This window comes from Streptomyces sp. NPDC001744 (assembly GCF_042892575.1).
Classification (GTDB): domain Bacteria; phylum Actinomycetota; class Actinomycetes; order Streptomycetales; family Streptomycetaceae; genus Streptomyces.
The window spans coordinates 1-113118 of the sequence record NZ_JBIAUG010000015.1 but is presented as its reverse complement, the minus strand read 5'-3'; the positions used below and the strand labels follow the sequence as shown (position 1 = coordinate 113118).

Annotated in this window: 95 protein-coding genes, 2 pseudogenes and 1 riboswitch; of the genes and pseudogenes, 59 read left to right on the top strand and 38 right to left on the bottom strand. The window is 74.7% G+C overall.

The genetic code is table 11. The features are described from left to right. The first annotated feature begins 271 nt into the window (after positions 1–271). Positions 272–1225, top strand: a complete 954-nt coding sequence (locus tag ACFYZY_RS19260) for a terpene cyclase (protein ID WP_388695401.1) — start codon at positions 272–274, stop codon at positions 1223–1225. Positions 1226–1347: 122 nt separating this feature from the next. On the opposite strand, the gene ACFYZY_RS19255 is transcribed toward ACFYZY_RS19260, so the two are convergent. Continuing rightward, positions 1348–2178 carry a DUF1206 domain-containing protein gene (locus ACFYZY_RS19255; protein ID WP_388695400.1) on the bottom strand — a complete coding sequence of 277 codons (831 nt, stop codon included), beginning with the start codon at positions 2176–2178 and terminating at the stop codon, positions 1348–1350. Between the two features lie 187 nt (positions 2179–2365). Between ACFYZY_RS19255 and ACFYZY_RS19250 the strand changes: the two genes are divergently transcribed. Beyond that, positions 2366–3262, top strand: coding sequence for an alpha/beta fold hydrolase (locus ACFYZY_RS19250; RefSeq protein WP_388695398.1), 897 nt, complete (start codon positions 2366–2368; stop codon positions 3260–3262). Next, entirely contained in the window at positions 3255–4241 is a 987-nt protein-coding gene (locus tag ACFYZY_RS19245) for a glutathione S-transferase family protein (RefSeq protein ID WP_388695395.1), read from the top strand. Before ACFYZY_RS19250 ends, ACFYZY_RS19245 begins: the two co-directional genes overlap by 8 nt. 335 nt (positions 4242–4576) lie before the next feature. Here ACFYZY_RS19245 and ACFYZY_RS19240 read toward each other — a convergent pair whose 3' ends face one another. After that, positions 4577–5800, bottom strand: coding sequence for a PP2C family protein-serine/threonine phosphatase (locus tag ACFYZY_RS19240; RefSeq protein WP_388695570.1), 1224 nt, complete (start codon positions 5798–5800; stop codon positions 4577–4579). 349 nt (positions 5801–6149) lie between these two features. Here ACFYZY_RS19240 and ACFYZY_RS19235 point away from each other — a divergent pair, with 349 nt between their 5' ends. The 3 genes from ACFYZY_RS19235 to ACFYZY_RS19225 all read left to right on the top strand — a co-directional run bounded on the left by ACFYZY_RS19235 (position 6150) and on the right by ACFYZY_RS19225 (position 8373). Further along, positions 6150–6677 carry a DUF6328 family protein gene (locus tag ACFYZY_RS19235; protein WP_388695394.1) on the top strand — a complete coding sequence of 176 codons (528 nt, stop codon included), beginning with the start codon at positions 6150–6152 and terminating at the stop codon, positions 6675–6677. 145 nt (positions 6678–6822) lie between these two features. Then, entirely contained in the window at positions 6823–7614 is a 792-nt protein-coding gene (locus tag ACFYZY_RS19230; RefSeq protein ID WP_388695392.1) for a PepSY domain-containing protein, read from the top strand. Positions 7615–7821: 207 nt separating this feature from the next. Continuing rightward, positions 7822–8373 (top strand): YciI family protein, encoded by a 552-nt coding sequence (locus ACFYZY_RS19225; protein ID WP_388695390.1) that lies wholly within the window; start codon positions 7822–7824, stop codon positions 8371–8373. A gap of 295 nt (positions 8374–8668) precedes the next feature. Here ACFYZY_RS19225 and ACFYZY_RS19220 read toward each other — a convergent pair whose 3' ends face one another. From ACFYZY_RS19220 to ACFYZY_RS19210, 3 genes are all read right to left on the bottom strand, one after another. Next, on the bottom strand, positions 8669–8989 hold the full coding sequence (locus ACFYZY_RS19220) for a gas vesicle protein K (RefSeq protein ID WP_388695389.1): 321 nt from the start codon (positions 8987–8989) through the stop codon (positions 8669–8671). Next, a complete protein-coding gene (locus ACFYZY_RS19215) occupies positions 8986–9240 on the bottom strand; it encodes a hypothetical protein (protein WP_388695388.1) in 255 nt (84 codons plus the stop codon). Before ACFYZY_RS19215 ends, ACFYZY_RS19220 begins: the two co-directional genes overlap by 4 nt. A gap of 72 nt (positions 9241–9312) precedes the next feature. After that, a complete protein-coding gene (locus tag ACFYZY_RS19210; protein WP_388695386.1) occupies positions 9313–9648 on the bottom strand; it encodes a gas vesicle protein in 336 nt (111 codons plus the stop codon). Between the two features lie 43 nt (positions 9649–9691). Here ACFYZY_RS19210 and ACFYZY_RS19205 point away from each other — a divergent pair. Continuing rightward, positions 9692–10132 (top strand): annotated as a pseudogene (locus ACFYZY_RS19205) (cyclase); the annotation flags it as partial. 195 nt (positions 10133–10327) lie between these two features. On the opposite strand, the gene ACFYZY_RS19200 reads toward ACFYZY_RS19205, so the two are convergent. Then, on the bottom strand, positions 10328–12601 hold the full coding sequence (locus ACFYZY_RS19200; protein ID WP_388695384.1) for a catalase: 2274 nt from the start codon (positions 12599–12601) through the stop codon (positions 10328–10330). Between the two features lie 734 nt (positions 12602–13335). Between ACFYZY_RS19200 and ACFYZY_RS19195 the strand changes: the two genes are divergently transcribed. The 5 genes and pseudogenes from ACFYZY_RS19195 to ACFYZY_RS19175 all read left to right on the top strand — a co-directional run bounded on the left by ACFYZY_RS19195 (position 13336) and on the right by ACFYZY_RS19175 (position 17354). Beyond that, complete coding sequence (locus tag ACFYZY_RS19195) at positions 13336–14367, top strand: sporulation protein (RefSeq protein ID WP_388695382.1); 1032 nt, start codon at positions 13336–13338, stop codon at positions 14365–14367. A 176-nt stretch (positions 14368–14543) separates the two neighbouring features. After that, positions 14544–14612 (top strand): annotated as a pseudogene (locus tag ACFYZY_RS19190) (Sec-independent protein translocase TatA); the annotation flags it as partial. Positions 14613–14991: 379 nt separating this feature from the next. Continuing rightward, a complete protein-coding gene (locus ACFYZY_RS19185) occupies positions 14992–16146 on the top strand; it encodes a S1 family peptidase (protein WP_388695381.1) in 1155 nt (384 codons plus the stop codon). A 274-nt stretch (positions 16147–16420) separates the two neighbouring features. Further along, on the top strand, positions 16421–16915 hold the full coding sequence (locus ACFYZY_RS19180) for a fluoride efflux transporter FluC (protein WP_388695379.1): 495 nt from the start codon (positions 16421–16423) through the stop codon (positions 16913–16915). 61 nt (positions 16916–16976) lie between these two features. Beyond that, positions 16977–17354, top strand: coding sequence for a fluoride efflux transporter FluC (locus ACFYZY_RS19175; protein WP_388695376.1), 378 nt, complete (start codon positions 16977–16979; stop codon positions 17352–17354). Between the two features lie 60 nt (positions 17355–17414). On the opposite strand, the gene ACFYZY_RS19170 is transcribed toward ACFYZY_RS19175, so the two are convergent. Then, positions 17415–18530 carry a chitinase gene (locus ACFYZY_RS19170; protein WP_388695372.1) on the bottom strand — a complete coding sequence of 372 codons (1116 nt, stop codon included), beginning with the start codon at positions 18528–18530 and terminating at the stop codon, positions 17415–17417. Positions 18531–18838: 308 nt separating this feature from the next. Here ACFYZY_RS19170 and ACFYZY_RS19165 point away from each other — a divergent pair, with 308 nt between their 5' ends. From ACFYZY_RS19165 to ACFYZY_RS19150, 4 genes are all read left to right on the top strand, one after another. Next, positions 18839–21064 (top strand): alpha-N-acetylglucosaminidase, encoded by a 2226-nt coding sequence (locus ACFYZY_RS19165; protein WP_388695369.1) that lies wholly within the window; start codon positions 18839–18841, stop codon positions 21062–21064. Between the two features lie 84 nt (positions 21065–21148). Beyond that, positions 21149–23233 (top strand): DUF4139 domain-containing protein, encoded by a 2085-nt coding sequence (locus ACFYZY_RS19160; RefSeq protein ID WP_388695368.1) that lies wholly within the window; start codon positions 21149–21151, stop codon positions 23231–23233. Between the two features lie 5 nt (positions 23234–23238). Next, positions 23239–24798 (top strand): mucoidy inhibitor MuiA family protein, encoded by a 1560-nt coding sequence (locus tag ACFYZY_RS19155; protein ID WP_388695366.1) that lies wholly within the window; start codon positions 23239–23241, stop codon positions 24796–24798. A 203-nt stretch (positions 24799–25001) separates the two neighbouring features. After that, on the top strand, positions 25002–26813 hold the full coding sequence (locus tag ACFYZY_RS19150) for a SpoIIE family protein phosphatase (RefSeq protein ID WP_388695364.1): 1812 nt from the start codon (positions 25002–25004) through the stop codon (positions 26811–26813). A 73-nt stretch (positions 26814–26886) separates the two neighbouring features. Here the strand turns inward: ACFYZY_RS19150 and ACFYZY_RS19145 are convergent, their stop codons facing one another. Then, positions 26887–28641, bottom strand: coding sequence for a PP2C family protein-serine/threonine phosphatase (locus ACFYZY_RS19145; RefSeq protein ID WP_388695361.1), 1755 nt, complete (start codon positions 28639–28641; stop codon positions 26887–26889). 848 nt (positions 28642–29489) lie between these two features. Further along, entirely contained in the window at positions 29490–29999 is a 510-nt protein-coding gene (locus ACFYZY_RS19140) for a MarR family transcriptional regulator (RefSeq protein WP_388695359.1), read from the bottom strand. Between the two features lie 50 nt (positions 30000–30049). On the opposite strand from ACFYZY_RS19140, the gene ACFYZY_RS19135 reads away from it, so the two are divergent. The 9 genes from ACFYZY_RS19135 to trpS all read left to right on the top strand — a co-directional run bounded on the left by ACFYZY_RS19135 (position 30050) and on the right by trpS (position 39238). Beyond that, entirely contained in the window at positions 30050–31222 is a 1173-nt protein-coding gene (locus ACFYZY_RS19135; RefSeq protein ID WP_388695356.1) for a PP2C family protein-serine/threonine phosphatase, read from the top strand. Positions 31223–31371: 149 nt separating this feature from the next. After that, complete coding sequence (locus ACFYZY_RS19130) at positions 31372–32094, top strand: VOC family protein (protein WP_388695354.1); 723 nt, start codon at positions 31372–31374, stop codon at positions 32092–32094. Positions 32095–32457: 363 nt separating this feature from the next. Continuing rightward, on the top strand, positions 32458–34077 hold the full coding sequence (locus tag ACFYZY_RS19125) for an ATP-binding protein (RefSeq protein ID WP_388695351.1): 1620 nt from the start codon (positions 32458–32460) through the stop codon (positions 34075–34077). Further along, a complete protein-coding gene (locus ACFYZY_RS19120; protein WP_388695349.1) occupies positions 34077–34478 on the top strand; it encodes a roadblock/LC7 domain-containing protein in 402 nt (133 codons plus the stop codon). The genes ACFYZY_RS19125 and ACFYZY_RS19120 overlap by 1 nt, the downstream gene beginning before the upstream one ends. Next, positions 34475–34828, top strand: a complete 354-nt coding sequence (locus ACFYZY_RS19115) for a DUF742 domain-containing protein (RefSeq protein ID WP_388695347.1) — start codon at positions 34475–34477, stop codon at positions 34826–34828. The genes ACFYZY_RS19120 and ACFYZY_RS19115 overlap by 4 nt, the downstream gene beginning before the upstream one ends. Beyond that, the gene (locus tag ACFYZY_RS19110) at positions 34809–35432 is read left to right on the top strand and encodes an ATP/GTP-binding protein (protein WP_388695344.1); all 624 of its coding nucleotides are present in this window, start codon (positions 34809–34811) and stop codon (positions 35430–35432) included. The genes ACFYZY_RS19115 and ACFYZY_RS19110 overlap by 20 nt, the downstream gene beginning before the upstream one ends. Continuing rightward, positions 35429–36658: a cytochrome P450 gene (locus tag ACFYZY_RS19105; RefSeq protein WP_388695342.1), complete on the top strand. Its 1230-nt coding sequence runs from the start codon at positions 35429–35431 to the stop codon at positions 36656–36658. The genes ACFYZY_RS19110 and ACFYZY_RS19105 overlap by 4 nt, the downstream gene beginning before the upstream one ends. Then, positions 36655–37899, top strand: a complete 1245-nt coding sequence (locus ACFYZY_RS19100; RefSeq protein ID WP_388695339.1) for a cytochrome P450 — start codon at positions 36655–36657, stop codon at positions 37897–37899. The genes ACFYZY_RS19105 and ACFYZY_RS19100 overlap by 4 nt, the downstream gene beginning before the upstream one ends. 253 nt (positions 37900–38152) lie before the next feature. Continuing rightward, positions 38153–39238, top strand: a complete 1086-nt coding sequence (trpS, locus tag ACFYZY_RS19095; RefSeq protein ID WP_388695337.1) for a tryptophan--tRNA ligase — start codon at positions 38153–38155, stop codon at positions 39236–39238. A 98-nt stretch (positions 39239–39336) separates the two neighbouring features. On the opposite strand, the gene ACFYZY_RS19090 is transcribed toward trpS, so the two are convergent. From ACFYZY_RS19090 to ACFYZY_RS19080, 3 genes are all read right to left on the bottom strand, one after another. Beyond that, positions 39337–40359, bottom strand: a complete 1023-nt coding sequence (locus ACFYZY_RS19090; RefSeq protein ID WP_388695334.1) for an aminoglycoside phosphotransferase family protein — start codon at positions 40357–40359, stop codon at positions 39337–39339. Between the two features lie 73 nt (positions 40360–40432). Next, positions 40433–40807 (bottom strand): VOC family protein, encoded by a 375-nt coding sequence (locus ACFYZY_RS19085; protein WP_388695333.1) that lies wholly within the window; start codon positions 40805–40807, stop codon positions 40433–40435. A gap of 312 nt (positions 40808–41119) precedes the next feature. Next, the gene (locus tag ACFYZY_RS19080) at positions 41120–42160 is read right to left on the bottom strand and encodes an NAD(P)-dependent alcohol dehydrogenase (protein WP_388695330.1); all 1041 of its coding nucleotides are present in this window, start codon (positions 42158–42160) and stop codon (positions 41120–41122) included. A 320-nt stretch (positions 42161–42480) separates the two neighbouring features. Between ACFYZY_RS19080 and ACFYZY_RS19075 the strand changes: the two genes are divergently transcribed. Further along, positions 42481–43233 carry a beta-glucanase gene (locus ACFYZY_RS19075; RefSeq protein ID WP_388695327.1) on the top strand — a complete coding sequence of 251 codons (753 nt, stop codon included), beginning with the start codon at positions 42481–42483 and terminating at the stop codon, positions 43231–43233. Between the two features lie 209 nt (positions 43234–43442). Beyond that, entirely contained in the window at positions 43443–44174 is a 732-nt protein-coding gene (locus ACFYZY_RS19070) for a hypothetical protein (protein ID WP_388695325.1), read from the top strand. A gap of 48 nt (positions 44175–44222) precedes the next feature. On the opposite strand, the gene ACFYZY_RS19065 is transcribed toward ACFYZY_RS19070, so the two are convergent. Both ACFYZY_RS19065 and ACFYZY_RS19060 read right to left on the bottom strand, forming a co-directional pair. After that, positions 44223–44513: a hypothetical protein gene (locus ACFYZY_RS19065; RefSeq protein ID WP_388695323.1), complete on the bottom strand. Its 291-nt coding sequence runs from the start codon at positions 44511–44513 to the stop codon at positions 44223–44225. Positions 44514–44816: 303 nt separating this feature from the next. Next, positions 44817–46805 carry a SpoIIE family protein phosphatase gene (locus ACFYZY_RS19060; protein ID WP_388695320.1) on the bottom strand — a complete coding sequence of 663 codons (1989 nt, stop codon included), beginning with the start codon at positions 46803–46805 and terminating at the stop codon, positions 44817–44819. Positions 46806–47161: 356 nt separating this feature from the next. On the opposite strand from ACFYZY_RS19060, the gene ACFYZY_RS19055 reads away from it, so the two are divergent. The 4 genes from ACFYZY_RS19055 to ACFYZY_RS19040 all read left to right on the top strand — a co-directional run bounded on the left by ACFYZY_RS19055 (position 47162) and on the right by ACFYZY_RS19040 (position 51175). Beyond that, positions 47162–48214, top strand: a complete 1053-nt coding sequence (locus ACFYZY_RS19055; protein ID WP_388695318.1) for an iron-siderophore ABC transporter substrate-binding protein — start codon at positions 47162–47164, stop codon at positions 48212–48214. 13 nt (positions 48215–48227) lie between these two features. Continuing rightward, on the top strand, positions 48228–49262 hold the full coding sequence (locus ACFYZY_RS19050) for a FecCD family ABC transporter permease (RefSeq protein WP_388695316.1): 1035 nt from the start codon (positions 48228–48230) through the stop codon (positions 49260–49262). Further along, positions 49259–50335, top strand: coding sequence for a FecCD family ABC transporter permease (locus ACFYZY_RS19045; RefSeq protein WP_388695314.1), 1077 nt, complete (start codon positions 49259–49261; stop codon positions 50333–50335). The genes ACFYZY_RS19050 and ACFYZY_RS19045 overlap by 4 nt, the downstream gene beginning before the upstream one ends. 285 nt (positions 50336–50620) lie before the next feature. Then, entirely contained in the window at positions 50621–51175 is a 555-nt protein-coding gene (locus tag ACFYZY_RS19040; protein ID WP_388695311.1) for a hypothetical protein, read from the top strand. A 125-nt stretch (positions 51176–51300) separates the two neighbouring features. On the opposite strand, the gene ACFYZY_RS19035 is transcribed toward ACFYZY_RS19040, so the two are convergent. Further along, positions 51301–51876: a histidine phosphatase family protein gene (locus ACFYZY_RS19035; protein WP_388695308.1), complete on the bottom strand. Its 576-nt coding sequence runs from the start codon at positions 51874–51876 to the stop codon at positions 51301–51303. Positions 51877–51988: 112 nt separating this feature from the next. Beyond that, a riboswitch (cobalamin riboswitch) is annotated at positions 51989–52145 on the top strand. 39 nt (positions 52146–52184) lie between these two features. On the opposite strand from ACFYZY_RS19035, the gene ACFYZY_RS19030 reads away from it, so the two are divergent. From ACFYZY_RS19030 to ACFYZY_RS19020, 3 genes are all read left to right on the top strand, one after another. Further along, on the top strand, positions 52185–52412 hold the full coding sequence (locus tag ACFYZY_RS19030) for a CbtB-domain containing protein (protein ID WP_388695306.1): 228 nt from the start codon (positions 52185–52187) through the stop codon (positions 52410–52412). Between the two features lie 14 nt (positions 52413–52426). Continuing rightward, the gene (locus ACFYZY_RS19025) at positions 52427–53236 is read left to right on the top strand and encodes a CbtA family protein (protein ID WP_388695304.1); all 810 of its coding nucleotides are present in this window, start codon (positions 52427–52429) and stop codon (positions 53234–53236) included. A 536-nt stretch (positions 53237–53772) separates the two neighbouring features. After that, on the top strand, positions 53773–54798 hold the full coding sequence (locus ACFYZY_RS19020; protein WP_388695302.1) for a LacI family DNA-binding transcriptional regulator: 1026 nt from the start codon (positions 53773–53775) through the stop codon (positions 54796–54798). A gap of 68 nt (positions 54799–54866) precedes the next feature. Here the strand turns inward: ACFYZY_RS19020 and ACFYZY_RS19015 are convergent, their stop codons facing one another. Then, complete coding sequence (locus ACFYZY_RS19015) at positions 54867–57638, bottom strand: glycosyl hydrolase (RefSeq protein ID WP_388695299.1); 2772 nt, start codon at positions 57636–57638, stop codon at positions 54867–54869. Between the two features lie 308 nt (positions 57639–57946). Between ACFYZY_RS19015 and ACFYZY_RS19010 the strand changes: the two genes are divergently transcribed. The 4 genes from ACFYZY_RS19010 (at position 57947) to ACFYZY_RS18995 (ending at position 62692) form a co-directional block, all read left to right on the top strand. Then, positions 57947–59251, top strand: coding sequence for an extracellular solute-binding protein (locus tag ACFYZY_RS19010; protein WP_388695298.1), 1305 nt, complete (start codon positions 57947–57949; stop codon positions 59249–59251). A gap of 87 nt (positions 59252–59338) precedes the next feature. Further along, positions 59339–60304 (top strand): carbohydrate ABC transporter permease, encoded by a 966-nt coding sequence (locus ACFYZY_RS19005; protein WP_388695295.1) that lies wholly within the window; start codon positions 59339–59341, stop codon positions 60302–60304. Further along, positions 60301–61230: a carbohydrate ABC transporter permease gene (locus ACFYZY_RS19000; RefSeq protein ID WP_388695292.1), complete on the top strand. Its 930-nt coding sequence runs from the start codon at positions 60301–60303 to the stop codon at positions 61228–61230. Before ACFYZY_RS19005 ends, ACFYZY_RS19000 begins: the two co-directional genes overlap by 4 nt. 58 nt (positions 61231–61288) lie before the next feature. Then, on the top strand, positions 61289–62692 hold the full coding sequence (locus tag ACFYZY_RS18995) for a GH1 family beta-glucosidase (protein ID WP_388695289.1): 1404 nt from the start codon (positions 61289–61291) through the stop codon (positions 62690–62692). Between the two features lie 84 nt (positions 62693–62776). Here the strand turns inward: ACFYZY_RS18995 and ACFYZY_RS18990 are convergent, their stop codons facing one another. From ACFYZY_RS18990 to ACFYZY_RS18980, 3 genes are all read right to left on the bottom strand, one after another. Then, positions 62777–64141 (bottom strand): carbohydrate-binding protein, encoded by a 1365-nt coding sequence (locus ACFYZY_RS18990; protein ID WP_388695287.1) that lies wholly within the window; start codon positions 64139–64141, stop codon positions 62777–62779. Positions 64142–64282: 141 nt separating this feature from the next. Beyond that, complete coding sequence (locus ACFYZY_RS18985) at positions 64283–65230, bottom strand: LysR family transcriptional regulator (protein ID WP_388695284.1); 948 nt, start codon at positions 65228–65230, stop codon at positions 64283–64285. Between the two features lie 693 nt (positions 65231–65923). Further along, positions 65924–67105 carry an aromatic acid exporter family protein gene (locus ACFYZY_RS18980; RefSeq protein WP_388695281.1) on the bottom strand — a complete coding sequence of 394 codons (1182 nt, stop codon included), beginning with the start codon at positions 67103–67105 and terminating at the stop codon, positions 65924–65926. A 183-nt stretch (positions 67106–67288) separates the two neighbouring features. On the opposite strand from ACFYZY_RS18980, the gene ACFYZY_RS18975 reads away from it, so the two are divergent. After that, the gene (locus tag ACFYZY_RS18975; protein WP_388695278.1) at positions 67289–68494 is read left to right on the top strand and encodes an amidohydrolase; all 1206 of its coding nucleotides are present in this window, start codon (positions 67289–67291) and stop codon (positions 68492–68494) included. Positions 68495–68662: 168 nt separating this feature from the next. Here ACFYZY_RS18975 and ACFYZY_RS18970 read toward each other — a convergent pair whose 3' ends face one another. Beyond that, the gene (locus tag ACFYZY_RS18970) at positions 68663–70129 is read right to left on the bottom strand and encodes an aminotransferase class I/II-fold pyridoxal phosphate-dependent enzyme (RefSeq protein WP_388695276.1); all 1467 of its coding nucleotides are present in this window, start codon (positions 70127–70129) and stop codon (positions 68663–68665) included. Positions 70130–70399: 270 nt separating this feature from the next. Between ACFYZY_RS18970 and ACFYZY_RS18965 the strand changes: the two genes are divergently transcribed. The 10 genes from ACFYZY_RS18965 to ACFYZY_RS18920 all read left to right on the top strand — a co-directional run bounded on the left by ACFYZY_RS18965 (position 70400) and on the right by ACFYZY_RS18920 (position 83803). After that, positions 70400–72184, top strand: coding sequence for an N-acetylglutaminylglutamine amidotransferase (locus ACFYZY_RS18965; protein ID WP_388695275.1), 1785 nt, complete (start codon positions 70400–70402; stop codon positions 72182–72184). Then, positions 72157–74298, top strand: coding sequence for a S9 family peptidase (locus tag ACFYZY_RS18960; RefSeq protein WP_388695273.1), 2142 nt, complete (start codon positions 72157–72159; stop codon positions 74296–74298). Before ACFYZY_RS18965 ends, ACFYZY_RS18960 begins: the two co-directional genes overlap by 28 nt. Positions 74299–74428: 130 nt before the next feature. Continuing rightward, the gene (locus tag ACFYZY_RS18955; RefSeq protein ID WP_388695271.1) at positions 74429–75523 is read left to right on the top strand and encodes a glutamate--cysteine ligase; all 1095 of its coding nucleotides are present in this window, start codon (positions 74429–74431) and stop codon (positions 75521–75523) included. 403 nt (positions 75524–75926) lie between these two features. Continuing rightward, entirely contained in the window at positions 75927–76694 is a 768-nt protein-coding gene (locus tag ACFYZY_RS18950) for a GntR family transcriptional regulator (protein WP_388695269.1), read from the top strand. Between the two features lie 59 nt (positions 76695–76753). Further along, positions 76754–76981: a ferredoxin family protein gene (locus ACFYZY_RS18945; RefSeq protein WP_388695267.1), complete on the top strand. Its 228-nt coding sequence runs from the start codon at positions 76754–76756 to the stop codon at positions 76979–76981. 14 nt (positions 76982–76995) lie between these two features. Beyond that, the gene (locus tag ACFYZY_RS18940; RefSeq protein ID WP_388695264.1) at positions 76996–78336 is read left to right on the top strand and encodes an ABC transporter substrate-binding protein; all 1341 of its coding nucleotides are present in this window, start codon (positions 76996–76998) and stop codon (positions 78334–78336) included. 92 nt (positions 78337–78428) lie between these two features. Further along, positions 78429–79268, top strand: a complete 840-nt coding sequence (locus ACFYZY_RS18935) for an ABC transporter permease (protein WP_388695568.1) — start codon at positions 78429–78431, stop codon at positions 79266–79268. Then, positions 79265–80002, top strand: a complete 738-nt coding sequence (locus tag ACFYZY_RS18930; protein ID WP_388695261.1) for an ABC transporter ATP-binding protein — start codon at positions 79265–79267, stop codon at positions 80000–80002. Before ACFYZY_RS18935 ends, ACFYZY_RS18930 begins: the two co-directional genes overlap by 4 nt. Positions 80003–80132: 130 nt before the next feature. Next, positions 80133–82874, top strand: a complete 2742-nt coding sequence (locus tag ACFYZY_RS18925; RefSeq protein ID WP_388695258.1) for a fumarate reductase/succinate dehydrogenase flavoprotein subunit — start codon at positions 80133–80135, stop codon at positions 82872–82874. Between the two features lie 110 nt (positions 82875–82984). Beyond that, positions 82985–83803 carry a VOC family protein gene (locus tag ACFYZY_RS18920; protein WP_388695255.1) on the top strand — a complete coding sequence of 273 codons (819 nt, stop codon included), beginning with the start codon at positions 82985–82987 and terminating at the stop codon, positions 83801–83803. A 163-nt stretch (positions 83804–83966) separates the two neighbouring features. Here ACFYZY_RS18920 and ACFYZY_RS18915 read toward each other — a convergent pair whose 3' ends face one another. Then, positions 83967–85451 carry an MFS transporter gene (locus tag ACFYZY_RS18915; RefSeq protein ID WP_388695253.1) on the bottom strand — a complete coding sequence of 495 codons (1485 nt, stop codon included), beginning with the start codon at positions 85449–85451 and terminating at the stop codon, positions 83967–83969. Between the two features lie 127 nt (positions 85452–85578). On the opposite strand from ACFYZY_RS18915, the gene ACFYZY_RS18910 reads away from it, so the two are divergent. The 4 genes from ACFYZY_RS18910 to ACFYZY_RS18895 all read left to right on the top strand — a co-directional run bounded on the left by ACFYZY_RS18910 (position 85579) and on the right by ACFYZY_RS18895 (position 91196). Continuing rightward, on the top strand, positions 85579–86061 hold the full coding sequence (locus ACFYZY_RS18910) for a MarR family winged helix-turn-helix transcriptional regulator (RefSeq protein ID WP_388695250.1): 483 nt from the start codon (positions 85579–85581) through the stop codon (positions 86059–86061). Positions 86062–86537: 476 nt separating this feature from the next. Then, positions 86538–88358, top strand: coding sequence for a S8 family serine peptidase (locus ACFYZY_RS18905; protein WP_388695248.1), 1821 nt, complete (start codon positions 86538–86540; stop codon positions 88356–88358). A gap of 222 nt (positions 88359–88580) precedes the next feature. Further along, entirely contained in the window at positions 88581–89510 is a 930-nt protein-coding gene (locus tag ACFYZY_RS18900) for a diiron oxygenase (protein WP_388695245.1), read from the top strand. A gap of 27 nt (positions 89511–89537) precedes the next feature. Next, complete coding sequence (locus tag ACFYZY_RS18895; protein ID WP_388695242.1) at positions 89538–91196, top strand: FAD-dependent oxidoreductase; 1659 nt, start codon at positions 89538–89540, stop codon at positions 91194–91196. Between the two features lie 101 nt (positions 91197–91297). Here the strand turns inward: ACFYZY_RS18895 and ACFYZY_RS18890 are convergent, their stop codons facing one another. Continuing rightward, the gene (locus ACFYZY_RS18890; RefSeq protein WP_388695566.1) at positions 91298–92056 is read right to left on the bottom strand and encodes a LysR family substrate-binding domain-containing protein; all 759 of its coding nucleotides are present in this window, start codon (positions 92054–92056) and stop codon (positions 91298–91300) included. A gap of 165 nt (positions 92057–92221) precedes the next feature. On the opposite strand from ACFYZY_RS18890, the gene ACFYZY_RS18885 reads away from it, so the two are divergent. Together ACFYZY_RS18885 and ACFYZY_RS18880 are read left to right on the top strand one after the other, a co-directional pair. Further along, positions 92222–92620, top strand: coding sequence for a DUF5997 family protein (locus ACFYZY_RS18885; protein ID WP_388695240.1), 399 nt, complete (start codon positions 92222–92224; stop codon positions 92618–92620). A 104-nt stretch (positions 92621–92724) separates the two neighbouring features. Beyond that, complete coding sequence (locus tag ACFYZY_RS18880) at positions 92725–93225, top strand: NUDIX hydrolase (RefSeq protein ID WP_388695239.1); 501 nt, start codon at positions 92725–92727, stop codon at positions 93223–93225. A gap of 11 nt (positions 93226–93236) precedes the next feature. On the opposite strand, the gene ACFYZY_RS18875 is transcribed toward ACFYZY_RS18880, so the two are convergent. Continuing rightward, positions 93237–93923 (bottom strand): formylglycine-generating enzyme family protein, encoded by a 687-nt coding sequence (locus ACFYZY_RS18875; RefSeq protein WP_388695237.1) that lies wholly within the window; start codon positions 93921–93923, stop codon positions 93237–93239. A 103-nt stretch (positions 93924–94026) separates the two neighbouring features. On the opposite strand from ACFYZY_RS18875, the gene ACFYZY_RS18870 reads away from it, so the two are divergent. Next, positions 94027–94824, top strand: a complete 798-nt coding sequence (locus tag ACFYZY_RS18870) for a VOC family protein (RefSeq protein WP_388695234.1) — start codon at positions 94027–94029, stop codon at positions 94822–94824. 18 nt (positions 94825–94842) lie between these two features. Here ACFYZY_RS18870 and ACFYZY_RS18865 read toward each other — a convergent pair whose 3' ends face one another. From ACFYZY_RS18865 to ACFYZY_RS18820, 10 genes are all read right to left on the bottom strand, one after another. Beyond that, the gene (locus tag ACFYZY_RS18865; RefSeq protein ID WP_388695231.1) at positions 94843–95037 is read right to left on the bottom strand and encodes a hypothetical protein; all 195 of its coding nucleotides are present in this window, start codon (positions 95035–95037) and stop codon (positions 94843–94845) included. Between the two features lie 262 nt (positions 95038–95299). Then, complete coding sequence (locus tag ACFYZY_RS18860; RefSeq protein WP_388695229.1) at positions 95300–95971, bottom strand: ABC transporter ATP-binding protein; 672 nt, start codon at positions 95969–95971, stop codon at positions 95300–95302. Continuing rightward, positions 95964–96992 carry an ABC transporter ATP-binding protein gene (locus ACFYZY_RS18855; protein WP_388695227.1) on the bottom strand — a complete coding sequence of 343 codons (1029 nt, stop codon included), beginning with the start codon at positions 96990–96992 and terminating at the stop codon, positions 95964–95966. Before ACFYZY_RS18855 ends, ACFYZY_RS18860 begins: the two co-directional genes overlap by 8 nt. Continuing rightward, positions 96989–97825, bottom strand: a complete 837-nt coding sequence (locus ACFYZY_RS18850; RefSeq protein ID WP_388695224.1) for an ABC transporter permease — start codon at positions 97823–97825, stop codon at positions 96989–96991. Before ACFYZY_RS18850 ends, ACFYZY_RS18855 begins: the two co-directional genes overlap by 4 nt. Next, on the bottom strand, positions 97818–98810 hold the full coding sequence (locus tag ACFYZY_RS18845) for an ABC transporter permease (RefSeq protein ID WP_388695222.1): 993 nt from the start codon (positions 98808–98810) through the stop codon (positions 97818–97820). Before ACFYZY_RS18845 ends, ACFYZY_RS18850 begins: the two co-directional genes overlap by 8 nt. Further along, positions 98807–100423, bottom strand: coding sequence for an ABC transporter substrate-binding protein (locus ACFYZY_RS18840; protein WP_388695219.1), 1617 nt, complete (start codon positions 100421–100423; stop codon positions 98807–98809). The genes ACFYZY_RS18845 and ACFYZY_RS18840 overlap by 4 nt, the downstream gene beginning before the upstream one ends. Positions 100424–100605: 182 nt before the next feature. Continuing rightward, the gene (locus ACFYZY_RS18835; protein WP_388695217.1) at positions 100606–101694 is read right to left on the bottom strand and encodes an acyl-CoA dehydrogenase family protein; all 1089 of its coding nucleotides are present in this window, start codon (positions 101692–101694) and stop codon (positions 100606–100608) included. After that, positions 101691–102896, bottom strand: coding sequence for an acyl-CoA dehydrogenase family protein (locus tag ACFYZY_RS18830; RefSeq protein WP_388695214.1), 1206 nt, complete (start codon positions 102894–102896; stop codon positions 101691–101693). The genes ACFYZY_RS18835 and ACFYZY_RS18830 overlap by 4 nt, the downstream gene beginning before the upstream one ends. Further along, complete coding sequence (locus ACFYZY_RS18825) at positions 102893–103861, bottom strand: NADPH:quinone oxidoreductase family protein (RefSeq protein ID WP_388695211.1); 969 nt, start codon at positions 103859–103861, stop codon at positions 102893–102895. Before ACFYZY_RS18825 ends, ACFYZY_RS18830 begins: the two co-directional genes overlap by 4 nt. A gap of 37 nt (positions 103862–103898) precedes the next feature. Then, positions 103899–104516, bottom strand: coding sequence for a helix-turn-helix domain-containing protein (locus ACFYZY_RS18820; protein WP_388695209.1), 618 nt, complete (start codon positions 104514–104516; stop codon positions 103899–103901). 68 nt (positions 104517–104584) lie between these two features. Between ACFYZY_RS18820 and ACFYZY_RS18815 the strand changes: the two genes are divergently transcribed. Continuing rightward, positions 104585–105550, top strand: coding sequence for an NAD(P)/FAD-dependent oxidoreductase (locus tag ACFYZY_RS18815; RefSeq protein WP_388695207.1), 966 nt, complete (start codon positions 104585–104587; stop codon positions 105548–105550). An 11-nt stretch (positions 105551–105561) separates the two neighbouring features. On the opposite strand, the gene ACFYZY_RS18810 is transcribed toward ACFYZY_RS18815, so the two are convergent. From ACFYZY_RS18810 to nadE, 4 genes are all read right to left on the bottom strand, one after another. Then, positions 105562–106314 carry a PIG-L deacetylase family protein gene (locus tag ACFYZY_RS18810; protein ID WP_388695206.1) on the bottom strand — a complete coding sequence of 251 codons (753 nt, stop codon included), beginning with the start codon at positions 106312–106314 and terminating at the stop codon, positions 105562–105564. Then, positions 106311–107243: an SIS domain-containing protein gene (locus ACFYZY_RS18805; protein ID WP_388695204.1), complete on the bottom strand. Its 933-nt coding sequence runs from the start codon at positions 107241–107243 to the stop codon at positions 106311–106313. Before ACFYZY_RS18805 ends, ACFYZY_RS18810 begins: the two co-directional genes overlap by 4 nt. A 237-nt stretch (positions 107244–107480) precedes the next feature. After that, complete coding sequence (locus ACFYZY_RS18800; protein WP_388695201.1) at positions 107481–108575, bottom strand: glycoside hydrolase family 5 protein; 1095 nt, start codon at positions 108573–108575, stop codon at positions 107481–107483. A 602-nt stretch (positions 108576–109177) separates the two neighbouring features. After that, positions 109178–110008 carry an ammonia-dependent NAD(+) synthetase gene (gene nadE, locus ACFYZY_RS18795; protein WP_388695199.1) on the bottom strand — a complete coding sequence of 277 codons (831 nt, stop codon included), beginning with the start codon at positions 110006–110008 and terminating at the stop codon, positions 109178–109180. Between the two features lie 476 nt (positions 110009–110484). Between nadE and ACFYZY_RS18790 the strand changes: the two genes are divergently transcribed. Next, positions 110485–110943, top strand: a complete 459-nt coding sequence (locus ACFYZY_RS18790; RefSeq protein ID WP_388695196.1) for a Crp/Fnr family transcriptional regulator — start codon at positions 110485–110487, stop codon at positions 110941–110943. An 83-nt stretch (positions 110944–111026) separates the two neighbouring features. Further along, complete coding sequence (locus ACFYZY_RS18785) at positions 111027–112400, top strand: carboxyl transferase domain-containing protein (protein WP_388695194.1); 1374 nt, start codon at positions 111027–111029, stop codon at positions 112398–112400. 79 nt (positions 112401–112479) lie between these two features. Here ACFYZY_RS18785 and ACFYZY_RS18780 read toward each other — a convergent pair whose 3' ends face one another. Then, positions 112480–112803: a plasmid stabilization protein gene (locus ACFYZY_RS18780; RefSeq protein WP_388695191.1), complete on the bottom strand. Its 324-nt coding sequence runs from the start codon at positions 112801–112803 to the stop codon at positions 112480–112482. Between the last annotated feature and the right edge of the window lie 315 nt (positions 112804–113118).

The following is a 113118-nucleotide window of genomic DNA, read 5'->3' as shown; positions in this document are numbered from 1 at the left end:
GTGAGGAACCGGGTCCGGTTCCGGACAGGGGGCGCGTCGGGTTCCCCGGGGGCCGGTCGGCCGTCGGCAGCGGGACGCGGGGGGTCGGACCGCAGGTCCGGCCGGTCCCCACGGACGGGCATATGCCCAAGTCACCCTCGCCGTCCTTCAATTCCTGACAGTCCGAAAGTAAACCTCCTTGCGTTTCTGGCAGTTAGTGATCGATTCAAGTACTCTTCGATCGCGCCGCGGGGCGTTGGGGGCACCCGGGCTCAGCGCCTGGAGGGTGCCAGTGTTCAAGGCCGCAGTACTCGATCTGCCGTTCCCGCCCCGGGCCCACCCGGACCGGGAGTCCGCCGCACGGCTCCACCGGTCGTGGCTGGACCGTCACGAAGGGCTCGCCGGGGCCCTGGCCCCGAAGGCGTACGACCAGTGGGACGTACCCCGGCTCGCCGCGCTGACCAGCCCCGACTGCGCCGCCGACGACCTCGCGCTCGCCTCGGACCTGCTCGGCTTCTACTTCCTCTTCGACGACGGTTTCGACACCACCCTCGGCCGCTCCCCGGCGCAGGTGGCGGAGGTCTGCGCCCGGCTGACGGCCCTCCTGCACGGGGACGGTCCGGCGCCCGCCGCCCGCACCCCCGTCGAGCGGGCCTTCGCCGACCTCTGGGAGCGCAGCGCGGAGGGCATGTCCGCCCGGTGGCGGGCCCGGAGCGCCTACAACTGGGAGTGGTACTTCGCCTGTCATCCCGCCGAGGCCGCCGGCCGCGTGTCCGGCCGCTTCCCCGACCGGGAGGGGTACCTGGCGCTCCGCCGGGGCACGGCCGCCATGGAGACCCTCTTCGACATGATCGAACGGCTCAACCGGTTCGAGCTGCCCCAGGAGGTGCTGCACCACCCGACCCTCCGCAGGATGCGCCAGCTGGCGGCCGACATACCGTCGTTCACCAATGACGTGCACTCCTACGCCCAGGAGCTCGCGCGGGGGGACGTCGCCAACCTGGTGATGATCGCCCGCGAGGAGCGCGGCGGCACCGTCGAGGAGGCGGCCGCCGAGGTGATGCGCGAGGCCCAGGAGATGGTCGACCGCTTCGTGGAGCTGTCCGACGAGGTCCCCGGGATCTGCGACCTCCTCGGTCTGGATCCGGCCGGACGCGAGGCCGCCCGCCGGTACGTCGACGGCCTCGTCTCCTGGATCGCGGGGTACCACCGCTGGGAGATCGGCACCGGCCGCTACGGCGGCTGAGGAAACGTCACGCCTTCACCCACGGGTGCGGCCCGGCGCGGGAGGCGGTGTCCGGCACCGCTCCCCGCGCCGGGCCGGGGTTCCGTCCCCTCCGCCCGCCGCCGACACCCGCGTACGGCGGATCAGACGTCGCGCCACTTGGCCTGGCCGAAGGAGAAGATCCCGAAGAGCACGAGCCCGAGCGCCACGGCGACCAGGAGCCACGGTCCCGCCGGGGTCTGCGCGAACGAGCGGATCGTGTCGTCCATGCCCTTGGCCTCGTTCGGGTCGAAGGCGAGCGCCGCCTTCAGGCCGAAGAAGCCGGCGGCGGCGAAGACGAGCCCGCGCCCGACACCGCCGGCGATGCCCGTCACGTCCATGAAGCGCTGTTCCTTCTTCGACATCCGGTTCCACTTCAGGCGCTTGCGGTACTTCCGCATCACGGCCCGGCCACCGATCCACAGCCCCGCGGCCAGGAACCCCGCGGCCACCGCGCCGACCCACCACTGACCGCCCGGCAGACCCAGCAGCCGGCCGGTGAGGTCGTGGCTCTGCCGGTCGGTCGAGCCCGCTCCGCTGTCCCGGTTCCCCGTCGCGAAGGACAGGACGAAGAAGGACGAGAGGGCGTAGAAGACGAACCTGGCCCCGGACAGCGCTCGCTTGCGCGCCTTGTCGCCCTTCGGGCCCGCGGAGCCGAAGAGGGCCTCCGACAGCCGCCACAGCGCCATGCCGACGAGGCCGATGCCGAGGGCCCAGAGGATCACCGCCCCGAAGGGCGTCGCGGCGACCTGCCCGAGGGCCCCGCCCTTGTCGGCCTGCTCGTTCGTCCCCGTCAGGCCGATGCGTACGGCCAGGACGCCGATGAGCAGGTACAGCACCCCGCGTGCGACGAAGCCCGCCCGGGCTCCCGCCCGCACCACGTCCCCGCGGGCCGTTCTTCTCGCCGCGGCCGCGGTCGTCCCCCCTGCGCTCATGTCCATGCACCCCTCTCGGATCGGAACTTCCGGGTGCCCCGTCCTCCCCGTTCGAACCCTCCCGGGTGTTCGAACGGGGACCGGCGGTCCGGCCCCCTCCCGGTGCGGCGGGCCGTCGTTTGCGTCCCCCCGGCGCCCGGCGGAGACTGGGCCGAGGCGCGGGCGGTTGCGGAGAGGAAGCTGGAGCATGGGCGAGTACGCCGATCTTCCCGGGGTCAGGACCTGGTACGAGACGGAGGGGAGCGGCGATCCGCTGCTCCTGCTGCACGGCGGTTTCTGCACCAACGAGACGTGGAACTCCCAGCGGGCCGACCTCGCCGGCGCGTACCGCCTGTTCCTGCCCGAGCGGCGCGCGCACGGGCACACTCCCGACGTGGCGGGTCCGCTGACGTACCGGGACATGGCGGACGACACGGTGGCGTTCCTGGAACGGGTGGTCGCGGGCCCGGCGCACCTGGTCGGCTGGAGCGACGGCGGCGTCGTCGCCCTGCTCGTCGCCGCGGCCCGGCCCGACCTGGTCCGCAAGGTCGTGGTGATCGGGGCGAACTTCCGCCCGGCACCGGAGTGCTTCGCCGAACCGTCGATGCTCGACGCGATGACGCCCGACGGCCCTGACCTGGAGTTCTTCCGGAAGATGTACGAGGCCGTCTCACCGGACGGCCCGGACCACTGGCCGGTGGTGGCGGCCAGGATGATCGACATGTGGCGGACCCAGCCGACGCTCACCGCCGGGGACCTGGCGCGCGTCCGGGCGTCCACCCTGGTCATGACCGGCGACGACGACATGATGACCCTCGAACACACCGCCGCCCTCTACCGCGCGCTCCCGGACGCCCGGCTCGCCGTGGTGCCCGGGGCGTCCCACCTGGTCCCGCTGGAGCAGCCCGCGCGGGTCAACCGGATGATCCTCGACCACCTGGCGCGGGACGCCGTCGAGACGATGCTGCCGATCCGGCGGCGCACGGGCGCCACCGGGTCGCCGGACGGCTCTCCCCGGCCGGCCGGGGACCCCGCGCCCCGCGGGAAGGAAGCCGCCGGCCCGGCGGACACGCACACGGAAGGCCGGACGCGGAAGCATGGATGACGACGGCGAGTACGAGCGGGACCAGAACTACCTCACGACGCGGATCACGGCCGACGGCCGGGACGGCTACCCGGTGGAGCCCGGACGCTACCGGCTGGTCATCGCCCGGGCCTGCCCGTGGGCGAACCGGGCCGCGATCGTGCGGCGGCTCATGGGCCTGGAGGACGTGCTGTCGATGGGCATCGCCGGGCCCGTGCACGACGAGCGCAGCTGGTCCTTCGACCTGGACCCGGACGGCCGGGACCCCGTCCTCGGCATCGAGCGGCTCCAGGAGGCGTTCTTCCGCCGCGACCCCGGCTACGCGCGCGGCATCACCGTGCCCGCGATCGTCGACGTCCCCACCGGCGCGGTGGTCACCAACGACTTCGCGCGCATCACGCTCGACCTGGGGAGCGAGTGGACGGCGTACCAGCGGGACGGCGCCCCGGACCTCTACCCGGAGAAGTGGCGCGACGAGATCGACGACGTGGCCGAGAAGGTGTTCCGGGACGTCAACAACGGCGTCTACCAGTGCGGTTTCGCGAGCAGCCAGGAAGCGTACGACAAGGCGTACCGAAGGCTGTGGGAGCGGCTGGACCAGCTGGAGGAACGGCTCCGCGGCCGGCGCTACCTGGTCGGTGACACCCTCACCGAGGCCGACGTCCGGCTCTTCACGACCCTCGTGCGCTTCGACGCCGTCTACCACGGCCACTTCAAGTGCAACCGGCAGAAGCTGACGGAGCTTCCGGCCCTGTGGGGTTACGCGCGGGACCTGTTCCAGACGCCCGGCTTCGGTGACACGATCGACTTCGACCAGATCAAGGCGCACTACTACCGCGTCCACCGCGACATCAACCCGACCGGGATCGTCCCCCTGGGCCCGGACACCCGGAACTGGCTCTCGCCCCACGGACGGGAGGAACTCGGCGGGCGGCCGTTCGGCGACGGCACGCCGCCCGGTCCCCCGCCCCCGCCCGAGCGGGTCCCGCCGCTCGGCTGACACCGGACACGCGCGCGGCCCCCGCCCGGGGAGGACGGGGGCCGCGCGCGGGGCGCTCAGGTCACCGGTTCGGGGCCGGGCCCCGGCGGGGGCAGCGGACCCGGCTGCGGGAACGGCTCCGGCGCCGGGACCGGGGCCGGCGGGTCCGGGTCCGGCCGGGGCGGTACCGGCGGGACGGGGTCCGGTCCGCCCGGTCCGGGGACCGGTCCCGGCAGCGGGCCGGGCGTCGGGCCGGGTCCCGGCGGGGGCGTGGGACTCGGCGGGACGGGGTCGTTCGGGGGCGTGCTCATGAACCCTCCTGACGGTTCGCCGTGATCTCTCTGTCGGACCGGCGCCTACCCGCGTCCGGAACGGTCACTCGCCTCCGTGGTCCGGCCGCGCGCCGCCGCCCTCCGGCCGCTCGGGTGCCACTCGACGAGCAGGATGGTGGCGTCGTCGCGGAAGTTGTGCTCCTGGTGCTGCCGCAGCCCCTGGACCAGGCGCCGGAGGGCTTCGGGGGCGGGCGCGCCCGCCGCGGTGGCGCGGATGACGGTGTCGGCCAGCCGTTCCTCGCCGTAGAGGTCGCCTTCGGGCGAGCGGGCCTCGGTGACGCCGTCGCTGTAGAGGAGGACCCGGTCGCCGGGCTGGAGGCGCTCGGTGTGTTCGGTGGGCGGCGATCCGGCGAGGAACCCCCATCCGAGCGGCAGATCGGGCTCCCGGGCCAGCACGTGCGGGAGCACCCTGCCGCCGCGGATCAGCAGGGGCGGGGGGTGTCCGCAGTTGATCCAGGTCAGTCGGCCGTCGGAGGTGTCCAGGTGGGCGACGACGGCGGTCATCAGCCGGTCGGTGAACCACTGGTCGAGGATGCGGTCGATCGAGGTGACGATGTCGGTCAGCGAACCGCCGGAGCGCCGGGTCGCGCGGCAGGCGGCGAGCCCGGCCGCGCTGGCGCCGCCCGAGGCCAGGTCGTGCCCCATGGAGTCGATGACGGTCAGGTGCAGACCGCGGTCGTCCAGGATGTGGTCGAAGGTGTCGCCCCCGATGTCGTACGCGGGTTCCAGGACCGCCGAGGAGGTCACGTCCGCCGTGCCGATGGTCCGGGGCGGCAGGAAGGCCCACAGCAGTTCGGCCTGCACCGTCATCGGCCTCGAGCGTTCCGCCTCGATCACCAGGTCGCTGTGGGAGGACTTCGACCTCACGAGCAGGGCGGTCAGCCCGGCGAGCGCCTCGCCGCGCCCGAGGAGGGTGTCGTCGAGGGCGGGCGCGGTCGCCATCAGGACGCCGAGGCGTTCGACCCCGTCGATCATCGGGAACCAGGCGGTGCCGCCGTCGCGCGACCGCTGCGCCTGCTGCGTGCGGTAGGCCAGGCCGGCGAGGGACGCGTCGACGTCGAGCGCCGACCGCCCCGGGGCGTCGGACTGGGGCAGGGCGATCAGCCGGATCTGCTGAAGGTCCGTCACGTACAGGGCCGTCTCCCGGAACCCCAGGCGCCGGCCCGCCTCCTGGACGAGGTCCGCGAGGTCCCGTCCCACCCGCAGGCGGGAGCGGACCAGCAGATCGGTCAGGGCATCCTCGTACATCGACACGCGGCCTCCGCGGCTCTCCTCCGGCGTCCTGCGGCGGCGTGGAGCGGCCGTCCTCCCCCGGGCGGCCCCGGGGTGGCTCCCAGGCTACGCAGGCCCCCCGGTGATCGCACTCCTCACCGGCGGGACCACGGGCGTGTCGTCCCCGCCGCCGTCGTACCCGTTCTCCCCGGACGCCCGCGCCCGCCTCCCGGCAGGCGTCCGCGAGGGGCCGGAGCCGGACTCGGCGGCGGGACGGCCCTCCTCGTGGAGCGCCTTCCCGCCGGGCCGGAACGGAGAACGGCGCGCACCCTTGAAAAGGCAACTCGGAACGGATGGGATGCCGACCTGCGGGAAAGAGGTCGCCATGACTGAGGACGTGAGACCCGACCCGGCCCGGCGGACGCGGAGGAACGAGACGCCCGAGGAGCGCGCCGACCGGCGCTGGACCGAACTGATCCAGGAGATCAGGGTCGCCCAGACCGGCGTGCAGATCCTCCTGGGTTTCCTGCTCACGGTGGTGTTCACACCGCACTTCCAGGAGCTGGAGCAGACCGACAAAACGATCTACATCATCACCGTCGTGCTCGGCTCGCTGGCCACCGGCGCCCTCATCGGCCCCGTGGCCTTCCACCGCATCGTGTCGGGACGGCGCATCAAACCGCAGGCGGTCGTCTGGGCGTCCCGGCTCACGTTCCTCGGCCTCGTCCTGCTCCTGGCGACCCTGACCTTCGCGCTCTTCCTGATCCTGCGCGTGGCCACGCACGACGGCTACGTCCCGTGGCTGGTGTCCGGGGTCCTCGCCTGGTACCTGGTCTGCTGGTTCGGCCTGCCGCTGTGGGCACGGACCCGCTACACGAACGGGGACGACGACCCGGCCGACCGGACCTCCTGAGGAAACGTTCCTTCGTTGGCGTGCGCGCCGGGTGGCCGACCGACCGCCCGGCGTTTCCCCCGTCCGGACCGGAGGAGGACCGCGATCGGGTGGTTGTGCGGACCACCGTGTCATGGAGCGGGAAGCCCGGGTCAGGGATACGCGCATGAGTACTTCTCCGCGACATCGACTGCGCGGCACGGCCGTCGCCGGCCTCGCCGCTTCCTGTGCCCTCCTCCTCACCGCCTGCGGTTCCGGGCAGGAGGAGACCACGACCACCTCCGGCCGCGTCGCGCCGTCCCCGACCGGCACCACCGGCGCGAGCGCGTCGGCATCGGCGTCGGCGTCCGCCTCCCCCTCCGCGTCCGCCTCGCCGCGGCTCACCGACGACCAGGCGGAGCGCCGGCGGATCGTACCGGCCACGAAGATCACCTGGGACAAGGCGACGCAGACCGCCGTGGCCGCCGTCACCCGGGGGAAGCTGGTCGAGAACGAGCTCGACTGGGCGCCGCCGAACGCCGGCGCGTCGGCGAGCGCGAGCATGTCGGCCGGGGCGAGCGCCTCCCCGAGCGCGAGCATGTCGGCCGGGGCGAGCCCCTCGCAGAGCGCGGGCGCGCGGACCCCGGCGTGGCACGCCAGTGTCGCCGCGCCGGACGGCACCCTCCACGACATCTGGGTCGACGGCGTCAACGGCAGGATCATCAGCGACAAGCCGGACAAGGACCAGGACGCCGAGGACAAGAGCAAGCTGGTCGCCCTGCTGAAGAAGACCACCGTCACGCCGCAGCAGGCCGTCCAGACGGCCACCAAGGACAAGAAGGGCACCGTCACGGCCGTGGAGCTGGACGACGACGCCTGGTCGGTGGACGTCGTCGACACCAAGACGTGGTACAAGACCACGTACGAGGTGTCCCTGACCGAGCAGAAGGTCCTCCGTCAGGAAGTCGACCGCGACTGACCGCCTTCCGTTCCTCCCGCCCGTTCCCGCCCGTTCCGTCCCGCCCGGCCGGAACGGGCGGTCCCGTCCGCCGCGCCGCGCGGAGGGGCTTCCGCCGGTACGGCTCCGCCGGCGCGGTGGACGGCCCCGGGCCGGAGGGGCGCCGACGCGTACGGCCCGGACCGCCGACGGTTTCCGAACGGGCGTCCGCTCCTCCAGACTGCGGACATGGAATTCTTCTGCCACCACCGTGACCGCCCCGGCTCCGAAGAGCTGCGCTTCGAACTGCTGGAGCGGCACTGGTCCTTCATGGACGCGTACGCGGCGGAGATGATCGCCCGGGGCCCGACCCTCACCGGCGACCGCAGGACGCCCACGGGCAGCGTGCACATCGTGGACCTGCCCGACGCCGCCGCCGCCCGCGCGTTCGCCTTCGAGGAGCCCGGCTACCAGGCCGGCGTCTACCGGGACGTCATGGTGCGCCGGTGGCGCGACCTGCTGGGCCGGACCATGTGGGACTTCCCCGGAGGCCGTGACGGCGACGACCGCTACCTGGTGCTCGGCCTCGGGGCGGGAGAGCCGGCCGACCTCTCCGTGCCGCGCGACAAGGACGAGTTGATCGCGTACGGGCCGCTGCTGTCCGACGACGGCGCCGCGTGGCTGGGCACGGCGGCGCTGCTCCGGGCGCCGGACCCGGACGCGGCGGGCGCCGTTCTCACCCGGGACCGGTACGCCGATGTCGAGGTGCACGCCTGGCAGTTCGGCGGTCGGCCGTCCTGATCCCGCAGCGGGCGGTCGCCCCGCGAGAGGCGGTCGCCCCGGACCGCTCCGGCTCCGCGCACGCGCCTGGCCCCTTCCCGTGGGGAGCCGGGAAGGGGGGCGCGGGTCCGCCGGTTCGGGGGGACGGGCGGACCCGGGGAACGGTCCCTCCGGAGGCGGGCGCGGGGACCGCGTGCCGTCACCCTGCCACCGGCACCCGGGTGCGCGCCAGAGGTGTGCACGGAAGAGCCCCGGGCATATGCCGCCCCGAACGGGCGGGGCCGGCCCCGAGGGAGTGCGGAGTCCGTCCCGGTCCTCACTCCTCCTGCGGCAGCAGGGGTCCGAGAGGGCCGAGGTCGAGGTTGAGGTCCTGGAGGGTGTGGCCGTGTTCGGCGCAGAGGTCGGACAGGGCGTCGTGCAGGGCCATGAGGGTCGCGCCCAGCTCCTCCTCCCGCTCCTCGGTGAGGTCCCCGGCGTCGACGCGCCGCAGCGCCTGCCGCTCGATGAGCCGGCGCAGGAGTTCCACGAGGGTGAGGACCGGTTTGAGCAGGTCCTCCTCCACCGTCTCGCGGTCGGCCCGGAGCCTGCGCGCGGGGCGGGTCTCCCGTTCGCCGGGGGCCGGGGCCTCCTCGCTCACGTCCGCTCCCGGTCGAACGGTCCCAGGGGGTCCGACGCGGAGTCGACGGAGACGACCAGGGCGCGGGCGACGCCCTCCAGCCGCTTCCGGTCTTCGAAGCGGTCCTTCAGCGTCCGCTCGTCGAACTCGTGCGGCGCGACCCTGCTGACGACGAACGCGAGGGCGTCCGGGCCGCCGGGAGCGGCGACGGCCGCGGTGTCCGGTCCGTGCTCGCCGAGGAGGGACACGGAGTCCCGAGACCCCGTGGACATTCCGGAGGGCCGTGCGCAACCGCCGTGTGCCGGGAGCCGCGGCGTAGACGTAGGTGAGACCCTCGCCGCCGTTCATTTCCCGCGCCTTCCGGACGCTCCGCGCCCGGGTGCCGTCCCGTCGCCGGGCGCCCTCTCCTCCGCGGGCGGCTCGCTCCGGGTCTCCCTCGTCGTGCCGAGGGCGTCCCGTCGCAGCGCCTCCAGCTCCGCGCGGAGGCGTCGGTTCTCCTCCGCCAGCGGCCCGCCGGTGTGCTTCGACGAGAGGGAGGGGTCGTGCTCCCACCAGTCGGTGCCCATCTCCTTCGCCTTGTCCACGGAGGGGACCAGGATGCGCAGTTTGATCGTCCGCGGTTCGATGTCGAGCAGGTTGATGCGGATGTCCCAGGCGATGACGATGCCCTTGTCGAGCACCCGCCCCAGGATGTCCGCGAGGCTGGCGGAGGAACTCGGCCCCATCGTCTGGACCTCCGAGGGAGCCAAGGGTTCGGCCCGGGGCTGCGTCAGCCTCCACGCGCTGGGGCCGTCCCTCACCCGGGTCCTGGCCACCGTGGAGTACTGCCCCTCCGGGTTCTTCGAGAAGACGGGCAACCTCTGGCGCGCCCAGGGTCGCCGCCTCCGGCTCGACCCGAAGCACTTCCACCGGCACGTCACCCTCACCGACGACGAGCCGGAGGGCTGGCGCGGCGAGATCCGGGACGGCGAAGTGGTCCGTACGCACGGGGAGGCCCTGGAGGAAGAGCGGGAGGCGGGCGGAACCGGCCGGGAGGAGGACGACGAGGAAGAGGGGCGGGAGCCCGGCGAGGAGGCCGAGGAGTACGGGGACGAGCCCGAGGAGGGGTACGAGGAGGACGCGTACGAGGACGGGCCCGCCGGGCGGGGGGGGGGCGGGCGCTGAGCCCCGTACGGGCTCCGCGCGTCCCCGGCCCGTCCGGCGCCGGAGAAGCCGGAGAACAGGAGCGCCGCGCCCTGGAGGAAGGGTGCGGCGGGTCGTGGCCGGATGTCGGCGTGCTCCGTGAGCCGGCGGGGAGAGCCGTTCCGTACGGGCGGGGCCGCCGTACGGGACGGCGGCCCCGCCCGTGACGCGGAGGGGTCAGACCGCGGTGGGGAAGCGGTCCCAGACGCGGTGCTTGGCCAGCAGCGGGGTCAGTCCCGACAGGACCGCCTCACCGCTGTCCGCGAGCACCACGCCGGGGGCGCCGGTGGGCACCGAGGCCGCTTCGAGGACCGCCTCCGCGCCCGCCCAGCCGCCGATGGCCTTGGCGTGCCGGAACGCCTCGGAGACGAGGAGCGCCAGGCGCGGGTCCACGGACGCCCCGCCCTGTCCGGGCTCACCGGCCTTGGCGTCCCGGGCTCCCAGGGAGTCGGCGCCGGGGACGGGGGTGCCCGCGACGACGACGGCGTCGAACTCGACCGAGCGCGCGGTGGCGAAGGTGCGCTGGACGGTGATCGGGTCGGCGTCGCCGCCGATCTCCCCGCCGGCGGGCGCGATGACCAGCGGGACCATGCCCGCGTCCAGCACCGCCCGGCGCAGGGCGCGCACGCCGTCGGCGTCGGTGGAACCGTCGGAGACGATGCCGATGATCCGTCCGTCGGCCGGCCACTCCCCGCCGACCTGCGAGAGGGCGGGGCTGGGCCGGACGTCCGGAGCCGGTTCGGTGGCCGCGGGGACGGACATGCCGAGGCCGGCGGCGACCTGGGCGCACAGCTCGGAGTCGATGTTGGCGAGGGCCTGGAGCTGGCGCTCCTTGATGGCGTTGTCCCAGCACTTGCCGAGCTCGAAGGTGTAGGCGGCGATGATGTGCTCGCGCTCCACCGGGCTCATGCTCAGCCAGAACAGCCGGGGCTGGCTGAAGTGGTCCCCGAAGGAGGCGGGCGCCTCGCGGACCTTGCGCCCGGCCGGGACCTCGACCGGCACCTCGACGAAGGCGCCGGTGTCCGCGCCCGCGAAGAACGGGCAGCCGCCGTCCAGGGAGTTCGGCTTGTAGGGCGCGACGCCGGTGTGCACCGCCTGCTGGTGGAAGCCGTCGCGGAGCATGTCGTTGACCGGGGCGTGCGGGCGGTTGATCGGGATCTGGCTGAAGTTGGGGCCGGCCAGCCGGGTGATCTGGGTGTCCAGGTACGAGAAGAGGCGCCCGGCCAGCAGCGGGTCGTCGGTGACGTCGATGCCGGGCACCAGGTGGCCGACGTGGAAGGCCACCTGCTCGGTCTCGGCGAAGAAGTTGGAGGGGTTGCGGTTGAGGGTGAGCAGGCCGATCGGCTGGACCGGGGCGAGTTCCTCGGGGACGATCTTCGTCGCGTCGAGCAGGTCGATGCCCTCGAAGGTCTGGTCGGGGGTGTCGGGGAAGGTCTGGATGCCCAGCTCCCACTGCGGGTACGCGCCCGCCTCGATGGCGTCGGCGAGGTCCCGGCGGTGGAAGTCGGGGTCGACGCCGCCCGCGATCTGCGCCTCCTCCCAGACCTGGGAGTGCACGCCCAGCTTGGGCTTCCAGTGGAACTTCACCAGCGTCGTGGCGCCCTCGGCGTTGACGAGGCGGAAGGTGTGGACGCCGAAGCCCTCCATCATCCGGTAGGAGCGGGGGATGCCCCGGTCGGACATGTTCCACAGCGCGTGGTGCTGGGCCTCGGTGTGGAGCGACACGAAGTCCCAGAAGGTGTCGTGGGCGCTCTGGGCCTGCGGGATCTCCCGGTCGGGGTGGGGCTTGCCCGCGTGGATGACGTCGGGGAACTTGACGGCGTCCTGGATGAAGAAGACCGGGATGTTGTTCCCGACGAGGTCGAAGACGCCTTCCTCGGTGTAGAACTTCGTCGCGAACCCGCGGGTGTCCCGGACCGTGTCGGCCGAGCCGCGCGAACCGAGCACGGTCGAGAACCGGACGAACACGGGGGTCTCGGCGTCGGGAGCGAGGAACGCCGCCTTCGTCACGCCCGCCGCCGTGCCGTACGACTGGAAGACTCCGTGCGCCCCGGCGCCGCGGGCGTGGACCACGCGCTCCGGAATGCGCTCGTGGTCGAAGTGCATGATCTTCTCGCGCAGGTGGTGGTCCTGGAGGAGGACCGGTCCGCGCGGGCCCGCCTTGAGCGAGTGGTCGGTGTCGTACAGACGGGTGCCCTGCGCGGTGGTCAGATAGGCCCCGCTCTGCGCCGCCCGCGCCTGCTCCGCGCCGGTGGGCTGACCGGTGGGGCTCACCGTCTCCGGACCGGTCTGGTCGGGCTTGGGCGGCAGGGGCTCCTGCGGAGTGGTGGGCTCCTCCAGGGACGCCGGTGCCGGGGAGGGAGCACCGGGGACGCCCTCCGGGGGCCCGTCCTGCCTGAGCGGTTCGGTCAGCTTCTTCACGGCTGCTTTGAGGGGGTTCTCGTGGGACATCGTTCCTCCGTGGTCGGGCGGGGACTCCGTAGCCATGACCGGTCGCGGGAGCGCCGTAACGCATGCGCCCCCGATCTCCGCCCAACGGCACAGCGTCGGCGTGTCGGCGTTCCGTCCGGTCGTGGCGGCGCGGACGTGCCTGCGGGCCGGACGGTCGGCGGGACCGGCGGGTGCGGGCGTCCGGGACGTTTCCGTCGCCCGCGGCGGGGGCGGCGGAGCGGTACGTACGGGCCGCTCGCTCCACCCGCCTGCCCCTTCGTCCGCGCCCCACACCTGCCGAGTCGATCTCGGAGGCGAACGGGTGACACGAACGGGTGCGGGAACCGGAGGACGACGGTCCGCCCGTGCCCGCCCCGTGGACCGCCGTCGCCCGAGGCTTCCCGGCGGTCCGTGCTCCCGTCCTCGGCCGGCACGGGCCGTGGCCTGTTCCCGGTGGGGCCCGGCGGCTCCGTCGCGTCCGCCGCGCCCCCGGGGCCGGCCGGGAGCCGCACGCCCCCACCGGCGTGAGCCGGCCACCGGGCACCGCTCCCGGGTCGCGTCCCGGACAGGGCCGTCGGGCCGCACACCGGATTCACCGCGCCACGGCCCCTTCCCCGGTCACCGCGTCCGTGGCGAGCCGTTCGGGCCGACGGGCGGCGGCCCTCCTCCCCTTATGCTTCTACATGGATGTAGACAAGGGGTGGCGCGGCCCGAAGCGCCGTTCCCCGCACGCGACATGAAGGAGTGAACGCCCGATGGTGTTCAAGCGTCTGCTCGGCTCGCTCGGCGTAGGAGGCCCCTCGGTGGACACCGTGCTCGACCCGGGCGCGGTGACCCCGGGCGGCACCCTCGGCGGGCAGGTCCACCTCCGGGGCGGCGAGGCCGACTTCACGGTCGAGCACCTCACCCTGGAGCTGGTGGCCCGCGTCGAGGCGGAACACGACGACGGCGAGTCGGAGGGCACGGTCGTCTTCCACCGGCACGTCGTCGGCGGGAACTTCCGCCTGACGGAGCACGAACGGCTCAGCGTGCCCTTCTCCTTCGCGCTGCCGTGGGAGACGCCGGTCACCGAGCTGTACGGGCAGGGCCTGGGCATCACCCTGGGGGTGCGGACCGAACTCGGGGTCGCCGGGGCGCGGGACAAGGGCGACCTGGACCCGCTCGCGGTCCGCCCCCTGCCCGCGCAGGAGGCGGTCCTGGAGGCGTTCGGCCAACTGGGCTTCGGTTTCAAGTCGGCGGACCTGGAGCTGGGCCGCGTCGAGGGGACCGGCCAGCAGCTTCCGTTCTACCAGGAGATCGAGATCGTCCCGGCCCCCGGGTACGCGCACCGGGTCGGCGAGATCGAGCTGACGTTCCTGGCCGGCCCGGCCGGCCTGGAGGTCGTCCTGGAGGCCGACAAGCGCGGAGGCGCCTTCTCCGGGAGCCACGACGTGCTCACCCGTTTCACCGTGAGCCATCACGACGCCGAACGGACCGACTGGAACGCCCGGGTGGAGGAGTGGATCGGCCGGCTCCTCGACCACCACGCCGCGTACCGCCACCAGGACGCGTACGGAGAGGGCGGGGCGTTCTTCGGGCGGGGCCCGCACGACGACCACGCCCACAAGGGCGGGCACCACCGCACGGGTCCCGGCGCGGGCACCGCGATCGCGGCCGGCGCGGCCGGACTCGCCGTCGGCGTGGCCGGCGGCATGATCGCCGCCGAAGTCGTGGACGAGGTGGGCGACTTCTTCGAGGGCGAGGACGAGGACGAGGGCGGGAGCGACGAAGGGGCCGACGAGGAGTGATCCCCCCTCCCGGCCGGGGACGGCGACGGGAGCGCCGGGGCCACCTCCCCCGCGCTCCCGCCCGCGTCGCGGCCGGCCCCGGCGTACGCGCCCGACCCGCACCCGCCCCGTACGGCGAACTCCCCGGCTCCGGGGCACCTGCCCGCTCCCCGCATCACAGAAGAGGACACGCCCTCATGTTCGGCATCAGTGAAATCGCCATCCTTCTCGTCGTCGTCATCCTGCTCCTCGGCGCCAAGAAGCTTCCCGGGCTCGCCCGCTCCCTGGGCACGTCGGCACGGATCCTCAAGAGCGAGGCGGCCGCGGTGAAGTCCGAACCGGCGCGGCCGTCCGCGGCCGACGGCCCCCGCGTCGTCACGGGTGTCGTGGTCCGGCCCGCGCCGGGCGACACCACCCGCCCCCCCGGCGGGGGATCCCGGCACCGGCACCGCCTCCCGGACCTGAGCGGGCCGACGTCCGGCCCCGGTGCCGCGCGGGGCGCCGACCGGTCGTGCGGGCGGGGGCGAGAAGGGGAAACGGCGATTTGTTTCTGGTATGGACCTGACAAAACAATGCCGCTAGCGTGGCGCCGACGCTCCCTGAGAGCGCTCTCACGCGTTCGACTCCCCCTCACCAGGAGGCTTCGTGAAACGCACCACCTCCCTGGGCGCCGCCTTCGCGGCCCTGTTGCTGACACTCGGTCTCGGCGCCGCCCACGCCGGGACCGCGAACGCCGCCCCGCTCCCCGAACCGTCCCCGGCCTCCCCCTCGGCCTCGGCCGGCCTTCTCGACGCCCTGCGGCAGGACCTCGGCCTGACTCCCTCGCGGGCCGAGGAGCGGTTGCGCGCCGAGAAGACCGCCACGGCCGTGGAGAAGGCCGCCCGGCGGGCCGCGGGGGACGCGTACGGGGGGTCGTGGTTCGAGCCCGCGACGGGACGCCTCGTCGTCGCCCTCACCGACCGCGCCCGGGAGGCCGGGGTGCGCGCCCTCGGCGCCGACACCCGGGTCGTCCGCCACGGCGCCGCCGCCCTCGACCGCGCCAAGTCCCGCCTGGACGTGCTCCCCGCCCCGGCGGGCGTGGCCGGCTGGCACGTCGACCCGAGGAGCAACAGCGTCGTCGTCACGGTCGTGCGCGCCGAGAAGGACGCGCCCGCCGTGCGCGCCTTCGTCGCGCGGGCCCGCGCCGGCGGGCCGGTCACCGTCGCCGAGGCGGCCGCCGCGCCCCGCACGTACGCGGCGGGCACCGTCGGCGGCGACCCGTACTACACCGGCAACGTGCGCTGTTCGATCGGCTTCTCCGTGCACGGCGGGTTCGTGACGGCCGGACACTGCGGACAGGCCGGAGCGGCGGTGCGCGGCTGGGACGGGTCCGCCATGGGCACCTTCCAGGGCTCCTCGTTCCCGGGCAACGACTACGCGTACGTGAGCGTCCACAGCGGATGGTGGACCGTCCCGGTGGTCCTCGGCTGGGGCACCGTCCCGGACCGGCTGGTGCGCGGTTCCGCCGAGGCGCCCGTGGGCTCGTCCGTCTGCCGCTCGGGCTCCACGACCAAGTGGCACTGCGGCACGGTCCTGGCCAAGAACGAGACGGTCAACTACAGCCAGGGCGCCGTCCAGCAGATGACGAGGACCAGCGTCTGCGCGGAGGGCGGCGACTCCGGCGGCGCGTTCATCAGCGGCGACCAGGCCCAGGGCGTCACCTCCGGCGGCTGGGGCAACTGCTCCGGCGGCGGCGAGACCTGGTTCCAGCCGGTCAACGAGATCCTGGGCCGTTACGGGCTGACCCTGCACACCGCCTGATCCCGGGCACCGCCCGGCGCGCGGCTTCCGGTCGCGCGCGCCGTCCGGCGGGGTGCCGGTGCGCGGCCGCTCGCGGCGGTCGCGCACCGGCGCCCCGCGCCCGGCGGTGGTGTCCCGGTGCCGCCCGGTATCCTGGAGGCGCGACCGCCCCGGGCCGTCGCGCGGCGGTGGGGCCCGCCGCACCCGAACCGCGAGGCACGCCGTCGCCGACGGTCCCTGCACGTGACCCGTCCCGTCCGCGCCCGCGTGCGGGAGACCACGCGTAGGGAGAGACATGCGTTCCGACGAACCCCCGCGGGCCGCGGCGTCCGGGCCGGCCCGCCCCGGTGACGGGCCGGAGGACGTCCGCCGGCCCCGGGAGCCGCGCCGAGCGCGCCACGGCGTCCTCGCGGCCGTCGCGGCGGGCGGCGCGCTCGGTTCCCTGGCCCGTTTCGAGGCGTCCCGGCTGTGGCCCACGGCCCCCGACGCCTTCCCCTGGACGACCCTGACGGTGAACGCCGTCGGCTGCCTCCTGCTCGGCGTCCTCCTCGTCGCCGTCACGGAGGTCTTCGCCGCCCACCCCCTGCTGCGCCCGTTCCTCGGAACCGGGGTGCTGGGCGGGTTCACCACCTTCTCCACGTACTGCGCGGACATCGGCCGCCTCCTGGGCGACGGCCGTGCCCCCGTCGCGCTCGCCTACCTCGTGGCGACCGTCGTCGCCGCGGCGGCGGCGGCGGGCGCCGGCGTGTTCGGCGCGCGCCGTCTCCTGGCGGACCGGAGCGCGTCATGACCCTCCGTACGCACGCGCCGGTGCGCCCGGCCGCCGGCACCGGCTCCCCGGCGGGCCCCCGGTGAACGACCTCCTCCTCGTGGCCGCCGGCGGCGCCGTCGGCGCGTCCCTGCGCCACCTGACCGACCGCGCCGTCCAGGCCCGCCACGGCACCGCCTTCCCCTGGGGCACCCTCACCGTCAACGTCGTGGGGTCCCTGCTCCTCGGCCTCCTCACGGGCGCCGTCCTGTCCGGCGCGGCCGGGCACACCGCGCGGCTCCTCCTGGGAACCGGGCTGTGCGGCGCGCTGACGACGTACTCGACGCTCTCCTACGAGACGCTGCGGCTGGCCGAGACCGGGGCGAAGCTCCTCGCCGCGGCCAACGTCGTCGCCTCCGTGGTCGCCGGGGTCGGCGCCGTCCTCGCCGGGCTCGCCGCCGCCCGGGTCCTGTTCCCCTGAACCGGGAGCGCCGGTCGCCGCCCTCCGCGGACGGCGGCGACCGGCACTCCCGGGCACGTCCTAACGGCCCTGGAGGGCCTTGACGTTGTCGCCGAACGTCCAGCCCTTCGAGCCGTCCCAGTTCGCCGACCAGGTCATCAGGCCCTTGAGCGCCCCGCCGTAGTGGTTCCACGCCTGGGCCACGGCCGAGGGCGCCATGTGGCCGCCGCCCGCGCCCGGCTGTGCGGGGAGACCGGGGACCTGCTTGTCGTACGGGACCTTGATCGTGGTTCCCTGGATCACCAGGCCCCGGTTCAGGCAGTCGGTCTGCGCGACGAACCCGGCGACGGTGCCGGCGGAGTAGGAGTCGCCCGCGCAGCCGTACATGCTGCCGTTGTAGTACTGCATGTTGAGCCACCACAGGCGCCCGTTGTCCGCGTACTTCTTGATGATCGGCAGGTACGCGCCCCAGATCGACCCGTAGACCACGCTGCCGCCGGTGACGTACGCCGTCTCCGGTGCCATCGTCAGGCCGAAACCGGCGGGCATGCGGGCGAGGACGCCGTCGATGATGCGGATCAGGTTGGCCTGGGACGCGGACAGGGTCCCCAGGGAGCCGCTGCCGACCAGGCCGGTCTCGATGTCGATGTCGATCCCGTCGAAGTTGTACTTCTTCAGGAGGGGCACGACGGTGTCGACGAACCGGTCGGCGACGGCGCGGGAGTTCAGGTCGATGCCGGCCGCGGCTCCGCCTATCGACATCAGGAGGGTCGCCCCGGCCGCCTTGGCACGGCACATCTCGGCGGGGGTGGCGACGCGGACGGTGCTGTCCATGCCGTCCTCCCACAACACCGTTCCGTCCGAACGGATCACGGGGAAGGCGGCGTTGAGGACGTTGTAGCCGTGGGCGGCGAAGCGCGGGTCGTCGATGGGGGCCCAGCCGAAGGGCGGGTGGACGCCGTTGGACGCGCCGTCCCAGTTCTCCCAGTACCCCTGCAGCACCTTTCCGGCGGGCCTCGGCTTGAGGGCGCAGGTGTCCGGGTCGGCGGCGGATGCGGTGGTGGAGGCGGCGGGGAGGGACGGGGCCGTCCGTACGGGCTTCGCGCCCTCGGCGGCGGCGGGCGCGGTGAGGACGGTGGCCGCGAGCAGGGCGCCGAGTCCCGCTCCGAGGACACGGGTGATCCGATGGCCTGGCATGCGTGCTCCTTGGGACGTGGGGGGGGGTGGAGTCCTGGGCATGGCGCGCGCCCTTCCGACCGTAAGTTGGTCCAGACCATTCGTCAACCAGCCCGACCGACAAGCGAGTTGACCCACCGGTACGAGCGCGGCCGGGTACGCCCGCCCGGAAGCGCCCCCGAGCGCCGTCGCGCCGTCCGTGTTCACCCGCACGGATGAGCGCCCGCCGGTTCCGGCTCCGCCTGCGCCCTTCGGGAGCGGGAGCGTCGGAGAGTGGTCGGACGATCCGCCGGGCTCTTCCGAGCAGGGAACCAAGGACAGGGAACCAGATGGGCCGTCACCCGATCCTCCGATGTCGTCACGTCCTCGCCGTCGTGCTGCTCGTCGCCGCGGCGGCGGTCCTGCCCGGCGCGCCACCCCGGTGGGGCGACCGCGCCGTCGCCGCGCCGCCCGCCTTCGACACGGCGCCCGCGCGGGCGGGTCTGGAGCGGCTGCTCGCCACCCGGGCCCGGCAGTTCACCCTGGTCCCCGTCGAGCGGCCGGACTCGGGCGACTACTTCACGCTCTCCGGGAAGGCGGGCCGGATCGAGATCCGGGGCACCTCCCCGGCCACGCTGCTCGCCGGGGCGGGCTGGTACCTGGAGCGGGTCGCCGGGGTCGACGTCGGATGGCCCGGCGACAGCCTCGGGCGGCTGCCCGCCACCCTCCCCGGAGTCACCGGGGCCCTCACCCGGTCGGCGAACGTGCCCCACCGCTACGCCCTGAACGACACGGACGAGGGCTACTCGGGCGCGTACCGGGACTTCGACGCGTACCGCCGCGACATCGACCTGATGGCCCTGCACGGCGTGAACGAGGTGTTCGTCCCGACCGGCACCGACCACGTGTACCACCGGGCCCTCCAGGAGTTCGGCTACAGCGCCGCCGAGCTGCGGAACTGGCTCCCCGGCCCCGCCCACCAGCCCTGGTGGATGCTGCAGAACATGTCCGGCTTCGCCGGGCCGGTGTCCGAGCGGCTGGTCGAGGCCCGCGCGGCGCTGGGCGCCCGGATCGCGGACCACCTGCGCTCCCTCGGGATGACCCCCGTCCTTCCGGGCTTCTTCGGCACGGTGCCGCCGGGGTTCGCCGCGCGGAACCCGGGTGCGGTCACCGTCCCGCAGGGCAGGTGGGTGGGGTTCGACCGGCCCGACTGGCTGGACCCGACCGGCCCGGTCTTCGACCGGCTGGCCGCCGTCTTCTACCGCGTCCAGCGGGAGCGGTTCGGCGACAGCGGCATGTACAAGATGGACCTGCTGCACGAGGGCGGCACCCCGGGTCCGGTCGACGTCGCCTCGGCCGCCCGGGCCGTCCAGCGGGCCCTGGACACCGCGCACCCCGGCGCCACCTGGGCCATGCTCGGCTGGCAGCGCAACCCGACCGCCGCGTTCCTGAGCGGGGTGGACCGCGGCCGGGTGCTGATCCTCGACGGACTCTCCGACCGCTACGACGGCCTCGACCGCGAGACGGAGTGGGGCGGCACGCCCTACGCCTTCGGCTCCATCGCCAACTTCGGCGGCCACACCAGCCTGGGCGCCAACACCGGCGCCTGGGTGAGCCGTTTCCACGCGTGGCTGGCCGAGCCCGGTTCCGCGCTGCGCGGGATCGCCTACCTGCCGGAGGGCACCGGCGGCAACCCCGCCGGATTCGACCTGTTCACCGAACTCGCCTGGCAGCCGGGCCGGATCGACCAGCGGGCCTGGTTCGCCGACTACGCGGCCCGCCGCTACGGCGGCGCCGACCCGCACGCCGCCGCCGCCTGGGAGCAGCTGCGGCTCGGCCCGTACACCATGGCCACGGGGACGTGGAGCGAGCCGCAGGACAGCCTCTTCGCCGCGCGCCCGAGCCTGACGGCGAACACGGCGGCGCGCTGGAGCCCGACCGCCCTGCGGTACGACGCCGCCACGGTGGAGCGGGCCCTGTCGGAACTGCTCCGGGTCGCTCCCGGCCTGCGGACCACGGACGCGTACCGCTACGACCTCGTGGACGTGGCGCGCCAGGCGCTCACCAACCGCGGCCGCGTGCTGCTGCCGCGCGTCAGGGCCGCGTACGAGGCCAAGGACCTGGAACGCTTCCGGGCGCTGGTGCGGGAGTGGAACGCCGACATGGAGCTGCTCGGGCGGCTCGTCGGCTCCGACCGGCGGTTCCTGCTCGGCCCGTGGCTGGAGGACGCCCGCTCCTGGGGCGCCGACCCCGCCGAGCGCGACCGCCTGGAGTACGACGCCCGCTCGATCCTGACCACGTGGGGCGGCCGGGTCCCGAGCGAGACGGGCGGGCTGCGCGACTACGCGAACCGGGAGTGGGACGGACTCGTCCGGGAGGTCTACGCGCCGCGCTGGGCCGCCTACTTCGCGACCCTCGACGACGCCCTGGTGACCGGCGGGACCCCGGCCGCCGTCGACTGGTTCGCGCGGGACGACGCCTGGGCCCGCGACCACCGGCCCCACCCGACCGTTCCGGCCGGTGACCCCCACGCCCTGGCGGAGGAGGTGCGGGCGGCCCTGGAGGCGGCGGCCTGACGGTTTCCCGGCACACGGGAGCCGGCGCGCGGGCGTCCCGTCGTAGGCTTCGCTCCACACGGAGACGCGGGGGGGGCGGGGCACATGACGGACGGAACGGGAACGACCCGGAGGTGGGACTCGGTCCTCGATTCGGTCGTGGTGTACGCGCGGGGCGCGCTCTGCCGCCGCCTGGCCCGGGGCCGGGTGCCGCGGGACGGCCGGGTACGGGTGACGGGCCTGCCGCGCACGCTGGACCCGGGCTCGCTGCGGGCCCGGGTCCTGGACACCGCCGGGGTCCGGGTCACCGGGGCCGGGGTGGAGGTCGAGGCCGCGCCGCACGACGGTTCCGCCCCCTACGCGCTGCGGCGCGAGGTCGAGCGGTTGCGCGACGCGTACGCGGCGGCCGGGGCGCGCCGGGACCGGCAGCGGGGCCTGATCGAGGAGGTGCGGGGGCTGCGCCCCGTGCCGCCGCCCCGCAAGCGCGACGACCCGCACCGCCGGACCCCGGTCGACGCCTGGCTCGGACTCGCCGACTTCGTGGACGAGCGGCTGACCGGACTGCACGCGCGCCTCGCCGAACTGGAGGAGGAGGTCCTCCGCGTCGAGCACGAGCTCGGCATCGCCTCGGACCGTCTCGACCGGGCCTCCACCGACGCCCCTCCGGCCCACGTCGAGACCGGCGTCCACGCCGTCCTCTCCCTGAGCGGGGCCGCCGGCGAGGAGGTCGAGGTGGAGGTGGAGTACGGCGTGCCGGGCGCCGTCTGGGTGCCGGCCTACCGCCTCTCCCACCGCACGGGGGAGGACAGCGGCCGGCTGCTGCTGCGCGCCTCGGTCGCCCAGCGCACCGGCGAGGACTGGAACGGGGTGCGCGTCGCCCTGGCCACGGCGGACCTGGGGCGCCGCACCGATCTGCCGAGGCTGCGCTCCGTCCGGATCGGGCGCCGCCAGGAGGTCCCCGCACCGTCCGGCTGGCGCGAGCCCCCGGCGGGTCTCGCCGGCCTCTTCGCCGGGTACGAGGCGGCCGGGCCCCGTCCCGTCAGCGGTTTCGGCGGGGCGGTGGGCGGTTCCGGGGAGGCCGCGGGAGGCTTCGCGGCCGTGCCCGTCGCGGCCGCTCCCGTCCCGCCACCGCCGCCCCCGGCGCCCGCGCCGCCGGGCTTCGCCGGGCCGGCGCCCGCCACCGGTCTGCCGCCGGCCCCCGGCGGCGCGTACGGCTTCGCCGCCGGGGCCCGTGACGCGGCGCCGGACCCCGTGCCCCCGGCCGTCCCGCGACGCGCGGGCAAGAGGTCCGGCGGGGACGGCGCGGCGGCGCCCCCGGCGGGTCCGTCCCCGAGCGCCCCGTCCCCGGCCGGTCCGCCCCGGCCGAGCGGTGCCGAACTCGACTACGCCTCCCTGGTGCTGTGCGGCCCCGACGAGCCGGAACCGCGCCGGGGCCGGCTGTTCCCCGCCTCCTCCCCCGACGCCGTGGCGGCCGAGTGCCGACGCCGTGCCGAAGGGGTGGCCGCGCTGCCGCTGCCCGAACACGCCGTGCGTCCTCGCGAGTCGGCGGGTTCGTTCGACCACCGCTTCGACGCCGCCGCCCGCGCCGACGTCCCCTCGGACGGCACCTGGCACACCGTCACCGTCGGCGAGATCGCGGTCGGCCTGCGCACGGAGTACCTCTGCGTGCCGTCCGTGGAGCAGACCGTGTACGCGACGCTCGTGGTCTCCAACGCCACCGACCGGGCCCTGCTGGCCGGCCCGGTGGAGGTCACCGTCGACGACGCGTTCCTGCTGACGGCCGCGCTCCCCACGCTCGCCCCCGGCGGTGTCCGGCGGCTGGGCCTGGGGGCGGCCGAGGCCCTTCGCGTGACGCGCCGCGCGCACCTCCTCGAATCGACGGCGGGGCTGCGCAACAACGTCACCGTGCTCGACCACCGCGTCCACGTGGAGCTGGCCAACCGTCTGGCGGCGCCCGCCACCGTCGAGGTCCACGAGCGGGTTCCGGTCACCTCCGAGCCGGACGTGCGGATCGAGGAACGGGCCGACTGGTCCGTGCCGGAGGACGCCACGGACTCGGGGGAACACGCCGAGGGAACCCGCGTCTGGCGGGTCGTCCTCCCCTCCGGCGCCACCGCCGTCCTCGAAGGCGGCTACGAGATCCGCGTCCCGGCCGGCAAGTCCCTGGCCGACGGCAACCGCAGGAGCTGACCACCATGTCCACGCACCCCCGGCCGATCCCCCTGCCCGTCACCGCCGTCACCTGCCTGGAGGACCGCGCCCACGTCGAGCGCACCGCCGTCCTCGACCTGGCGGCCGGCGTCCAGCGGCTGCGTCTCGGCCCGGTCGGCGCGCTCGCCGTCGACCGCACCCTCCACGCCGAGCTGGTGTCCGACCACCCGGCCTCCGTGCTCGACGTACGGATCGTCCGCACCTGGACGCCGCGCGGTCCCGCCCCCTCCCCCGACGACTCCGGCCTGCGCCGGCACGTGCGCGCCCTGGAGGAGGAGCGGCGCGCCGTGGAGCAGCGGCGGGACCGTCTGCGGACCCGTCTGGACCTGCTCGGCCGGCTCGCCGCCGACCTGCTGCGGGAGATCTCCGAGGGCGCCGGCTCCGGGGAGAGCGAGGGGGAGCGCTGGGCCCGTGAGCTGGACCGCGTGGACGCCGAGCGCGACGCGCACGCCGAGCGGCTCCGTGCCGCCGAGGCGCGGCTGTCCGCCCTCGCCGACGAGACCGGCGAGGCGTGGCGGGCCCTGCACGCCGCCGAGGAGGAGCCCGCCGAGCTGGTCGGTCACGTGGAGCTGACCGTGGAGGCCGGGGCCGCCGGGCCCGCGCGGCTGCGTCTGAGCCACCTCACGCCGTGCGCACTGTGGCGGCCCGCCTACCGGGCCGTGCTCGACGGGGACTCCCTGACCCTGGAGACCGGGGCCGTGGTCTGGCAGCGCACCGGCGAGGACTGGTCGGACGTGCGGCTGACGCTGTCGACGGCCCGCTCGGCCCTGGCCACCGATCCGCCGCGCCTGGTCGAGGACCGGCTGACGCTCAGGGACCGGACGGCCGCCGAGCGCCGCACGATCGACGTCGAGGTGCGCGAGGAGGAGACCGGCGACCTCGGCCCGGCGCCGGTGACCGGCCTGCCGGGCGTGGACGACGGTGGCGAGGTCCGCGTCCTGCACGCTCCCGCGACGGTCTCCGTGCCCGGGGACGGCCGCGCCCACCGCGTGCCGCTCTCCTCCTTCACGACGGGCGCGAGCAGTGAGTACGCCTGCTCCCCCGAACTCTCGCCGCTGGTCACCCAGGTGGTGCGGTTCGACAACGCGGCCGGGCACGCGCTGCTCGCCGGGCCGGTGGACCTGGTGCGCGGCGGCGGTTTCACCGGACGCGGCACGCTGGACTTCACCGCGCCCGGGGCCCCGGCGGAGCTGGCCTTCGGCAGCCGTGACGACCTGCGGGTCGTGCGGCACGCCGAGGAGTCCCGCGACACCGCCGGGCTCTCGCAGCGGACCGTGGTCACCCGCACGGTCCGGCTGCGCCTGTCCCGGTTCTCCGCCCCGGGCGAGGACGGCGACCGGGTGGTCGTCCTGCGGGAGCGGCTTCCCGTCTCCGAGGTCTCGGCGGTGGAGGTGCGTCTGCGCGAGGAGTCCTGCTCCCCGGTGCCGGACGCGGTGGACGCCGAGGGCATCGCCCGCTGGGACGTCCCCGTGCCGCCCGGCGGCCGCCGCACGGTCACCCTCGTGTACGAGCTGTCGGCGGCCTCCAGGGTCACGGGCATCTGAGGACGGGAGGGGCCGGGAGGGTGCGGGGCCGGGGGGGGGCTTTCCCGTACGCCCTCCCGGCGTCACGGACGGTCGTCCCGGGTGACCCTTCGTGGCCGTGGACGTCCTTGCGCGAACCGGTTCCGCATGCCTGATGCACACGGGCCGCTTCCGGTGCAGACTGTGCGGCAGATGGCGTCACATCCTGTCGGGAGGCCGGAAGAGTGAACGGCGACAGCGACGGACGGCGCCTGACCGGCCGCGCCCCGAACGGAGGCGGGCCGTCGGCGCACCGCCCGGCCGGTGCGAGGGCGCGCTTCCGCAGGAGCAGGGGTCTGCTGCCCCCGGACCGGTTCACCACCCGCGGTCAGCTGGCGTGGCTGAATTCCGCCACCTCCAGGATCGGTACGACGCTGGACCTGGAGCGCACCGCGCAGGAGCTGGCCGAGTTCACCGTGCCCCGGTTCGCCGACGGCGCCGCCGTCGACGTCCTGGAGAGCGTGCTGCGCGGCGAGGAGGGCGCGCGGTGGACGGGAGAGGGCATCCCGGTCCTGCGGGCCACGGCCCTGTGCGCCATCGAGGAGCTGTCCTCCCTGGAGCCGACCCCGGTGGGCGAGACCTTCGTCCGGTCCGAGGAGCAGCACGAGACGCTGCTCCACCGGTACTGCCTCCGGCAGGGCAAGCCGGTCCTGCTGAGCCGGATGCGGGACGACGACTTCGCCCGGGTCGCGCCGACGGAGAGCGCGGCGGCGCAGATGCGCGCCGCCGGCGTGCACAGCTATCTGGCCGTGCCCCTGATCGCACGCGGCCTGCTGCTCGGGAGCGCCGACTTCGTGCGCGGCCCCGGGACACCGCCGTTCTCCCCCACCGACCTGGCCCTGGCGGAACAGCTCGCCTCCAAGGCGGCCGTCTTCATCGACAACGCCCGGCTGTACGGGCGCGAGCGCGAGCACGTGGTCTCGTTGCAGCGCAGCCTGCTGCCGCGCGCGACCCCGGTGACGCCGGGCCTGCGGGTGCGCTCCGAGTACGCGCCCTCGGCGGCCGGCCACGGGGTGGGCGGGGACTGGTACGACGTGGTGGCGCTGCCCGGGGGGCGCACGGCCCTGGTGGTGGGCGACGTGATGGGGCACGGGCTGCCCGCCGCCGCCACGATGGGCCGGCTGCGGGCGGTCGCCCGCACCCTGATGACCCTGGACATGGCTCCGGAACGGGTCCTGGCACGGCTCGACCTGGCCACCCGCGACCTGGAGGACGAGCAGGTCGCCACGTGTCTGTGCGCGGTCTACGACCCGGCGGACTCCAGTTACACGCTGGCCAGCGCCGGGCACCTGCCGCCCCTGCTCCTGGACGGGAGGGGGGCCGCCGACTTCGTGGACGTGCCGGCCGGCGCGCCCCTGGGCGCGGGGGTGATCCCGTACGACCCGCTGCGGCTGAAGATCCCGGACGGCGGTCGTCTGGTGATGTACACGGACGGGTTGATCAAGACCCGGACCGAGGACCTGGACGTCCAGCTGGCGCGGCTCCGGTCGGCCGCGCTCGGGCTCACCCCCGAGTCGCTCGAAGCGGGGGGCCTGCTGGACCGCGCCCCGGCCGGCGCCACGCGGTTCGACGAGGCCGTGCTCCTCGTCACGACGGACTCCCCGTCCCCGGGCGTCGACCTGCGGGTGTGGGAGCTGCCGAAGGACGGGCGGGCGGCCTCGGTGGCGCGGGGCCTGGTCACCGGCCAGCTCGCCGAGTGGGAGCTGGCGGAGCTCGCGGACGCCTGCGAACTGGTCGTCTCCGAACTCGTGGGCAACGCGCTGCGTTACGGCAACGGCCCCGGCGAGCTACGACTCTGGCGGGGCGAGCGTCTGGTCGTGGAGGTCTCGGACACGGGACCCGACCTGCCCCAGATCCAGCACGCGGACCTCAGCGACGAGGGCGGCCGGGGGCTCCAGCTCATCAACACGCTCTGTCGCCGCTGGGGTTCCTGCCGCACCGAAACCGGCAAGGTGGTCTGGGCGGAGCAGAACATGCCGGGCGGCCAGGAGGCGTGACGGGGCGGGCACGGCACCGGCGCGGTGCCCGCGGGCCGGCGGAACCGGCCGCCCGCCGTCGAGGTCCGGGGCGTCACCGGGACCGGGACTCCGCCGGCCTGCGGACCGGCACCGAGGGGCACGGCGGGTCGGCGTGGCACAGGAGCAGGCAGGTGTCGTCGTCCCCGGGGCTGTCGCGCAGGAGGTCGGCCAGGAGTTTCTCGGCGTCCTGCTCGACGGTGCCGCCGGCCTGCGGGGCGAGGCCGGCCAGTGCGGCGGCGAGCCGCCGGATGCCCGGATCGACGCCCCGGGCCCGGCGTTCGACGAGCCCGTCGGTGTAGAGCAGCAGGCTGGAGCCGGGGGCGAGGGTGAGGTGGTGGTCGCGGACGGTCTGGTCGACGGGCAGACCGAGGAGGAAACCTCCGCGGTCGTGGAGGACGTGGACGGTGCCGTCGGGGGTGCGCAGGAGCGGGGGCAGGTGGCCGGCGGTCGCCCAGACGACCTCGGGGCTCGCCGGGCGGAGCTGGGCGACCAGGGCGGTGGCGGAGAGACCGGGCTGCAGGCTGCGCATGAGGTCGTGCAGGAGGGTCAGCAGGGCGCCCGGGGAATGGCCCTGGAGGGCGTAGGCACGCAGGGCGTGGCGGAGTTGGCTCATCAGGACGGCCGCGTCCAGTCCGTGGCCGGTGACGTCGCCGATGACCGTGGTCAGGGTGCCGTCGGGGTGGAGGAAGGCGTCGTACCAGTCGCCGCCGACGTTCATGCCCTTGCCGGCGGGCAGATAGCGTGCCGCCATGCGCAGGCCGGGGACCGCGGGCAGGTCGGTGAGCATGGCGCGTTGCAGGATCTCCGCGGTGTCGCGTTCGTGTTCGTAGCGCTGGGCGTTGTCCAGCGCGGTGGCGGCGCGACGGGCCAGTTCGGTGAGCATCACGACGTCGTCGGGGGTGAACCGGTCCGCGGGGGGCGTCAGGACCAGCACGCCCAGTGTGGTCCGGCCCGTGGTCAGGGGGAGGGAGAGCAGGGGAGGACCGGTCACGGGGCCGGAGGCGGCTCCGGGGCGGTCGGTTCCGGCGCGGTGGTGGACCCGTCCGGTGCGGGCGGTGAGGACGGCGGGGTGGTCGGCCGGCAGCTCCGCGGCGTCCGGGGTGTCCCCGGCCGGCGCGGTGAGCTTCTGCCGGTTGTCGAGGAGCCGGATGTGGGCGGTGGCGGCGTACTCGGGGACGAGCATCCCGGTCAGGTCGCGCAGGACCCTTTCGTGGTCCAGGGTGCGGCTGAGCGTGGCGCTGGCGGCGGAGAGGAACGACAGCCGCTTGCGGGCGGTCTCCGCCTGCTCGCGCGCGGCCTGTTCGGCGGTCAGCAGTTCGGTCTGGGCCCGGTGGGCGGCGTCGAGTTCGGCGTGCAGGGCGAGTACGCCCTGGTTGGTGGATTCCAGCTCGCCGCGGTGCCAGTCCAGCAGTTCCACCAGGGCGCGGACGTCGCCGTCGCCGTCCGCGAGCGCGCGGACGAGCCGGGAGCAGGGCTCCTCGCCGCCGTCCCGGGACGCGGCCGGGGCGTGTGCGTGCCGGGGAGGGGGCGGCTCCGTGTGCCCGTCGTTCCCGCCGTCCCCGTCGCCGGGGGTGTGCAGGACGGCGTGGACGGCGGGGACCCCGGTGGCGGGGTCGGGGCGGACCTCGACCCGCAGACGGGCCGTGGTGCCTTCGTCGAGCGCCGTCCCGATCTTTCCGAAGAGGTCCGTGACCAGACGGACGCGCGCTTCGGCGGGGACCGCGGAGGCGAGGGCGAGGACGTCCTGACGCGCTCGCAGGGCGTCGGCCGGCGTCCTGATCGTCAGGTTGATCTGCGGCGCGTTCATCACGCTCCTCGCGGGGGTGGGGAGAGGGCTGCGGCGGTGGGCACGACGGACGTGGTGTCGCCGGGGGCGGGACCGGGCGCGCCGGGCACCGTCCGGAAGCGCGGCGGTTCCGTCCGCCGCGCGACCCGCTCCCGGCGGCGTTCCGGGAACGCGGTCGCGCTCCCGGCCACCCGTGTGCGGCGTCTGAACCGCCATGCCCGCTCGCTTTCTTCCCGGGTCTTCGAGCATCCGGGTACCGACAGGGACCGGCGGATGAGGAACGACCAGCGATAGTTGCCGCACGACAACAATAGGCGAGTCCCGCGCGATCGGCACGGCCCGCCCGGCACGGCTCCGGCTCCGGTCGCCCGGCGCGTACGGGGTCCGGAGCGGGGCAGGAGGATCACGGGGCCGGTCACCGCGCACGCCCCCGGAAGGGACGGGAGGAGGTCACCGTGGAAGGAGAACCGGGCGCTCCGGGCTTCCGGACCGCCGGGGCGGTCGCCACAGCGACGGCGGGAGGGCGGGAGGAGACGAAGACGCGGCGGAGTCCGCGGGCCTCACCCGCCGGGCGCCGGGCCCGCCGGACCGCCCCGGTCCGTCAGGCGGCGGCTCCGGCCCGCCCGCCGCCGCGCGGCGTCGACGGCCATCGGCGCGGAGGGACCTTCCGGCCCGCGGAGGCATTCCCCTCCCCCGCGCGGCGCCCCGGGGGCTCCCGCCGCGAAACGCCCCTCACCCACAGTTGCCCCGAACCAATACTTGCCATTTGACAAGTATCCGCCGGAGGCAGGAATCTGTCGCAGCAGCATGAGCCGGAGAGCCGGCCTCGGGAAGGTGGAATCGTGAACCCATCGGCGCAGCCGCCGGCCTCAGGCCGACCCCGACGCGACGGCTTCCGGCTCGCCGCGTCCGGACGCGGCGTCGCCGGTGACGGCCCGGATCCCGACCAGGCCCCGCGCCAGCATGGCCCGCTCCGTGGCGCTCATCCTCCCCAGCAGTTCTCCCAGGACCTCCTCGCGCCGGGCCCGAAGCGCTTCGAGGTAGCTCGCGCCCCGGCGTGACAGACGCAGTTCCAGTTCCCGGCGGTCCGAAGAACTGTGGTTGCGTTCGATGAATCCCACCGCGTGCAGCCGGTCGCACATCCGGCTGACCGACGGCGGCATGGAGTCGAGCTTCTCGGCCAGGGTGCGCAGGTTCACCACTCCCTCGCGCTCGAGGACGTACAACACACGCACCTGGGACGACGACACCGGCGCGGTCGAGACCCTCTCCCCCTGGGACCACAAGACCTCGACCAGCTCCAGGACCTCGCGCGCCATACTGGCGACGTATCCCCCCGCGCCGTCCTGCCGCAGCGCTTCCTCCGGTCGCCGAGACATGAGAGAAGCTCCCTTTCGCATGCGTTCCAAAACTAGGCGGTAACCGAACGATGGACAGATTCACCGTGGTCGAGCGCGCCCTGCGCTCCACCACTCCCGACGCTCTCCTCCAGGCCCTGGAGGAAGCGCTGGCCGCGCAGTACGGCGCCGCGGACGTCACCCTGCTCATGGCCGACTACGCGATGACCATACTGCAACCGGTCTCCGCCCTCCCCTACACGATGGAACCCGTTCCCGTCCACACGAGCGCCCCCGGCAAGGCGTTCAACTGGCAGCGGCCCCACACCGAGGCCCCCGGGAAGGACGGCTCCGTCGTCGCGCACCTGCCGGTGAGCGTACGCGGCGACCGCATCGGGGTCCTGAGCCTGCGCCTGGACGCCTGGGACGAGGACTCGGACACCGCGCGGGAGCTGACGGAGATCGCCGAGGTCCTGGGCCACGAGATCATCGTCGGCGAGCGCGACACCGACCTCTACCTCCAGGCCCGGCGGGCCACCCGCCTCACCCTCGCCGCCGAGATGCAGTGGCAGCTCCTTCCCGGGCGCTCCTGCACCCGGCCCGAGTACGAGATCGGCGCGCAGCTCGAACCCGCCTACGCGATCCACGGGGACAACTTCGACTGGTCGACGTCGGCCGACGCCCTCACCCTGACCGTGACCAACGGAATGGGCGAGGGCATCGAGGCGGCCCTGCTGACCAGCCTCGCGGTCAACGCCCTGCGCAACGCCCGGCGGGCCGGCCTGTCCCTGGTCGACCAGGCGTACCTCGCCGACCAGGCCGTCTACGGGCAGCACCGGGGGGCGCAGCACCTGTCGGTCCTCCTGCTCCGCTTCGACCTGGCCACCGGAGCCACGGAGATCGTGGACGCCGGCTCACCGAAGATGTGGCGCGTACGGCGGGGCAGGGCCGAACAGATCGAGCTGAACGCCCAGCTCCCCCTCGGCATGTTCGAGGACACCTCCTACACGGCCGAGCACTTCCGGACCGAACCGGGAGACCGCCTCGTCTTCGTCAGCGACGGCGTCTACAACGTCGCCTCGCCGGCCGGCGAACGGTACAGCGACCGGGCTCTGGCCCGGGCGCTGACCAGCACCCAACTCCTGCCCGCCTCCCAGGTCCCCCGGGCCGTCCTGCAGGAACTGGCCGGTCACCGCGGTGTGATCGACCCCGAGGACGACGCCATGGTGGTCTGCCTCGACTGGCACGGACGGCCCGGCGCCTGAGGCCCCCCCGGCGCGGCCCCACGCGCCGCCCGCCGGAGGGGCGGCCGGGCTCCGGGACGGAAACCGGATGCGGGCGCCGTACGGCCGCCCTAGGCTGCGCCCGCCGGGGCGCCGCGCCGGCCGTCGAGGGACAGGAGACACACCGAGCCATGACCAGTCAGCTTTCCGCGATCTGCTTCAACACGCCCCGGCCGTCCGACCTGGCGCGGTTCTGGGCGGGGGTCCTGGGCTGGGACCCACTCGGGGGTGCGGACGGCGAGGTCGCGGTCCGGCCTCCCGACGCCGCCGGGTTCCACATCCGTTTCCTGCCGTGCCGGGAACCGAGGAGCGGCCGGAACCGGGCGCACTTCGATCTGACGAGCACCTCCCCCGAGGACCAGCGGCGAACGGTGGCCAGGGCGCTGGAACTGGGCGGCAGGCACATCGACGTGGGGCAGCGCCCGGAAGAGGGCCACGTCGTCCTCGCCGACCCGGACGGCAACGAGTTCTGCGTCATCCAGCCGGGCAACACGTTCCTCGCCGGTACCGGCACCATCGGGGCCCTGGCCTGCGACGGCACGCGGGAGGTCGGTCTCTTCTGGAGCGAGGTGCTGCGGTGGCCGCTGGTCTGGGACCAGGACCAGGAGACCGCGATCCAGGCACCGGGCGGCGGTACGAAGATCACCTGGGGCGGCCCTCCTGTGGCACCGAAGACGGGCACGAACAGGTTGTACTTCGAGCTGGCGCTCCCCGCCGGCACCGACCGGGACGCGGAGACCGACCGTCTGGTCTCGCTCGGCGCGACCCGCGTCGGCACGGGCGGAGACGACGGCGGCCCGGTGCCGATGCTCGACCCCGACGGCAACGAGTTCTCCGTGCGCGGGCCCCGGTAGCGGGAACGTCGCCGGGCGAGCCGTGCCGCAAGGGCGCCCGCCCCCGGAACGTCGTCATCGGCCCGCCGGGCCGGGCCGCACGATCCTCCTCCCGGAAGGCACCCACTCGCGCCGCGCTCCGCCCGGACCGGGCGCGCTCCTCCTTCGGCGGGGCCGCCCGGTCAGGTGGCCCCGCCACCGCCCCGCCACCCGCGCGTTCCCCTACGCCCCTCAGAAGTTAACGAAACTTGCCACGTACCGTGCCCTTTTAAACCTTGACTGGCGCAAGTTCAACCAACAGTGTTCCTAACTGATCAAGAACACATCTATAGTGCCGTCGTTACGACTCCCTTCCCCGTGTGCCCGTTCCTGAGAGTCTGGTTGATGTCGGCGCCGTCCACCCCCTTCCGTCCCGCCCTGCTCGCCTCGTCGTTGACAGCCGCCGCAGGCGGTGCGCTCGCCGCGGCGGCGACCGCCGCGGCACCGGCCGAGGTCCGTCCCGCGCTGGGCTGGTTCGCCGTCTGCGGCGTCCTGTTGCTCGCCGCCTCGGCCTTCGCCGTCACCTGGTACGGACGCACCTCGCGTGCGCTCGGCAGACGGGTCGACGCCCTCACCGCCGAACTGGCCTCCCGGGACGCGTACATCGCCCGGTACTCGGCCTCCGCCGAGCGGGAGGCCTCGGCCCTGAGGGAGCGGTACGCCGCGGAGGCCGCCGCCGCCGAGGCGGCCCGCACGGCGCGGGCCGAGGAGCTCGTCCGCACCCACGCGGCGGAGACGGCCGAGCTGAAGCGGGCGCGAGCCGCCGACGTGGCGCGCCTCGAAGAGCGGCTGCGCCGTGCCGAGTCCGGCCGGTCCGCCGCCATGGCCGCCGCCGCCAACGCGGCCGGCCGCATGCAGGCCCTGGCCACGAGCATGCTGGCCGACCTGCGGGACATGGAGCACCGGCACGCCGACGAGGACGTCCTGACCGACCTCCTCCACCTCGACCACCGCACCGCCCAGGCGGGCCGGCTGGCGGACTCCATCGCCGTGCTGACCGGGGCGCGTTCCGGCCGTCGCTGGGCCCGCCCGATCGGCATGGAGTCGATCCTGCGCGGCGCCATGGGCCGGATCAGCGGCTACCAGCGGGTGCGGCTGCACTCCAGCAGCGAAGCGGCCGTGGCCGGCCACGCCGCCGAGGGCGTCATGCACGCCCTGGCCGAACTCATGGACAACGCCGCCAACTTCTCGCCGCCCACCGCCGAGGTGCACGTCTACGTGGAGGAGGTCCCCGCCGGCGTCATCATCGCGGTGGAGGACAGCGGCCTGGTGATGAGCGACGTCCAACTGCGCCGCGCCGAGGCCGCCGTGAGCGCGGAGACGCAGGACCTGGCCGGACTCTCCGGCACCCGGCTCGGTCTGGCCGTCGTCGGCCGGCTGGCGCGCAAGCACGGTCTGACCGTGTCGTTCCGCCCGTCGGCGCGCGGAGGCACCGGCGCCCTCCTCATGCTGCCGCAGGACCTGATCAGCCACACGGCCCCGGCCTCGCCGGCCGCGCCCGCCGCCACAGCCGTACCGGCCGCCCCCGGCCGCGCTCCCGCCCTGCCCGGACCGGACCGGGTGCCCGCCGGAGCGCGGGTTCCCGAACCGGAGGCCGTGCACGAGCCCGACGCGGCGTCCGGCACCGGCGCCGAGGGCACCGGCGAGCACCCGCAGTTCGGCGAGAGCGGTCTCCCGCGCCGCCGTCGCGGCCGGGCCCTGGCCGCCGCCCACCCGGAGGGCCCCGACGCCGCCGCGAAGCCCCGCCCGGCGGGTCCGCGCAGTGGCGCGGCGGCCGGGGCGGCGACCCGCTTCGGCAGCTTCCGCCGGGCGGTCCGCTCCGCCCAGCCGGACGCCGGGACCGAAGCCGACCAGACCCCGGCGGGCGGTCCCCCGGCCGCCCCGTCCGACCGGGACGGCCGGACGTCCACCCCCAGGACGTCGTCGCCGTCCTCGAACTCCCCGCACCCGGAAGGCACCCCGTAATGACCGGCACCACCACCGACGAGAAGCTCAGCTGGCTCCTGGAGGGCCTGCTGGAACGCACCCCGGGCACCCGGCACGCCCTGGTGCTCTCCCGCGACGGCCTCAAGCTCTGCCGTACCCCCGAGCTCTCCGTCGACCAGGCCGACCAGCTCGCCGCGATCGCCGCCGGCATCCAGAGCCTGTCGCACGGTGCCTCCGTGGAGTTCGGCGACGGCACGGGCGGCGTCCGTTCCGCGATGGCCGAGTTCTACGGCGGCATCCTGTTCATCGTGGAGGCCGGCGAGGGCGCCCACCTCGCCCTGGTCGCCGACGAGGACGCCGACGCCGGGCTCATCGGCCACAACATGTCCGAACTGGTCGAGCAGCTCGGCGAGCACCTGGTCGCGAGGCCCCGGGGATGAGCCGTTCCAGGCCGGGCAGGGACGATTCCCCGGACCGGCTCTACACCCTGACCGGCGGCCGCAGCCGCGCCGGGTCCGACGCCTTCGACCTGGTGACCCTCGTGGTCGCCGAGAGCGATCCGTCCCCCGGCATGCAGTCCGAGCACGCCGCGATCCTGCGCCTGTGCCGTTTCCCCACCGCCGTGGTGGAGGTGGCGGCCGGTCTCGGTCTGCCCGTGTCGATCACGCGGATCCTGCTGGCCGACCTCCACGACACCGGCCGTATCAGCGCACGGCACCCGCGTGCGTCGTACAGCCTTCCCGATCACGACATCCTGGAGCAGGTGCTCGTTGGACTCCGTAACCTCTGAACAGCGCCAGACCCTGCACAGCACCGCCGACAACGGACTGAAGATCGTCGTCGTCGGCGGTTTCGGCGTGGGCAAGACCACTCTGGTGCGCTCGGTCAGCGAGATCCGTCCGCTGAACACCGAGGAGACCATGACCCAGGCGGGCGAGGGCGTCGACGACACCGTCGGCGTCGCCGCGAAGACGGCCACCACCGTGGCCTTCGACTTCGGCAGGATCTCGCTGGACGCCCACAACATCCTCTACCTGTTCGGGGCGCCCGGCCAGGAGCGGTTCTGGTTCCTGTGGGACCGGCTGTTCTCCGGGACGCTCGGCGCGGTCGTCCTCGTCGACACGCGCCGGCTCGCCGACTCCTGGTACGCGATCGACCGCCTGGAGCACCACGGCACGCCGTTCGTCGTCGCCTGCAACGACTTCGGCGGACCCGCCCACACCACCGAGCAGATCCGCGAGGCCCTCGACCTCGCCGCCGAGGTGCCGCTGGTCTTCTGTGACGCCCGGTCGCGCGAGTCCAGCAAGCAGGTCCTGATCTCGCTCGTCGAACACCTGCAGTCCGTCCTCGTCCAGGACCCGATCTCGCAGCCGATACCGGAGCCCGCCCCGTGACCTGCCCCGTGTCCCGTCCCGTTCCGCTGAGCGGGCCCCGGTTCCAGACCGAACCCACCGAGCTGTACCGGCAGATGCGCCGTGACCACGGAGCGGTCGCCCCCGTCGTCCTGGACGGGGACGTGCCCGCCTGGCTGGTCCTCGGCTACCGCGAGCTGCACCAGGTCACCAGCGACCCGGTGCTCTTCTCCCGCGACTCCGACCTGTGGAACCAGTGGGAGCACATCCCGGCGGACTGGCCCCTGCTGCCCATGATCGGCCGCAAGCAGCCGTCCATCCTCTACACCGTCGGCGAGCGGCACCGCGAGCGCGCGAACGTCATCTCCGGGGCCCTGGAGGCGATCGACCCGTTCGTCCTGAGGCAGCGGGCCGAGCGGTTCGCCGACGAGCTCATCGACGCGCTGTGCGGCAAGGGTTCGTGCGACATCATCGCCGAGTACGCGATGCTGCTGCCGGTCCGGGTCCTCGCCAGCGTCTACGGCTTCGCCGACGAGCAGGGCCCCGGACTCGTCAAGGCCCTGAACGACATGATCAACGGCCAGGAGGGCGCCCTGGAGGGCCAGCGCCACCTGGGCGAGTCCATGTTCGCCCTGCTCACCGCCAAGTCGGAGACGCCGGGCGACGACGTGGCCTCGCGGATGGTCGCCAACACCTCCGGTTTCACACTGGAGGAGGTCGGCCAGGACCTCATGGTGATGCTGGCGGCCGGCCACCAGCCCACCGCCGACTGGATCGGCAACTCGCTGCGCCTGATGCTCACCGACGACCGGTTCGCGGCCTCCCTGTCCGGCGGCCGGCACAGCGTCGGCGAGGCGATGAACGAGGTGCTGTGGGAGGACACCCCCACCCAGAACGTCGCCGGGCGGTGGGCCTCGCGCGACACGCACCTCGGCGGACGCCGGATCGGCCGCGGCGACCTGCTGCTGCTCGGTCTGGCCGCCGCCAACTCCGACCCGCACGTACGGACCGACTCCGGCGCGCTCACCGGTGGCAACAACGCCTATCTCTCCTTCGGGCACGGCGAGCACCGCTGCCCCTTCCCGGCGCAGGAAGTCGCCGAGACCATCGCCCGTACGGGCATCGAGGTGCTCCTCGACCGGTTGCCGGACGTGGACCTGGCGGTGGCTCCGGAGGCGCTCACCCGCCGCCCCTCCCCCTGGCTGCGCGGCCTCACCGCGCTTCCCGTGACCTACACCCCGACCCCCGCACTTGGAGCCCTCGGATGAGCTGCCCGTACGACCACACCGCCGCCTCCGGCACCGACGTCATCGAGCTGGACCCGTTCGTGACCGACCTCGACGGCGAGAGCGCCCGGCTGCGCGCCGCCGGTCCGCTGGTCCGCGTCGTCCTGCCGGGCGGGGTGCCCTGCTGGGCGGTCACCCGTCACGCGGAGGCCCGGAAGCTGCTCACCGACGCGCGGCTGGTCAAGGACATCGGGGTCTGGGGGGCCTGGCAGCGCGGTGAGATCCCCCTGGACTGGCCGCTGATCGGCCTGGCCAACCCGGGCAGGTCGATGCTGACCGTGGACGGCGAGGAGCACCGGCGGCTGCGCACCCTGGTCGCGCAGGCGCTGACCGCGCGCCGGGTGGAGCGGCTGCGCGCCGGCATCGAGGCCCTGACCACGGAGATGCTGGACCGGCTCGCCGAGCGCCCGGCGGGCGCGACCGTGGACCTGAAGGCGGAGTTCGCGTACCCGCTGCCGATGAACGTGGTCTGCGAGCTGATGGGCGTCGAAAGGGCCGACCAGCCGCGGATGAAGGAGCTGTTCGACAAGTTCTTCTCGACGCAGACCCCGCCCGAGGAGGTGCCGCGGATGATGGCGGACCTGGGCGCCCTGTTCGCGGGAATCGTGGCGGCCAAGAAGGAGGCGCCGGGCGACGACCTCACCAGCGCGCTGATCGAGGCGTCGGAGAACGGCGACCGGCTCACCACGGAGGAGATCACCAACACCCTCCAGCTGATGGTGGCCGCCGGCCACGAGACGACCATCAGCCTGATCGTGAACGCCGTGGTCGCCCTGGAGACCCACCCCGAGCAGCGCGCCCTCGTGCTCGGGGGCGAGGTGCCGTGGGAGAACGTGATCGAGGAGACCCTGCGCTGGTCGACGCCCACCTCGCACGTCCTGTTCCGGTTCGCCACCGAGGACATCGAGGTCGGCGACAAGGTCCTGCCCGAGGGCGAGGGGCTGATCGTGTCGTTCGGCGCGATCGGCCGGGACGAGGAGCAGTTCGGACCGACGGCGGGCGACTTCGACGTGACCCGCACGCCGAACCGTCACATCTCCTTCGGCCACGGACCGCACGTCTGCCCGGGTGCGGCGCTGTCCCGTCTGGAGGCGTCGGTGGCGCTGCCCGCGCTGTACGCACGCTTCCCGGAGCTGCGCCTCGCCGTGCCGCGCGAGGAGCTGCGCAACAAGCCGGTCGTCACCCAGAACGACCTCTTCGACCTGCCGGTCGTCCTGGCCTGACGGTCGTCCTGGCCTGACGGTCGTCCTGGCCTGACGGTCGGCCGCGCCGACGGACATCCGTACGAGGCTGTACGGTGGGCGCATGCGTCTTTCGTCCTGCCCGAGCTGGTGGCCCTCCCCGTAGGAGCGGCCACCTCTCGCGCATGACCGAAGGGCCGTTCGGACGAACGGCCCTTTTCGCGTTTCCTGGATCACGGGTCCTGTCGTTCCGGCGGCTCGTACCGACGGCGTCCTCGACCCACCAGGAGACCTCGTGAACACCACCACCGCCCCCGCCCCCTCCTCCCCCGACGTGCTCGGGACGTCCGCCGCCCGGGCCCGGAGCGCGGTCCTGGAGGAGCAGATCCTCCGGTCCCCCGGGCGCTTCCGCGTGCTGACGGGCGACCGCCCCACAGGACGGCTGCACCTGGGGCACCACTTCGGCACGCTCCGCAACCGGGTCCGGCTCCAGGAGCGGGGGGTGGAGCTGTTCGTGATCGTCGCGGACTACCAGGTCCTGACCGACCGCGACGTGGCGGACGACCTGCCCGGACACGTCGAGGAGCTGGTCCTGGACCACCTCGCGACCGGTGTGGACCCGGCGCGGAGCACGATCTTCGCCCACAGCGCCGTCCCCGCCCTCAACCAGCTGATGCTGCCCTTCCTCAGCCTGGTGTCCGTGGCCGAGCTGAACCGCAATCCCACGGTGAAGGACGAGATCGCCCACTCCCGGCAGTCCGCCGTCAGCGGCCTGATGTTCACCTATCCGGTCCACCAGGCGGCCGACATCCTCTTCTGCAAGGCGAACCTGGTCCCGGTGGGCCAGGACCAGCTGCCGCATCTGGAGGTCACCCGGACGATCGCCCGTCGCTTCAACGCCCGCTACGGGGAAGGGGTGTTCCCCGAACCCGAGGCGCTCCTCTCCGACGTGCCGCTGCTGCTCGGCACCGACGGCACCAAGATGAGCAAGAGCCGGGGCAACGCCGTGCCCCTGGCCGCCGACGCGGACGAGACGGCGCGGCTGATCAGAGGCGCGAAGACCGATTCCGAGCGGCACATCGCGTACGACCCGGTGCGCCGCCCCGAGGTGTCCTCCCTGCTGCTCCTCGCGGCCCTCTGCCAGGGCCGTACGCCCGAGGAGGTGGCGGAGGACATCGGCTCGGCGGGGTCCGCCGCCCTGAAGCGGACCGTGACGGAGGCGGTCAACGAGCACCTGGCGCCGGTCCGGGCCCGTCGCGCCGCGTACGCGCGGGACCGGGGCCGTCTGCGCGAGGTCCTGCGGGAGGGCAACGAGCGAGCCCGGGCGGTGGCCGACGCCACCCTCGCGGAGGTCCGCGCGGTGATGCGGAGCGAGTACTGAGCGGTCGCCGGGCCCGGCCCCCACCCGGGTCCCGGCCTCCCGAGCCCGTCCTCCCGCGCCGTCCTCGGCCCGCCGCGTCCCGTCCTCCCGCGCCGCCCTCAGCCCGCCGCGTCCTCGAACACCGGCGTGCCCGCGAAGAGTTCGTTCACCCAGTGGGCGCTCGCCTCGGCGCAGCCGGTGGCGGGGGTGCCCGGGAAGAGCCGGGACCACGACACGGCCCGGCCGAGGGCCGCGAGCCGGACGGCGAGCGTCGCGGCGCGGCGCAGCTCCGGCAGGGACGGCCCCAGGCCGGTCCAGGGCTCCAGATAGGCGTCGCGCAGGCGCTCCGCGTGCCCGGGGCCGTAGCGCTCGCGGACCGCCCGGGCCGGCACCAGGAGGCTGCCGAAGGGGTGGGCGACGGCGGCGTCGCCCCAGTCGAAGAAGGTGAACCGGCCGGGGGCGGGGGTGAGCACCTGCCCGTCGTGGAGGTCGCTGTGGTCGAGGGAGTCCGGGATGCCGTACCCGTCGAGCTCCGCGCACCAGTCGAGCAGGAGGGGGCGCCGGGCCACGAGGGCGCGCCGGGCGGCGGGTCCGAGGACCGGGTTGTCCGCGACGAGGCCGTCGAAGAGGCGCGGGAGGTCGGCGGTGCGGGCGCCGGGCACGCCCAGGGCGCTCATGCGGTCCGCGTACGGGGTCAGCGCCCGCTGCATCCGCGCGTACTGGGCGAGTGCCCGCGTCCAGGATTCCGGGCCGGCGTCGCCCGCGTCCAGGACGTGCCGGAAGAGGGGGCCCCCGTCGGGAAGGAGGGACCAGCCCCGCCCGGCGTCGACCGCCAGCGGGGTGACGACGTGGTCGGGGACCCACCGCGCCAGGACGCCGCCGAGGGCCGCCTCGAAGGCGTTGTCCGGGGCGCCCGCCTTGAACCAGACCGCGTCGCGCTCTCCCGTCCCGGTCCGGAAGCGCACCAGGATCGACCAGGGCCGGACCCTGACCTCGCGGGGGCCGGTCTCGCGCAGGCCGCGGCGGCCGAGTTCCCGCTCCGCCCACGCGAGGGCGTCCGCGCGCCAGTCCTCTTCCTCCCAGGGGGTGACCGCGTCCGCGAACTGCCCCCGGTCGACGGTCATGGATGTCTCGTGTCGCATGTTCCGATCCCACCACCGGAGGCGGGAGGGGCGCACCCGAATATGCGCGGGTGCGCCCCCGGTGCCGACGGGACTACAGGTAGGGGCGGGTGATCAGCTCCATGGCGTGGCCCGCGGGGTCCTTGAAGTAGACGCCGCGACCGCCGTGTTCGGTGTTCGTCTCGCCGGGCCGCCGCATCTGCGGGTCGGCCCAGTGCTCGACGCCCTGCTCGCGGAGGCAGCCGTACGCCCGGTCGAACAGTTCGTCGTCGACCAGGAAGGCGTAGTGCTGCATCTGGATCTCCACCGGGGGCTCGGCGAACTGGATCAGTACGCCGTCGGGGAGCCGTACGTTGACGAACGGCCCCCAGGACGGGGCCTCGGGGAGTTCCAGCAACTCCCGGAAGAAACGCGCCGACTCGCGGCGGTCCTTCGCGGCGACGATGGTGTGGTTGAACGTGACGGGCACGGGGACGGACCTCGCTCTTGTCCGGTGGGAAGGGGAACGCGCGGTGCTCGGTGCGCCGGGGGTCCCCGTGCCGGACGGTGGGGGTGCTGTGCGCGCACCCGCCGGGCCGTCAGTCCTCCACCGGATCGCCCGTCCGTGTGTGGCGTCTCGCCGGTCCGGTGTTCACGCGCAGGAGGCTACTCCGCCGGGGCGCGCCGCGACAAGGCCGTTCGCACGCCGCGGGGCGCCGTCGGGGCCGTGGGGCGTCCTCCCCCGGTCCCGTGCCCGTCGGCGCCCCGGCGCCGGGCCTTCCCGGGCGGCGGGGCGGCGCGGTCAGCCGTTGGGCAGGATGACCGCCCGTCCGTCGACGCGTCCCTCGTGCAGCCTCTCGTACGCCTCGGGCGCCTCGTCCAGGCCGTACCGCTCCACGTGGACCTCGACGGCCCCGGCGCGGGCCAGGTCGAGCACTTCGATCAGCTCGGCCCGGCTGCCCCAGTACGGGGAGGCCACGGAGACCTCGTACGCCGGGGAGCCGAAGCCGACGGGGAGGGAACCTCCGCCGAGGCCGACGATCGTGACGTCGCCCTCGATCGCGGCCATCGCCCCCGCCGCGGTCACCGTCGGCCCGGCGCCCACGAAGTCGAGGACGACCTCCGCACCGCGGCCGCCGGTCAGCTCGCGGACCCTGGCGGCCGCCGACGCGTCGGAGATCACCGTCTCGTGCGCGCCGACGGAGCGGGCGAGGGACAGCTTCTCCTCGGTGACGTCCAGGGCCACGACCCGGGCCGCGGTCATGGCGCGCAGCAGCTGGATGGCGATGTGGCCGAGCCCGCCCGTGCCGATGACGACGGCGGTGCTGCCGGGAACCAGCTTCGGGAGCGACCGCTTGAGGGCGTGGTACGGGGTGAGGCCGGCGTCCGTGAGCGGCGCGGCCCGCACGGGGTCGAGGTCGCCCAGCGGGACGAGGTGGCGGGGGCTGTCCACGACCATGTACTCGGCGATGGCGCCGGGGGCGCCCAGACCGGGCGGCATGATGCCCAGTCCGGCGGCCCGCGGACAGTAGTTCTCCTTGCCCTGCGCGCACACGAAGCAGGTGCCGCAGCCCCAGGGGCCGTAGACGGCGACGGAGTCACCGACGGCGAACCCCTCGACACCGGCGCCCAGCACCTCGACGGTCCCGACGCCCTCGTGGCCGAGGGTCAGGGGCAGCGGGAAGGGCAGCTGGTCGGCGGACCAGCTCATGACGGCGATGTCGGAGTGGCAGACGCCGGCGGCGGTGACCTTCAGGAGCACCTGTCCGGGACCGGGCTCCGGGTCGGGGACGGTGACGACCTCGGGCGGAGCGCCGACCGTGCGGTACTGGAGTGCCTTCATGACGTTGCCTTCGTCCTTCGTTCGTTCCGGTGGTTCGGCGGGCCGCGCGGGCGCCGTCGACGGGCCGACGGCCTTGATGCCTACCCCCGGGAGGCATGGCCGAGCGCCGCCGTCCCGGTGAGAGCGACGGCGCCGTGCTCGGCCGCGACGCGGGCGGCGGTCCGGTAGGCCCGTCACGGCGTCCACCGGCCGGACCCGTCGAAACACGACGAACGGCGGTGACGAGTTGTCGCCAGAATGTGACTCTCCGTGGTTGCCGGTGGTCCGGCGGGGGCAGATCACCCCTGGGCCGATGGGCGCCCGAGCGAAAGGAGCGAGCCATGCTGTCCGACTTCTTCGACCGACTGCTGCGACGTGGCGCCGGGTCGGGCCCCGGCACGGGACCGCCCGCGGGGCCGGAGGTGCCCGGCCGGGCGCGGCCCCCGGGGAACCTCGTCCTGGAGGCGGACTTCTCGTCCACCGAGCAGTGGGTCGCCGGCCGCACGTGGGCGTACCCCCGCGGAGGACCGACCAATCCGGGGGACAACAAGCTCGACCACCTCACGGACGATCCCGCGTACAGCCGCAGCGGGCTCTTCCGGGCCACCCGCAGGTCCGACGGGTACTGGGACTCCGGGCTGCTCACGACCGAGGGCAGCGCCGAGGGGTTCCTCCTGCGGGCGGGCGACGTCCTGGAGGCGCGGGTGCGCCTCCCCGAGGAGACCGGTGCCTGGCCGGCGATCTGGACGTGGCTCGACGGCGGCCAGGAGATCGACGTCTTCGAGTACCACCCCGACAACCCGGACCTGCTGGAGCTGTCGAACCGGGTCCGGGGACGCCACCACTACTTCCGGGACCCGGCCGTCCGGCCGGGGGCGTGGGTCGACCTCCGGGTCCAGTTCGGCGCCCGGTCCGTGGTGTGGTGGGTGAACGGCGCCCGGGTCTTCGACGACCGCCGCGGGGTGGGGCGTTCCTGGCGGGCCCACCTCATCGTGAACCTCTCGGTCTGCGCGGGCCGCTACCACCCGGCGCCCGGTCCCGGCACGTCGGAGATGTCGTACGAGGTGACGGAGTTGCGCGTGTACCGCGCCTGACGTGCCGCCGGGCCGTGCGGCGAGCGGTGGCCGGTGGGGGCCGGGTCCCTCCCGCCGGGGCCGCGGGAGGGCCTTCCGGGGGACGGCGGGCGGGGCGTCGGGGCGCGCCGCGGAGGACGGGCGCGCGTCGGGGGAACGGGAGTTGCGTAGGCTCGAACGGGGCGTTCCGCGCACCCGCACCGTGCCGCCCGTACGACGAGGAGGACCCCATGACCACCGCCGAAGAAGGACGGCAGCAACTCGACGCGGTCAGCGTCCTCAACGCGAAGAGGACGCTCCTTCAGCTCCTGGCCCGGGCGGGCGTCTGGTCGGGCGACGCGGAGGAGCTGATCGGGTTCGTCGAGGCGGGGGCTCTGGCCCTGGCGTACGAGGAGATCGCCGGAGCCCGGCGGAACTCCCCCTCGGGGAAGGCCGGGTCCTACGCCGCCGGCTGGTTCGACGGGGTCCGGGCCGTGACCGGTGAACTCGGCGGCATCGCCGAACGGGCCCTCCGGCACGCCGTCGCCGCCGATCCCACCACCGACTCCCCCGACGACCGGCCTCCCGTGGGGCGGACGGAGGTGGAGCGGACCAAGGTGGCGGTCGTCCCGCTCTACCTCTCGTTCACCGACGTCTCCGACCTCGACCCGGAGGTCTCCGAGCAGGTGCTCACCGCCGTCCTCGGCACGATGAGCTCCCGTCAGCGGTCCCGGTACCCGGGGCGGTTGACGGAGTTCGCCACCGCTCACCGGACGCACCTGGAACGGCTGTACGCGGAGTACGGACCGGGCAGCGCCATCGCGATCCACGGCCGGTACACCCTCGTCCACTCCCCCACCAGCCTCGCCGTCCTGGAACGGCTGGCGGCGGCGCCCTCCGCCCTGCACGAGGAGTGGGACGCCGCCGAGCTGCCGCCCGCGTGGCTGGACGGCCTGACGAGGGCCTGGGACGCGCGGGTCTGACCCGCCCCGGCGGACGGGTGCGGGGTGCACATCTCCCCTGGACCCGCGCTAGTCGGCGAAGGCGTCCGGGCGGGAGCCGAGGAACACCTCCTCCGCGCCGCCCGCCCGCGCCGTCCCGCCCCGGCGGGCGTCGGTCCAGATGGCTTCGAGGCCGAGGGACAGGTGCGGGTCGGCCACCCGCCAGGACGGCGTGGCGCCCGCGCCGTCCCGCACGCGCGCGTGGCGCGGGGGCGCCGCCAGGGCGGCGCGCTCGATGCCCCCGAGGCGCCGCTCGAAGTCGGCCTGCAAACGGTTCATGGTGTTGAGGAAGTCCTCGAGAGGAACAGTTCCTTCGTACATGTTTTCCTCCTGTTGTCCACGGCCCTCCGGTCGCGTCCTCGGCGGCATGCCGGGGAGAGCCGTCACGGGGTGGGACTCGATCGAGACAGAACCGACATCACGGGCATATCCCCGAAGACATTACATTCGAATAAAAAGGGGACTGCCGATGTCACATCCCCTCAACGACGCCTCCCCTCGGAGGGGAACGCAGCATTCGGGTGACTCGCACCGGAAGGGGAACCGGTGCCGTGCGGGGTCGGGGACACTCCGCGCGAGCGGCGGCCCTGCCCCTCGCCGCCCGGACCCGGCGCGGTGCGCCGCTCAGCCGGACGGTTCCGCGCGGAAGGCGATCATGGCGGTGTCGTCGCGATGGTCGGAGAGGCCCTGCAGGAGGCGGAGCAGCTCCGGCAGCCCGGCGTCGCGGTGGAGCGCCGCCGCCTCCAGGAGGCGCGCCTGCCCCGTGTCCAGGGAGGTGCCCGGGGTCTCGATGAGGCCGTCGGTGTACAGCAGGAGGGTGTCACCGGGAGCGAGGACGCACGCGTGGGTCGTCCGGGGGATCTCCGGCACGACGCAGAGCGGCGGGTCCTCCCCGTCGCCGACGAGGAAGCGGGGCTCTCCGGCGGCGGGCACGAGCAGGGGCGGCGGATGCCCCGCGTTGGACCAGGTCATCCGCCAGCTGCCGCCCGGACGCCGCCGCAGGTGGGTGTGGACGGCGGTGGTGAAGGAGCCGACGTCGAGGCCCCCGGCGGCGTCGTCGAGCATCGAGAGCACGGCCGCCGGCGTGCAGTCGGAGCCCTTGTTCCAGGCGAGGCCGCGCAGCATGCTGCGCATCTGGCCCATGACGGTGGCGGCGGTGAGGTCGTGCCCCGCGACGTCCCCGATGTCGAGGACGAGGGTGCCGTCGGGAAGCGTGAAGGCGTCGTACCAGTCGCCGCCGATCTCGTTGGCCGAGCTGGCCGGCTGGTAGCGGGCGGCCAGGCCCGCCCCGGGCACCGAGGGCGGCCGGGTGAGCTGGGCGCGCTGGAGGCGCAGCGCGGCGCGGCGGGCCTGCTGGAGGTCGAGGACCCTGCGCACGGGCCGCTGGGCGTAGTGGAGGACTTCGCGCAGCAGTTCGATGTCGGCGGGCCCGGGAACGGGGGTGTCCCCGCTGGTGGCGGTGGTGGCGTAGCCGAGGACGGTGTCGTCGACGACCAGGGGGACGAGCGTCATGCTCGTGGCGCCGACCGCCGTGAGCCAGCGTTCGGTGACCTCCGGCACCAGACCGGACGGCACGCGGCCGGCCGGAGAGAGCCGGAACGTCTTCGGACGGCGGCTCTCCAGCACCTCCCGCACGGCCGGGGTGACCGTGAGGACCTGCCCCATCGGGGCGGGCGGGGGCGGGAGCCCCGGACGGGTGGCGGAGGCGATCCGCTGGGCCGTGACAATGACGTTCTCCGGCAGCGGCCACTCCTCGTGGGAGAGCAGCAGGATCACGCAGGCGTCGGCGAGTTCGGGCACGACCGACTCCACCACCACGGCGAACGCCGCGTCCAGGCCGCCGCCCGACGCCTGCGCCACCCGGGCGAGGAGGTGTTCGCGCAGTTCGGCGCCCCAGCTGTCCTCCACGTCGACGATGGCGGCGATCCACTCCTCGGCGCCGCCGTCCCGCACGATGGGGACGCAGCGCACCGCCATGTGGCGGTAGGAGCCGTCGGCCGTCCGGAGCCGGAAGGTGTTCTGGTAGATCCCGGGAGGCCTGCGGGCGACCGCCGCGCGCCAGCCGCGGACGAGCGGCTCCCGGTCCCGGGGGTGGAGGTAGGCGTACATGTCCTCGCCCTCCCGGTCGGGCAGGGGGTTCCCGGTCAGCTTCTCCCAGCCGGGGACGATCTCCTCGACGGGGCCGTCCGCGTGCACCACCCACACCATCTGCGAGATGGCCGTTACCAGTGCCTCGAAACGCTGGAGGGCCCGGGTCTCCGCGGTGGTCTCCAGCGTCACGACCAGGACCCCGTCGCCGTCCGGGGTGGGGACGGGGGTGCAGGAGGAGACGAAGTGCCGGACGCCCTCCGGACCGCCGGGGACGGGCAGCAGGGAGCCGGTGAGCTGGCAGGGGCGTCCGGTGGCGAGGACCTCGTCCAGGACGGACAGGAAGCGCTCGGCGGCCGGTTCCGGGTACGCCTCCCGGGCCGGTCTGCGGAGGGGTCGGTTCCCGAGCATCCTCCTGTACGCCGCGTTGATGTAGACCAGCACGTGCTCGGGGCCCGAGAACAGCGCGACCGCCGCAACGGTGGCGTCGAACAGCTTCGGGTCCAGGGCCCTGGCCGGGCTCACCGCCGGCCCCTTCCCGCACCGGCCCGCGGAAGGTCCGGGCGCCCGCCGGTCCCCCGGCGTTCCGCTGCGATCACTCCGCCCGCCTTTCGTCTCTCCGGCACCGCCCCCGCACCCTCCAGGGGACCGCGCGACGGGGGTCCGCGCCACACGGGCGGCCACCCCGCCCGTGTCCGCCCGGCGGTGTCCCCGCCCCCACGGACGCGCTCCGCAGGCGTCCGGCCCCCGGTGATCGACCCCGAAACAGATAGGTTAGGCTCACCTAACATACGTTCGCGACGGCCGTCGTCCCGCGTGACCACGCCCTGGGGACCCGGACACGGCGCCGGCACACCCCTGCCCGGAGACAAGGAACCACCATGCCCTCTCTGTTCACCCCCGTCCGCCGCCGCGTCCTCGCGGCGGGTGCCGTCGCGGTCTCGCTCGGCCTCATGGTGACCGGGTGCGGCTCGGACGACGGAAAGGACGACGCGGCGGGTCCGGCGTCGAAGGCTCCGGCGGGCGCGTTCCCCGTCACCGTCAAGAGCGCCCTCGGCGAGGCGGTCATCAAGGACAGGCCCAAGCGCGTCGTCACCCTCGGCCAAGGCTCCGCGGAGACCGCCATCGCCCTCGGCAACGTCCCGGTCGGCATCGAGGAGTACCCCTGGGGCAGCGACAAGACCGGCTACCTCCCCTGGATCCACGAGGCCGTGACCAAGTCCGGCGCCGCGCTCCCCAAGCAGTTCAAGGGCGGCGAGGAGCTCGACATCGAGGCCATCACCGAGCTCGAGCCCGACGTCATCCTGGCCCCGTGGTCCGGCATCACCCAGAAGCAGTACGACATCCTCAAGGACATCGCGCCGACCGTCGCCTATCCCGAGAAGGCGTGGAGCACGAACTGGGACCAGCAGATCGAGATCGTCGCCAAGGCGCTCGGCCAGCCGGAGAAGGCCAAGGAGCTGGAGGCGAAGATCGACAAGCAGCTCGCCGACGCGGCCGCCTCCCGCCCGAACTACAAGAACGTCACGTTCTCGTACATCTACAACACCGGTCCCGGCACCCTCGGCGTCTTCAAGCCCGAGGAGCAGCGCGTCGCGATGGTCTCCAAGCTGGGTCTCAAGGTCGATCCGGTGGTGAACACCTTCAAGGAGACCGAGGGCACCGACTCCGCCCTGATCGGCCTGGAGAACGCCAACAAGCTCGCGAACAGCGACATCGCCTTCACCTTCTACATGGACGAGAAGTCCCGCAGGACGGTCGAGGCCCAGCCCCTGTACGCGGCCATCCCCGCCGTGAAGAAGGGCGCGCTCGTCTACAGCCACGACACGCCGTTCGTCACCGCCTCCTCCATGATCAACCCGCTGACGGTGCCGTACAGCATCGAGCGCTACCTGCCGATGATCGACAAGGCCGTCGCCAAGGCCGGGAAGTAACAGCGGACCCGGCGTGACCACTCTCTCCCGTACCGGGCAGGACCCCGCCGTCGTGCGGCGGGGCCCCGCCCGGTACTTCGCAGCCGCCGTCCTGTGCCTGGTCCTGCTCGCCCTCGCCCTGCTCGCCGGCGTGATGTTCGGCAGCAGGCCGACGTCCGCGGCCGACGTCCTGCGGGTCGTCACCGGAGGCGGCGACGACTACACCCGCACCGTCGTCGAGAGCCGCTACCCGCGCACCGCGCTCGGCGTGCTCGCGGGCCTCTGCCTCGGACTGGCCGGCACCCTGATGCAGGGCATCACCCGCAATCCGCTCGCCGAGCCGGGGCTCCTCGGCATCAACGCGGGCGCGTCCGCGAGCATCGTCGCCGCCACCGCGTTCCTCGGCGCGTCCGGACAGCGGGAGACCATCTGGTGGGCGCTCGCCGGCGCCCTGGCGACCGGTGTCCTCGTCCACGTCGTCGGCACGGCCGGGGGCGGCGGCGGTCCGGTGCGACTCGTCCTCGCCGGCGCGGTCCTCTCCGCCGTCCTCGCCGCGTTCATCCAGGCCGTCGCGCTGTCCCGGCCGAAGGTCTTCGACACGTACCGCTACTGGGTGGTGGGGTCGCTCGGCGGGCGGGGCTTCGACGCCCTCTGGGCCGTGCTGCCGTTCGCCGCGGCCGGCCTCCTCCTCGCCGTCCTCCTCGCGCCCGGCCTCAACGCCATGGCGCTGGGCGACGACAAGGCCGCCTCGCTCGGCATCAGCCCCGCCCGGGTCAAGGGCGCCGGCCTGCTCGCCGCGACGCTGCTCAGCGCGTCCGCCACGGCGGCGGTGGGACCCATCGCCTTCGTCGGACTCGCCGTCCCGCACCTGGTCCGGGCCCTGGTGGGCGCCGACTTCCGGATGCAGATCCTCTTCACCGCGCTCACGGGACCCACGCTGCTGCTCTTCGCGGACGTCATCGGCCGGGTCCTGCTGCGCCCGCAGGAGCTGATGGTCGGCGTCGTCACCGCCTTCGTGGGCGCGCCCGCCCTGCTCTTCGCCGTCCGTCGCATGAGGGGAGCGGCATGAAGACCGCCGACCGCACCGGTTCCCGGACCGTGACGCCGCGTCCGGCGGGACGCGTCCTCGTACGGGTGGGGCCCCGGGTCGCGATACCCGTGCGCCGCTCCTCCCTGCTCGCCGCCGCGGTGTCGGTACTGCTGCTCCTGGGAGCGGCCGTGGCGACCCTGACGGCGGGCCGGCTCGGCATCGGCCTCACCGACCTGCCGTCGGCCCTCACCGGCGGGGCGACCGGCAAGAACGCCTTCGTCCTGAACCGGCTGCGCGGCCCGCGGCTCGTGGTGGCCGTCGCCACCGGGGCGGCCCTCGGCCTGTCCGGGGCGCTGTTCCAGTCCGTCACCCGCAATCCGCTGGGCAGCCCCGACGTGATCGGGCTCGGCGCCGGTTCCGGCGCGGGGGCCGCGGCCGCCGCGCTCTTCTTCCCCGGCACCGTGCCGGTGCCCGTCGGCGCCCTGCTCGGCGCGGTGACCGCCATGGGGGTCGTGTACGCCTCCACCGGAACCGGGTTCCGCCACCCGGGAAGGCTGGTCGTGGCGGGCATCGGCGTGGCCGCGATGGCGACGGCCCTGACCCAGTACGTGGTGTACGCCGTCGAGCGCGACAAGGCGAGCGCGCTGACCGCGTACATCAACGGCAGCCTCTCCGCCCGTTCCTGGGAGGACGCGACGGTCATCTGGGGGGTGCTGCTCGTCTGCCTGCCCTTCGCGGCGCTCCTGGCGCGGCCCCTGGGCGTCAGTGAGATGGGCGACGACCTCTCCACCGGTCTGGGAGCCCGCCCCGCCAGGACTGCGACGGCGGCGGTCGCCCTGTCGATCGTGCTGTCCGCGGGCGCCGTCAGCGTGGCCGGGCCGATCGCCTTCATCTCCCTGACGGCACCGCAGATCGCCAAGCGGGTCACGCGCGGCGGCGGGCCGCAGCTGGTCATGTCGACCCTGCTCGGCGCCCTGCTCCTGGTCCTCGCCGACCTCGCGGCCCAGCAGTCGCCGTTCTTCGACGACCTGCCGGTCGGCCTGTACACGATGGCCGTCGGAGGGGCGTACCTGGGTCATCTGCTGCTGCGGGAGTGGAGGCGGCCCGTCTGAGGCGGGGCCGGGGCGGTGGCGCGTGCGGCCGGCGAACCCGCCGGGCCGGAGGGGGACGGGGCCGGGCGCGAGCGGCCCGCCGCCCGCCCCCCGCCCCGCGTCCCGCGCCGGGGCGGTGGCGGATTGCGCGCGCACCGGTTCGGCGCGATTCCGCCTCGGTCACGAGTACAAAGCGTCACCCACATCAGTAGATATGCCTCCGATGCCTCTTATACGGGCGTCGAGGTGGACAGCATTCCCCCTGCACCACGACACGGTGTGACCGTTCATCGCAGGAGGAAGACCGTGAAGCGTGTTCCGTTCCGCCGTCCCGCCGCACTGCTGGCCGCCGCCGCGGCCCTGATCGCAGGCTCCGTCCTGTCCGCCCACGCCTCGACCGCCTCTCCGACCGACCAGCGGGCCGTCTACGCCGAACAGGCCCGTGCCGCCGGCCTCTCCGGGGCGCGGGCCGGGGAACTCCAGCGCCGGGTCGACGCCGTCCTCGCGCAGGAACCCCGAGCCCGCCAGATCTCGGCGAACAGGCTCGCCACCGCCGGCGGCACCGTCACCGTCGCCGTCCCCGGCCTCCCCGGAGCCCGCGACCTGGCCTCCCCCGACCGGGCCGTGAGCTGCGCCGACGGCCACCTGTGCATCGTGGACGGGCGCGGCTACACCTACGACTACTACCGCTGCGGCTACTACGACTTCACCGGCGTCGGCGACGGCACCTTCAACAACAACCAGACCCCCGGGACCCGGGCCCGCTTCTACAACCAGAACGGCAGCGAGCGCTGGTCGAACGTGGCCAAGTCCACCGGTACCGCCTCCTGGACGCCCGTCTTCCACATCCGCCCCTGCTGACCACCGCCGACCGCGCCGCCCCCCGCCCCGCCCGGGGCCGGGGGCGGCCCGCGTCCACGGTCCCGCGGACCCCGCCCGGCGTCCGGCCCCGGCGGTCCCGGGGCGGGGCCGGTGTTCCGGGGCGGTCAGCGGCCCCCTCCGAGGGGCTCCCCGGCGCGCAGGTTCCAGCGCCCGCCGCGACCGCTGAGGTGAACGGCCGTCAGGGGGCGGACGTCCAGGCGCCGGGCCGTACCGTCCGGCGCTCCGAGGGCGTGGACCGTCGCGGCGCGCACGACGTCGGGCTCTACGACGGCCGTGACGCGCCCCGTGCCCTCCTGGAGGGCGTCGAGCCAGACGCCGACCCGGACGCGCAGGTCGCGCAGGGACTCCCCGCCGTGCGGTGCCGCCGTCGGGTCGGACAGCCAGGAGGCGAGCGCGTCGCCCTCGGTGGCGGCGATCTCCTCCAGGGTCCGTCCCCGCCAGCGCCCCACGGCGCAGCCGGCGAGGCCGTCCACCGGTTCCGCCCGCAGGCCGAGGGCGCGCGCGGTGGCGAGGCAGCGCGCGGAGGGCGAGGCGTAGGCGCGCGGGGACGGACCGACGAAGGCCGCGGCGGCCTCGGCGCGGGCGAGCCCCGCCGGGTCGAGGGGACCGTCGTCGTCGAACCGGACCTCGCGCAGCGCGTCGTTCACGGCGGGCGGGATCAGCGTCAGCCGGACTGTCATCGGGGTTCCTTCCCGGTAGGGGGCGGCGCCGGGCGGCCGTGTCCGGGGCGCGGAGCCTTCGGCGGGTGCCCCCGCCCGGAGCGCGGAAAGTGATCCGGACCTCACACCCTTAACAATGCTCATGTCACGCGGTACCGTCGAGCGACATCTGAACAACGTGACGACGGCGATACGGAAGTCCGGTGGGAACCCGGCACGGTCGCGCCACTGTATGCCGAGGCGTCCCCGGGACGTCACGGCGAGTCAGACCCGTGGACCGTCGTCCTGCACCACCGACCGGGACGCGAGTTCCCTCAGGAGGTTCCCTCATGGCCGAAGCCGCCCTCTCCGCCGCCGTCTCCCCCCCTTCCGTCGCCGTACCGGCTCCGCTGCCCGTGCGGGTCGTGCTGCCCTGGGCCCTCTTCGTCGGTCTCCTCGCGCTGATCGCGCTCTACTTCGTGGGTGCGGAGCAGGGGGCCACCTCCCTCTTCGCGGGCTCCGGCGTGCACGAGTGGGTGCACGACGGGCGTCACCTGCTCGGCTTCCCGTGCCACTGAGGGGCGACGCGCGCGTGCACGCCTCCATGGTGAGGACCCTGCTGGTCCGCGGGATGCTCGCGGGCCTCGTCGCCGGCCTGTTCGCCTTCGCCGCCGCCTACCTGGGCGGCGAACCCTCCGTGAACAGGTCCATCGCCGTGGAGGAGGCGCAGGCCGCGCGGGAGACGGCCCACTCCGAACACGGTGACCACGGCGGCGCGGGAGCCGGCGCGGTGGAAGAGGAGGAGGTGGTCGGCCGTTCCGCGCAGTCCACCTTCGGCCTGGCCACCGGCGTCCTGGTGTACGGGGTGGCGCTGGGCGGCGTCGCCGCGCTCGCGTTCTCCTTCGCGCTCGGCCGCGTCGGCCGGTTCGGACCGCGGGCGACCGCGGCCCTGACGGCGGCCGCGGCCTTCACCACCGTCTGCCTGGTGCCGTTCCTGAAGTACCCGGCGACCCCGCCGGCCGTCGGCAACCCCGACACCATCGGGAGGCGCACCGCCCTGTTCTTCCTGATGATCCTGCTCAGCGTGCTCCTCGGCACCGCCGCGGTGATCGCCGGGCGCCGTCTCGCGCCCCGGCTGGGCAACTGGAACGCGAGCCTGGCGGCCGGCCTCGGCTTCGTCGCCGTGACGGGCGCCGCCTTCGTGGTCCTGCCGTCGAACGACGACGCGGTCTCCGCGACCTTCCCGGCCGATCTGCTGTGGGAGTTCCGGATGGCGTCGCTCGGCGTCCAGGCCGTGCTGTGGACGGTGTTCGCGATCGTCTTCGGCGTCCTCGCCCAGAAGGCGCTGGCCGCGCGCACCGGCGGCACGGAGGCCCCGGCCCGGACCGGGATCGCCGGCTGAGCCACGGTCGCCGACCGACCCACGGCCGCCGGACGGCACGCCCCTGCGGGGCGGGCGTCCGGCGGCCTCTCCGGTTCCGGGCCCGCCCGGCCGTCCATCGGCCCGGCGGGCCCGTGCCGTTCCCGCCGGCCGGACGGGCCCGGCCCGGGGCACAGCCGGTGACGGCCCGCCGCGCTCCGGCCGGTCGCCCCGCCAGGGGGAACGGACGTGTACGGCGGCCGCTCGCCCGCGCGAGCGTCCACGAGCCGGCGTGACGGGCTCCGCCCCGTACCCACCACCGGGTCCGGTGCCCTGCCGCCGCCGGGCTCCATGCCGTAAGGCTCCGGCGGCGGCCGAACGCCGAGGAGGGGGTCGGCGGGGGTGTCCGGAACGCGCGGGGCTCCCTCTCTGGGAGCGCTCTCAGAAGGTGCGGGCTACAGATATCCTGATCCCCCGAACGCCGCCCCGCCCCGCCCCGCCCCGACCTCCGCGCCGCGTGCCCCGCACCGCACGCCGCGCACGTCCCCTCCAGCCGACCCAGCCGAGGAGCGCCCGCCTTGCCCGAGCAGACCACGGGGCCCCGCCCCACGCTGGAAGCCGTCGCCGCGCGCGCCGGCGTGTCCCGCGCCACGGCCTCCCGGGTCGTCAACGGAGGCGCGGGCGTGCGCGCGCCCCTGGCCGAGAAGGTGCGCAGGGCCGTGGAGGAGCTCGGCTACGTCCCCAACCACGCGGCCCGCTCCCTGGTCACCCGGCGCAACGGCGCCGTCGCCGTGATCATCGCGGAGCCCGAGTTCCGGATCTTCTCGGACCCGTTCTTCGAGCAGCAGATACGGGGTATCAGTCGCGAACTGACGGCTCACGACTCCCAGTTGGTGCTGCTGTGGGTGGAGGGCCCCGGGGACCACGAGCGGATCGCCCGCTATCTGGGCGGGGGACACGTCGACGGCGCGCTCGCGTTCTCGCTGCACAGCGACGACGCCCTGCCGGCCATGATCGGAGGGGCGCGGATTCCGGTGGTCGTCGGCGGGCGGCCCGCCCCGGGCACCGATCCGGCCGTACCCTTCGTCGACTGCGACAACCGGGGCGGCGCCCGGGAGGCGGTGCGCCACCTGAGGGGCCTCGGGCGCGGGAACGTCGCCCACATCTCGGGCCCCGCCGACCAGACCTCGGCGATCGACCGGCTGAACGGCTACCGGGACGTCCTCCTCGACGCCGATCCCGCGCTGCTGTGCGCGGGCGACTTCACCGAGGAGAGCGGCGCGCGCGCCATGGCGGAACTGCTCGACCGGCGGCCGGACATCGACGGGGTGTTCGTCGCCAACGACCTGATGGCGTCGGGCGCCCTGCGCACCCTGCGGGAGCGCGGGGTGCGGGTGCCGGAGGACGTGGCGGTCGTCGGCTTCGACGACATGGCCTCGGTGGTCGGCAGGACCTCCCCGGCCCTGACCACCGTGCACCAGGACGTCGAGGGCATGGGCCGGCTGATGGTGAAGCTCCTGATGCGGCTGCTCGACGGGACCGGTCCCGGGGTGCCGAGCTCCGTGATCACCCCGACCTCGCTGGTCCGCCGCGCCTCCGCCTGAGCGCCCGGACGGGAGACGGCGGGCCCGGGGTGCGTCCCCCGGGCCCGCCGCCGTGGTCCTCCGCGGGGTCAGTCGTACGGGATGACCACCACGGACCGGTCCGTGCCCGTCCGGAGCCGCGAGTCGCCGTTGCCGATCGCGCTCCAGACCTCCAGGCGCACCGTTCCGCCCCGCAGGTCGCCGAGCGTGCCGGTGGCGGCCTTCAGGCCCCGGGACTGGGCGTACTCCTCCCACCCCGTCACCGGGTCCGTCGCGAAGTAGTGGTACGTCTCCGTGCGGTCGAAGGTGCCGTCGCCGGTGAGGTCGTAGCTGATCCGGGCCTGCTGGCCGAGTCCGACGGCCGTGCCGGCGTCCACCTGGAGCCGGAAGGCGGTCGAACCGCCCGCCCGGAGCGTGCCGTTGACGTTCCTCGCCTCGTAGACGAGCGGCCGGTACGGGGTGCCGTCGTGATTGGCGCCCTGAGCCGAGGCGAGGGTGTCGGCGCTCTCGGCGGCTCCGGTGGCCGTGGTGAGCGTGCCGCCGGTGCGGAGCTGGAAGGTGTTGCCGGTGGACGGCCCGGGACCGGGGTCGGTGCCGCCCGTCCCGTTGCCGGTGGCGGTGGAACGCGCCGGCACGGAGAGGGACGTGCCGTCGGAGAAGGTGACCGTGCGGGCGGTCGCACCGTGGTTGTGGGCCACGTAGGTGCGCGTGGTGCCCTTGGAGAAGACGGCGGAGGTGGGGATCGAGCCGGTGACGGTCGCGTCGGGGGCGCCGAGCGCGTCGAGCGTGGTGATCCAGTGGTAGGTGTGGGCCCTGGACTCGCCGGCCTCCGGGGTGTAAGCGGCGTTCCCCGCGTCCCACTTGGCCTTGGCGGCGGCGGGGTCGGCGAGGGACTGGAACTCCCAGAGGATGTCGCGCCATTCGACGGCGGGGCCGCCGTTCTCGCGTTCCATCTCGGCGATGTTGCGCCGGATCGCGTCCTTGCGGCCGCCGAGGTGGAGGGAGCCGCCGCTGGTCACGGGCAGGACGTTGATGCCGTGGATCTCCTCCGGGTTGGCGGTCCACCAGGTGGAGTAGGCGCCGCCGCTGCCCCAGACCATGCCGACGGTGTCGTGCGCGAAGGAGCCGGGGAAGACCTGCTGGTCGGCGTCGAACCAGTACTGGGCGACGGCCTCGGCCTCGGTGGTCAGGAGGTACGTGCCGAGGTCGCGCAGGGAGGTGTCGCCGGTGGCCGACCCCCACAGGACGAGGGCGGCGCTGAGGTTGGTCGACTCGGAGGACGACTCCTGGTTGTTGCCGGCGGCGAAGCCCTGGTGGCCGCTGGCCCAGCTGTGTCCGGCGTAGACGTCGAAGCCGCGCAGGAAGGGGAAGGCGGTGTCGGTGCGGCTGGGGTTGGCGGTGTCGCGGACCAGGGTCCTGACCATGGTCCCCCAGGCGGAGTCGGCGGCCCAGTTCGGGTCGTACTGGGCGACGATCGCGGCGGCGTACACGTAGTAGCCGTAGTGGAAGTGGTGGTCGTTGAGTTCGGTGTCGCTGCCGTAGGAGGCCGGGTACCCGGTGAGGGCCTTCCAGACCCTGTCGTACGAGAACTCGTTGGCGCCGCCGGCCGTGAACCACTCCTGGAGGCGGCCCTTGATCAGGCCGAGGAGCTTGTCGCGGATCGCGCCCTCGCCGATCCGGTCGGCGATCGGCACCAGTTGGGCGAGCTTGCCGAGGGCCTTGCCGGTCCAGTACGTGTCGACGGCTCCGGAGAACGGGTCGGAGGAGTTCGCGACCTCGTTCAGGTGGCCGCGCAGACGGGCCGTGTCGATGCCGCTGCCGGGCAGGGCCGGGAGGGTGGCGGCGGCCTTCTGGGCGGTGGTGAAGGAGGTCCCCGCGCGGACCTTCATGGTGCCCCGGGGCGAGACGTAGGTGTAGGGGGTCAGCGGGTCGGTGGTGTGCAGCCACTGGTGGCGGTAGAGGGCCTGGAGGGTGCCGCGCTCGGTTCCCTCCTTGGCCTCGGTGGTGAGGCCGTAGGTGGCGCGGACGGTGCCCGCGTCGTAGCTCCAGTTCACCGTGGAGCCGGTGACGAAGCTGTAGGCGTACGTGCGGTACGTGGCGAGCGCGTCGGTGGAGGGCAGGACGGCGACGGAGAAGTAGTCCTTGCCGCCGAGTCCGGCGGTGAGGGTGGAGCCGGAGACGTTCCAGTCGGTGCCGCTGGGCGAGAAGAGGGCGTAGTGGTGGCCCGCGACGGTGATGCCGAGGACGTTGCCCTGGTCGGCGAAGACGGTGGGCGTCTGCGCGGTGGTGATGCGGGCGTCGCCGCCGGTGCCCCTGGCGTACACGAAGGGGAGGCCGTGGCCGATGGTGGTGCGCAGGGTGCGGGCGCCGTCGGACCAGTAGGGGGTGACGGTCCAGTCGGACCAGGCGTCGGCCCTGGTGTCGGGCGAGTTGAGGCCGGTGAGGCCGAGGGTGAGGTCGCGCTTGTGGGGGAACTCGTACTGGCGGCCGTCGCCGACGATCGCGGGGCTGGTGGGGTAGCCGATCTCCAGGCCGCCGGCGACGGCCTGGTAGGTGAGCGGGTGGCCGTACATGGGGGTGGAGTACGGGTTGCCCCCGTAGCGCTGGAGGGCGAGGGAGGACCACCAGTCGTTGGTGGGGACCGGTCTGCCCTGGGCGGCGGCGGTGACCTTGGGGGTGACCGGGGTCCCGGTGTCGGTGGTGGGGCCGGAGGTGCCGGCGGGGCGGGTGTCGGAGTAGCTTCCGGCGCCCGCCGGGACGGTGGCCGCGGCCGCGGGGGCGGCGGCGGGGCCGAGCCCCACGGCGGCGAGGGCGGTGACCAGGGCCAGCGCTGCGGCGGGCCGGGTGCGGGGGGAGGGCATGGAGGGGCACCTCATTCGTCGTGACGGATGGTGCTCGGAGGGGGGACGCCCGGAGTGGGGAGGGCGGTGTTCGAGAAGTGGGGAGCCGAGGGTGCGACACGACTGAGAGCGCTCTCAGAATGACGGAAACGTAGAACCCGCGAAACGAACGTGTCAAGAGGTTGAACACGGCTGCCCTCCCAGGGCACTTCGCGTCCGTTACGCCTTCGAGCCTTGACGGATGGACCGGACCGGAGGCACGCTCCCTCCGCATGACTGAGAGCGCTCTCAGACGCTCTCGCTCGTTCCGGAGCCAAGGGAGGCTTCCCATGCCCATCGCCCGAGCCGCCAGAAGAACCGCCGTCCGCCTGGGCGCGGTCACGCTGGTCGGCGCCCTGCTCGCCGCCTGCGGCGGATCGAAGGACGGCGCGTCCTCGGACGGCGCGGGAGGGAAGATCACCCTCACCGTCGATCTCTTCGGCTCCTTCGGGTACAAGGAGGCCGGGCTCTACGCCGAGTACGAGAAGCTCCACCCCGGCGTCACCGTCAAGCAGACGGACACCGAGGACGAGGCCGACTACTGGAAGTCCCTCCAGACCCGGCTCGCCGGGAACGCCGGCCTCGCCGACGTGCAGGGCATCGAGGTGGGCCGCATCGCCTCCGTCACCCAGCAGCAGGCCGACCGGTTCGAGGACCTGAGGAAGTACGGCGCGGACTCCCTGAAGGACCGGTTCGCCCCGGCCAAGTGGGCCGCCGCCACCGGCAGGGGCGGCGAGGTCCTCGGCCTCGGCACGGACGTCGGCCCGGAGGCCATGTGCTACCGCGCCGACCTGTTCGAGCGGGCCGGGCTGCCCACCGACCGCGAGGAACTCGCGAAGAAGTGGGCCACCTGGGACGGCTACCTGGACCTCGGAAAGCAGTACAAGGCGAAGGCGCCCGCCAGGAGCGCCTGGCTCGACAGCGTCGGCAGCCTCTACTCGATCATGATCGGCCAGGAGAAGGAGCGCTACTACGACGCCTCCGGCAAGCTGATCTGGGAGGACAACCCCGCTCTGCGCGCCGCCTGGGACCACGCCGTCCGGGCCGCGGGCGACGGCCTGAGCGCCAAGCTCGACCAGTGGTCCCCGCAGTGGAACCAGGCGTTCTCCGCCGGCTCCTTCGCCACCATGCCGTGCCCCGCCTGGATGCTCGGCTACATCAAGGGCCAGACCGGCGAGGCCGGCAAGGGCAAGTGGGACGTCGCGAAGCTGCCCGGCGGGGCCGGCAACTGGGGCGGCTCCTACCTGGCCGTCCCGAAGGCCGCGAAGCACAAGAAGGAGGCGTACGAGCTGATCGAGTGGCTCACCGCCCCCGAGCAGCAGACCAGGCTCTTCCGGAAGCAGGGCAACTTCCCCTCCGCCACCGGCGCCATCGAGAAGATCGCCGACGCGAAGGACCCGTTCTTCTCGAACGCCCCCATCGGCAGGATCTTCGGCGACGCGGCGAAGGCGGCCCCGGTCCAGGTCCTCGGCGCCCACGACCAGAACATCGCCCAGCAGATCACCAACGCGCTGAGCGAGGTCGAGCGCAAGGGCACTCCGCCCGAGAAGGCGTGGGCGAACGCCAGGAAGGGCGTGGAGAACACCATCGGCTGATCCGTTCCGGCGGACGGGCCCCCGCCCCGGGGCGTCCGTCCGGCGCAGCCCCGTTCCCCGCCCGACCCCACACCGAAGGGCCGCACCGTGACCCTCACCGCACCCGAGACGCCGGCCCGGCCGAAGCCGGTCCCGCCGCCCGGCCGGCCGGGCCCCGCCCGGCGGACCTGGCGGAAGGTCTCCCCTTACGCCTACCTCGCCCCCTTCTTCACCCTGTTCGCCGCCTTCGGTCTCTTCCCGCTGCTCTACACGGCCTTCGTCTCGCTGTACCGGGTGGAGCTCCAGACGCCCGGCGACATGGAGTGGCGCGGCCTGGGCAACTACACCGCGCTCTTCGGTGACGCGTACTTCTGGATCTCGCTGCGCAACACCTTCACCATCGGCCTGCTCTCCACCGTGCCGCAGCTCGTCATGGCCCTCGGCCTCGCCCATCTGCTGAACTACCGGATGCGCGGACGGACCTTCCTGCGCACGGCGGTCCTGCTGCCGTACGCGACCTCGGTCGCCGCCGCCACCCTCGTCTTCGCCCAGCTCTTCGGGCGGGACTTCGGGCTGATCAACTACGCGCTCGGTCTGGTCGGCGTCGACCCCGTCGACTGGCAGAACGGGACGGTGGCCTCGCAGATCGCCGTGTCGACGGTCGTCGTCTGGCGCTGGACCGGCTACAACGCGCTGATCTACCTGGCCGGCATGCAGTCGATCCCCGACGAGCTGTACGAGGCGGCCGCGATGGACGGGGCCTCGCGGTGGCGCCAGTTCTTCCACGTCACGCTGCCCGGCCTGCGGCCCACCATCCTGTTCACCGTCATCGTCTCCACGATCGGGGCGACCCAGCTGTTCGGCGAGCCGCTGCTGCTCGAAGGGTCGGTCTCGGGCGGCATCTCGCACCAGTACCAGACGCTCGGCCTGTACATGTACGAGCAGGGCTGGGGCTTCTTCCACCTGGGCCGGGCCGCCGCTATCGCCTGGGTGATGTTCCTGCTCATCGTGGTGCTGGTCGGGGCCAACGCCCTGATCGCGCGCCGCCGTTCCCGCAAGGAGGCCGCCCGATGACCGCGTCGACCGCGCCGACCGCCCCGGCCGCGCCCGCCGCGCCCCCGGCCGCTCCCCCCGCGCCCGCGCCCGGCGGGCCGCCCCGCCGGGGAGCCCCGCGGGCGGGCCGCACCCTGCACGCCGGACCGCTGGCGTACGGGATCCTGGTCGTCGCCGTGCTGTTCTCGGCGTTCCCGTTCTACTGGACGATCGTGGCCGCCAGCCGGTCCAACGCCGAACTGGCCCAGGTCCCCCCGGTGTTGCTGCCGGGGCCGAACCTGATCGAGAACTTCGGGGCGGTCCTCGAAGAGGCGGACATCGGCAGGGCGCTGCTCAACTCGCTGATCGTCTCCGGTTCGATCACCCTCGGCACCGTCCTGTGCTGCACGCTGGCCGGTTTCGCCTTCGCCAAGCTCCGCTTCAAGGGCCGGGGCGCGCTGCTCGCGGTCACCGTCGGCACCATGATGATCCCGCCGCAGCTGGGGGTGATCCCGCTGTTCATGCTGATCGCGGAACTCGGCTGGGTGAACCAGCTCCAGTCGGTGATCCTGCCGGGTCTAGTCTCCGCGTTCGGCGTGTTCTTCATGCGCCAGTACCTGACGCAGTCGCTGCCGGACGAGCTGATCGAGGCGGCGCGGGTCGACGGCGCGTCCACCGCCAGGATCTTCTGGTCGATCGTCGTGCCGATCGCCCGGCCCGGCATGGCCGTGCTCGGTCTGCTGACCTTCATGGCGTCGTGGAACGACTTCTTCTGGCCCGTCGTCGCCCTCACCTCCTCCGAGCCCACCGTCCAGGTCGCGCTGCGCCAGCTCGGCGGCGGCTACGTCCACGACCAGTCCGTGATCATGGCGGGCACGCTGCTCGGCACCCTGCCGGTGCTCCTCGTCTTCGGCCTGCTCGGCCGGCAGATCGTCGGCGGCATCATGCAGGGCGCGGTCAAGGGCTGACCGCCCCTCCCCCGCCCCTTCCTCCTCCGTACGCCTCACCCCAGGGAGCTCCCACCCCATGACCGCGCTCGACGCCCGCACCGAACCGACGACCACGCTCCGTTTCCCCGAGCGCTTCCGCTGGGGCACCGCCACCGCCGCCTACCAGATCGAGGGAGCGGCGGCCGAGGACGGCCGCACCCCGTCCATCTGGGACACCTTCAGCCGTACGCCGGGCAAGGTCCGCAACGGCGACACCGGCGACATCGCCGCCGACCACTACCACCGGCTCGACGAGGACGTCGCCCTGATGCGCCGGCTCGGCGTGACGGACTACCGCTTCTCGATCGCCTGGCCGCGGGTCCAGCCCACCGGACGGGGACCGGCCGTGCGCAAGGGCCTGGACTTCTACCGGCGCCTGACCGACTCCCTCCTGGAGGCCGGCATCCGGCCGGTGGCGACGCTCTACCACTGGGACCTGCCGCAGGAGCTGGAGGACGCGGGCGGCTGGCCGCACCGGGAGACCGCGTACCGCTTCGCCGAGTACGCGGGGATCATGGCGGACGCCCTCGGCGACCGGGTGGCGACCTGGACCACGCTCAACGAGCCGTGGTGCGCCGCCTTCCTCGGCTACGGCAGCGGCGTGCACGCCCCGGGCCGCACCGACGACCTGGCCGCGCTGCGCGCCGCCCACCACCTCAACCTGGCGCACGGCCTGGGCGCGCGGGCGCTGCGCGGTGCGCTGCCCGGGTCCGCCGAGGTGTCCCTGACCCTCAACCTGCACGCCGTACGGGCCCTCACCCGGGCCCCCGGAGACCTGGACGCGGCCCGGCGGATCGACGCGGTCGGCAACCGGATCTTCCTGGACCCGGTCTTCCACGGGCGGCTCCCGGAGGACCTGGTCCGCGACACGGCGGCGGTCACGGACTGGTCGTTCGTGCGGGACGGCGACCTGGAGACGGCGGCGGCGCCGCTCGACTCGCTGGGCATCAACTACTACTCCCCGTCCGTGGTCGCGGCGGGCTCCTCGGAGTCGCCGTCGCCGTGGGCGGGCGCGGAGCGGCACGTGCGGTTCGTGCCGGCGCCGGGGCCGCGCACCGCCATGGACTGGCCGGTGGACGCGGACGGGCTGCACGAGCTGCTGGTCCGGCTGCGGGACGAACTGCCGGGCGTACCGCTGGTGATCACGGAGAACGGCGCGGCGTACGACGACTACGCGGACCCGTCGGGGAACGTGAAGGACCCGGAGCGGGTGGCGTACCTGCGCGCGCACCTGGCGGCGGTGCACCGGGCCCTGGAGGACGGGGCGGACGTGCGGGGCTACTTCCTGTGGTCGCTCCTGGACAACTTCGAGTGGGCGTACGGCTACAGCAAGCGGTTCGGCATCGTCCACGTGGACTTCGCGACGCAGCGGCGGACGCCGAAGGACAGCGCCCGCTGGTACGCGGAGGTGATCGCCCGGGGCGGCCTCGCGGGGGCCTGACGGGCGGCGGTACGGCGGGAGGGGGTACCGCGGCGCCCCCTCGGAGCCGCGGCACCCCCGGTCGTCACGGCGACGGGACCCGGGTCACACCCGCTGCCACAGGGCGGGGACGCCGGACGGCTCCCAGCCGGCCTGGGCCTGGTGGCCCTGGAGGCAGCGGTAGGTGGCGCCGCCGTAGGTGACGGTGTCACCGGCCGCGTAGACCTTGCCCGCCGCCCACGTGCCGCCCGGCTCGGGGCCGGGGCCCGGACCCGGACCCGGGTCGGTGGTGGTCTTCAGGGTCAGGCCGTAGTTCTGGAGGATCGGGTTCAGCGGCTGGAAGAAGGTCGTGCCGCCGCTGGAGCAGGTGCCGGAACCGCCCGAGGTCACGCCCTGGGCCTGGCTGCCGGAGATGTACGAGCCGCCGGAGTCGCCGGGCTCGGCGCAGACGGTCGTGCGGGTGACGCCGGAGATGGTGCCCTCCGGGTAGGTGACGCTGGTGTTGTGCTGCTGCACGGTGCCGCAGTGCCAGCCGGTGGTCGAGCCGGAGCGGCACACGGAGGAGCCGGCGGGCTGGAGGACCGAACCGGTCACCTGGACGTTGGCGCCGCCCGCGCCCTTCACGTACGGGGTGGCGGTCCAGCTGGAGTTGGCGGCGACCCAGGCCATGTCGTTGCCGGGGAAGACCGACGCCTGGAAGCTGCCCTGGGCGACCTGGTTGAAGCCGCTGGTGGTGGTGCCGGCGCGGCCGCAGTGGCCGGCCGTGGCGAAGCCCTGCGTGGTGCCCTTGGTGATCGGGAAGCCGACGGAGCAGCGCCCGCTGCCGTTCATGTAGTACGCGTCGCCGCCCCGGAGGTCGTACAGCGGGCGGGGCGCCTCGGTGGTGCGGACCACCTTCACCAGGCCGCGCGGGACGCCGGTGGCCGCGACGAGCCGCGCGCCGGCTCCGGCCCGTGCCTCCTCGACGACGAGGACGTTGGCGCGGACGTCGACGTAGCGGACCGGGGCGTCGGCGGTGGCGGCCCGGTCCAGGGCCTCCTTGGCCCGCTCCAGGGCGGCTAGTCCGTGCGTCACGACCCGGGCGTTCGCGCCCGAGGCCCGTATCGCGGCCGCGTCGGCGGCGCGGGTGGTGGCCACGGTCAGGGTGCCGGACTCGGCGCCCTCCACCCAGGCGCCGGCGAAGGCGGCGCCCAGGTCCTGGCGGAGCCCGGCGGCCCTGGCCCCGGCCTCGGCCTCGTTGGCGAGGCGGTTCTCGGCCTGGGCACGGGTGAGGCCCAGGTCGCGCTGCATGGCGCGGAGGAGTTCGGGCTGCGCGGAGGCGGCGCCGAGGGCGTCGGCGGCCGTCCGGACGGTGGGGACGCGGTCCTCGTCGTGCGGGGCCGCGGTGGCGGAACCGGCCTGGAGGCCGGCCAGTGCCAGGCCGGCGGCGGCCAGCACGGTACACGCCGTGCGGGCGTGTCGTCGGAGCATGGGGAGTCTCCTCGGTTGGCGGTGGGGATCTGCCGAAACCGTAGGGATCCCGCCGGAGGGGCGGCAGTTGCCAGACGGCCCCTGCCACGGCGTTATGGCCGGGCGGACGGCGGCGTCACGGCCCGCCGTCGCCCGGACGCGTCAGCGGGGACCGCCCTCCCGGGGCGGCGGGGCCGGTGTGCGGCCCGCGCTGTGGGCCAGCGCCTCCTCGTGGGCGGCCCGGGTGTGGTGCAGCACGGCGGCGGCCCGGCCGGCCGCGCGTCCCTCGGGGTGCCAGCCGAGCAGGTGCCGCCAGACCAACGGCGCGCCGGCGAGGGGGCGGGTCACGATGCCGGGGGTCGCGGGGAAGGTGGCCCGGCACAGGCCGACGGCCCGGCCGACCCGGACCAGGTGCGCGCAGGAGGCGGTGTCCGCCTCGTAGACACGGGCCGGGGTGAAGCCGGCCCGTACGCACGCGGCCGCGAAGCAGTCGCCGAAACAGCCGTCGCCGGGCACGTCGGTCCACGCCTCGTCGGCCAGTTCGGCCAGGCCGACCTCGGTGCGGGGGGCCAGCGGGTGTCCGGCGGCCAGCATCACGTACACGGGGTCGCGGGCGACCTCCGTCCAGGCCAGCCGTCCCGCTTCGGGCGGGCTGCTCTCGCCGCAGACCCCGACCAGGGCGAAGTCGAGCCGTCCCGCGGCCACCCCGCCGGCGATCTCGCGCTCCGACCAGGAGGTGTACGTGGTCACGGACGCGCCGGGTTCGGTGCGCGCGAGCCGGTCGACGAGGCCGCCGAGGAGCGGTCCGTGCGTGCCGCCGAGCCGGTAGCCCTCGGCCCCGTCGCGCGCGAACCGCACGGCCTCCTCCTGGAGTCCGCACACGGCGGGCAGCACCACGCGGGCGCGTTCGAGGACGAGGTCGCCGAGGGCCGTGGCCCGTACGCCCTCCCGGCCCCGTTCGAAGAGCGTCCCGCCCAGGGCGCGTTCGATCCTCTTGAGCTGGGCGCTGAGCGCGGGCTGCGCCAGTCCGAGCGCGGTGGCGGCGCGGGTGAGACTCCCCGCGTCCGCGATGGCCCGGATCGTCTTGAGGTGCCTCAACTCCAAGTCCATACGGAGAGCTTGGCGCTCCGCACCCGAGAGGTCCAGACCAGCGACCACGTGGTTGTCCGGGAAACGGAAGACCGCCGGGCGGTTCCGGCGGGGACTCCACGGCCCGGGAGGTCCGCCGGACACGGGTCCGGACGCGAGCCGGGAAGCGGCCCGGGAAGCGGGAACCGGCCCCGGGCGACAACCGGTCCGAGGAGGGCGGGACGGGCTCCGACCGGACGGGGCCCGGGGCGGGCCCCCACGGCCCGCCCCGGGTCCGGCCCGGCCGGGGCCGATGCCCCACCCGCCCCTCCGGACCGGTCCTCGGCGCACCGGTGCCCCGCTCCGCGCGGATGCCGCCCCCTCCGCGGCACCCGCCGCGACGGCGCGGGGCGTCCTCCTCGTTCCGGTTCGCTCCACCGGCGGGGCCGGCCGGCCGGTGGGACTGTCCGGCCGACCGGCCCCGCCGGTCGGCACCACTCTCCCGCCCGCCGCTCACGTCTCACTCACGTTCCGCTAACGCCTCCGCCCGGACGCGGACGCGCGTCCGGGCGGGGTGGGCCGGCCCCGTCGCGGCCCGTTCTTCGCGGAGCCCGCGCCGGTGCTTTCCTGTCGCACCCGGGCATCGCCCCCGCCGGGTCGGGCCGCCCGCCCCGGCACCGCTCGCCACCGAGTCGCCGCTCCGGCCGGAACGCCGTACCGCCGGCGCGCCTTCCCTCAGCCGTGCGTTTCGGCGGCGAGGTCCGATGCCTGCTTGATCTCCTCCAGGATGCGCGCCGCCTCCACGAGGACCGTGCCGTGCACGGGCCACTCCCCCGCGCGGCCGAGGCTGCCGTCCCGGGCCGCGTCCGTCACCTCCTCGTAGCGGCGCTCGGCCTCCTCGACGCGGCGGCGGAACCGGTCGGGGTCCGTCGGCCCGCCGGGCGGGCCGAGGCATTCCAGGCCGTCGGCGACGGCGTGGAGCAGGCCGGCGCAGGAGGCGGAGAACTCCGCCGAGACGGACACCTCGGGGAACCGGTGTGCCCCGGTCTCCCCGGTTTCCGGTCCGGGGGACGTGTGGGACAGGGCACGGGCGAGGGAGCGGATGTGCGTACCGATGCGCTCGACCATGCCGATGGTGTCGTGGCAGCGCCCGATCGACTCCCTGGCGGCGCTCCACGAATGGCGCGGGTTGAGCCGGGTGTTCTCCTGCTCCTTCTCGAGCGCGGCGCGCGCCCGTGCCGCCTGCGCGGCCAGGTCCTCGCAGCGGCGCGGCCAGTCCTTCCGCGCGTCCTCGTCGGGCGCCTCTCCTGCGGCGGTCCGTGCCAGGTCGCGGAGCAGGTCCCCGGTGCGCGCGGCGAGGTCCTCGACCTGGCGCCGTGCCGTGGCCAGGTGCGGCGAGGGGGCGACGGCGAAGTGGGCGGCGAGACCGCAGCACACGCCGATGGCGGCGGACGCCACCAGGTGCCCGATGTAGTCGATGCGTCCCCCGCCGCCCGCGAACGCGAAGAGGGCCACCACCGGCACCTGGGTGCCCTGCCCCCCGAACAGGTGGAGCCGGGCCACCACGAGGGCGACGAAGACCAGCACGCACAGGGCCCAGGCGTGGACGCCGACGGTGGTGCCGAACGCCGCCGCCACCGCCGTCCCGACCGCCATCGCCCCCAGGTACTGGGCGGATTCCCACAGGGAGCGGTAGACCGTGGACTGGAGGGCGAGCAGGGCGGTGAACGGGGCGAACCCCGTGACGTTGGTGGGCAGCAGCAGCGAGGACAGGCACCAGGCGACGGTCGCGGCGGCCGCTCCCTTCGCCTGGAGCAGCATTCCGTCGCGCGCCTCGCCCGGTCCGCGTATCGCCTCCCGGACGGTCTCGCGGGCGGCACCGCACCGGCGCCTGCACCAGTCCCCCGTCCCGGACATCCGTATGTGCACGCCTCTCCCGTCGTCGCTCCCCGTACCCGGGCCCGCTTACCCGCCCCGCGGGGATGGATGTACGTGCGCCCCGGGGGGGCTTCTGGGAGAGGGGCGGCCGTGGCGGGAATCCCGGGCGGCGCCCGTGGAACACGTGAGGGAGAGCGACCGCCCCTACCGGAGGAGATCCCCGTGCCGGAGAACCAGGAATCGGTGTACGCCCGCGTCAGGGAGGAGGTGGCCGCCCGCGCGGACCGGCTCTGGGAGGTGGGCCTCGCCCTGCACCGCGACCCCGAGACGGCCTACGAGGAGCACCGGGCGGCCGCCCTGTTGTCGGGCGAGCTGGAACGGGAGGGCTTCCGGGTGGAGCACGGCGCGGCCGGGCTGCCGACCGCCTTCGTCGCGCGGACGGGACCGGCGGCCGCTTCCGGCGGAGGGCCCCGTGTCGCCCTGCTGATGGAGTACGACGCGCTGCCGCTGCTCGGTCACGCCTGCGGGCACAACCTGATCGCGGCGGCGGGCCTCGGCGCGGCGCTCGCCGCGCGGGCGGCGCTCGGCGACACGGGCGGGACGCTGCTCGCCGTGGGAACACCCGCCGAGGAGCGCGGCGGCGGCAAGGTCGCGGAGGTGGAGGCGGGCCTGTTCGAGGGGGTGGACGCGGCGCTGATGTTCCATCCGGGGGTCCACGACTGGAGGTGGGCCCCGCTGACGGCCAGCGCGCAGATCAGGGTGGGGTTCCACGGGCGGGCGGCGCATCCGACCGGCAGCCCCACGGAGGGGATCGACGCCCTGGGGGCCCTGATCCAGCTCTTCAACGCGCTGGGCGTCCTGCACAGGCGCCTGCCGTCCGGCTCGCACGTCCAGGGGATCGTGACGGAGGGGGGCCGGGCCACGAACATCGTCCCCGAGTACGCGGAGGGGATGTTCGGGCTGCGCGGCGGAACCACGAAGGCCCTGGAGGAGCTGGTGGGGGAGGTGCGCACGTGCGCCCGGGGCGTGGCGCTGGCCACCCGTACGACGGTGGAGGTGACCGACGTGGGCGGGCGGTACGAGCACTTCCGCGACAACGACGTGCTGTCCGGTCTCTTCGCCGGGCACCTGGAGCGGGCGGGCATCCGGCTGACGGAGCCGGCGGCGGGGGTGTACCTGGGGTCGTCGGACATCGGGAACGTCAGCACGCGGGTGCCCGCGATCCATCCGTTCGTCGCGGTCATGGGCGCGGAGGGGTCGGACCACACGCCCGAGTTCGCGGGGGCGACGGCCGGCCCCCGGGCGCGGCGGGTGGTGACGGCGGCGGCGGAGGCCCTGGCCTGCACGGCGGTGGACGTCCTGCTGGGGGCGGACGTGAGGGAGCGGGCTTGGGCCCGTTTCCACGAGAAGGCGGCGGCCGGGGAGTGAGCGCTCCTCCCCCGGCTCCCGGGCTCCGGAGCCGCCCGTCCAGGGGCCCGGGGCCGTCCGTCCGGGGCCTCGCACCCGTCCGCCCGCGCCCTCGGGGCCCGTCCCCGCCCCGGGGGAGCCGCCACCGCTCCCCCGGGGCCTTCCTCGTCCCCGAGGAGGCGCCGCTCCTCAGTCCTCGACGGACACGCGGACCGTCCTGACCTCGGGGTCGGCCGCGTCGGGGACGACCATGCCGGCGTCCACGCCGCTGCGCAGGTAGCGCAGGACCGGCGCGTTCAGCCTCTCGCCGGGCAGCGCGGCGGGAATGCCGGGCGGGTAGGGCGTGAGCATCTCGGCGGTCACCCGGCCCACGGCCTTCTCCCACGGCACCTGCTCGACCCGCCCGAAGAACGCGTCGCGCGGGAGCATGACCTGTTCGAGGCGGAGTTCGGCCGGGTCGGGGACCTCCACCCGGGGGGCGGGGAGCAGGTCGCCGGCGTGCCGGGCGACGTCGCGGAAGGCGTCGAGCAGGATCCCGGCGCTGCGCTCGTCGTCCGCGTGGGTCAGCTGGGCGCTGGCACGCCGGTGGTCGGACAGGTGGAGGTTGACCCGGTGGTGCTCGCGGATCCAGTCGGCGACGTGGTAGCCGGTGGTGCCGAGGGCGGAGATGTCGACGATGACCTGGAGGGGGTCGAGGTCGGCCGCGCGGCCGGGTCCGCAGAAGTCGTCGCGTCCGTGGACGCGCATGCCGTCGATCTCGGCGATCCGCGCCCGCACCGTCTTGGCCAGGGCCAGCGCGTCGTCGTAGAGGGCGTGGCCGTGCTGGACCATCTGGCGGCGCCAGCCGTCGAGGGCCGCGTACACGAGCACGGAGGGGCTGGTGGTGCCCAGGAGGTCCTCGCGGTTCTTGAGGACCTCCGGCTGGATCAGGCCGCCCTGGAGGTGGAAGACCGAACCCTGTTCGAGGCCGGAGCCCATCTTGTGGACGGAGGTGACGCAGACGTCCGCCCCGGCGTCCATGGCCCAGGTCGGCAGGTCCGGGTGGAACGGCAGGTGGGCGCCCCACGCCTCGTCCACGATGAGCGGTACGCCGTGCTCGTGGCACGCCTCGGCGATGGCGGGCAGGTCGGAGCAGGTGCCGTACGGCGTCGGCGTGGTGACCAGGGCGCCCCGGGCGTCGGGGTGCTCGGCGAGGGCGGCGCGGAAGGCGTCGGCGGACGGCGGGTGGGCGAGGTGGCGCTCGGGGTCCCACTGGGGGTCCACCCAGACCGGCACGATCCCGGCGAGGACGAGGCCGGACACCACGGACTTGTGGGCGTCGCGCCCCACGAGCAGCTTCTCGTGCGGTCCGGCGACGGACAGCATGGCGGCCTTGACCGAGAGCGAGCTGCCGCAGGTGGAGAAGAAGGTGTGGTCGGCGCCCACGGCGTCGGCCATCAGCTCCTGCGCCCGGGAGAGGACGCCCTTGGAGGAGGCGCGGTCGTCCAGGCCGCTGGTGGCCAGCGTGTCGGAGCGGAAGACGGCGTCCCCGAGGACGGCGCGGACACGGGGGTCCGCGCCGCGTCCCTGCTTGTGACCGGGCGGGGTGAACGGGGTCTGGTTCTCCGCGTGGTACGCGGCCAGCGCGTCGAGCACGGGTGCCTGTGAATGGTCCATGGTGGTGCGGCTTCCCGGGGGAAAGGGGCAAAAACCCCGCCGGTGGAGAACTCCGGGTACGCGGAACGTGACCCTCCGGAAGGCATGATCCCCGGCCGAGCGGGAACCCGCCCAACGGAGCGGGCCGCCGCGCAGTCCCGGACCGGAGGGCGTGCGGGCGTCCGCTCCCCGTCTTCGAGGAGTTGTCGTGACTGATTCACATGAGGTCGAGGAGGGCTGCGAGGCCCCGGAGAGGCCGGGGGCGGCCGGAGCGCTGCGGGCAGGTGCCACATGTGCGGCCTGAGCGGAGAGATACGGTTCGACGACCGGAGGCCCGACGTGGCCGCGGTGGAGCGCATGACCGATCGGCTGGCGCCCCGGGGGCCCGACGGCCACGGCATCTGGTCGCAGGGGCCGGTGGCCCTGGGCCACCGGCGGCTGAAGATCATCGACCTGTCGGAGCGCGGCGCCCAGCCGATGTCCGACGCCGAGGCCCGGCTGACGGGCGTCTTCAACGGGTGCGTGTACAACTACCAGGAGCTGCGGCGGGAGCTGCAGGACCTCGGGCACCGGTTCTTCTCCACGTCGGACACCGAGGTGGTCCTCAAGGCGTACAGCCAGTGGGGCACGGACTGCGTCGACCACTTCATGGGCATGTTCGCGTTCGTCATCGTCGAGAACGACACCGGGCGCGTCGTGCTCGCCCGCGACCGGCTGGGCATCAAGCCGCTGTACCTGTCCCACGGTCCGGGCCTGATGCGGTTCGCCTCCAGCCTGCCCGCGCTGCTGGCGGCCGGCGGCGTCGACACCTCCCTGGACCCGGTCGCCCTGCACCAGTACCTGAGCTGGCACGCCACGGTGGCGGCGCCCCGCACGGTGCTCAACGGCGTCCGCAAGCTGCCGCCCGCCACGGTGCGCGTGGTGGAGCGGGACGGTTCGTACCGCGACCGGTGCTACTGGCAGCCGTCGTACACCCGCCGCGACGCGTACGCGGGCATGGACGCGGCCGACTGGCGCGACGCGGTGCTCGACTCGCTGCGGACGGCGGTGCGCCGCCGGATGGTCGCCGACGTACCGGTCGGCGTGCTCCTGTCCGGCGGGCTCGACTCGTCCCTGATCGTGGGACTGCTCGCCGAGGAGGGCCAGAAGGACCTGGCGACGTTCAGCGTGGGGTTCGAGTCGGAGGGCGGCGAGGAGGGCGACGAGTTCTTCTACTCGGACCTGGTCGCCCGGCACTACGACACCGCGCACCACCAGCTGATGGTCCCCTCGGACCGGGTGTCGACCGCCCTGGACGGCGCGATCCGGGCCATGAGCGAGCCCATGATCAGCCATGACGTGGTCGCGTTCCACCTGCTGTCGGAGCTGGTCTCCAAGGAGGTGAGCGTCGTCCAGAGCGGCCAGGGCGCCGACGAGGTGTTCGCCGGCTACCGCTGGTACCCGGACCTGGCCTCCGTGCCGCGCGAGGAGGAGCCGGAGAGGTACGCGGAGGTGTACTTCGACCGTCCGCACGCCGACTTCGCCCGGATCCTCCAGCCGCACCTGCTGACCGGCCGCGACGAGTCCGGCCTGTTCGTCCGCGAGCACATGGCCGCGCCCGGGGCCGAGACCGCGCTCGACGCGGCGCTGCGACTGGACACCCACGTCATGCTCGTGGACGACCCGGTGAAGCGCGTCGACAACATGACCATGGACTGGGGCCTGGAGGCCCGGGTGCCGTTCCTGGACCACGAGCTGGTCGAGCTGGCGGCGGCCTGCCCGCCGGAGCTGAAGCTGGCCCAGGGCGGCAAGGGCGTGCTGAAGGACGCGGGCCGCAAGCTGCTCCCCCGCGAGGTCGTGGACCGGCCGAAGGGGTACTTCCCGGTGCCGGCGATCCGCCACATGGCGGGGCCCGTCCTCGAACGGGTGCGTCAGGCGCTGTCCGCACCGGAGGCACGGGCGCGGGGCGTCTTCCGCGACGAGTACGTCGCCGAACTCCTCTCCGCCCCCGACCACCACCGGACGAAGCGAGGAGCGAACGCCCTGTGGCACATAGCGTTGCTGGAGATATGGCTGCAGACCCACGGGATCGACTGAACCGACCGGACGGAGGGGTGTCGGCGGCGCCCGTGCCGGTGCCGCTGGCCGACGCGGCCGGACTGCGCGACGTGCCGCGGCCGCTGGTCGCGCACGGCTGCTGGTACCCGTCCGTGGACCCCACGGGCGAGCGGGTGGCGTTCATCTGCGACCGGACGGGCGTCCCCCAGTTGTGGACCGGCCCGGTGAACGGCCCGGAGGTCCACCTCCTCGACACGGACCCCGACCCGGTCACGGAAGTGGCCTGGTCCCCCGACGGGCGGTGGATCGCCTACACGGTCGCCCCCGGGGGCGGCGAACTCACCCGGGTCCTGTGCGTGCGTCCGGACGGCACCGGCCGCCGGATCGTGGCGGGCGCGGACGCGGGCAGCTCGGCGTACCTCGGCCGCTGGACGCGCGACGGCTCGGCCGTGGCGGTCACGGTGGCCGAGCCGCCGGTCCCGCCCGCCCGCGCCCCCCGGCAGGAGGCGGCCGTCCCGGACCACGAGGCGGTCCTCGCCGACCTGCCCGCCGGCTGGGCGGGCCGCGACGGTCCGGCCACGCTGCTCGGCGGCCCCCGCCGGGGAGACGTCGGGCCGTCCGGCCCGGAGCGTCCCGGGCCGGGCGGCCCTGGCGGAGCGGAGGGCGCGGACGACGGCGCGCGGGACCGGCTCACCGCCTACCTGGTCGACCCCGACGGCCTCCGGTCGCCCGTCCTGGTCGCCGTCGAGTCGGGGGCCGCGACCCTGCGGGTCTGCGACGTGAGCCAGGACGGGCGGTTCGCCCTGGTGCGCCGGGGACCGCGCGGCCGGCGGGAGGCGGTGGTGGTGCGCACCGCCGACCTCACGACCGGGTCCGTCCTGCGGGTCGGCGACGGGGACCCGTGGATCGGCCGGTTCTCGTCCGACGGCCGCACGGTGTGGCTCCGGAGCGACCACGGACGGCAGTTCGCCGCCCTGCTCGCCGTCGGTCTCGACGAGGACGGCGGGCGGCTCGGCGTGTCCGTGGTGGCCGAGCGCGAGGAGAGCGACCTGGAACTCCTGGCGTTCGCCGAGGACGGCCGCACGGCCGCGCTCGTGTGGAACGTACGGGGGGCCAGCGAGCTGCAGACGCTGGGGCTCCCGGCGGGCGGCACCTCCCCCGCCGGGGCCGCCACCGGGACCGTGCCGCCCCGTGACGTACCGCTGCCGCACGAGGTGGTCACCCGGATCACCCGGGCCGGGCCGGGCGGGATGGTGCTGGCCCTGTCGGGATCCCAGCGGCGCCCCGGGGTGTGGTGGATGCCCCCGGGGGCGCTGTCGGCGCGCACGCCCTGGTCGTCGCGGGACGAGGACGCCGTACCGCCGGGCAGGCCGCCCGTGCGCCCCCTGCCGCTGCGGCCGGTGGCCCGTGACGGACTGCGCCTGGGCGGCTGGTACTACCGGGCGCCCGGGCGCGACGCCGGCCGGCCCGCCCCGTGCGTGATCCACCTGCACGGTGGGCCGGAGGAGCAGGAACGGCCCGTGCTCGACCCGCTGTACCACGAGCTGCTGGGCCGGGGCCTGGACGTCTTCGCGCCCGACGTGCGCGGCTCGTCCGGCTGGGGGCGGTCGTTCGTGGACGCCGACCTCGGCACGGGGCGGTTCGCCGCCCTGGACGACGTCGCCGACTGCGCGGCGCACGTGGTCCTGGAGGGACTCGCCGATCCCACGCGGCTGGCGGTGATGGGCCGCTCCTACGGCGGCTACCTGACGATGGCCTCCCTCGTGTGGCATCCGGAGCTGTTCCGGACCGGTGTCGCGGTGTGCGGGATGTCGGACTTCGCGACGTTCTTCGAGGGGACCGAACCGTGGATCGCCGAGTCGGCGGCGCACAAGTACGGGCATCCGGCGCGCGACCGGGAACTGCTGCGCTCGCTCTCCCCCATGAGCCGGGTCGACGCGCTGCGCGTACCGCTGCTCGCGGTGCACGGCGAGCACGACACCAACGTGCCGCCGGGCGAGTCCGAGCAGATGGTGCGGGCCGCGCGGGAGCGGGGGCTGCCCGCCGAGATGCTCACCCTGCGCGACGAGGGGCACGAGTTCCGCCGGGCGGACAACCGGCGCCTGTTCCGCCGCGCCGCCGCCGACTGGCTGGAGCGCCATCTCGGCGGCTGAGGCGCCGCCGGGGCCTCCGGCCGCCCGGCCGGGCCGTGCCACCGGCCCGTACCCCCGGTTTGTGCCGGACCCGTGAAGACGGTGTGGCGAGGAAGCGATTCTCCCGGCCGATCGGGGGTACCGGGAAGACATGATCACTATTGGGGTCGAGGAAGAGTACCTGCTGCTCGATCCGGACACGTGCCTCCCCGTACCACTCGGAGACCAGGTGCGCGCGTCGGCCGGGCTGCAGCCGATCGTCGAGGGCTCGGAGGTCCAGTCGGAGCTGTTGCAGGCCCAGGTGGAGGTCGCCACACCGGTGTGCACCGACCTGGAGGAGGTCGGTGGCCACCTGCTGCGACTGCGGCACGCGCTCGGCATGGCGGCGGAGAAGCACGGCTGCCGGCTCGCCGCCTGCGCGACGGCCCCCTACCGGGAGGCGGCTCCCGTGCCCGTCACCCGGAAGGCCCGCTACCTGGCGATGTCCTCCCAGGCCCCCCAGCTCGTGGCCGAGCAGCTGGTCAACGGGATGCACGTGCACGCGGCCGTGCCGGACCGCGAGATGGGCGTCGCCGTCCTGAGCCGCATCCGCACCTGGCTCCCGACCCTGGTGGCCATGTCCGCGAACTCGCCCCTGTGGGACGGCGGCGACACCGGGTTCGCGAGCTGGCGCACGGTGATCTTCGGCCGGTGGCCGGTCAGCGGGCCCCCGCCCCGCTTCACCTCGCTCGCGGACCACGAGGAGCGCGTCCGGTCGCTCCTCGACACCGGCGTCATCACCGACACCGGCCAGCTCTACTGGCAGGCCCGCCTCTCCGAGCGGTACCCCACGGTCGAGGTGCGCTGCGCGGACGTCCAGCTGCGCGCCGACGAGGCGGTCATGTTCGCCGGGATCGTCCGCGCGCTCGTCGCCACCGCGATCGACGAGGAGAAGGCCGGGGTCCCGCTCCCCGAGTGTTCGCCCGAGCTGCTGCAGGCGGCCAACTGGCACGCCGCCCGCCACGGCCTGAGCGGCCTGCTGGTCGACCCGGAGGGGCGGTCGCGCCGGTCGGGCGACGTCCTGTGCTCGCTGCTCGACCACATCACGCCCGCCCTGGACGAGGCGGGCGACACCCGCGAGGTGACCTCGCTGCTGCACCGGCTCCTCCAGGAGGGCACCTCGGCCGACCGTCAGCGCCGGGCCCTGGCCGAGGGCGGCCTGCCCGCGCTCGTGGAGCTGATCGTGAGCGAGACGGTCGCTCCCTGACCTTCCGCCGCGCGACCTCGCGCTCCGTGCCCCTCCCCCGCCGACGCGGCCGGTCCGGTGCCGGCCCCCGGAGGGTGCCCGCCGGGCGGCGGTCCGGTCCGGGAACGGGCGGCCGGTCCGTGCCCCGCCCCTCTCCCCCGGGCAGCCGCTCCTCGGCGCCCTCCGCCGCACTCCCTCTGCTGTTCCCCGCCGTCCTCCGCCGCGCTCCGGCGTGAGGCCGGGGAACACACGGCACGCCCCCTCCGCATCCTGGACGGCCGACCGTCCACGTGGCGGGCGGCCGGGTGGCGGAACTCTCCGTCCGTCCCGTGTTTCCGCAGTTCACAGAGGTACGGGAAGCCTGCGGGATGGCGCAACACTGTGGCAACACCACCGGGGCCGGTCCCCCGCTACGTTCCGTGTCATGCCCGCCGAACCCGCTCCCGCCGCCCGCCCCGTCGCCGCCGCCCGCCGCCGGCTCCTCCGGGCGGACCGGGCGCGGCAGCTCGCCGACCTGCTGCGCCACCAGATCCTGACGGGCGGTTTCCCCGGCGGGGTCCTTCCCCTGGAGAACGTCCTCGCGGCCGACTGCAGGGCCAGCCGGAACACCGTCCGGCAGGCCCTCGACCTGCTGCGCGGCGAGCGGCTGGTGGACCGGCAGCCGGGCGTCGGCACGGTGGTGGTGGGCGCGAAGTACCCGCACGGCCTGGACCGGCTCCAGGGACTGGCCGAGACCCTGCGCGAACACGGCAGGGTCACCAACGAGGTCCGGACCGTGGGACCGGTCGGGGCGCCCGGCCCGGTGGCCCACCGGCTCGGACTGCCCCCACACTCCGACGTGCTGTGCGTCGAGCGGCTGCGGCGCCTCGACGGGCTGCCGCTCTCCCTGGACCTGTCCTACCTGCCGATGGACATCGGTGCCGGGCTCCTCGGCTGCGACCTGGAGAACACGGACGTCTTCCGGCTCCTGGAGCGGCTGACCGGCTCCCCCCTCGGGCACGCGGAGATCACCCTGGAGGCCGTCAACGCCGACGCGCACTCCGCCGCCGTGCTCCAGGCCCCGCGCGGGGCCGCCGTCCTGATGCTGGAGCGGCTGACCCGGCTGCCCGACGGGCGGCCGGTGGACCTGGAGTTCATCCGCTTCCGCGGCGACCGCATCACCATGAGCGGCGTCCTGCGCCGCACCCCCTGAACCTCCCTCCGCCCGGCCCCTGCCCCCGTACCCCCGCATCCCGTACCCCGGAGACAGCCATGCCCCTGGTCCCCCAGCGCGCCGACGTGCCCGTGACCATCGACGAGTCGAAGTGCATCGACGGCTGCACGCTCTGCGTCGACATGTGCCCGCTGGACTCGCTCGCGATCCGCGAGGAGAACGGCACGGCGTACATGCACGTCGACGAGTGCTGGTACTGCGGCCCGTGCGCCGCGCGCTGCCCGACCGGCGCGGTCACCGTCAACATGCCCTACCTGCTCCGGTGAAAGGCCCGGTCCCCATGAAGAGAAGAAGAGCCGCCCTCGCCCTGGCCCTGGTGCCGCTCGCCACCGCCTGCGCCTCCGGCACCGGTGACGGGTCCGGGGCGAAGCAGGTCACGGTGACCGTCGGCTACCAGTCGAAGACGATCAACACCGTCACCGCCGGCACCCTGCTGCGCTCCCTCGGGTACTTCGAGGAGGAACTCGCGCGGCAGGGCCGGAAGGACGGCGTCTCCTACCGGGTGAGCTGGCAGGACCACGCGACCGGGGCGCCGATCACCGCGCAGATGACGGCCGGGAAGATCGACATCGGTTCGATGGGCGACTTCCCGCTGCTCCTCAACGCGGCGCGCGGCAAGCAGCTCGAGCAGCCGACGCGGCTGGTGTCGGTGACCGGGTACAACCTGCGGGGCGGCCTCAACACCGTGGTGACCGCGCCGGACTCGCCGCTGCGGACGCTGGCCGACCTCAAGGGCCGCACGGTGTCCACCAGCGTCGGGTCGGCCGCCGACGGCACCCTCGTCCGGGCGCTCCGGCGGGCCGGACTCGACCCGGAGAAGGACGTCCGCAAGCTCAACCAGCAGCCGAGCGTGGGGGCTTCGGCCCTGGCGGCGGGCAGCGCCGACGCGCTGTCCCAGTTCGTCGCCTGGCCCGGCCTGCTCGCCTTCCAGGGCCGGGCGAGGGCCCTGTACGACGGGGCGGAGCTGGACCTGCCGACCTTCCACGGCGTGACCGTGCGCGAACGGTTCGCGAAGGAGCGGCCGGCGGTGCTCGACGCGTTCCTGCGCGCCCAGCGGCGCGCCACGGACGAGCTGCGCGCCCGGCCGGTCGCGGCCGCCGAGTCGGTGGCGGAGGAGACCGGGCTGCCCGCCGAGGCGGTCTACCTCTACAACGGCGCCCGGGGCGTCGCCACCTTCGACCCGGCGCTCCGCCCGGAGCTGGTGGCCGCGCTCAAGGAGGACGTGCCGGTCCTGCGGGCGGCCGGTCTGGTGGAGGACGTCGACGTGGACGCCTTCGTCGACACGGCCCCGCTGCGGCGGGCGGTCACGGGCGCCGCGTACCCGGAGGCGGCCCCTCCCCGGCCGGAGCTGTGGCTGAGGGGGCAGGCGTCGACCCGTACGTTCGACGGCCCCGGTGCGCTCCTGAAGGCGGTCGGGGAGGCCGGGACGGCCCGGGTGCGGGCGGCGTACGTTCCGGACTCGGTGACCGGGACGCCCTGGTTCGCCGACCGGGCGGTGTGGGTGCGGGACGGGGGCGAGTGGCGCGCCTTCATGACCCGGGCAGGCGCGGAGCGGTACGCGGCCGGACACGCCGGTGCCCGGATCGTCGCGTACGCGGACGCCGTGGAGTCGGCGTCGTGAGCGCGGGCGCGCGGATCCTCCCGGCCGCGGACCGGGGTCCGGCGCGGGAGCCCGCTCCGGTCGCGGGCCGCCGCGCCGCGCGGGGGGCGTCGCTGCCCGCCGGCCGCCGCCTGGTCCGGGTCGCCTCGCTGCTCGCGGCCCTCTGCCTGTGGCAGGCGCTGACCTCCCTGGACGTCAACCTGTGGCTGCGGTTCGAGCAGTTCCCCACGGTGGTGGAGATCGCCTCCGCGTTCGCCGACCGGGCCGGCACCGAGGCGTACTGGCAGGACCTCGGCCACAGTCTGCGCCGGATCACGGCCGGCTTCCTCCTGGCGGCCGTCCTCGGGGTGGCCGCCGGGACGGCCGTCGCCCGGTCCCGGTGGGCCTCCGACCTGCTCGACCCGCTGGTGGAGGTGGTACGGCCGGTCCCGGCCATCGCCCTGGTCCCGGTCGCGATCCTGCTGCTGCCCACCAACGAGCAGGGCATCGTCCTCATCACCTGTGCCGCCGCCCTCTTCCCGGTCCTCGTCTCGACCCGGCACGCGGTGCGGGCGCTGGACCCGGTGTGGGAGGAGGCCGTGCTCACCATGGGCGGGGGCCGGACCCGGGTGCTGTTCTCGGTGGTCCTCCCGGGCGCCCTGCCGGGAGTCTTCGGAGGTCTGTCCGTGGGGATCGGCGTCTCGTGGATCTGCGTCATCTCGGCGGAGATGATCTCCGGCGAGTACGGGGTGGGCTACCGCACCTGGCAGGACTACACGGTCGTCGACTATCCCGGCGTCTTCGTCGGCATGGCAACCATCGGCGTCCTCGGCCGGCTCACCTCCACCGCCGTGGAGGCGCTCGGCCGCCGGGCCACCTCGTGGCTGCCGCGCCCGGCCGGACGGACCGGCACCGGGCCCGGCCGGACGCCCTCCCGTCCCGTCCCCCTGCCCGAGAAGGAGCCGGTGCCATGAGCGCCACGAGTGCCGCGGGCGCGGAACTCGCCCTGCACGGAGCCCGGTTGGGCCACCCGGACGGTTCCGCCGCGTCCGGTCCCGCGGAGCTGCGGATCGCGCCCGGTGAACTCCTCGCCGTCGTCGGCCCGTCCGGCTGCGGCAAGACGACCCTGCTGCGCACCCTCGCCGGGCTGCTGCCTCCCCTGGAGGGGCGGGTCACCCAGGACGGGGTGCCGGTGCGCGGGCCCGGCGCCGACCGGGCGCTGGTCTTCCAGCACGACGCCCTGCTGCCGTGGCGGACGGTCCGCGCCAATGTGGAGCTGCCCCTCGCGATCCGCCGGGTCCCGCGCGCCGAGCGGCGCCGTTCGGCGGAGGAGTGGCTGGAGCGGGTCGGGCTGGCCGGACACGCCCTCCGGCTGCCGCACCAGTTGTCCGGCGGACAGCGTCAGCGGGTGCAGCTGGCCCGCGCCCTGGCCGGCCGGCCCCGGGCGGTCCTGATGGACGAGCCGTTCGGCGCGCTCGACGCGCACACCCGGGCCGGGATGCAGGACCTCCTGGTGGAGGTGTTGCGCGGTACGGGCGCGACCGTCGTCTTCGTCACGCACGACGTGGACGAGGCCCTCCACCTCGGCGACCGGATCGTCCTGTTCGCGTCCGGCGAGGTCCTGGACGTGCCGCACCCGCGCGCGCGGGAGGCCGGGGACGCGCCCGCGACGGCGGCGCTGCGCCGCCGGGTCCTCGACTCGCCCTGACCCCTCCGCCCGGGGCCCCGCCCGAACCCACCCGGCCGGTCCGGCCTGGGCCCCGCCCGGACCGTTCCGCCGGTCCCGCCCGTACCGCTCCGTCCGGCTCCGCCTCCCCGACCCATCCGAAAGGCATCCCGTGGACACCCCCCTGACCGTCCCCGACCCCGCCGCCGCGACCGAACTCTCCTGCGACGTGCTCGTCGTCGGCGGCGGCACGGCCGGCACGATGGCCGCGCTGACCGCCGCCGGGCGCGGGGCGGACGTCCTCCTCCTGGAGAAGGCGCACGTGCGGCACTCCGGCGCCCTCGCCATGGGGATGGACGGCGTCAACAACGCGGTCGTGCCGGGCCGGGCCGAACCGGACGACTACGTCGCCGAGATCACCCGCGCCAACGACGGCCTCGTCGACCAGTCCACCGTCCGGCAGACGGCGACCCGGGGCTTCGCGATGGTGCGGCGCCTGGAGTCGTACGGGGTGAAGTTCGAGAAGGACGAGCACGGCGAGTACGCGGTCCGGCAGGTGCACCGGTCCGGCTCGTACGTCCTGCCGATGCCGGAGGGGAAGGACGTGAAGAAGGTCCTCTACCGGCAGCTGCGGCGGCGCGAGATGCGGGAGCGGATCCGGATCGAGAACCGGGTCATGCCGGTGCGGGTGCTCACCCACCCCGACGACGGGCGGGCCGTGGGCGTCGCCGGGTTCCACACGCGCACGGGCGAGTTCGTCGTCGTGCGGGCCGGGGCCGTGATCCTGGCGACGGGCGCGTGCGGGCGGCTCGGGCTGCCCGCCTCCGGGTACCTGTACGGCACGTACGAGAACCCGACGAACGCGGGCGACGGCTACGCCATGGCGTACCACGCGGGAGCGGCGCTCACCGGGATCGAGTGCTTCCAGGTCAACCCCCTGATCAAGGACTACAACGGGCCGGCCTGCGCCTACGTCGCCAATCCCTTCGGCGGGTACCAGGTGAACCGGCACGGCGAGCGGTTCGTGGAGTCGGACTACTGGTCGGGGCGGATGATGGCCGAGTTCGCGGCCGAACTCGCCTCGGACCGGGGGCCGGTGTACCTGAAGCTGAGCCACCTGCCCGAGGAGGCGGTCGGCGCGGTCGAGTCGATCCTGCACACCACGGAGCGGCCCACCCGGGGCACGTTCCACGAGGGGCGCGGTCACGACTACCGGACGCACGACGTCGAGATGCACATCTCCGAGATCGGCCTGTGCGGGGGCCATTCCGCCTCGGGGGTGCGGGTGGACGACCACGCCCGGACGACCGTGCCCCGGCTGTACGCGGCCGGGGACCTGGCCTCCGTACCGCACAACTACATGATCGGGGCGTTCGTCTTCGGCGACCTGGCGGGCGAGGACGCGGCGAAGTACCGGGCGTACGAGGGGGAGTTCGACGCGCGGCAGGTCGCGGAGGCCCACGAGCTGGTCTACCGGCCGCTGCGGAACCCGGACGGGCCGCCGCAGCCGCAGGTGGAGTACAAGCTGCGGCGGTTCGTCAACGACTACGTGGCGCCGCCGAAGACGGGGGCGAAGCTCTCCCTGGCGGTGGAGGCGTTCGACCGGATGTCCGGGGAGATCGCCGGGATGGGGGCGCGCACGGCCCACGAGCTGATGCGGTGCGCGGAGGTGTCGTTCATCCGGGACTGCGCCGAGATGGCGGCGCGGGCGTCGCTGGCGCGGACGGAGTCGCGCTGGGGGCTCTACCACGAGCGGCTCGACCACCCGGAGCGGGACGACAGGGGGTGGCTGTACCACCTCGACCTGCGCAAGGCCCCCTCCGGGGCGATGGAGTTCACCGCGCGGCCGGTCGAGCCGTACCTGGTGCCGGTGCCGGAGTTCGCTCCGCCGGGCGGTCCCGAGCGGCACCTTGGCGAGGTGGAGCTCGTGCCGGTGGCCACGGCGGGGCGCCGGGACGCGGTCCCGGCGGCGCGCGCGAAGGCGGACGCGCCCGTCCCGGCCGGGGAGACGGCGGCGGTGACGGCGGCGCCCTCTCCCCGGCTGCTCGAACTGCTCGCCCTCGTGGAGGACTCCCCCGGCCTCGACGTGCTCGGCCCCTACCTGGACGACGCCGATCCGGGGGTACGGGCCGCCGCCGTCACCGCCCTGGGCGAGACCGCTCCGGCCGGGGCCGGACCGGCGCTCGCCGCACGGCTGCGGGACGGCTCGGCCCGGGTGCGGGCCGCCGCCTCGGCCGCGCTGCGCGAGCTGGTCGAGGTGCTGCCGGCCGGGCCGGCGCTCGCGGCGGGCCTGCGGGAGGCCCTGGACGTGCCCGACGCGGGCGTGCGGGCCGCCGCGCTCGGCGTCCTGCGGGCGCTGCGGCTCGGGGACGCCGCGCTGTACGCCGCCGCGCTCTCCGACGCCGTCGTGGACGTACGGGTGGAGGCCGTCCGGGCCCTCGTCTCGGCCGACGCGGTCGCGGAGCTGGCACCGGCCGCCGCCGACCCGGCGCGCGAGGTGCGGGCCGCGGCGGCCAGGGGGTTCGCGGCCGTGCGGGAGCCCCGGCCGGAACCGCTCGCGCCGCTGCTGGACGACGCGGACCCGCTGGTCGCGGGCGCGGCCCTCGCCGCCCTGGCCGGTACCGGCTGCCCGCCGGAGTACGCGGCGCGGGCCGTGGCGGCGCTCGGCTCGCCGGCCTGGCAGGTGCGGGCCGGGGCGGCGACCGCGCTCCGGGCGGCCGCCGCCTCCCTCGCCGTCCCCGCGCTCGCCCCGGCGCTCGCCAACGCGAACGCGGACGTGCGCAGGGCGGCCGTCCTCTCGCTCCTCGCCCACCGGCACGAGCCCGCGGCCCGTGCCGCTCTCGCCGGGGCGGCCGACGACCCCGACGCGGACGTGCGCGCCTACGCCGCCCGGGCGGCCCACGCGGTCCACTGACCCGCGGCCGTTCCCCGGGGGTGTGGTGACCGGCGGCGGACGGGTGAGTCCACGCATGGGACGGGACGGGACGGGGAAGGGGCGCACGGCGCACTCAGGACGACGAGGAGGTGGTGCCGGTGTCGGGGCCGACGACCGGGGAGGCACGGGGAGCACCGTGCTGGCTGAATCTTTCCGCACGGGATCTCGGGGCGGCGGAACGGTTCTACGGGGCCGTGCTGGGCTGGACGTTCCGGAGGGGGGCCCTCGGCGACGCGTACGCGGTGGGCGAGCGGGACGGGGTGCCGGTGGCCGGGATCGCGGCCGTGGCCGCCGAGATGGCGGTGCCGGTGGCCTGGACGGTCTTCTTCGGCGTGGACGACGCCGACGCGACGGTCGGGCGCATCCGGGAGCGCGGCGGCACCGTCGGCGTGGGCCCGGTCGCCTTTCCGCCCCGGGGCCGCGCGGCGCTCGCCACCGACCCGGAGGGCGCGGCGTTCGCGGTGTGGGAGGGGCGGCTGGTGTCGCGCTGGCAGGTCGGTGAGCGGCAGGCGCCGGCCTGGGTGGAGCTGCACACCCGCAACGCGTTCGACGCGGCCGTGTTCTACGGCGGGGTCCTCGGATGGGCGGAGGGCGGTCCCGGCCGCTCCGAGGTGTCGTACGAGGACGACCAGGTGGTCCTGCGGCACGACGGCGAGGCCGTCGCCCGGCTGAACAGCGGTCCGGTCGAGTCCGCCTCTCCCCGGCCGCAGCTGCGGCCGCGCTGGCTCGTCCGGTTCCGGGTGCGCGATCTGGAGGCGGCGGAGGCGGCGGTCGTGGAGCACGGCGGTTCGGTGGTCCCGGGCGGCGAGTGGGGCGGTGTGCGTCCGGCAGCCGACGGTGAGCGGCGCGTGGTGGTGCGGGACCCGGACGGGGCCCTGTTCACGCTGGAGGCGGAGGAGCGGGAGTAGGAGGCGTCCGTGAGGGCCCCGGCCGCCGTGGAGACACGGCGGCCGGGGCCCTCACGGTGTCCGGCGCGGACCATCGCGGCCACCCGCCGGACGGGCGGCGCCGGCCGGGACCGTCCCCACGTCCCCGGCCGGGCCGCCCTGCTTCGGGAGGGCCCGGGCGCGGTCAGGCGGCGGTGCCTGCGACGGCCCCGGGGGCGGTGGCCCCGGCGTCCGTCCCCTCGCCGGCCGCGCCGTCCGCGCCGCCGGAGCCGGTGGCCGCGGACCGGACCGGGATGAGGGCGGCGACGACGGCGGCCGCGAGTCCGACCCCGCAGCCGATGAGCATGGCGACGCGGAAGCCGTCCTCGGAGGGGAGGACGTGGCCGCCGAGGGTGGTGGTCGTCCGGGCGAGGACGACACCGATCACGGCGGCGGAGACGGAGGTGCCGAGGGAACGCATCAGGGTGTTGAAGCTGTTGGCCGAGGCGGTCTCCTCCTGCGGCACCGCGCCCATGACGAGGGCCGGCATGGCGCCGTAGGCGAGTCCGACGCCCGTGTTGCAGACGAGGGTGACGGCGAACAGGCCCCAGGTGGAGCCCATCAGGGCGAGGGAGGAGCCGTATCCGGCGGAGATGACGAGGGCGCCGACGGAGAGGGTGACCCGGGGCCCCCGGGCCGCCGACAGCTTGGCGCCGAGCGGGGCCAGGACCATCATCATCAGGCCGGCCGGGGCCATCCACAGGCCCATGGCCGTCATCGACTGGCCGAGGCCGTAACCGGTGGCCTCGGGGAGCTGGAACAGCTGGGGGACGACCAGGGACTGCGCGTACATGGCGAAGCCGACCAGGAGCGAGGCCACGTTGGTCATCAGGACGACCGGGCGGGCGGTGACCCGCAGGTCGACGAGGGGGTCGGTGACGCGCAGCTCCCACGCGCCCCAGGCCGGCAGGACGACGACCGCGACGGCGAGGAGACCGAGGGTGGCGGCGCTGCCCCAGCCCCAGCTCGCGCCCTTGGAGACGGCGAGCAGCAGGGCGACGAGTCCGGTGCCGAGGCCGAGCGCGCCGGGCAGGTCGAAGCGGCCGGGGGCGGCGACGCGGCTTCCCACGGGGGCGACGCGCCAGATCAGGAGGCCGACGAGGAGGCCGAGTCCGGCGGCGACCCAGAAGAGGACGCGCCAGCTGGCGTTCTCGGCGACGGCGGCGGAGAAGGGCAGGCCGAGGGCGCCGCCGACGCCCATGGAGGCGCTCATCAGGGCGATGGAGCCGCCCAGCCTCTCCGGCGGCACGATGTCGCGGAGCAGGCTGATGCCGAGGGGGACGACGCCCATGCCGAGGCCCTGGAGTCCGCGTCCGACGATCATCGGGACGACGGAGGAGGCGAGCGCGCAGACGACCGAGCCGGCGACGAGCGGGACCACGGAGGCGAGCAGGACCCGCCGTTTGCCCAGGGTGTCGCCGAGCCGTCCGGCGACGGGGGTGGCGACGGCGCCCGCGAGGAGGGTGGCGGTGATCACCCAGGAGGCGTCGGACGCGGTGGCGCCGAGCAGCTTCGGGAGGTCGCCGATGAGCGGCACCACCAGGGTCTGCATGAGCGCGGCCACGATGCCCGCGAGCGCGAGGACGCCGACGACACCTCCTGGCCGGGTGTCGGGTGCGGAGCCGTCCACGTGTTCTCCCTCGGTCTTCCGCCGTGCTCGGTTTTCCACGACGACACGTGTGCATGATGCACATCAATTGCTTGATACACAAACCGTGCATGATGCACACGGCGCTCCCGCGGGAGAGAATGGCTCCATGGACAAGCCTGTGGACAAGCCCGTGGAGAAGCCCACGCGCCTGGTCGAGTTCGAGACCATGCTGCTCAGCCGGCACGCGCACCTGTACGCGCCCCGCGCCCGGGTCGGCGGCGGCCACCAGCTGGACCGGAGCGCGTACGTCCTGCTGAGCCGCGTCAGCATGCACGGGCCGATGTCCATCGGACAGCTCAGCGAGGCGTTCGGCCTCGACGCGTCCACCCTCAACCGGCAGACCGCCGCGATGCTGCGCGCCGGGCTCGTGGAGCGCATCCCCGATCCGGACGGCGGCATCGCCCGCAAGTTCCGGATCACGGCGGAGGGGGAACGCCGCCTGGAGGCCGACCGCGCCTCGAACATCGAGGGCCTGGAGCGCGTGGTGGAGCACTGGTCCCCCGAGGACGTGGCCCTCTTCGCGGCCTTCCTCGAACGCTTCAACCGCGACATCGAGCGCCTGGAGGGACGGCCCTGGCCGCGACCGTGAACGGCGGTCGGGGGCGCCCCCGACCGAGGCCGTGAACAGCGGGCAAAAACACCCCCGACCGAGGCCGTGAACGACGGGCGGAGGCGACCCCGACCGAGGCCGTGAACAGCGGGCGGAGGCCGTCCGGCCACAGGCCCGCCCGGTCCCGGCGGGGTTCGGCACACCGTCCCGTCCGCACGGGCCCCGCACCCCGAGGAGATCCCCGTCCCGCCGCCGTTCCGGCGGGAGTTCGACGACGGAAAAGCGGTCCGGGCCGCCGGACACGCCCCCCCCCGGGAGCGGGAGCCGACCCCGGGGCATTCGTCCGGGACATCCCACTCCTCCGGTCCGCCCGGTCAACAGTACGTAACGCGAACGCCCTTCTCGGACAGAACTCTTCCTTCCGCGGGGCGCCTCTGGGATCTTGCGTCCACCCCACACACCACAGGGCCCGGAGGGCGTCGCACGTGCGCGTCGCCGGGCCGTCGGAGGACGCCTTGCTTTCCCTCATATCCAGCCGGCCGAGGACGTCGGCCGCGGTCGCCGCGGCCCTCGGCACGGCCCTGGCACTCGCCGCCCCCGCCGGACCCGTCCACGCCGCGCCGTCGGACACCGCGCCCGTCGCGGCCCGCGCGGCGGGGGCCGGCCCGGCCACCACCACGAAGGCGGCGGCCCCGGCCTCCTGGGCCGCGGGCACCCGCGCGTACCTGGTGATCACGGCCCCCGGCGGCACCGCCGCCGTGACCGGCGCCGTCACGGGCAACGGCGGTTCGGTCTTCGCGGCGTACGACGCGATCGGCGTGATCGTGGCGCACTCGGCGTCCGCGTCGTTCGCCCCCTCGATGCGCACGGCCCCCGGCGTCCAGCAGGTCGGCGCGACCCGCACGTCCGACGTCCCGGCCGACGCCTACAACCCGGTCCTCCCGGCCGATCCGGCGCAGTCGGCGACGACGCTCACGGAGACCGACCGCTGGGACATGACGCAGATCAAGGCCGACCAGGCGTGGGCGGTCACCACCGGTTCGGCGTCGGTGAAGGTCGGCGTCCTGGACACCGGCGTGGACGACCGGCACCAGGACATCGCGCCCAACTTCAACGCCGCCGACTCGGCCTCCTGCGCCTATGGCAGGGCGGACACCCGGGCGGGCGCCTGGCGGGACGTCGACACCCACGGCACGCACGTCGCCGGCACGATCGCGGCCGCCAGGAACGGCAAGGGCGTCATCGGCGTCGCGCCGGGCGTGAGGATCTCCTCGGTCCGCATCGCGGAGCCGAACAGCACGCTGTTCTTCGCGGAGAACACGATCTGCGGCTTCGTGTGGGCCGGCGACCACGGCTTCAAGGTCACCAACAACAGCTACTACACGGACCCGTGGCAGTTCAACTGCCCGGACAACCTGGACCAGGCCGCCATCATCGAGGGCGTCCGCCGGGCGCAGGAGTACGCCGAGGGCAAGGGCTCGCTCCAGGTCGCCGCCGCCGGGAACTCCAACTACGACCTGGCGAACAAGACCACCGACACGGCGAGCCCCAACGACTCGACCCCGGTCACCCGCACGATCACCAACGCCTGCGTCGACATCCCGACCGAGCTGCCGGGCGTCGTGACCGTCGCCGCCCAGGGCAACGGCGGCGCCAAGGCGTCGTACTCGAACTTCGGCGACGGCGTCATCGACGTCGCGGCCCCCGGCGGCGACGGTTCCTCCGGGGTCTACTCGACGCTCCCGGGCGGCAAGTACGGCACCATGAGCGGCACGTCGATGGCCTCCCCGCACGTGACCGGCGTCGCGGCGCTGATCGCGAGCGTGAGCCCGTCCTTCACCCCGGCCCAGATCCGGGACCGGCTGGGCGTCCAGGCGACCGACAGGGCCTGCCCGTCGGACACCCGCTGCACGGGCACCACGGCCAGGAACGGCTTCTTCGGGGAGGGCGCGGTCGACGCCCTGAAGGCCGTCGGCGGATCGACCCCGCCGCCCGGGAAGTACTTCGAGAACCAGACGGACGTCACGGTTCCCGACAACACCACGGTGGAGAGCCCGATCACGGTCGGCGGCGTGACGGGCAACGCGCCGGCGGCCCTCACGGTGGGCGTGGACATCAAGCACACCTACATCGGTGACCTGAAGGTCGACCTGGTGGCCCCGGACGGCAGCGTGTACCCGCTGCACAACCGGACCGGCGGCAGCGCGGACAACATCGTCCGGACCTACACCGTCAACGCCTCCTCCGAGGTGGCGAACGGGGTGTGGAAGCTCCGCGTGAGCGACAACGCGAGCCAGGACACGGGCAGGATCGACGCCTGGAACCTGACCTTCTGACAGGACGCGCCCCCGGGACGGGGCCGGAGCCGACCGGGCTCCGGCCCCGTTCGCGTGCCCGCCTCCGGGGTGTTCGCGCGCGTACACCGGGAACGTTTCGGAAACAAGTCCTCGCCGGGGGGTAGGCGAGCCCGGCCGCTTGCTATACGTTCCGTCTAACAAGCTTGCTAGACGGGACGTCTAACAAGTCTCCGAGTCGATCGCGACCCAAGGAGCCGCACCATGGCAAGCAGCACCGTTCGCCCGGACAGCCACGACGGGGCCGAGGACAGGGGCGTCCCGGACTCGGACGTCGCCGAGCGGCTGCTCCGGTCCGCCGCCAAGCTCTCGTACGACCCCGCCGTCGAGGTGGACTGGGACACCCCCCTCGACAAGGACTTCCACGGCCAGAGCCCGGAGTGGAACAGCCTCTACGGCACGGCGTACTGGAACGAGATGACCGACGCCCAGCGCAAGGAGCTGACCCGGCAGGAGGCCGCCTCGGTCGCCAGCACCGGCATCTGGTTCGAGATGATCCTCCAGCAGATGGTGCTGCGCGACATGTACGCGAAGGACCCCACCGACCCCCGGTTCCAGTGGGCCCTGACCGAGATCGCGGACGAGTGCCGCCACTCCATCATGTTCGGCCGCGGCTCCGCGAAGCTCGGCGCCCCCGCCTACCGCCCGCGCCGCGCGGTCCTCGAACTGGGCCGCGCCTTCAAGACGGTGGGCTTCGGCGAGGCGGCGTACGCCGCGATCCTCGTCGCCGAGGAGGTCCTCGACGTGATGCAGCGCGACTGGATGCGCGACGAGCGGGTCGCCCCCTTCGTCCGCACCATCAGCAACATCCACGTCGTGGAGGAGTCCCGGCACATGAAGTTCGCCCGGGACGAGACGCGCCGCCGTCTCGCGCGGGCGGGCACGGCCCGCCGCCACTTCCACGCCCTGGTCATCGCCATCGCCTCGTACTACATCGTCACCAGCATGGTCAGCCCCGACGTGTACGCGCAGGCCGGTCTCGACCCGGAGCGCGCCCGCCGCGAGGCCGCGGCCAACGAGCACTACAAGTCCCAGCTGCGTTCCAGCTGCGCCGGGCTCATGGAGTTCCTCGCCTCGGCCCGCCTGCTCACCCGGCCCGCGCTCTTCGTCTACAAGCGCGCCCACCTCATCTGATCCCGCACCCCGAGCCGAGTCGACGAGATGACCTACGCGATCACCCAGACCTGCTGCAACGACGCCACCTGCGTCGCCGTCTGCCCGGTCAACTGCATCCACCCGACGCCCGGGGAACCGGACTTCGGCACCACGGAGATGCTGTACATCGACCCCCGGGCCTGCATCGACTGCGGCGCCTGCGCCGACGCCTGCCCGGCCGAGGCGATCTTCCCCGCGGACCGGCTGACCGAGCGCTTGCGCGAGTACGAGGCGATCAACGCCGAGTACTACGCGAACCGCGCGGACCGGCCGGCCGTGGCCTCGCCCAACTTCCACGTCTGGGACGAACCCTCCTTCCCCCGCTCGCTCCCGTCCGACTTCGCGCCGCTGCGGATCGCCGTCGTCGGCACGGGACCGGCCGGCATGTACGCGGCCGAGGACCTGCTCCTGCACACCAACGCCGAGGTGACGCTGATCGACCGGCTGCCGGTGGCCGGCGGACTCGTCCGGTACGGCGTGGCGCCCGACCACCCGGCGACCAAGGGCGTCGGGGACGCCTTCGCCCGCTTCCACTCCCACCCCCGCGTCCGCGTGCGGCTGGGCCTGGAGGTCGGGAAGGACGTCACCACCGGGGAACTGGCCGCCCACCACGACGCGGTGATCTACGCGGTGGGCGCGCCCTCCGACCGGCGGCTCGGCATCCCCGGCGAGGACCTGCCGGGCAGCGTCCCGGCGACCTCCGTCGTCTCCTGGTACAACGCGCACCCGGAGACCGGCGCGGACGCCGTCCCGCTCTCCGCCGAGCGCGTCGTGGTGGTCGGCAACGGCAACGTGGCGCTCGACGTCGCCCGTGTCCTGGTCATGGAACCGGCCGCCCTCGCCGGCACGGACATCGCCGACCACGCCCTCGCCGCCCTAAACGGCGCCCGGACCCGCGAGGTGGTGCTGCTCGGCCGCCGGGGCCCCGCGCACGCCGCCTACACGGCCTCCGAACTGCTCGGCCTCAAGCACCTCCCGGGCGTGGACCTGGTCGTGGACGACCGGGACCCGCGCACCGGGGCGGCGATCGACGCGGCGGCCCCCGGGGAGAAGGCCGCGCTCCTGCGGGACGTGGCCCGGGAGACGGTGGACTGGACGCGGCCGCCCGCGCCGGACCGGCGCCGGATCGTGCTGCGCTTCCACTCCGCTCCGGTCGAGGTGCTCGGCACCGACGCGGTCCGGGCGGTGCGCGTGACCGAGGAGGGGGCGGAGGCCGGTACGGAGATCGGGACGGGGCTGCTCGTCCGGGCCGTCGGCCACCGGGGCGTGCCGCTCCCGGGACTTCCGTTCGACGAGGCCACGGGCACCGTGCCGCACGAGGCCGGCCGGATCACCGGCCTGCCCGGGAGCTACGTCGTCGGCTGGATCAAGCGCGGGCCCTCCGGCGGCATCGGGGCCAACCGCGTCTGCGCGGAGGAGACGGTCGGGACGCTGCTCGCGGACGCGGTGGCCGGTGCGCTGCCCGCGCCCACGGGCACGGCCGCGGAGTTCCGCCGGCTGGCCCGGAGCCGCAGCGGGGGCCTCGTCGACGCGCGCGGCCTCGCGGCCATCGACCGGACCGAGCGGGCGCGGGGCCGGGAGACGGGCCGTCCCCGGGTCAAGTTCGCCACGGTGCCGGAGCTGGTCGCGGCGGCGAGGACCGGCCGGCGGCACCGGCCGGCCTGAGGGCCGTGGCCCGCCCGGACGCCGGGCCCGGAACGCCTTCCCGGCGGTGTGCGCCACCGGGAGGGCCGCCCGGCGGGCGTACGGCTCCCTCCGGGAGGGGGTCAGGACCTGCGGCGGGGCTTTCCGCTCCGGCCGCCGCGCGCGGAGCCCCCGGCTCCGCCGCCCTTGCCGGCCGCGGACCGTCCCCGGGTGCGGGACCCGGCGCCCGGCTTGGCGGACTTCCCGGACGGGGCGGGCTTCCCGGACCTGGCGGGCTTCCGCTCCTTCTGCCCCTTCTTCTCCTCGGCGCGGCGGCCCCGGGTGCTGTTCACCGTCCGGCCCCGCACGATCCCGATGAACTCCTCCACCAGGTCGGGGGCCTCGTCGGCGGCCGGCCACGACAGGGCCACGCGCGACTGGGGAACACCGGTGAGCGTCCGGTACGTGAGGTCCTTGCGGTGGTGCAGGCGGGCGAGCGACTGGGGGACGACCAGCAGGCCCACCCCGGCCGCGACGAGCTCGACCGCGTCGGCGGTGGTCGCGGGGCGCTCGAACGCCGGACGGCCCGGCGGACGCTCCCAGCCGAGGGTGTCGTCGAGGGGGTGCAGGACGAGCTCTTCGGCGAGGTCGTCCGCCGCGACCTCCTCGGCCGCCGCGAACAGGTGGTCCTTGGGGACGACGACGACCGACGTCTCCGTGTAGAGCGGGATCGCGCTGAGGTCGTCCCCGTCGACGGGCAGCCGGACGAGTCCCGCGTCGGCCGCGCCCTCCCGGAGCGCGCCGAACGCCTCGGCCGGGGTCACGGAGAGAAGGGCCAGCGGCACGTCGGGCAGGCGCTCGTTCCAGACCCGCACCCACTTCGAGGGGGTGACGCCCGGCACGTACGCGAGCCGGAACGAGGGGGAGTCCGGGGTGGGGTCCGCGGGGGAATCCGGGGAACGGTCCGGGGAGGAGTCCGAGGGAGAAGCGTCCGAGCCTGTCACCCCGCCAGGTTACCGGTAGCCGCCGTGGTCGGAGGTCGGCCGCACGCTCGATACCCTGGACGCATGACGTCGCACCAGAACACCCAGACGATGAAGCCCGCGACCGCGGCGAAGAAGCTGGGTGTGTACCTCGAGGCCACACCCGCCGAGTTCCAGGAGGGTGTCGTCTCGCGCACCGAGCTGAACGAGCTCCAGGCCGATCCGCCCGCCTGGCTCCAGGAGCTGCGGAAGAACGGCCCGCACCCGCGCCCGGTGGTCGCGTCGAAGCTGGGCGTCTCCATCGCCGGCCTCGCGCGCGGCGGCATCACCGAGCCGCTCACCACGGCGCAGATCGACGCGCTCAAGGAGGAGTTCCCGGAGTGGCTGCGCAAGGAGCGCGCCATCCAGGCGGAGGTCCGCAAGGAGGCCCTCCGGATCAAGGAGCGCGACGAGGAGCGGGCGCGGCGCACGCAGGAGGACTGACCGTCTCCCCGCCCCGCCCTCTCCCCCGGTCCGCCGGGCGTGACGGGCGGGCGGCTCTCCTTCCGCCCCGGGGGGGGGCGGACGATCCCGGCAGAAGGAGCCCCATGACCACTGCGGAGCAGGCCGCGACGGCGGAGCGCAACGTCCGCCCGCCGGACGCCCGGGCCTCGCTCGGGGCCGGTGTCGTCGTGGTGGACGCGGACGGCCGCGTCCTCCTCGGCCTCCACCGCTCCGGGGTGTGGGAGCTGCCCGGCGGTCAGGTCGAGCCGGGCGAGTCCGTGGAGGACGCGGCGGTCCGCGAGCTGGCCGAGGAGACGGCGCTCGTCGCGGACGCCGCCGACGTGGAGGTCCTCGGGCTGATCCTGGACTCGGTCACCTCGGACCGGCTGACCCGCCTGACCGCGGCCACGGCCCTGCGCGCCTTCCGCGGGGTGCCGGCCGTGACCGAGCCCGACAAGATCGAGCGCTGGGAGTGGACGGACCCGGACCGGCTGCCGGAGGCGCTGTTCCTGCCCTCGGCGCAGGTGCTGCGGATGTGGCGGCCGGACCTGCCGATCCCCGGCGGCCCGTTCCACCGGTACGCCCTGGGCCGGCTGCCCGGCTGACGTCCGGCGGCTCAGCCCGGCAGGGTGCGGGCCACGCGGAAGCCGACGTCGTCGATGCGGAGGGCGGGGTGGCTGCGCCGGCGCACCGAGGCGCGGCAGCTCCAGTGCTCGTCGAACCAGCCGCCGCCGCGCAGCACCCGGTAGCCGCCGTAGACCTCGGGGTCGTACAGGTCCCAGCACCACTCCCAGACGTTGCCCAGCATGTCGTGGAAGCCCCAGGCGTTGGGGCGCCGGCCGCCCACCGCGCGGAGGCGTTCCCCGGAGTTCCCCCGGTGCCAGGCGATCTCGTCGAGCGGGCCGTACCGCGCCCCCGTGGTGCCGGCCCGGCAGGCGTACTCCCACTCGGCCTCGGTGGGCAGCCGGTAGCCGTCGGCGGTGCGGTCCCACGCGGTCCCGTCCGCACCCTCCCCGTCCCCGGCCCGCGTCCGGTAGGCGGGGGTGAGGCCCTCGCGGGCCGAAAGGGCGTCGCAGAAGCGGACCGCGTCACTCCAGGAGACTCCCTCCACGGGGAGCCGGTCGCCGTGCGCGGCGCCCGGCCGCTCCCCCGTGACCCGCTCGTACAGCTCCTGCGTGACGGGGGCGACGGCCAGGGCGTACGGCCCGACCTCCACCGTCCAGCTCCGCTCCGTGCGCCGGTCCGACAGGGTGACCCGCCCCCGCCGGACGGCGATCGTCCCGTCCCCCGCGACCGTCTCCATCCGTCCATGATCGCAGCTTTTCCGCGCCGCCGAGCGGGACGTGACGGCTCTGGCTAGCGTGGTTCCCAGGAAGCACGTCATCGACCGGAAAAGAGTCAGCGTCATGGCCTCACGACCCGAAGGCACGCCGGTCTGGACCGACGCCATGTTCACCGACGCCGAGGGCGCCGAGGCGTTCTACGGCGACGTGCTCGGCTGGACCTTCGCCGAGGCGTCCACGGAGTTCGGCGACTACACGCAGGCGTACAAGGACGGAAAGGCGGTCGCGGCCGTCGTGCCGCCGATGCCCGGCCAGGACACCCCGCCGCGGTCGGCCTGGTGTCTCTACCTCTCCTCGCCGGACGTCGCCGCCACGGCGGAGCGGATCAGGGAGGCGGGCGGCACCGTCCTGATGGAGCCGATGCGGGTCGGCGAGTTCGGCTCGATGTGCATCGCGCGGGACCCGTCGGGCGTCGTGTTCGGCGTCTGGCAGTCGGGGACGCACCGGGGCTTCGAGCGGGAGGGCGAGCCCGGCTCGTACATCTGGGCGGAGGTGTTCACCCGGGAGCCGGAGAAGGCGGACGCCTTCTTCCCGGCCGTCTTCGGCTACGGCTCGAAGAAGATGAAGGACGACCACGTGGACTACCGGGTCTTCGACCTGGGGGGCGGGCCGGTGCTCGGCCGGATGGTGATGCCGGCCGGGGACTTCCCGCCGGAGGTCCCCCCGTACGTCCAGGTCTACTTCGCCGTCGACGACTGCGACAGGGCCGTCGAGACGGCGGAGCGCCTGTCCGGACGGACGGTCTTCGGCCCGATGGACAGCCCGTTCGGCCGGTTCGCGGCGCTCCTGGACCCGCAGGGCGCCCCCTTCGCCGTGATCGACCCGGGGACCACGACGGGCGACATGCCCGGGATGGAGTGATCCGCCCGGTCCCGGAGGTCACGGCCTGAGGCCGGACACCACATCGGCGGTGGCGGCGACGCCGTCGTGGATGGTGGGCGCCATGCTGGTGCCGGCGAGGAAGAAGCCGAGCAGGGCGCAGACGATCGCGTGCGAGAGCTTGAGGCCGCCGTTCCGCAGGAAGATCACGGTCAGGATCAGCAGGAGCAGCACAACAGAAATGGAAACGGCCATCGCCTTCACGTCCCTCCGACGCCGCACCGGAATTGCGGCTTTCGGCGGACAGTGTGGCGGAATGAGCGTTCCGTCCGGGTGCGTGGCGGGGCGGCCATACGGGTGAGATCGGGGCGGGGCCCCGGATGGACGGACCGGACCGGCCCGCGCGACCGGGGCCTCCCCGGCACCCGGGCGGCGCACCGCGTCCGGGCCCGGAGCGGCGGGCCGAGCGGCGCGCGCCCGCCGGGGGGGGCCGGAGCCCCGGGCGGTCACGGGACGGTCAGGGGGTCTCCTCCGCGGGCAGGCAGTCCCGCCATTCCACCGTGCGGTCGCACCAGCGGTTCAGGAGGACGCGGTCGTGGCCCACGGCGAGGAGGCCCGCGCCGCTCTCCGCGCGGTACGCCTCGACGGCGGCGACCAGGGCCGCCGTGGTGGAGGCGTCGAGCATCGCGGTCATCTCGTCGCAGATCAGCCAGCGGGGGCGCAGGCTCAGGGCGCGGGCGAGGCAGGCGCGCTGGAGCTGGCCGTCGCTGACCTCGTGCGGGCGGCGCACCAGCAGGTCGGGGGTGAGGCCGACGGCGGGGGCGAGCGCGGCCAGGCGGTCGGGGGCCTCGGCGCGGCGGCCGGTGGCGCGCAGCGGTTCCACGACGAGGTCGGCGAGGGTGAGCCGGGGGTCGGCGGCGGTACGGGGCTGCTGGAAGACCACGCCGACGGCGGTGCGCAGCTCGCGCGGGGCGCGGTGGCGCCAGGTCCGCACCTCGGTGCCGTCGAGGACCAGACGGCCCGCTTCGGGGCGGTGCAGGAGGGCGGCCACCCGGGCGAGGGTGGACTTGCCGCAGCCGCTGGGGCCGAGGAGGCCCACCGACTCGCCCGGGGCGACGGTGAGGGAGGCGCCCCGGAAGACGGGGGCGCGGCGGTCGTATCCGGCGGTGACGGCGTCGAGTTCAAGCACGGGGGTGCTCCGGGTGGTGGCAGGCCACCCCGGCCACGGGCTCGGGGCGGATGGCGCAGAGGTCGGTGGCGCGGGGGCAGCGCGGGGCGAAGGCGCATCCCCCGGGCAGCGCGGAGAGTTCCGGGGGCATGCCGGGGACGGGGGTGAAGGCCCGGTCGGGCAGGGCGTCGAGGAGGCCCCGGGCGTAGGGGTGGCGGGGTCCGGCGGGGCCGAAGAAGCGGTGGGCGGGGGCGATCTCGACGATCCGGCCCGCGTACATGACGGCGACGCGGTCCGCGATCCGCTCGGCCGCGGCCAGGTCGTGGGTGATGAGGAGGAGGGCGCGGCCGTCGTCGGCGTGGCGGCGCAGTTCGTCCACGGTCCGGTCGACCAGGTCGCGGTCGAGGCCGGTGGTGGGCTCGTCGGCGAGCAGCAGCCGGGCGTCGCCGATGAGGGCGAGGGCCGTCGCGGCGCGCTGGGCGAGGCCGCCGGAGAGTTCGTGGGGGTACCGGTCGAGGTGGTCGGCGGGGAAGGCGGCCCGTCCGGCGGCGGCCTCGGCCGCCTCGCGCCGGTCGCGGCGGGAGGCGCCGGTGAGGGCCCGGACGGTCTCCTCCAGGTGGGACCGCACGGTGCGGACGGGGGTGAGGTGGGCGGCGGGGCTCTGCGGTACGAGGCCGACGCGGCGGCCCCGTACGGTGCGGGCGAGGGTCTTCTCCCCGGCGGCGAGCAGGTCGGTGCCGTCGCCGTCGCCGGGGTCCGCCAGCAGGGCCGTGCCGGAGGTCTCGGCGTTGCCCGGGAGCAGACCCAGGAGGGCGGAGGCGAGGACGGACTTGCCGCAGCCGCTCTCGCCGACGAGGGCGAGGCACTCCCCCGCCGCGAGGTCGAAGTCGGCGCCGGTGACGGCGGCGACGGTGCGGCCGCCGCGCAGCCGGAACCGGACCGTGAGGTCGCGGACGCCGAGGACGGCGTCCCCGGCCCGCTCGGCGGCGACGGCGTCGAGGGCGCGCAGGACCCGGCGGGCCGGGAGGTTCGGGGCGCTCACAGCATCAGCTCCGATCGGCGGCGCGGGTTGAGCCGGTCGCGCCACACGCCCGCGAGTCCGGCGATGGCGAGGGTCGGCACGATGAGGAGGAGGCCGGGGAAGAGGGTGGGCCACCAGGACCCGGCGAGGAGCGAGGAACGCGCGCTCTGCACCAGGTTGCCGAGGCTGGCCTGGTGGCTGGGGAGGCCGAGGCCGAGGAAGGAGAGGGCGGACTCGTGCCACATGGCGTGCGGGACCATCAGGACGGCGGCGAGGCCGGCCTGGGGCAGGACGGCGGGCAGCAGGTGCCGGACGGCGACGCGCCACCGGGAGGCGCCGCCCGAGACGGCGGCGTCCACGAAGGGCCGGGTGCGCAGGGAGAGGACCTCGGAACGCACGATCCGGGCGGTGGAGAGCCAGTGGGTGACGGCGACGGAGGCGATGACGGGCCAGACGCCGGGCCGGAAGAGGGCGACGACGAAGATGCCGAGGAGCAGGTGCGGCACGGAGGAGAAGGTGTCCACGAGCCGCATGAGGGCGCGGTCGGCCCAGCCGCCGAGCGCGCCGGCGGCGGCTCCCACGGCGGTGCCGATGACGGTGGCCACGAGCGCGGCGACCAGTCCGACGAGGAGCGAGACCCGCAGTCCGTAGACGCAGCGCAGGAGGAGGTCGCGGCCGAGGTCGTCGGTGCCGAAGGGGTGGCCCCAGGACGGCGGGAGGAGCTTGCGGGAGAGGTCGACGGCCTGCTCGTCGAGCTGGGCGAGCGGGGGCACGAGGAGGACGGCGAGGAGGACGGCCGCGACGGTGACGGCGGAGGTCCACCGCCGCAGGCGGTGGGTGCGCGGGTCAGCCATCGAAGCCCACCCTCGGGTCGGCCAGGCCGTACAGCAGGTCGGAGAGGAGGTTGCCGAGGAGGACGGCGGCGGTGGCGAGGACGGTGAGCGCCGCGAGCAGCGGGAAGTCCACGGAGGTGGCGGCCGTGACGGTGGCGGCCGCGATGCCGGGCCAGCTGAAGACGGTCTCCACGAGCAGGGCTCCGGTGATCAGTTCGGGGACGCGGGAGCCGACGAGGGTGAGCACGGGAAGCATTCCGGAACGGAGGGCGTGGCCGGTGAGGACGGTGCGCTCGCGCAGGCCGCGGGCGCGGGCGCCGCGCACGGGGTCCTCTTCGAGGGCGTCGCCGACGCCCTGGCGGACGTACAGGAAGAACCAGGGGAGCTGGGAGGTCCCGAGGACGAGGGCGGGCAGGACGAGGTGGTGGGCGACCTGGCCGGGGGTGACGGTGTCGCTGGCGGTGTCGGTGAGTCCGCCGGCGGGCAGGACGCCCAGCTCCAGGGCGAAGAACCAGATGGCGAGGAGGCCGAGCCAGAAGGCGGGGGCGGCCTCCAGGGTGTACGCGGCGGAGCTGACCGCCCGGTCGAGGAGGCCGCCGCGGCGGCGTCCAGCGAGGACGCCCAGGAGGGTGCCGAGGGCGACGGCCACGGCGAAGGCGGTGGCGGCGAGGAGGACGGACCAGCCGAGGCGTTCGGTGATGACCTCCGCGACGGGGCGCCGCATGACGGCGGAGTCGCCGAGGTCGCCGGTGAGCGCGGAGGTGAGCCACTCCCACCAGCGGGAGAGGAGGGGGCGGTCGGCGCCGAGGTTGGCGCGGAGCTGGTCGAGGTTCTCCTGCGAGGCGGTGAGTCCGGCGGTGCCGGCGTACGCCTTGACGGGGTCGAAGGGGGACGCCTCCGCGACGGCGAACACCGCGAAGGTGACGGCGAGGAGGACGGGGACGGCGGCCAGGGCGCGCCGTCCCGTCATCCGCGCCATGGCGCCCCAGGGCAGGCGGCGCTTCACTTCTTCGCCGCTCCGGTGCTCCGGGGCGTCCAGGTCTCGACGTTCCACCAGGGACCGGCGGCGAGGCCGTGGTCGTGGGGCTCGGTCTGGGTGCTCGGGCCGTCCCAGGAGTCGTTCAGGACGTAGAGGTGGTCGATGTGGGTGAGGAAGGTGTAGCCGGGGTTCTTCACCAGTTCGCGCTGGACGGTGTCGTACGCGGCGCGGCGTCCGGCGGGGTCGTCGGTGCGGCGGCCGTCCTCCAGGGCGCGGTCGACGGCCTTGTTGTCGTACCAGGCCATGTTGTTGAAGCCGTCGCCGGCGAGGGAGGACTTCAGGAGGAGGTACTGGTCGAAGTCGGGGTCGCCGGGCGAGCCGCCGCCGGCGAGGACGGCGTCGGTCTTCATCCGGGGCTCGATGACCTCCCAGGTACCGGCCTGGGTCGTGACGTCGATGCCGGCCTTCTTGGCGTCGGAGGCGTAGGCGAGGGCGTGGTCCTGGCGGAGCTTGTCGCCGGAGAGGTACCAGAGCGGGAAGGCGGCGCGGACGCCGTTCCTGACGCGGACGCCGTCGGGGCCGGGCTTCCAGCCGGCCTCGTCGAGGATCTTCCGCGCTCCGGCGAGGTCGTGGCGGCGCTCGGTCCCCCGGGCGAACCAGGGGCTGTCGGTGGGGACGGGTCCGTAGGCGGGCTTTCCGGCGCCTTCGAGGATCTTGTCGACCATGGCCCGCCGGTCGACGGCGATGTCGAGGGCGCGGCGGACGGCGGTGTCGCCGGTCACGGGGTTGTGGGTGGGGAGGGTGACCGTGCGGTAGTCGTAGGTCTTCGCCGTCCAGGTCTTCTTGGTCCTGTCGGTCGCGAAGCCGGCGGCGAGGTTGGGCGGCAGGACGGCCCCGTCGAGGTCGCCGGCGCGCAGCCGGGTGGCGCGGACGTCGTCGTCCTTGATGATCGCCATGGTGAACTTCTTGATCTTCGGCGCGCCGTTCCAGTAGGCCGGGTTGGCCTTGAAGCTCAGCTTCTCGCCCTTGGACCAGTCGGTGAGGACGTACGGGCCGGTGCCGATCGGCCTGGTGGTGAAGGGGCCGGTGTTGACGTCCTGCTTCGCGGCGACGTGCTCGGGGGCGATGGCGTGGACGGTGCGCCGGGCGAAGGGCGCGTAGGGGTACTTGAGCCGGAAGACGACGGTGTCGTCGCCGACCGCCTCGACGCTCCTGAGCGCGTCGAGTTCGGTGCGGGAGGGGTTGTTCGTCCTCGGGTCGAGGATCGTCCGGTACGTGAAGACGACGTCCTTCGCGGTGAAGGGGGCCCCGTCGCTGAAGGTGACGCCCTTGCGGAGGGCGTAGGTGTAGGTGAGGCCGCCGTCGCTGACGCGGGGCAGCGCGCGGGCGAGGGCCGGCCTGAGCTTCATGTCCGCGTCGAAGGCGAGGAGGCCGTCGAATATCTTCGCGTTGCCGTCCTTGCCGTAGCCGAGGAGGGGGCTGAGGCTGTCGGGTTCGTAGGCGATGCCGACGACCGCGGAATCCTTGGGCCCGCCGGCGCCGTCGGCGGTGGAGCCGGGGTTCGAGCAGGCCGCGGCGGTGAGGGCGAGGGAGCCCGCCAGTACCGTGGCCGCCGCGTTGCGGGTGGATCGGGCGGTCATCGTGTCCGTACCCCTTTTGAAGATCAACTGCTTTTGCCAACAGCTCGCAATTAAACAGCACGCATAAGGGGTGCGGACAGACGGGCCCCTTACCTGAGGGGCGGGTGGGGCGCGCGGGGCCCGTGGGGCCCGTACAGGTGGGTCCCGCGGGCGGGGGCGTGCGGACGTTCCGCGCGGGCTCCCTACACGGGCGCCGGAAGGTCCGCCAGGGCGGCGATCGCGTCCTGGTGGCGGCCCGCCGCGCCGAACGCGGCCCGGTCGGACACGGCCCGCTTCAGCGCCAGGTGGGCGGGGTGCTCCCAGGTCATCCCGATCCCGCCGTGGAGCTGGACGCACTCCTCGGCCGCGCGGACGGCGACCCCGGAGCAGTACGCCTGGGCGACGGCCACGGTGAGCGGGGCGTCCGGACGGCCCGCGGCGAGGGCGTCCGCGGCGGCGCGGGCCGCCGCCCTGGCCCCCACGACGTCCAGCCAGAGCCGGGCCATGCGGTGCTTCAGCGCCTGGAAGGAGCCGACGGGCCGGTTGAACTGGTGGCGCTCGCGGGTGTACCGCACGGTCTCCTCCAGGCACCGTTCGGCGAGCCCGAGCTGTTCGGAGGCCAGCAGTCCGGCGCCCGCGAGCAGTCCGCGCCCGACGGCCGCGCGGGACGCCCCGGGACCGGCGAGCCGGGTGCCGGTGCCGGGCTCCGTGGTGACCCGGGCGAGCGGGCGGGTGAGGTCGAGCGGGGTCCGCGGCTCGACCGCCGCCTCGTCGGCGGGCACGGCATACAGGCCGTCGGGACGCGGGACCAGGAAGACGTCGGCCGCGACGGCGTCGGCGACGGCGGACACGGAGGGGCCGGGCGGCGGGGCCGGGTCGTACGGCGCGGTCGTCAGGGGCACGGCGGGGACCGCGACCGTGCGGCCGCTCGCGACGGAGGCGAGGAGTCCGGCCGCCGGGTCGCTCTCCTCCGCGAGCGCGAGCAGGATCTCGGCGGCCGTCACCGCGCTCGTGAGGTAGGGGACGGGGGTGACCGCGCGGCCCAGTTCCTCCAGGACCACGGCGGCCTCGCGGTGGCTCGCGCCCTGGCCGCCGAGCCCCTCGGGGACGAGGAGGCCCGCGGCGCCGATGCCGGTCGCCAAGGACGTCCAGAGACCGGGGACGTACGGGTCGTCCGTCTCGATCCGGCCGAGCAGGACCGCGTGGCCGGCCCGGTCGGCGAGCAGGGCGCGGACGGCCGCGCGCAGGTCGTCCTCGGTCTCGGAGTAGAGGAGGTCGGTCCGGTCCGTCATCGCGCGAGGTCCTTCCACGGAACGTCCTTGTCGTCGCGGGGCTCCGGGGGCAGGCCGAGGACCCGCTCGGCCACGATGTTGAGGAGCACCTCGCTGGTGCCGCCCTCGATCGAGTTGCCCCTGGACCGCAGATAGCGGTAGCCGGCGTCGCGGCCGGTGAAGTCGACGAGGTCGGGGCGGCGCATGGTCCACTCCCCGTACAGCAGCCCCCCCTCGCCGAGGAGTTCGACCTCCAGGCCGCTGATGGCCTGGTTGAGCCGGGCGAAGGCGAGCTTCGTCGCGCTGCCCTCGGGGCCCGGCTCGCCGGCGACGAGCTGCTGGCGGAGGCGTTCGCCCGTGAGCCGGGCCACCTCGGCCTCCACCCAGAGGTCGAGGAGGCGCCGGTGCAGGTCGTGGGTGCGCAGTTCGGGGCGTTCGCGCCAGGTGGCGGCGGCCTTCCCGATCATGCCGCCCTCGCGGGGGACGCGGGCCCCGCCGATGGAGACGCGTTCGTTCATGAGGGTGGTCCGCGCGACCCGCCAGCCGTCCCCGACCTCGCCGAGGCGGTGGGCGTCGGGGATGCGGACGCCGGTGAGGAAGACCTCGTTGAACTCGGCCTCGCCGGTGATCTGGCGCAGCGGCCTGACCTCCACGCCGGGGTCGGTCATGTCGCAGACGAAGTAGGTGATGCCCCGGTGCTTGGGCGCGTCCGGGTCGGTGCGGGCGATGAGGATGGCCCAGCGGGCGACATGGGCACTGGAGGTCCACACCTTCTGTCCGTCGATCACCCAGTCTCCCCCGGCGTCCCGGACGGCCCGGGTGCCGAGGGCGGCGAGGTCGGAGCCGGCGCCGGGTTCGCTGAAGAGCTGGCACCACACCTCCTCGCCGACCCACAGCGGCCTGAGGAAGCGGCGTTTGACCTCCTCGGAGCCGTACGCCAGGAGGGTGGGGGCGGCCATGCCGAGGCCGATGCCGATGCGGCGCGGGTCGTTGTCGGGCGCGCCCGCGGCGGCGAGTTCGGCGTCCACGACGGTCTGGAGGGCGCGGGGCGCGCCGAGTCCGCCGAGGCCCACGGGGCAGTGCACCCAGGCGAGTCCGGCGTCGAAGCGGGCGCGCAGGAAGTCGGTTCGGCCGGTGGTGGCGGGCGGGTGCTCGTCGAGGAGCTTCCGGGTGAGCGCGCGGAGTGCGACGGCGCCGGGCGGGGCCGGGTCCGGGCCGGTCACGCGCGGGCCCCTTCCGGGAGGACGACCAGGCGGCCGGTGGTGGTGCCGTCGGCGACGCGCTGGACGGCGTCGGCGGCGCCCGCGAAGGGGACGCGCTCCCCGACGAGCGGCTTGATCAGGCCCTTGGCGGCGTAGGCGGTGAGGGTCTCGTGGCAGCGGCCGACCGAGGCGGGGTCCTTCGCCGCGTACAGGCCCCAGTGGAGGCCGAGGACGGAGTAGTTCTTCACCAGGGCGTGGTTGAGGGCGGGCTCGGGGACGGTGCCGCTCGCGAAGCCGACGACCACGATCCGGCCCTCGAAGGCGACGCACTTCGCGGACTGCCGGTAGGCGTCGCCGCCGACGGGGTCGTAGATCACGTCGGCGCCCCGGCCGCCGGTCGCGGCCCTGACGGCGGCGACGACGTCCTCGGAGCGCCGGTCGATCACCACGTCGCAGCCGAGGGCGCGGGCGACGGCGGCCTTCGCGGGTCCGCCGACGACGCCGATGACGGTGGCGCCGGCCGCCTTGCCGAGCTGGACGGCCGCGCTGCCGACGCCACCCGCCGCCGCGTGGACGAGGAGGGTCTCGCCCTCCTCCAGGGCGGCGCGGCGGTGCAGGCCGAACCAGCCGGTCTGGTAGCCGATGTGGAGCGCGGCGGCCTCGGCGTCGTCGAGCGACTCGGGGGCGGGGAGCAGCCCGGCGGCGTCGGCGAGGGCGTACTCCGCGAAGCCGCCGTGCGGGAGGGCGACGGTGGTGACGACCCTGCGCCCGTCCCCGGTCTCGGCGCAGACCTCCACGCCGGGGGTGAAGGGCAGCGGGGGGCGCACCTGGTAATGGCCCCGGCAGAGCAGCGCGTCGGGGAAGTTGACGTTCGCGGCGCGGACCCTCAGGAGGACCTGGCCGTCACCGGGCTCGGGCGGCTCCACTTCCTCGCGGCGCATCACCGCACCCGGTTCACCGTTCTCGTACACACGCCATGCCTGCATCCGGAAGCCTCCTCCGTACCGAGCGGTCGGCTGCATACTAAGCGGTCGCTTGCCCTGGGGGAACGGATCGGCCGGACTTCTTGGGCCGGGCCCTGACGTGCATGCGCTCCCCCTGCGGCCCGAACAGGCTCAGGAACTCCACCGGTCCGTCGGCGGTCGGCCCGAACCAGTGCGGGACGCGCGTGTCGAACTCGGCCGCCTCCCCCGCCCCCAGGACGACCTCCCGCCCGCCGAGGTGCAGCCGGAGTCTGCCGGAGAGCACGTACAGCCACTCGTACCCCTCGTGCACCCGGCCCTCCGGCTCCTCGTACGGCTTCTCCTGGATCACCTTGTACGCCTGGAGCCCGCCGGGCTGCCGGGTCAGCGGGTACATCGTGCGCCCGTGCCGCACGATCGGCCTGGCCCTGACCCGGGGGTCGCCCACGGGCGGCGCGCCGACCAGTTCGTCCAGCGGGACCTGGTGGGCGCGGGCGAGCGGCAGGAGCAGTTCGAGGCTGGGCCTGCGCTGCCCGGACTCCAGCCGGGAGAGGGTGCTCACGGAGATGCCGGTGGCGGCGGAGAGCTCGGCCAGGGTCACCCCCCGGTCGCGGCGGACCCGGCGGAGCCGGGGGCCCACCTCGTTCAGTACGGCGTCGATGCGGTCGTCTGCGGTCATGGGTCCAGTGTTGCAGGACCGGCAAGTTTTCTTGCACCGGAGGGGGCGCCCGGCCGAACCTCGGCCCCATGAACGCACACATGACGCAGCAGGACGAGCGGTACGACGTGGTGGTCGTCGGAGGCGGCGCGGCCGGGCTCAGCGCGGCCCTGGTCCTGGGCCGGTCGCGGCGGCGCACCCTGGTGGTCGACGCGGGCGAGCCCCGCAACGCCCCCACGGCCCACATGCGGGGCGTCCTCTCCAGGGACGGCATGAGCCCCGCCGCGTACCTGGCGGCGGGCCGGGAGGAGATCGCCGCGTACGGGGTGGAGTGGCGGTCCGGCCGGGTGACGGACGCGGAGCCGGACGGGCGGGACGGTTTCACCGTGTCGCTCGCGGACGGCACGGCCGTCGGCGCGCGGCGGCTCGTGGTGACGACCGGGCTCGTGGACGAGCTGCCGGAGATCGACGGGGTGGCCGGGCGCTGGGGCCGGGACGTGCTGCACTGCCCGTACTGCCACGGCTGGGAGGTCCGCGACCGCCCGTTCGGGGTCATCGCCCATCCGGCGATGCCGGCCCACCAGGCGCTGATGGTCTCCCGGTGGTCCCCGGACGTGACCCTCTTCCTGCACACCGCCGACGGGCTCTCCGCGCGGGACGCGGCGCTGCTCGACGCGGCGGGGGTGGAGGTCGTGGCCGGCGAGGTCGCCGGGCTCGCGGTGGAGGACGACCGGCTGACCGGGGTCCGGCTCGCCGACGGGCGGTTCGTGCCGCGCGAGGTGGTCTTCGTCGGGGCGACGCGCCTGGCGGCCCGGGACGATGTCCTGCGGCGGCTGGGGGCGGAGAGGAACGCCACGCCGTTCGGAGAGTTCGTCGCGGTGGACGGGACGGGACGGACGAGCGTGCCCGGCGTGTGGGCGGCGGGGAACGTGACGGGCCCGCAGGAGCAGGTGGTCAACGCGGTGAGCGGGGGCTACCGGGCGGGCGTCACGATCAACAACGAGCTGCTGTTCGGCGACCTGGAGGCGGCGGTGGCCGGCGCGGCGCCCGCCTGAGGCGGCCCCCGTCAGCGCGGGAACAGCTCGAAGGTCACGGCGGGACGGCCGCCGAAGCGCCCGGAGGCCCGGCCCGTCGTCTCGGCGAGGAAGGACCGGACGTACTCCTCGGGGTCCCGGTCCGTCAGCGCCTCGATGTAGGTCCGGTGGCAGAGGAGCGAGCGGACCGCGCGTTCGAGGCCCGGACCCGCGTCGACCGCGTGGGTCGGGGCGCTGGACGCGGCGACCGCGACCCAGCGGACGCCGTTCCACGGCTCCAGGCCCCGTTCCCGCAGTTCGGGGAAGATCCAGCGGTTGCCCGCGTCGCCCGCCGCGTCGAGGACGGCGCGGCCGACGGCCAGGTGGTCGGGGGTGTTCCAGGGGGCGCCGGGGCCGCCGCCCCAGGTGTCGCGGTGGTTGAGGGTGACGACCAGCTCCGGGCGGTGGCGGCGGATCGCGGCCGCGATGTCGCGGCGCAGCTCCGGTCCGTACGCGATCACGCCGTCGCGGTGGCCGAGGAACTCGACGGTGTCCACGCCGACGACGGCGGCGCTGTCGCGCTGCTCCCGTTCCCGCAGCGGGCCGCAGACGTCCGGGGCGAGGGTGTCGATGCCCGCCTCGCCGCGGGTGGCGAGGACGTAGACGACCTCCTTCCCGGCGTCGGTCCAGGCGGCGACGGCGGCCGCGCAGCCGTACTCCAGGTCGTCGGGGTGGGCGACGACGGCGAGCGCGCGCCGCCAGTCGCCGGGCATCTCGGCGAGGCCGATGGCGTCCGTTGCGGTCATGGGCGCAGGATACGGGCCGCCTCCGCGGCCACGGGGCGGGACGCACCGGCGAGGATCACCGAGCGCGAGACGTGCCGGGGCCGGTCGGGGTTGAGGCCGCGCCGGGCGGCGAGGGCGACCGCGAGCCGCTGGGCGCGGACGAGGGCGGCGACCGGGTCGATCGCGTCGGCGGCGAACAGGGCGCCGGTGGACTCCACTTCGTCGCGCAGTCCCGAGGGGGCGGGGCCGAGGCACCAGACGAGGCTGGTCCGGTCGCTGATGCTGATCGGTCCGTGGCGGTACTCCATCGCCGCGTACGACTCCGTCCAGGCGCGGGCCGCCTCGCGCAGCTTGAGGGCGGCGTCGTCGGCGAGGCCGACCGTCCAGCCGGTGCCGAGGAAGGTGAACTGGCCGCGCCGCTCCCAGAGGGCCGGCAGCCGTTCGTACAGGACGAGTTCGGCGTCCGCGATCGCGGGGGCGAGGTCCACGCCGAGCCCGGCGCGCAGGAGTTGCAGGGCGGTGGTGGCGAACCGGGTCTGCAGGAGGGAGCGTTCGCCGGCGAAGCCGAGGTCGAGGACCCGGTCGGCGAGCCGTCCCGCCGGGCTGTCGGGGGCGCCGGTGAGGACGAGGGTCGGGGCGCGGCCGGCGGCGCGGGCCAGCAGGTCCACGACCTCCGTGGTGGTGCCCGACCGGGTCAGGGCCACGATCCGGTCGTAGCCGCGCCCGAGCGGGGTCCCGTCGGAGGCGGGGAAGGCGTCGGTCTCGCCCGCGCCGAGGGACTCGCGCAGGGCGGCGTAGGCGCGGGCCATGAAGTAGGAGGTGCCGCAGCCGACGACCGCGACGCGTTCGCCCGGGGCCGGCAGCAGGCCGGCGTGGCGGTCGGCGGCCTCGGCGGCGCGGCGCCAGCAGTCGGGCTGCGCGGCGATCTCCGCGTCGGCGTGGGTGCTCATGTCCGGGTCCTCTCCTCACGGGGGCCCTCGGGGCCCCGGACCGAGTTCTACCGCCGCCCGCCGGGACGCGCCATGCGCGAGGGGCACACACCCCTTGGACTTTCGTGTCCGGCCCCCGGCGGTCCCGTCGACGGAGCGGTGCGCCCCCGCCGGGCGAGAACGCGGGACGGGGGCGCACCGGGCCGGCCGGCCGGGTGGGAACGGACCGGCCGGCCGGGTGGGTCGGGGGCGTACGGATCAGGAGGTCGGGAAGTCGTCCGCCGTCCTGATCCGGTCGCGGATCCAGGCGCCGGCGGGCTTGAGGGAGGCGGTGCCGGTCCAGGGGCCGCCCTTGTCGCAGGTGCCGGTCTTGAAGACCGCGCCGCTGCGCTCGTCGTCGGAGAAGTTCCAGTTGACCCAGCTGATCTTCTTGGACGCCATCAGGTCGAGGTACTTCTGCGTCATGGCGAAGTCGTTGCCGCCCTCACCGGCGTAGTTCTGGGTGCCGAACTCGGTGACGAAGACCGGCAGTTTGTCGGCGGCGCGGGAGAGGGTCTTCAGGTACTCGTCCCGGTGCGAGTACGCGTAGAAGTGGAAGGTGTACATGATGTTGGACGCGTTCACCGGCTTGGAGACGACCTCCGACTCGGTCGCGCCCTCCGAGACGCCGAACGAGGACCACGCGCGCGTGCCGACGAGGACCGGGGCCTCGGGGTCCTTGGCGCGGATGACGGGGATGATCTGCTCGGCGTAGCTCTTGATCCTGGACCAGGAGACACCGCTGGGCTCGTTGGCGATCTCGTACAGCAGGTTGGTCTTGCCGGCGTGGCGCTTGGCGATCTCGGTGAAGAAGGTCTTGGCGCGGGAGAGGTTGTGGTGCGGGTCGCCCGGGTCGAGCATGTGCCAGTCCACGATCACGTACATCCCGCGCGCGGTGGCCTGCTCGATGAGGGAGTGGGCGAGGTCGGTGTACTTGCGCGGGTCGGTCTCGTAGCCGTCCTCCTGGACGTACGTGGAGACGCGCAGGACGTCGGCCTTCCAGTCCTTGGCGAGGGCGTCGAGGGAGCCGCCCGTCAGACACTGGCTGTACCACTGGGTGCCGTGCGAGGACATGCCGCGCAGCTGGACCGGCTTGCCGTACCGGTTGCACAGCTTGGTGCCGCAGACCTTCAGCTGGCCGTTGATCGCGGCCGGGGTGGTGGCGGCGGCCCGGGAGGGCGAGGGGGCCGTGGGGGCGGGAGCGGCGTTCACGGCGGGCGGGGCGGCGGTGATGCCGAACAGCAGGGCGCCGAGGGCGGTGCCGACGACGCCGAAGCGGCGGGAGCGGAGTCGTACGGTTCGTGCGGAAGTCATGGGGTCTCCACGGAACGACGAACGAGGGGAGGGACACGAGAAGGCGCCTCCGAGATTGGAAGGAAACCTTCCTAACGGATGAATAGCAGGGCTCCGGACCGTCCCGCAAGGGTCATGACGGGAGACGCTGTTCAGCGGGCTGGAAATCGGCCCTGTGGGGGACGGCCCTGGCGTCGGTACGCCAAGGGCTCTCGTTCACGGGGGTGTCCGTCGTCGTCCCACGTGGGGCGGCACCGGGCGTCCGTCGGGATCGGCGGGGCCTGCGGGGCTGCGGGGCCTGCCGGGGCGCGGGATGGCCGTACGGCATCGGGCTCCGCGCCGCGTGCGGCGGCGGGCGGAGGGGGCCGGTCACGGGTCGCGCGAGGAGGGCGGGGCGGGAGCCGCGGGAGGGCCGACGCGGGCGGGAGCCCGGGGGTGGGCGGTGGGCCGGGAAGGGCGGCGGACCGGGAAAGAACGGCGGACCCGAGGAAGACAGCGGGCCGGGAAAGGACGACGGGCCCGAGGAAGGCAGCGGACCGGAAAAAGACGACGGGACCGGGAAAGGACGACGGGCCCGGGGAGGGGCGGGGGTCGGCCGACCCCCGCCCCTCCCCGGGCGCCGCTCAGGGAGCGATGGGCAGCTGCCGCTTGTGCTCGGTGAGTTCGTAACGGCGGACGATCGTGTCGAACGCCTCCCGGCCGATCGGCCTGCCCTCCAGGAAGTCGTCGATCTCGTCGTACGTGACGCCCAGCGCCTCCTCGTCGGGCTTGCCCGGGTCGAGGGTCTCCAGGTCGGCCGTGGGAACCTTCCGCACCAGCTCGTCCGGCGCGCCCAGCTCGGCCGCGACGGCGCGCACGCGCCGCTTGGTCAGACCGGTCAGCGGGACGACGTCGGCGGCGCCGTCGCCGAACTTGGTGAAGAAGCCGGAGACGGCCTCGGCCGCCTGGTCGGTGCCGACGACGAGGCCGTTGTGGGCACCGGCCACGGCGTACTGGACGATCATCCGCTGCCGGGCCTTGATGTTGCCCTGGACGAAGTCCCGGTGGTGATCGTCGCGGAAGGCCACGTCGGCGGCGACGCACGCCTCCAGGGCCGCGTCGCTCGCGGGCTTCACGTCCACGGTGAGGACCTTGTCGGGGCGGATGAAGTCGAGGGCGGCCTGCGCGTCCTTCTCGTCGGCCTGGGCGCCGTACGGCAGGCGCATCGCGTAGAAGGTGGCGTCGTGGCCCGCGGCGCGGGCACGTTCCACGGCGAGCTGGCAGAGCCGGCCGGCGGTGGTGGAGTCGACGCCTCCGCTGATGCCGAGCACCAGGGCCCGCAGTCCGTTGGAGGTGAGCTGCTCGGTGAGGAAGGCCACCCGGCGCTCGATCTCCGCCGCCGGGTCGAAGGACCCGGAGACCTGGAGGGTCCGGGCGATCTGCTGCTGGAGGTCGGTGGACACCGGGTCGGTCACGTGAAGTCTCCTCGTCGGGATCGGTCGGCGGCGCACCGGTGGGGCGCGCCCGGTTCGCCGTACGGGTCCGTGCGGGCTCGCACGGGTCGGCACGGCGGCTGTACAGGGGTCGACTCTACGCACCGGGACGCCGCCTCGCGCCGCCCGGTCCGTCCGCCCCTTCCCGGTCCGCCCCGCGGGGCGGACCGGGACGCGGTCACGGTGGCCGGTGCCGTACGCCGGACCCGTGGTCCCGGCTCTCCCGGCCCGGCGGCTTCAAACGTGCCGGGGACCCCGCGGGGCCCGGTCGGAGCCGTCCCCCGGGAGACGGGTGAGGGCGCGGAGGAGGAGCTCCTCGCGGGCCGGGCCGCCGATCGACCCGCGGACCGTTCCGGTGCGCTTCCCGGGCGGGCCCTCCCCGGGCCGGGGGAGATCTGCGCGCGGCGGCCGTCTGGCGGACACTGGGGGTGGGATCGAGTGTGCGAGGAGGGTCCGCCATGAGCAGTGCCGCGCCCAAGGTCGGCTCGCTGCCCCCGGAGCACCGGGAGCGCCTGATGGCCTTCGCCGAGGACGTGTCCTTCGAGGCCGGTCACCGGCTGTTCGAGGAACGGCAGCACGCCGACCGCTTCTGGATCGTGAAGACGGGCGCGGTGACGCTCGACGTGAGGGTGCCGGGGCGCGGGGCCCCGGTGATCGAGACCCTGCGCCACGGCGAACTGGTCGGCGTCTCCTGGATGTTCCCGCCGTACCTGTGCCAGTCCGGGGCGGAGGCGATGACGCCGGTGCGGGCGTTCGAGTTCGACGCCCCGGCCGTCCGCTCCCTGTGCCGCTCGGACGTGGAGTTCGGTGCCGCGGTCCTGTTCTGGATGGGGTCGGTCCTGGCGCACCGCCTCCAGGTGAACCGGGTCCGGCTCCTGGACCTGTACGCCCCGCACGGGAGCGGCGTCCTGGCCTGAGCGCGGCCGGGGCCGGGCGGTACGGTGGGGCGGCACCGCTGATCCACCCGTACGCACGCACCGGCGACCGGCTGTGAGGCATCGTGACCGACCCGACGACGGCACGCGGGGCGATCGCCCTCGCCACCGACGAATTCACCGAACTCCCCTTCTCCGAGGGGCCCCTGGCGGACGACGGACCGATCGGCTGGTCCGGGTACTCCGCCGCGCACGCCCGCGCCGCCGCCCGTACCGGCGAGACCGAGTCGGTGGTCTGCGGCACGGGCGCGGTGGGCGGGGTGCCGGCGGTCGTGATCTCCTTCGAGTTCCGGTTCCTCGGCGGCTCCCTGGGCGAGCGGACGGGGGCGCGGATCGCCGCGGCCCACGCCCTGGCGCGCGAGCGGCGGCTGCCCGTGGTCGTCCTCCCGGCCACCGGGGGCAGCCGGATGCACGAGGGCATGCGGGCCCTCCTCCAGCTCCAGCGCCTGGCCCGCGAGTCGGCGCTCACCCGGGCCGCCGGACTGCCGCAGGTCGCCGTCCTGCGCGATCCGACGACCGGCGGCGGCTGGGCCACGCTCGGCGCCGGTTCCGACGTCGTCCTCGCCCTGCCGGGCGCCCAGGTCGCCTTCGCCGGGTCCCGGGTGCGCCCGCCGGGCGCGGACCCGGCCGCGTACACCGCCGAGGCGCAGCTCGCCCACGGCCACGTGGACGCGATCGTGCCCCCGGAGGCGCTGCGCGCCACCCTGGGGCGCTGGCTCTCCCTGCTCACCCGCCCCGCCGAGGGCCCGGTCCCGCCGCCGTACGCGCTCGGGGACCCCGGTGCGGCGCCCTCCGCGAGCGGCCGGGAGGCCGTGGCGCGCGCCCGGCACCCCGGTCGGCCCCGGGCCGGCGCGTACCTCGACGCCCACTTCACGCTCCGCGAGGAGATCTCCGGCGACCGCTGCGGCGGGGTGGACCCGGGTGTGCGGTGCGGTTTCGGGCGGCTCCCCGACGGCCGCACCGCCGCCTACGCCGCGCAGTGCGGCACGGCGACCCGTCCGGCCGGCTTCCGCACCGCCGCCCGGCTCGTGCGGCTCGCCGGACGGCTGGGCATACCGGTCCTCACCCTCGTGGACACCCCGGGGGCCGCCAACGACCCGGCGGCGGAGCGCGAGGGCGCGGGGAGCGCGATCGCGGACCTGTTCGCCGCCGTCGCCTCCGCGCGCACCCCGCTGACCTCCCTGCTCGTCGGGGAGGGCGGATCGGGCGGCGCGCTGGCCCTCGCGGCCCCGGGGAACACCTGGACCACGCCGGACGCGTACTTCTCCGTCATCGCTCCCGAGGCCGCCGCGGCCATCCTCAAGCGCGCCCCCGAGGAGGCCGTCACGACCGCCGACCAGCTCCGGCTGCGGCCGGAGGACCTCGTGGACCTCGGCATCGCGCGCGGCATCGTGGAGGTCCGGCCCGCGCCTCCCGGGAGCGGCGGCGACGGGGCGTGAACGCGGTGCGCCGGGCCGGGCACGGGCGCGCGTACGGCCCGTGCCCGGCCCGGCGCGGGGCTTCTCCGGGCGGGGCGGGTCACTCCCCCAGGGCCCGCTTCAGCTCCGCCTTGTCCATGGACGAACGGCCGTGCACGTTGCGGCGCCTGGCCTCGGCGTAGAGCTGGTCGTAGGTCGGGCCCTGCGCGCCGCTGTGCGAGCGCTGTCCGCCCCGGCGCGACGAGGACATGTCCTGCGTCGAGCTCTTGCTCGCGGTCTTCGACTCACCCGCCCGGGCGCGTTCCTTGTTGACCGTGCGCGCGGCGATCTCCTCGGCCCGCTTCTCGCTCTCGCCCCGGTCCCGGGCGCTCTCCTTGATGTGCTCGTACTGCCGTTCCCGCTTGGGGCTCGATCCGCGCGGCATCGGTCACTCCTCTCGGTCCGGAAGGGTCCGTCCTGCTCCTGTTCGGCTTCCCCGGTAAATCGTGCCGAACCACCGGATAGCAGGCATCCTGGTCCAAGACGCTCGACCGACGGACCCGGGCCGTGTCCCCGTACGGAAGCGGCACGGGTCCCACGCATCGTCGAAGGAGTGCCATGTCCACCGTCAGAGTCCGAACGGTCACCACGGGCGACGCCCCGACGACTCCGGGGGCGGCGGTGCGTCGGGCGGCGCTGGGCGACCTGCCCGAGCTCACCCGCCCCACCACCATCTCCACCGACGACGCCCAACCCCTCT

What these genes read in the sequence shown, in the direction of transcription:
- ACFYZY_RS19255 (WP_388695400.1), bottom strand. Translation starts at nt 2,178, where the DNA reads ATGAGCGCAGGGGGGACGACCGCGGCCGCGGCGAGAAGAACGGCCCGC.
- ACFYZY_RS19250 (WP_388695398.1), top strand. Translation starts at nt 2,366, where the DNA reads ATGGGCGAGTACGCCGATCTTCCCGGGGTCAGGACCTGGTACGAGACG.
- ACFYZY_RS19245 (WP_388695395.1), top strand. Translation starts at nt 3,255, where the DNA reads ATGGATGACGACGGCGAGTACGAGCGGGACCAGAACTACCTCACGACG.
- ACFYZY_RS19240 (WP_388695570.1), bottom strand. Translation starts at nt 5,800, where the DNA reads ATGTACGAGGATGCCCTGACCGATCTGCTGGTCCGCTCCCGCCTGCGG.
- ACFYZY_RS19235 (WP_388695394.1), top strand. Translation starts at nt 6,150, where the DNA reads ATGACTGAGGACGTGAGACCCGACCCGGCCCGGCGGACGCGGAGGAAC.
- ACFYZY_RS19230 (WP_388695392.1), top strand. Translation starts at nt 6,823, where the DNA reads ATGAGTACTTCTCCGCGACATCGACTGCGCGGCACGGCCGTCGCCGGC.
- ACFYZY_RS19225 (WP_388695390.1), top strand. Translation starts at nt 7,822, where the DNA reads ATGGAATTCTTCTGCCACCACCGTGACCGCCCCGGCTCCGAAGAGCTG.
- ACFYZY_RS19215 (WP_388695388.1), bottom strand. Translation starts at nt 9,240, where the DNA reads ATGTCCACGGGGTCTCGGGACTCCGTGTCCCTCCTCGGCGAGCACGGA.
- ACFYZY_RS19200 (WP_388695384.1), bottom strand. Translation starts at nt 12,601, where the DNA reads ATGTCCCACGAGAACCCCCTCAAAGCAGCCGTGAAGAAGCTGACCGAA.
- ACFYZY_RS19195 (WP_388695382.1), top strand. Translation starts at nt 13,336, where the DNA reads ATGGTGTTCAAGCGTCTGCTCGGCTCGCTCGGCGTAGGAGGCCCCTCG.
- ACFYZY_RS19180 (WP_388695379.1), top strand. Translation starts at nt 16,421, where the DNA reads ATGCGTTCCGACGAACCCCCGCGGGCCGCGGCGTCCGGGCCGGCCCGC.
- ACFYZY_RS19170 (WP_388695372.1), bottom strand. Translation starts at nt 18,530, where the DNA reads ATGCCAGGCCATCGGATCACCCGTGTCCTCGGAGCGGGACTCGGCGCC.
- ACFYZY_RS19165 (WP_388695369.1), top strand. Translation starts at nt 18,839, where the DNA reads ATGGGCCGTCACCCGATCCTCCGATGTCGTCACGTCCTCGCCGTCGTG.
- ACFYZY_RS19160 (WP_388695368.1), top strand. Translation starts at nt 21,149, where the DNA reads ATGACGGACGGAACGGGAACGACCCGGAGGTGGGACTCGGTCCTCGAT.
- ACFYZY_RS19155 (WP_388695366.1), top strand. Translation starts at nt 23,239, where the DNA reads ATGTCCACGCACCCCCGGCCGATCCCCCTGCCCGTCACCGCCGTCACC.
- ACFYZY_RS19145 (WP_388695361.1), bottom strand. Translation starts at nt 28,641, where the DNA reads ATGAACGCGCCGCAGATCAACCTGACGATCAGGACGCCGGCCGACGCC.
- ACFYZY_RS19140 (WP_388695359.1), bottom strand. Translation starts at nt 29,999, where the DNA reads ATGTCTCGGCGACCGGAGGAAGCGCTGCGGCAGGACGGCGCGGGGGGA.
- ACFYZY_RS19135 (WP_388695356.1), top strand. Translation starts at nt 30,050, where the DNA reads ATGGACAGATTCACCGTGGTCGAGCGCGCCCTGCGCTCCACCACTCCC.
- ACFYZY_RS19130 (WP_388695354.1), top strand. Translation starts at nt 31,372, where the DNA reads ATGACCAGTCAGCTTTCCGCGATCTGCTTCAACACGCCCCGGCCGTCC.
- ACFYZY_RS19125 (WP_388695351.1), top strand. Translation starts at nt 32,458, where the DNA reads ATGTCGGCGCCGTCCACCCCCTTCCGTCCCGCCCTGCTCGCCTCGTCG.
- ACFYZY_RS19120 (WP_388695349.1), top strand. Translation starts at nt 34,077, where the DNA reads ATGACCGGCACCACCACCGACGAGAAGCTCAGCTGGCTCCTGGAGGGC.
- ACFYZY_RS19115 (WP_388695347.1), top strand. Translation starts at nt 34,475, where the DNA reads ATGAGCCGTTCCAGGCCGGGCAGGGACGATTCCCCGGACCGGCTCTAC.
- ACFYZY_RS19100 (WP_388695339.1), top strand. Translation starts at nt 36,655, where the DNA reads ATGAGCTGCCCGTACGACCACACCGCCGCCTCCGGCACCGACGTCATC.
- ACFYZY_RS19090 (WP_388695334.1), bottom strand. Translation starts at nt 40,359, where the DNA reads ATGCGACACGAGACATCCATGACCGTCGACCGGGGGCAGTTCGCGGAC.
- ACFYZY_RS19080 (WP_388695330.1), bottom strand. Translation starts at nt 42,160, where the DNA reads ATGAAGGCACTCCAGTACCGCACGGTCGGCGCTCCGCCCGAGGTCGTC.
- ACFYZY_RS19075 (WP_388695327.1), top strand. Translation starts at nt 42,481, where the DNA reads ATGCTGTCCGACTTCTTCGACCGACTGCTGCGACGTGGCGCCGGGTCG.
- ACFYZY_RS19070 (WP_388695325.1), top strand. Translation starts at nt 43,443, where the DNA reads ATGACCACCGCCGAAGAAGGACGGCAGCAACTCGACGCGGTCAGCGTC.
- ACFYZY_RS19065 (WP_388695323.1), bottom strand. Translation starts at nt 44,513, where the DNA reads ATGTACGAAGGAACTGTTCCTCTCGAGGACTTCCTCAACACCATGAAC.
- ACFYZY_RS19055 (WP_388695318.1), top strand. Translation starts at nt 47,162, where the DNA reads ATGCCCTCTCTGTTCACCCCCGTCCGCCGCCGCGTCCTCGCGGCGGGT.
- ACFYZY_RS19045 (WP_388695314.1), top strand. Translation starts at nt 49,259, where the DNA reads ATGAAGACCGCCGACCGCACCGGTTCCCGGACCGTGACGCCGCGTCCG.
- ACFYZY_RS19035 (WP_388695308.1), bottom strand. Translation starts at nt 51,876, where the DNA reads ATGACAGTCCGGCTGACGCTGATCCCGCCCGCCGTGAACGACGCGCTG.
- ACFYZY_RS19030 (WP_388695306.1), top strand. Translation starts at nt 52,185, where the DNA reads ATGGCCGAAGCCGCCCTCTCCGCCGCCGTCTCCCCCCCTTCCGTCGCC.
- ACFYZY_RS19015 (WP_388695299.1), bottom strand. Translation starts at nt 57,638, where the DNA reads ATGCCCTCCCCCCGCACCCGGCCCGCCGCAGCGCTGGCCCTGGTCACC.
- ACFYZY_RS19010 (WP_388695298.1), top strand. Translation starts at nt 57,947, where the DNA reads ATGCCCATCGCCCGAGCCGCCAGAAGAACCGCCGTCCGCCTGGGCGCG.
- ACFYZY_RS19000 (WP_388695292.1), top strand. Translation starts at nt 60,301, where the DNA reads ATGACCGCGTCGACCGCGCCGACCGCCCCGGCCGCGCCCGCCGCGCCC.
- ACFYZY_RS18995 (WP_388695289.1), top strand. Translation starts at nt 61,289, where the DNA reads ATGACCGCGCTCGACGCCCGCACCGAACCGACGACCACGCTCCGTTTC.
- ACFYZY_RS18990 (WP_388695287.1), bottom strand. Translation starts at nt 64,141, where the DNA reads ATGCTCCGACGACACGCCCGCACGGCGTGTACCGTGCTGGCCGCCGCC.
- ACFYZY_RS18985 (WP_388695284.1), bottom strand. Translation starts at nt 65,230, where the DNA reads ATGGACTTGGAGTTGAGGCACCTCAAGACGATCCGGGCCATCGCGGAC.
- ACFYZY_RS18980 (WP_388695281.1), bottom strand. Translation starts at nt 67,105, where the DNA reads ATGTCCGGGACGGGGGACTGGTGCAGGCGCCGGTGCGGTGCCGCCCGC.
- ACFYZY_RS18970 (WP_388695276.1), bottom strand. Translation starts at nt 70,129, where the DNA reads ATGGACCATTCACAGGCACCCGTGCTCGACGCGCTGGCCGCGTACCAC.
- ACFYZY_RS18965 (WP_388695275.1), top strand. Translation starts at nt 70,400, where the DNA reads ATGTGCGGCCTGAGCGGAGAGATACGGTTCGACGACCGGAGGCCCGAC.
- ACFYZY_RS18960 (WP_388695273.1), top strand. Translation starts at nt 72,157, where the DNA reads ATGGCTGCAGACCCACGGGATCGACTGAACCGACCGGACGGAGGGGTG.
- ACFYZY_RS18955 (WP_388695271.1), top strand. Translation starts at nt 74,429, where the DNA reads ATGATCACTATTGGGGTCGAGGAAGAGTACCTGCTGCTCGATCCGGAC.
- ACFYZY_RS18950 (WP_388695269.1), top strand. Translation starts at nt 75,927, where the DNA reads ATGCCCGCCGAACCCGCTCCCGCCGCCCGCCCCGTCGCCGCCGCCCGC.
- ACFYZY_RS18945 (WP_388695267.1), top strand. Translation starts at nt 76,754, where the DNA reads ATGCCCCTGGTCCCCCAGCGCGCCGACGTGCCCGTGACCATCGACGAG.
- ACFYZY_RS18940 (WP_388695264.1), top strand. Translation starts at nt 76,996, where the DNA reads ATGAAGAGAAGAAGAGCCGCCCTCGCCCTGGCCCTGGTGCCGCTCGCC.
- ACFYZY_RS18930 (WP_388695261.1), top strand. Translation starts at nt 79,265, where the DNA reads ATGAGCGCCACGAGTGCCGCGGGCGCGGAACTCGCCCTGCACGGAGCC.
- ACFYZY_RS18910 (WP_388695250.1), top strand. Translation starts at nt 85,579, where the DNA reads ATGGACAAGCCTGTGGACAAGCCCGTGGAGAAGCCCACGCGCCTGGTC.
- ACFYZY_RS18900 (WP_388695245.1), top strand. Translation starts at nt 88,581, where the DNA reads ATGGCAAGCAGCACCGTTCGCCCGGACAGCCACGACGGGGCCGAGGAC.
- ACFYZY_RS18895 (WP_388695242.1), top strand. Translation starts at nt 89,538, where the DNA reads ATGACCTACGCGATCACCCAGACCTGCTGCAACGACGCCACCTGCGTC.
- ACFYZY_RS18885 (WP_388695240.1), top strand. Translation starts at nt 92,222, where the DNA reads ATGACGTCGCACCAGAACACCCAGACGATGAAGCCCGCGACCGCGGCG.
- ACFYZY_RS18880 (WP_388695239.1), top strand. Translation starts at nt 92,725, where the DNA reads ATGACCACTGCGGAGCAGGCCGCGACGGCGGAGCGCAACGTCCGCCCG.
- ACFYZY_RS18875 (WP_388695237.1), bottom strand. Translation starts at nt 93,923, where the DNA reads ATGGAGACGGTCGCGGGGGACGGGACGATCGCCGTCCGGCGGGGGCGG.
- ACFYZY_RS18870 (WP_388695234.1), top strand. Translation starts at nt 94,027, where the DNA reads ATGGCCTCACGACCCGAAGGCACGCCGGTCTGGACCGACGCCATGTTC.
- ACFYZY_RS18865 (WP_388695231.1), bottom strand. Translation starts at nt 95,037, where the DNA reads ATGGCCGTTTCCATTTCTGTTGTGCTGCTCCTGCTGATCCTGACCGTG.
- ACFYZY_RS18850 (WP_388695224.1), bottom strand. Translation starts at nt 97,825, where the DNA reads ATGGCTGACCCGCGCACCCACCGCCTGCGGCGGTGGACCTCCGCCGTC.
- ACFYZY_RS18840 (WP_388695219.1), bottom strand. Translation starts at nt 100,423, where the DNA reads ATGACCGCCCGATCCACCCGCAACGCGGCGGCCACGGTACTGGCGGGC.
- ACFYZY_RS18835 (WP_388695217.1), bottom strand. Translation starts at nt 101,694, where the DNA reads ATGACGGACCGGACCGACCTCCTCTACTCCGAGACCGAGGACGACCTG.
- ACFYZY_RS18825 (WP_388695211.1), bottom strand. Translation starts at nt 103,861, where the DNA reads ATGCAGGCATGGCGTGTGTACGAGAACGGTGAACCGGGTGCGGTGATG.
- ACFYZY_RS18820 (WP_388695209.1), bottom strand. Translation starts at nt 104,516, where the DNA reads ATGACCGCAGACGACCGCATCGACGCCGTACTGAACGAGGTGGGCCCC.
- ACFYZY_RS18815 (WP_388695207.1), top strand. Translation starts at nt 104,585, where the DNA reads ATGAACGCACACATGACGCAGCAGGACGAGCGGTACGACGTGGTGGTC.
- ACFYZY_RS18810 (WP_388695206.1), bottom strand. Translation starts at nt 106,314, where the DNA reads ATGACCGCAACGGACGCCATCGGCCTCGCCGAGATGCCCGGCGACTGG.
- ACFYZY_RS18805 (WP_388695204.1), bottom strand. Translation starts at nt 107,243, where the DNA reads ATGAGCACCCACGCCGACGCGGAGATCGCCGCGCAGCCCGACTGCTGG.
- ACFYZY_RS18800 (WP_388695201.1), bottom strand. Translation starts at nt 108,575, where the DNA reads ATGACTTCCGCACGAACCGTACGACTCCGCTCCCGCCGCTTCGGCGTC.
- ACFYZY_RS18790 (WP_388695196.1), top strand. Translation starts at nt 110,485, where the DNA reads ATGAGCAGTGCCGCGCCCAAGGTCGGCTCGCTGCCCCCGGAGCACCGG.
- ACFYZY_RS18780 (WP_388695191.1), bottom strand. Translation starts at nt 112,803, where the DNA reads ATGCCGCGCGGATCGAGCCCCAAGCGGGAACGGCAGTACGAGCACATC.